We start from the raw sequence: 109895 nt of genomic DNA, 5'->3' as shown, positions 1-109895 counted from the left end.
TTGCGGAACTCTGGCCCCGGGGGCTCGGGAAAAATGGAGCTGCCTGCCCCGACGGGGCAGAACAGCCCGCCTGCAACATTCAGGAGCGCCGGCTGGAGCAACGCGGACTGGATCTCAAGCCAGGTACCGGTATCGACTGCTTCACCTGCCTCGTACTGAAGCAGTGCGGCATTTGGAGCGGTCATCGGCATCTTCGCGACAAGTTTCTCTCGCGGGTCGTCAAAAAAGAAGAGTAATCGTGAGAGTCAATACACGTCAAGGTTGCAGAAATTCGTTGCAGGCGGCCCGATCCGCGCGTAGGCTTTGTCGGCAAGCAGCAATCGGCTGCCGGCCAGCGCTACACCCACCCACCCCTCGCTCCCCATGCTCTGGTCGGCAGCCGCCGCGCCGTTGCCATCGGGGCTTGCGGAATCCGGCAAGTTTCCCGATAAGAAGACGCTCACAGCCGAAAGGGTCTTCCATGCGCGCGCGCATCTACCAGCCTGCAAAGAACGCGATGCAGTCGGGAACAGCGAAGACGAAGGACTGGGTTCTGGAATTCGCCCCGGCCTCGGCGCGCGAGGTCGATCCTCTGATGGGCTGGACCAGCTCGGCGGATACGCAGACGCAGGTTCGGCTGCGCTTCCCGACGCGGGAAGCGGCGGAGGACTACGCCAAGGAACGCGGGCTCGACTATGTCGTGGTCGCGCCCCATGCCCGCAAGCCGAACGTCCGGGCGCGTGGCTATGGCGAGAATTTCGCGACCGACCGGCGCAGCCCCTGGACGCATTGATGATCTCGATCCGGCGCGAGAGCCCGCTTTCGCCCGACCTCGCGCTCCTGATGGAGCGTCACACCGAGGCCATGCATGCCGAGACGCCGCCCGAAAGCATCCACATGCTTGATGCGGGCAGGCTCGCCGCGCCAGAGATCTTCTTCTACGTGATGCGTGACGATGGGCGCGCGATCGGCATGGGCGCTTTCAAGCGGCTCTCGCCGGATCACGCCGAGATCAAGTCCATGCATATCCTGGCGGAGGAGCGCGGCCGTGGGCTTGCGCAGGCGATGCTGGACCATCTTCTTGCCGAAGCGCGGCAGGCGGGGATCGCGAGGGTGAGCCTCGAAACCGGGGTGCAGCCGGGCTTCTCGGCCGCGCGGGCGCTATACGTGAAGGCAGGCTTCGCGGAATGCGGGCCGTTCGAAGGCTACGTCGAAGACCCGAACAGCGTTTTCATGACGCGTGCGCTCTGAGCCCGTCGCAGGCTCGCGTTGCGAGGTTTTTTCACGGCTTTGAATGCCTGCATGCCGCGGGGGCTTGATCGGCGGTCGGGTCTGGCGCAAAAGGCAACTCGCGCGGCCCCGTAGCTCAACTGGATAGAGCAGCTGACTTCTAATCAGCAGGTTGAGGGTTCGAGTCCTTCCGGGGTCGCCAGTTTCTCCCTCTGGTCACCGTTCCAGCCCGTCTAGGCGGTTCGTGCCGCCTGTAGCCCGGCCAGTTCGTCCGCGCGCGCCTCCTGGTAATGGTCGAACTCCGATGTGAACCACGCCGTCCCGCGCGTGGCGCTGCCGAGCGCGTTGAAAAGGTCATCCTGCGCGGCGATCGGCAGGAGCGTGTTGAAGATATCCCACCCCGCCGCGTCCGGGTTGTTCTCGAAACCGAGGACCTGCCCCTTGAGGGAACTCACGATCGGCACGAGGCCGCCCGCGAAGATCGAGGGAACGTGGATCTGCGTGCGCATGATCGGCTGGAGTATGACCGGCCGTGCCTGGGCGAGGGCCTCCCTCACGGCGTTCTTTCCGGCCGTTCGGAACGCGAAGTCGGAACTGTCTACGGCGTGGTGCTTGCCGTCCTTCAGCACGACGCTGACGTCCGTCACGGGGAACCCGCCAGGCCCCTGCAGAAGCGCATCCCTTGCTCCCGCCTCGACAGCCGGGATGTAGTTGCGGGGGACGGCGCCGCCCTTGATCTGCTCCTCGAAGCGGAAGCCCGATCCGCGCGGCTCCGGCCTGAGTTCGATCAGGACGTCCGCGAACTGGCCAGCTCCGCCCGACTGCTTGCGGTGGCGGTGATGGTTCTCGACGGGCTTCGTGACCGTCTCGCGCAGTGCGGGGAGGACGTTCGACTGTTCGACCTCGATCCCGAAACCCTCCGTGAGCTTCTGGATCAGCCGGCGCAGATGCAGCGGACCTTGCGTCCCGAGAACCGCGTGGCCGCTCTGTTCGTCCTGTTCGACGGACAGACCGGGGTCGATTTCCCGCAGGCGTTCGAGCGCGGTGGAAAGCCGCGCCTCGTCACGCTCGTTCTGGGGCGTCACGATCCGGCGAAAGGCGGGCGGGCGCGGCTGTGCCCAGCCGGGCAGCACGGTGCCGCCATCCTTCGTGTAGAACTGCCCGAGGTTCAGGTGGTCGGTCTTGACGGTCAGTCCGATCTCGCCGGCTTTCAGCGACGCGATCTGCGTCTTGCCGTTCATGTCCGTGATGCTGCCGACGGATTCGCCGCCGAGCGGTGACCCGGCGCTGACCTCTCCATCAAGGCAGCGGACCAGCACGGTCTTGCCGAGATGCTTCACAACGTCGGCAAGGCCCCCAACCGCGACGACGCCACCCCGCGCGCCAAGCCTTTCGCAGGCCACTTCGACCCCCGGCGCCTCGTGCCGGAGCGCCTTCATCAGCCGCGTGATGCCATTGCGGTGGAGCGCCGAGCCGAGAAGCGCGGGCACCATGTCGTGATGCTGGAGAACGCGGGCCGCGACCTCGTAGACCTCTTCGGCCATCGGCTCCTTGTCCTCGATCAGCTCCTCCAGCATCGAGTCGTCGAAGTCGGCATAGGCTTCCAGTAGTTCAGTGCGTGCTTCCCGTTCCCGGCTCTGCATGCTTTCGGGTATCTCGATCAGGGTGGAGGGACGGCCCTCGTGGTATTCCCAAGCACGTTCGGAAATGAGGTCCACGGCCCCCACGACCCGGTCCCCATCGCGGAGGGGAACCTGGCGCAGCACGATGTGGTGCGCGCAGTAGGTCTGCAGCGCCGAGACGATCTCGCTCACGCGGTGGGTGGCCGCGTCGATGCGGTTGATGAAGAGGATGCAGGGAATGCCTGCCTCCTCGATGATCCGGAGATAGGGCGCGCACAGAACGGCGGCTTCGGCGTCCGCTGGCACGCAGAGCACCGCCGCGTCGCTCGCGGCAAGCGCGGGGCCGAGTTGGGCGAGGTTGTCCGCCCCGCCCACGATGTCGAACGCGGCCCAGTCCTCATCCATGAAGCGGAATTTCCGGGCGCTGGCAACGCCCTCGATGTCGAGGGGCTTCTCGTGGCTCTCCTCGAGCCCCGCCATCGCCTCGACGAGCGTCGTCTTCCCCGATTGTGACGGCCCCAGGACCGACAGAACTCTCATCGCGATATCCTCCCTCGGCGCATCGAGCGCGAACTGCATTTCCGCTGCAAGAAAGGTCTGGCGCGGCGGCTTCAGCCGGCGCGGGCGACTTGTGTATGGGCCCTGCCTCGGTCCGATGGGATTTTCTCTCCGGCACGACGTCCGGGCGCCGGAGGCATCGGCATTGGGGAGATTCTTCGCACAGAACCTATCCGGGTCAAGCCATTACGCCGATCGTACACCGATCCGCGGGAACTTGACGTTGCGGAAGCATCTGCGTTGCCCCCTGCAGGGGGGACCGATTTCGGACCCTAGCCGCCGAGCAGGCTGGTGCCGGCGAAGGCGACCGCGGCGGCGAGGCCCATCAGGATGCCGACCGCGACCGAACCCGCCACGAGGCCGCCGGCCACCCAGAGCCCGTCGCGCGCGGCGAACCCGAGCGACAGCAGGATGATCGAGATCGCGGGCATCGTGTTCCCGAAGGCGATTGGCAGCGTGATCATAAGCGCGAAGCAGAGCACGATGATCCCGTAGGCGCGGTCGAGGACCCAGCCACCCTTGGGCCAGAAGCGGGGGCGCGCGAGGCGTTCGATCCGTTCGAGCCAGGGCCGGGCCTTCAGGACGGCCCGCAAAAGGAGGGCGCGGTCGAAGGACTTTTCTGAAAGCCGGGACGGCAGCCAGAGGCGGCGGGAGTTCAGGATCACCGCGATCCCCATGAAGACGAGCGGCAGGCCCATCACGGTCGATGAACCGGGGATGATCGTGACGACGTTCAGGATCCCCATCAGCAGGATCAGCGGCGCGAAGCCGCGCGAGGAGAGGCTGGCGACGAGTTCACCAAGCGTGATCCGCTCGCCGGGTTGCGTCGCGGCTTCCAGGAGAACGGCGGAAAGCGGCTTCGGGTGGGTGAAGACCGAGGATTCCTCGGTGCCGGCCGTTTCGAAACTCGGTTCAGGGGAGGGGGCGTCGAGGGGACTCACGATCATGCCGTCCTTCGCGGCGGGGCCGGGGTCTCACCGGCCGAGCGCAAGACATGGTTCTTCGCCCGCTCCGCGTCAATAGGGCGGGGCGGGCACCGGCGGGGCCTTGCCGGTCTCGCCTATTCGCTCGACGGCGCGCCGCCTTCGAAGCGATTGGGGCGCGAGTAGTCGCAAGGGGCTTCCTGCATTTCGAGGTGCAGGCGCGCGCCGGTGTAGGGATGGGCGCGGGCAAGTTCCTCGTCGAAGTCGATGCCGAGGCCCGGGCCCTCGGGCGGGATGACGTAGCCCTCTTCCCAGCGGATCGAATTGCGGATGAGCTTCATGTGGAAGGCGCCGCCGGTCTCGATCGTCTCGACCATGAGAAGGTTCGGGATCGATGTGCCGACGTGGATGTTCGCGGCCCATTCGACGGGCCCGGCGTAGAGGTGGGGGGCGAGCTGCGCGGTGAAGCACTCGGCAAGAACCGCGATCTTCTTGCCCTCCCAGATGCCGCCGGCGCGGCCGAGTGCGGGTTGCAGGATACGCGCGCCACCGGTGCGCAGCACGGTCGCGAATTCGGCCTTGGTGGTGAAGCGTTCGCCCGTGGCGACGGGGATGCGGACAGCCTTCTGGACTTCGGCGAAGTCGAGAAGGTTGTCGGGCGGGATCGGCTCTTCGTACCAGAGGGGCCCGTAGGGTTCGATCGCCTGGGCCAGCCTGACGGCGCCCGCAACATTGAACTGGCCGTGCGTGCCGAAGAGAAGGTCGGCGCGGTCGCCCACCGCCTCGCGGATCACCTTGCAGAAGGCGGCCGAGCGCGTGATGTCGGACATCGCCGGATCGTGGCCTCCGCGGATCGTGTAGGGGCCGGCGGGGTCGAACTTCAGCGCGGTGAAGCCGAGGTTCACGAAGCGCAACGCGGCCTCCGCAGCCATGTCGGGGTCCACCCAGAACTCCGCCGTTTCCTTTCCCGGCTCGGGATAGAGGTATGTGTAGGAGCGGAGCCGTTCGTTCATCCTGCCGCCGAGGAGGGCCCAGACGGGCCGGTTCCTGGCCTTGCCGATGATGTCCCAGCAGGCAATCTCGAGGCCCGAGAAGGCGCCCATGACGGTGGGATCGGGCCGCTGGGTGAAGCCCGAGGAATAGGCGCGGCGGAACATGAGTTCGACGTTCTCGGGGCTTTCGCCGGCCATGTGGCGGGCGAAGACGTCCTCGATCACGGCCGCCATCGCCTTCGGGCCCACGGTCGAGGCGTAGCATTCGCCGTAGCCCGTGATGCCGTCGTCGGTAGTGATCTTCGGGAAGATCCAGTAGCGGCCGCCCCAGCCGGGAGCCGGCGGCGCGACGACGAAGATTTCGAGATCCTTGAGGCGCATGTTCGGGGCTCCTGTGGGGGGAAGGCCGGGGGCCATATGCCCCCGACGATATCTGAGGTCGGAGGGTGGGTCCTAGAAGACGATGACGTTCCTGCGGGCAGCGCCGGAGCGCGTGTCGGCGATCGCTTCGTTTATCTGATCGAGGCTCCAGCGGCCGGAGATGAGTTCATCCAGTTTGAGGCGGTCCTGCTGGTAGAGGTCGACCATCCAGCGGATGTCGCGGGCCAGGACGGTGTCGCCCATCACCGATCCGATCATCGACTGTGCGAGCGCCGCGATGATGACTGGTTCGTAGGTAGACATGGCGCCGGAATGGGGCATGCCGACCATGACCATCCGTCCGCCGGGGGCGAGGAAGCGGGGCGCGGTGTCGAAGGCGGGAATCGCGCCGACCGTCACGAAGACGGCGTCGGCGCCGCGTCCGGCGATGTCTCGGGCCATCGACCAGGGTTTTTCCTCGGTCGCCAGAACGCCGTCGGTCGCGCCGAACTCCTTCGCGGCGGCGAGCTTCGCCTCGGTCATGTCGACCGCGATGATGCGGGAGGCTCCGGCGATTCGGGCGCCCTGGATCGCGTTGAGGCCGACGCCGCCGGCGCCGATCACCACGACGACCTCGCCGGGACGGACCTGACCCGTGTTCACGACGGCGCCGACGCCAGTGATGACTCCGCAGGAGAGGAGCGAGGCGGCGTCCATCGGGATGCCTTCGGGAAGGGGCGCGATCTGGGACGCATGGACAACGGCCTTCTCGGCGAAGGCGCCGGTCTTCAGGCCGTGATGGAGGATGCCGCCGTCTACTGTTTTCAGCGGGCCGTGGTCGCGGTCATAGGGCGTTTCGCAGCGCGACGGGTGCCCCGTGCCGCAGGTCGGGCAGGTGCCGCAGGAACGCAGGAGCGTCACGATGACGGGGTCGCCCAGCTTGTGGCCGGTGACGCCGGGGCCGATGGCCGAGATGTGGCCCGATGCCTCGTGCCCGTAGACGGCCGGAAGCGTGCCGCCCCAGCCTCCGTCGAGATAGGAGATGTCGGAGAAGCAGATCGCGCAGGCGGAGAGCGTGACCTCCACCTCGCCGGCCTCGGGGGCGCGCAGTTCGACTTCCTCGATCACGAGGGGTTTTCCGAATTCGTGGCACACGGCGGCGCGGATCTTGGACATGTTCTCCTCCCTTTCAGGTATCGAGGCTAGTGGTCAGGCATGAGCGGCGGCGCGCGGTCGCGCGACAAGGAGTATGACGCAAACGACCATCAGGAAAGCCGCAAGCAGGAATGGAGCGCCCGGAGCGTAGACTGTTGCGCCCGGGCGTGTGAAGGCGAAGAACACCCCCGTCATGAGGATCGGCGAGAGGCCGGAAGCGAGCGCGGCGAGAGAGGAGAGAACGCCCTGAAGCTCCCCCTGCTGATCGTTGGGGGTGAGGTTCGACATCATCGCCTGCAAGGCGGGTCCGGCGATCCCGGATGCGGCAGAGAGGGGCGTTACGACAAGCGCCCAGAAGCCTGAAGTGACGAAGCCGTAGAAGATGAGGGTTCCGACCTCGATCAGGAAGCCGACGAGGGTGGTCTTCCGTTCTCCCCAGTGCCGGATCGCGGGCGCGACGCCCATGCCCTGCACGGCGATGAGGGAAATGCCGAAGAGCGCGAGCGAGAAGCCGATGACGCTTGCGTCCCAGCCGAAACGGGCCTTGCCGTAATAGGCCCATATCGCGGGGTAGACGAAGAAGGCCAGCGTGTAGAGCGTGTGCAGCGCGAGGAACCGGCCGAGGCCGGGCAGGCGGCCGATGGCCCGGAAGGAGGACAGAGGGTTCGCGCGTGCCCAGGAGAAGGGGCGGCGGATGCGGTCAGTCACGGATTCCGGAAGGACGAGGGCGCCGAAGACAAGGTTCGCGCCGGCCATCGCGGCGGCGGCCCAGAAGGGTGCGCGGAGGCCGAAGCTGGCCAGGAGGCCGCCGAGGAGCGGGCCGAGGATGAAGCCGGCGCCGAAGGCGGCGCCGATGAGGCCGAAATTGCGAGCGCGCTCTCCGGGGGGCGAGATGTCGGCCATGTAGGCCGAGGCGGTGGCATGGGTGGCGGCCGTCAGCCCCGCGACGATCCGTCCGGCGAGCAGAAGCCAGACGGACCCAGCGAGGGCCATGACGACGTAGTCGGCGGCCATCACGGCGAGCGCCGTCAGCATCACCGGGCGGCGGCCAAAGCGGTCCGAGAGATTGCCGACGATCGGGCCGAAGAGGAACTGCATGACCGCGAAGGATGTGGCCAGAAGTCCGCCCCAGAGAGCGGCCTGCGAAAGGTCGCCGCCGGTTACGTCCTCGATCAGGTCGGGCATGACGGGGAAGATCAGCCCGACACCGATCGAATCGAGCATCACCGTGAGCAGGATGAACAGGCGGGCGGACTTGTGGGGCATCGGGGTTTGCACGCCGCGGGCTGCGGCGCTGCGACGTTAGCCTTGGGGCTGCTCGGGGGGAAGCCTGCCGGGAGACGCAGCGCGGATATTCGATGCGCGGCTGCGAATTGAATTCCCGATGCGTTCAGATCGCCTTGGCGGCGGCCGCGAAAGCGCGGGCTTCGGCGGGCGCCTGTCCGAGTTGCGCCTGAGGCGAGAGCGTGCTGCGCCAGTCGGAACCGGGGAAGTCGCGCTCTGCGAGGGAGGCAAGATGTGTGCCAGTCGTGCGGGCCTCGGTCGCGAGCGCCTTCACGCGCTGGGCGGCCTCGGGGCGGGGCATCGTGGCGGCGAGGGCGAAGGTGAGCGCCTCGGCGTGGATGAGGCCGGTGCCGTCGTCGAGGTTTCGGAGCATGGCTTCGGGGACAGGTGAGATCGTCTCCGCCAGTTCCTGGCCCAGGCTCAGGGCGCGGCCGAGCGCGATGCAGAGGCCGGGGAGTGTGAGCCATTCGGTGAACCAGGCAGCGCCGTCGCGCTGCTGGCGGTGGAGGCCGGCGTCCTGGAGCGTCGCGTTGAGGCCCGCGATGTGCCGGGCGAGCGCCACCACCACGGAGGGGCCGACCGGGTTCTTTTTCTGCGGCATCGTGGAGGAGGCGCCGCCCTTGCCAAGGGTCACCTCGCCAATGCCGGATTGGGCAAGAAGCAGGAGGTCCTCGCCCATCTTGCCGAGGCTCGTGGCGGTGAGCGTGGCCCAGGCGGCGAGTTCGGCGACGCGGTCTCGGGTCGAGTGCCAGCTGCCGCCGGGGTCGTTGAGGCTGAGGGACCTGGCGAGTGCCGCGCGGATCTCGGGACCCTTGTCGCCCATGACGGAAAGCGTACCCGCGGCGCCGGAGAGCGAGACGCAGAGCAGGCTCGGTTCGATTTCCTCGAGCCGCTCGACCGCGCGCAGGAGCGGTGTTCCCCAGCTTGCCGCAACTGCGCCGAAGCTTGTGGGGACGGCGACCTGGCCGTAGGTGCGGGCGGCCATCGGGGTATCGGCGTGTTCCTCGGCTAGGGTGGCGAGGGAATGGAGCGCCGCAACGAGGCGGGCGCGGCAGATCGACAGGACCTGCCGCAGGCGGAGCGTGAGTGCGGTATCGCAGATGTCCTGGCTCGTGGCGCCCCAGTGCACGTATTGGCCATGCTCCGGCGCGCCCATGGCCTTGCGGAAGGCGCTGACGAGGCCCGGGACGGGAACGCCGTTCTCGCCCGTTTCGGAAGTCAGCGCCGCAGGGTCCACCTGCACCTCCATCGAGGCGCGGCGGATATGGGCGGCGGCGGTTTCGGGGATGAGCCCGGCCTTGCCCTGCGCCTCGGCCAGTGCGCCCTCGACAAGAAGCATGGCGCGGATCTCGGCGGTGTCCGAAAAGAGTTTCCCGATCTCGGGATCGCCGAAGAGGTCGCGGTAGATCGCGCTGTCGAGGGCAGAGGCGGGCATCAGGCAGGCATCCTGAGCCCGAGCAACTGGCGTGCCTGCTGCCAGGTGGCGACGGGGCGTTCGTATTTCTCGCAAAGTTCCGCCGCACGGGCGACGAGGGCGGCATTCGAGGGCGCGAGCGTGTTCTTGTCCAGGCGCATGTTGTCCTCGAGGCCGGTGCGGGTATGGCCGCCCGCCGCGATGGACCATTCGTTCACGACGATCTGGTTCGGCCCGACACCGGCCGCGCACCAGAGCGCGTCGGGCGACAGCCGCTTCAGCGTCTCGATGTAGAAATCGAAGATCGGCTTGTCGGCGGGCATCGCGTTCTTCACGCCCATCACGAACTGCACGTAGAGCGGCCGCTTGAGCCGACCGTCATCTGCCATCCGGGCCGCCTGCACGATGTGCGAGAGGTCGAAGGCCTCGATTTCCGGCTTCACGTCATACTTGACCATCTCGGAGGCGAGCCAGTCCACGAGGTCCGGCGGGTTCTCGTAGACGCGCGTGGGGAAGTTGTTCGAGCCCACGGAAAGGGAGGCCATGTCGGGGCGGAGAGGCAGCATGCCGCCGCGCGCGGTCCCGGCGCCGGAGCGGCCGCCGGTGGAGAGTTGCACGATCATGCCGGGGCAGTGCTTCTCGATCCCCTCCTTCAGGCGTGCGAACCGCTCGGGGTCGGAGGTGGGTTTGCCCTCGTCGTCGCGGACATGGCAATGGGCGATGCTGGCCCCTGCCTCGAACGAGGCGTGCGTCGACTCGACCTGTTCTTCGATGGTGATCGGGACGGCCGGGTTGTTTTCCTTGGTCGGAACCGATCCGGTGATGGCGACGCAGATAATGCAGGGATTGGTCATGTCGTGGCTATCTCCATCAGTCTTTCGGCGAGTTTAGCGGGCGCGGCGAAGAAGGGGGAGTGCGAGGTGGGCAGGCGCGTCACGGTGCCCTCCGGCCAATCCTGCGTCATCTTTGCCTGGTATTCGGGCGGGATCGCCTGATCGTCCTCGCAGAGGATGTAGTGTTTTCGCACGCCGTTCCAGCGGTCCAGCTCTGCGATCGGGGTCGCCTGAGGGGTAATAGGCTGGGGGCAGAGATGGGCGTTGGCGAAGTCCACGGTGCCTTCGGGGCAGTCGTGGTAGAGCTTCTCGCCGACCATATCGGGGCGGAACCGGAAGGTGACGCCGTCGGGCGCCGTCTCGATTGCGGGGAGAAGGGGTTGCCTTGGTCCCGCGCGGCGCATGTCGGCGAGGGAGAGGCCCGGTTTCGGCACGTAGGCGCAGAGGTAGACGAGGCGGTCGATCTTCTCGGGCGCCATCTGGGCGGCGAGTGTGATCGGGTAGCCGGCCATCGAATGACCGACGAGGACGACAGGTTCGTCGATCGCGGCGAGTATCGCGCGGGCGTATAGGTCAAGCGTGACCTCGGCAGCCGGGGTCGTGTCGTCCCCGTGGCCGGGGAGGTCGATGGCGCGGGCTTCGTGCCCCGCGCGTTCGAGGATCGGCACCACGTCGCGCCAGCACCAGGCGCCGTGGCAGGAGCCGTGAACAAGGAGAAATCGCGCCATCAGATGTCGAAGAAAACCGTTTCGTCTTCGCCCTGGAGCTTGATGTCGAAGCGGTAGACGGCCTTGCCGTCCCTCTCGGTCCGCTTCGCGATCAGCGTCTTGCGGCGGCGTTCCCACTCGATCAGGTTCAGCACCGGGTCATTGGCGTTGGCCTCTTCCTCGTCGCTGAAATAGATACGGGTGTTCAGCCCGATGTTGATGCCGCGCGCAACGATCCAGAGGTTGATGTGCGGCGCCATCGCCCGCAGACCGGCGTGACCCCGGCCGTAGGCATCGGCCATTTCTTCCTGGGCAGCGGGACGGACTTCGCCGCCGAGCGGCCGGCGCGCGGGAACCGGACCCGGCTTGATCGTGTCGAAGCCCCATTCTCCGGTTTCGAAGTTGGTGATGACGCGGCCCCAGCCGCGAAAGCCTTCCTCGACCTCACCCTTGTGTTCCGGATGGGCATAGATGCCGTCGGCATTGGCCTGCCATGCCTCCAGCAGAACGTCCTTTATCGGGCTGCCGGTGCCGTCGATGACGACACCCTCGACGCGGATGCGTTCGCCCTTGGCGTTCGGGCCGGCGATGTCCCAGCCGAGTTCCTGCTTGTAGATATTGAACCCGGCCGCCCCGGGCGCGAGGCCGATGTGGACGTAGGGCCCGGCCGTCTGAGAGGGGGTTTCCTTGAGGTAGTGAAGTTTCTGCGGCATGGCTCAGTTCCCCTCCAGGCGGTTTTCGAACAGCGTCGAGCGGCGCCCGCGCAGGACGATGTCGAACTTGTAGGCGATCGTGTCGAGCGGGATCGTCGCGTTCATGTCGAGCGCGGCGACGAGCTGCTCGATCGCGCGGGGATCCGGGATCGTCTGAACGATCGGGCATTGCGGGATCAGGGGGTCGCCCTCGAAATACATCTGGGTGATGAGGCGCTGGGCGAAGGCGGTGCCGAAGACCGAGACGTGGATATGCGCCGGGCGCCAGTTGTTCACCCAGTTCCGCCACGGGTATGCGCCGGGTTTGACCGTTCGGAAGTAATAATAGCCGTTCTCGTCCGTGAGCGTCCTTCCGCAGCCGCCGAAGTTCGGGTCGATCGGCGCGAGGTAGGTGTCCTTCTTGTGCCGGTAGCGGCCGCCCGCGTTCGCCTGCCAGATCTCGACCAGCGTGTTGGGGACGGGGCGTGCGTTCTCGTCCAGCACCCGGCCATGTACGATGATCCGCTCGCCGATCGGCATCTCGCCGGGCTTGGCGTAGTTCAGGATCAGGTCGTTGTCCAAGGGGTCGATGTCGTTGTGGCCAAAGACCGGGCCGGTGATCTCGCTGACCGAGTTCTGGAGCGAGATGAGCGAATACTGCGGCGACCGCGCCACCGAGGTCTTGTAGTCCTTCGTGAAGGCGGGCGGGTGCCACAGCCTGTCACGCTGGTAGAATTCTCCGTCCGGCCTTGAGCTTGGATGGGTCATTTGGCAGCCTCCATGGCATCGAAGGTTTCCTTGGCGATCTTCACCGCGTGATTGGCGCGGGGAACGCCCGCGTAGATGGCGACGTGCAGGAGCGCCTCCATGACGTCCTCGCGCGTCGCGCCGGTATTCGCCGTCGCGCGGATATGCATGGCGAGTTCCTCGAAATTCCCCAGCGCGGCCAGAAGCGCGATGGTCAGCATCGAGCGTTCCCGCGGCGTGATGCGGTCGCGCGACCAGACATGGCCCCAGGCAGCCTCGGTGATGAGGTCCTGGAACGGCGCGTCGAGCGGCGTCTTGTTCGCCTCGGCGCGATCCACGTGTTCGTCGCCGAGGACGCGGCGGCGGGTCTGCATGCCGGTCTTGTATCGTTCAGACATGGCCGGTCTCCTTGAGGAAATTGCCGAGGACGCGGGCATATTCCTCGGGCTTCTCCACGCAAGGAAGGTGTCCCGCCCCGCGGATCAGGTGGAAGCGGGAGCCCTTGATGAGTTCCGCCGTCTCGCGCACGAGGTCGGGGGGCGTGGAGCCGTCCTCCGATCCAGCGATGGCGAGCGTGGGGAGCGCGAGGCCCGAGGTCGGGGTGATGAGGTCCGTGCCCGCGATCGCGGCGCAGCAACCCATGTAGCCCTCGACCGGCTGGCGAGTGAGCATGGCGCGCCAGCCGTGAAGCTCCGCCGTGGCGCGGAAGGACTTCGAGAACCAGCGCTCCATCGTCGGGTCGGCGATGGACTCGATCCCGCCCGCGCGGATCAAGGCGATGCGCTGGTTCCACATCTCGGTGGTGCCGATCTTTGCGGCGGTGTTCGACAGCACCAGCGCGCGGATCTGGTCGAGCCGCTTCACCGCGAGCCCCTGCGCGATGAGGCCGCCGATGGATATCCCGGCGAACACGGCATCGCGGACGTCTAGCGCATCCATGAACCGTTCGGCGTCGCGGACAAGGGAACCCATGCTGTAGGGGCCGGGCGGACAGGAGGAAAGCCCGTGGCCGCGCTTGTCGTAGCGGATCAGTCGCAGGGACTGCGGCAAGAGGGGGATGACCTTGTCCCACAGGCGCAGATCCGTACCGAGCGAGTTCGCGAAGACGACTGGCGCGCCGTTGGGGTCGCCATCTTCACGGTAATGGATCTTCAGGTCGTCCAGGTCGCAGATCTGCATTCTTTCGCCTTAGTAGGGCAGGCCGACGTAGTTCTCCGCCAGCGCGGTCTGCGCGGCGGTGGAATGTTCGAGGTAGTCGAGCTCGCTCTCCTGCATCCGCTGGCCGAAATCGCCCTGATCGGGAAAGCGGTGCATCATGTTGGTCATCGACCAGGAAAACCGCTCGGCTTTCCAGACCCTCAGGAGCGCCTTGCGGGAATAGTCGTCGAGCCCCTCGGGCGTGCCGTCCTGATAGTGCGCGAGAAGGCCGTTGTAGAGGTAGTGAACGTCCGAGGCGGCGAGGTTCAGGCCCTTGGCGCCGGTTGGCGGCACGATGTGGGCGGCGTCGCCGACGAGGAACAGGCGGCCCCAACGCATCGGCTCGGCCACGAAGGATCGCAGGGGCGCTATGGATTTCTCGATCGAGGGGCCCGTGACAAGACGCTGGGCGGCATGTTCGGGGATGCGGCGCTTCAGTTCCGCCCAGAAGGCGTCGTCGGACCAGTCCTCGACCCGGTCGGTGAGGGGAACCTGGACGTAGTGGCGCGACAGGTCGGCCCGGCGCATCGAACAGAGCGCGAAGCCCCGTTCGTGGATGGCGTATATCAGTTCGTCGTCCGCGGGCGGGGTTTCGGACAGGACGCCGAGCCAGCCGAAGGGATAGACGCGCTCGAACTCCTTCAGGACCGAGGACGGGATCGACTTGCGGGAGACGCCGTGAAAGCCGTCGCAGCCCGCGACGAAGTCGCAGTCGATGCGGTGTTCCGTGCCGTCCTTGACGTAGGTGACATGGGGTGCGTCGGAGTCGAGGCCGTGCGGGGTCACGCCCTCGGCCTCGTGAATCACCACGCCGCCCATGGCATCGCGGGCGTCGTAAAGGTCGTGCGTGATTTCCGTCTGGCCGTAGATCATCACCGCCTTGCCGGTGAGCTTGCGGAAGTTGATGCGGATCGTGCGGTTCTGCGCGGCCAGCAGAGTGCCTTCGTGGATGATGCCCTCGGCGTCCATGCGCTGTCCGACGCCCGCCTCGCGGAGCAGTTCCACCATGCCCCATTCGAGCACGCCCGCGCGGATGCGGGACAGCACGTAATCGCGCGTCTGACGTTCGAGGACGACGCTGTCGATTCCCTTCCTGTGCAGAAGCTGTGACAGCAACAGCCCCGAAGGGCCGCCCCCTATGATGGCTACCTGAGTGCGCACCGCGTTTCCTCCCTCGATCGAGCGTGCCGAGGATGGTTGGCTGTGTCAATCAAAACCGCCGCCTCAGTCGGCGAAGCGGTCGAGCGCTTCGCGGAAGACCGGGGCGTCCACGTTTCCGCCCGATGCCACGACGATCACGGCGTCGCCTTCGGACTCGTTTGGGTGGAGAAGGGCAGAGGCGAGCGCGACCGCACCCGCCGGCTCCAGCACGATCTTGAGGCGGCTGAAGGCCAGCGCCATGCCGCGCAGCGCCTCGTCGTCGGTGACGGACAGGCCGGGGCCCGCGATGCGGGAAAGGATCGGAAAGGTGATGCTGCCGGGCGAGGGCGTCAGGATCGCGTCGCAGAGCGAACCGGTCGCCTTGGGGTTCTTCTCGATCCGGCCGGAGGCGAGGGAACGCTTCACGTCGTCGAAGTCCGCAGGCTCGACCGGGCGGATGCGGAGGCCGGGGGCCCACGCCTCCAGAGCGAGCCCGATGCCGGACGAAAGGCCGCCGCCGCCGCAGGGTATCAGGACATCGGCCTTCGCGATGTCCTCGTCGGCAAGCTGTTGGGCCAGTTCAAGGCCGATCGTGCCCTGACCTGCGATGACCTGCGGGTCGTCATAGGGCTTGATGAGGGTCAGGTCGCGTTCCCGCGAGAGCTTCGCGCCGATCTCGTCGCGGTTCTCGGTCTCGCGGTCATACAGAATGACCTCGGCGCCGAGGGCGCGGGTGTTCTCGATCTTCAGTTTCGGCGCGTCGGCCGGCATGACGATCACCGACGGTACACCGTGGAGCTGCGCCGCATAGGCCACGCCCTGCGCGTGGTTCCCGGTGGAGACGGCGACGACGCCCTTGCCGCGGACCTCCTCCGGCAACGCCGAGACGGCGGACCAGCCGCCGCGGAACTTGAAGGACCCGGTGTGCTGGAGGCATTCGGCCTTCACGAGCACGCGGCGGCCGGCAATTTCATCCAGGAACGGCGAAGAGAGGAGCGGTGTCACGCGCGCGTGTCCGCGCAGGCGGTCGGCCGCCGCTTCGATCAGGGCGATGTTCGCTTCGGTCACGGCAGACGCTCCATCCAGGCGCGGATTGCGGCGAGGCTTTCGGGCTCGTCGAGGAAGGGGATATGGGCGCGGTCCGGCACGTCGGCGCAGATCATGTCTGGCCGGCGGCGACGCATCTCGGCCACCGTTTCCGGCGACAGGAGGTCGGAGTTCGCGCCGCGGACGAGGGCGAGGGGAAGGCCCTCCGTCGCGTCGAATAGCGGCCAGAGATCGGCCGGTGGCCCCTCGAACGCGGCGAGGAAGGCCCGGCGCAGTTCCGGATCGTAGTTGATCCGCAGGCCGTCGGGCGTTTCCACGTAGTGACGTTCGGCCTCTTCGAGCCAGCGCGACGCGGGAACGCCGGCGAAGCCCGGCATGTTGGCCGGCAGCCTTTCGGCCAGCGCGGCGTGGGTCCGGGCCGCGGGGTTTCGGCCAACGTAGTCCGAAATGCGGTCGAGGCCTGGGCGCGCGATCTCGGGGCCGACGTCGTTCAGGCAGAGGCCGGTCAGGCGGTGCTTCGCGGTGGCGGCGAGAAGCATCCCGATGAGCCCGCCGCGCGAAGTGCCGAGGATCGCCGCGCGCTCGATCCCGAGATGGTCGAGGAGGTCGAGAGCGTCCTTGCCCTCCTGCGGCAGGGTGTAGGTCTCGGCCCCGGTCCAGGCCGAGCCACCGCGGCCGCGGTAGTCAGGGCGGATGACGCGCGCGGGCGGCAGATGCGGCATCAGGTAGTCGAAATCGCGCCCGGTCCGGGTCAGGCCGGCGAGGCAGAGGATGACCGGCCCGTCTTCGCCGATCGTGTCGTCACGGTAGGCGAGGCGGGCGCCATCGGGGGCGGTGAAGAACAGTCCGGTCATCTTTTGGCCAGTTCCGGGACGGTCGTGAGGTCGGAGACCATGTAGTCGGGCTCGGCGGTCAGGCGGTCCACCGGTTCGCCCTTGCGGTTCGCCCAGACTGTCGTGAAGCCATAGGCGGCGGCGGCGGCGGCGTCCCAGCCGTTCGACGACACGAAGAGAACCTCGGCCCGCTCGCAACCGAAATGATCCGTGACGAGGCAGTAGACCGAAGGATGCGGCTTGAAGACGCCCACGCTTTCGACTGAAAGAACGGCGTCCAGATTTCCGCCGATGCCGGCGGAGGCGACGGCGGCGTCCAGCATGTCCGGAGAGCCGTTCGACAGGATGGCGGTGGCGAAGCCGTCGGATTTCAGATGGGCGAGCATGTCGGGGACCTCCGGGTAGGCCGCGAGTTCCCTGTAAAGCGCGAGGAGGCGCGCGCGGACATCCGGATCGGAAAGCCCCTGTGCTTCCATCGCCCAGTCGAGCCCGTCCTGCGTGACCTGCCAGAAGTCGGCGTGTTCGCCCATGACTGCGCGGAGCCAGGTGTATTGCAGCTGCTTCGTACGCCAGTCCTCGGCCAGCCTCGGCCAGATTGCAGCGAGGGCTTCGTGTCCGGGCTCGGCGGCGGCGATGCGGGCGGCGGCGGCAACGTCGAACAGCGTGCCGTATGCGTCGAAGACGCAGACCTTGATCGGCATGGGGGTCTCCTTTCGCGCCAAGACTGGCGTGCGGAGAACTCCGGGGCAAGGGCGGATGCGCACTGGTCGCCCTGTGGCGACGGCTGTCGGGGGCGGGGCCCGCGAGGCGGTATCTGAGGCTCTGACCCGATCGGGCCAGAATGTCCGGCGCGGCTGGCGCGATTTGACGGCCTTGACGGATGACGCCTGTCCCGGAGCGGGGCAGGGGCCTTCGGGGCAGGGGTTTACATCGGGGGGGCGGGCGGGCAGGCTGGGGCATCGTATCGAAGTACCCGCGCCGGGCACGGCGCACCTTCGCAATTCACCCCGAAAACCGAAAGCAGGCAGCGATGACCGAAGTCAAGTCGGGCGACACCGTCCGCATTCATTACACCGGCACTCTCGCGGACGGGACCGTATTTGATTCTTCCGAAGGCCGCGATCCGCTGGAATTCACCGTCGGGTCGGGCCAGATCATCCGCGGGCTGGACGCCGCCCTTCCGGGCATGAGCGTGGGCGAGTCCCGGACCGTGACGATCGAGGCGGCCAATGCCTACGGGCCGCGCGATCCCAATGCCCGTCAGGATTTCCCGCGTTCGAATGTCCCCCAGGACATCCCTCTGGAAGTCGGAATGCGGCTGGAGCTTGGGACGGGTGACGGGCGGAGGATCCCCGTGACGGTCGTGGACCTGACAGACGAGGTCGTCGTTCTGGACGCCAACCACCCGCTGGCCGGGCTTGACCTGACCTTCGCCTTCGAAGTCGTCGAGATCGTCTAGACGGCCCCGCCAGGGAGCCGCCTTCGACGACGGCTCAGAGGTTCTCCGACTGCGGCATCCCGAGAACGTGGAAGCCGCAGTCGACGATCACGATCTCCCCCGTGGTGCAGGAGCCATAGTCCGAGGCAAGGTAGACCGCCGTGCCGCCGATCGCCTCGAGCGTGGCGTTCTGGCGAAGGGGTGCGTTCGCCTCCGTGTGGCGGAAGGTCTTGCGCGCCCCACCGATCGCGGCCCCCGCGAGCGTCTTCATCGGGCCGGGAGAGATCGCGTTCACGCGGATGCCATCCGGGCCAAGATCGTTGGCGAGGTAGCGCACCGAGCTTTCAAGCGCGGCCTTGGCGACGCCCATCACGTTGTAGAACGGCGTCACGCGGTTCGAGCCCTGGTAGGTCAGCGTGATGAGCGATCCGCCGTTCGGCATGATCTTCGCGGCGCGGCGCGCCACGTCGATGAACGAGAAGCAGGAGATGCAGAGCGAGTTCTTGAAATTCTCGCGGGTCGTGTTGATGAACCGGCCCGTCAACTCGTTCTTGTCGGAATAGGCGATGGCGTGGACGAGGAAGTCCATCGTTCCCCATTCCTCTTCGATCCGCGCGAAGGCGGCGTCGAGAGAGTCGTCGTTCATCACGTCGACGTCGACGAGGAGGGATGACCCGAGCGAGGCGGCAAGCGGTTCCACCCGTTTGCCGAAGGCTTCACCCTGGTAGGAGAAGGCAAGTTCCGCGCCTTCGGCCGCGAGGGCCTGGGCGATGCCCCATGCGATGGAGCGATCGTTCGCGACGCCCATGATGAGCCCGCGTTTGCCCTTCATCAGGTCGGCCATGTCAGTTCATCCCTGAAATTTGCTGAAGACGAGAGTCGCGTTCGTCCCGCCGAAGCCGAAGCTGTTCGACAGGACGCTGTCGAGATCGAGCCCGTCGCGATACTCGGTCGCGATCTCGGACGCGTCGATCGCCGGGTCGAGCTGGGTCACGTTCGCGGAAGCCGCGATGAAGCCGCCCTGCATCATCAGAAGCGAATAGATCGCCTCATGCACGCCGGTCGCGCCGAGCGAGTGGCCGGTCAGGGACTTGGTGGAAGCGATCGGCGGCACCGAGCCCTTGCCGAAGACGCGGCGGACCGCCTCGACCTCGGTCACGTCGCCTGCGGGCGTGGAGGTGCCGTGCGCGTTGATGTAGTCGATCTTGCGTCCCTGCGGCAGCGTCGAAAGCGCGAGCCGCATGGAGCGTTCGCCGCCTTCACCCGAGGGCGCAACCATGTCGTGGCCATCCGATGTGGCTCCGTAGCCGGTCAGTTCGGCGTAGATCTTCGCGCCGCGCGCCTTGGCATGTTCAAGCTCCTCGAGGACGAGGGTGCCGCCCCCGCCTGCGATCACGAAGCCATCGCGGGTGGCGTCGAAGGGCCGGGAGGCGGTTTCCGGCGTGTCATTGTATTTCGAGGACATCGCGCCCATCGCGTCGAAGAGGCACGAGAGCGTCCAGTCGAGTTCCTCGCCGCCGCCGGCGAAGACGATGTCCTGCTTGCCGAACTGGATGAGTTCGGCCGCGTTGCCGATGCAGTGGGCCGAGGTCGAGCAGGCCGAGGTGATGGAGTAGTTCACGCCCTTGATCTTGAACGGCGTGGCAAGGCAGGCGGAGTTCGTGGACGACATGCCCTTGGTCACGCCGAAGGGGCCGATCCGCTTGGGCGAACCGGTTTCCCGCACGATGTTGTGGGCCTTGAAGAAGGACTTCGTCGACGGCCCGCCGGAGCCGACGATGATGCCGGTGCGCGGGTTGGAGATATCGGACTGTTCCAGTCCGGAATCCTCGATCGCCTGCCTCATCGCGATGAAGTTGTAGGCAGCGCCGTCGCCCATGAAGCGCAGGTCGCGCTTGTCGATATGGTCCTCGAGCACGATCTTCGGCTCGCCGTGAACGCGGCTGCGGAAACCGTGCTCGGCGTAGTCCTCGGCGAAGACGATGCCGGAACGGCCGGCACGGAGCGAGGCCTCGACCTCGGCGGCATTGTTGCCGATCGGCGATACGATGCCGAGACCGGTGATCACGACGCGGCGCATGGGCGCACTCCTTTCCTTGGGTCAGCTCGCGGAGAGCGCGACCTTCATGTCCTTGACCTGGTAGATGACCTCGCCGTCCGCTTCCACCCGGCCGTCGGCGACACCCATGGTCAGGCGGCGGGTCTGAACGGCCTTGGTGAAATCGACGTAATAGGTAAGCATCTTGCGGTCCGGCCGGACCATGCCGGTCAGCTTCACCTCTCCGACGCCGAGCGCGTAGCCGCGCCCTTCCCAGCCACGCCAGCCCAGGTTGAAGCCGGTCAGCTGCCAGAGCCCGTCAAGGCCGAGGCAGCCAGGCATGATCGGGTTGCCCGGGAAATGGCATTCGAAGAACCACAGGTCCGGGTTGATGTCGAATTCCGCAACGACATGGCCCTTGCCATGTTCGCCGCCGTCCGCGGAGATGTCGGTGATCCGATCCATCATCAGCATCGGCGGCAGCGGCAACTGCGCGTTGCCGGGGCCAAAAAGCTCCCCCCGAGCGCATTTCAGGAGGTCGTCCTTGTCGAAGCTTGTCGGATAATCGGCCATCAGCGCCTGCCCCCTCCGGTCTTTCCAGCAACCACCCTGATTTCACCCCCCTCTAACACCCGTGTCGGCAGGGGCGCAATAGCGGGCGGGCGGAGCATCGCCATTGAAAATCCTTCGCGGCGGGCTCTATATAGTCTGAATGAAAGCAGGGAAACGCAGTCGATGGACAGCATTGCGCAGGATCGCGGAACGGCTTGGCTCGCACGTGCGGGTCTGAGACCGACGCGGCAGCGGCTTGCGCTGGCCTCGCTTCTCGTCGGGGACGGCGAGGATCGGCACGTGACTGCGGAAAGCCTGTTCGCCGCCGCCCGGGGCGCCGGAGAGAGCGTTTCGCTCGCCACGGTCTACAATACGCTCAAGGCCTTCTGCGACGCGGGGCTGATGCAGGAGATCACCGTCGACGGCACGCGGTCCTATTTCGACACGCGGCTCGACGATCATCCGCACTTCTTCTGGGAAGACGAGTCGCGCCTGAGCGACGCGCCCGCCGAGGAACTCGAGATCGCCCGTCTCCCGAAGGCGCCGGAAGGGGCCGAGGTGGCGCGCGTCGATGTCGTGATCCGTCTGCGCCGGCGCTGAGCCGGGCCGTTACGACTCCGTCTTTTCGCCGCGGTTCCGCGCCGCGAGCCAGATCACCGCGATGATCGCGCCGGCAGCATTGAACACGAGGTCCAGCGCCGTGTTGAAATAGCCGCCGACTCCGGTTTCGGACATGCTGACGACAGCGGCGAATTCGATGATCTCGTTCACCGAACCCAGTCCCATCGAGCCTATCGCCGGGTAGACGTAGATCGACCATCCACCCTGCATGCCGGGGTGATTGCGGCGCAGGATGTGGAACAGAAGCCATGCAGTGACGCCGAAACCGTAGGCATGGACGAGCTGGTCGTATTTCAGCATCGTCAGTTCGCCGTTCTCGGTCAGCGGCACGAGCACCTTGGCATAAAGCACCGAGTCGCCGACGGGCACACCTCCGCCGGCCATGTGCGCGAGCCCCCAGAGCGTCAGCGCCCAGAGAAGCCCGACCGGGAATTCCGCGACCCTGAGGTTGAAGCCCACGAGCGCGATCATCACGACCATGGTCACGATGTACCAGATGAATTCGTAGTTCCCGATCGTCAGGAACCAGACCGAGAAGCCGGCGATATAGGCGACGGTGAACCAGAAGACCGCCCATTCGGATCTTGTGATCTTCACGCTGTCCCTCCCGAGCCCTTGTTCAGAACCATTGCCCCGGTTCCATCAGGCCAAGGTCCATCAGCTGCTGCGACGACCAGTCGAACTGCACGGAATTCGTCCAGGCGAACGAGGGGATCGCCGCGCTGGTCGAGGGGTTCCTTTTCAACGCCTTGGCGGTCCGGAACGAGGCCACGGCCGCGGTGAGGTTGTGGTGCCAGGGGCAGGAATAGGTGTTCACCTCCTCGATCGAGAAGGTGTTGTCGGACCGGAGCGTCAGGCCCTTCTGCGCGCGGAAGAGCGAAATCCGGTCGATCCGGCGGCGGGTCTTCGGCACCAGTTCCTCGAAACGGCGGCGCAGGCCGCCGAAGAGGTCGAGCTGGCGTTCCCGCACTCCGCCGGCGCCGTCGCTGCGGGCGGCCGCGTAGTAGCCTTTCGCGTCGAGCATCGCCTCTTCGCGGTTCACCGCATCGGGATGGCGCAGGAGATCGGGAGCGTAAAGATCGACGACGGTGGCGAGCATCGCGTCGCGCCGTTCTTCAATGTGGAAGGCGATAAGTTCGCGGACGTTCCGCGTCTCGCAGAACGGGTGGAAAAGGTATTCCGCGTTGTAGCCCCAGTAGAACCAGGTCGTCGGCGGGGCCGCTTCGATCAGCGGGTTGAGAGCCCGCATCAGGGCGCCATCCGCGAGCGTGTCGAACCCGATGAGCTTCACCCGGGTGCGAAGGTCCTCGGGCAGGTCGATGTCGGCCGGGGTCAGGGCCAGGACCTCCCGGAACCCCGCGCGCACGTGGTGGTCGAGGGTCGAGGCGACTTCGGCCCGGTCCTCGATCAGGATGACCGCGACGGGGCCGCGGGCGAGTGCCGCGCGGTCGCGGGCGAGAAAGTCGGGGAGTGAGGTGAAGTCCATGGCCTGTCCCGGAGAATGCGCGGCCAAATTCGTCCAAGCCCGTCGGCAATGCAAGCATTGCGGGAGGGACCGGGTTTGCGGTAAAGGCTCCCGATCCCCGGAGTGAAGGTAGCGCGCATGGCTGAGGCGGAAGGGCCCAAGAAGCTCTACATCAAGACCTATGGCTGTCAGATGAACGTCTACGACAGCGAACGCATGGCGGAAGCCCTGGGAGCGGAAGGCTACGTCACGACGGACGTGGCGGAAGAGGCGGACATGGTCCTCCTCAACACCTGCCACATCCGGGAGAAGGCGGCGGAGAAGGTCTATTCCGACCTTGGCCGCCTCCGGCCGCTGAAGGCCGCCAAGCCCTCGCTGAAGATCGGGGTCGCGGGCTGCGTGGCGCAGGCCGAGGGGGAAGAGATCCTGAAGCGGATGCCGCTCGTCGATCTCGTCGTCGGTCCGCAGAGCTATCACCGCCTGCCGCAGATGACCAAGGCCGTCGATGCCGGGGAAAAGCCGGTCGACACGGATTTTCCGGCCGAGGACAAGTTCGAACACCTGCCGGAACGGCCCGTTTCCTCGCGCCCGACGGCGTTTCTGACGGTGCAGGAGGGCTGCGACAAGTTCTGCGCCTTCTGCGTGGTGCCCTACACGCGGGGCGCGGAAGTCAGCCGCCCGGTGGAGCGCATCCTGCGCGAGGCGCGGGCGCTCGTGGCGAAGGGCGTGCGGGAGATCACCCTCCTTGGGCAGAATGTGAACGCCTATCACGGTGAAGGCGAGGACGGCACCTGGGGGCTTGCCCGGATCGTAAGGGAGCTTGCGCGGATCGAGGGGCTCGACCGCATCCGATACACGACTTCGCATCCGAACGACATGGAAGAGGCGCTGATCGCGGCGCATGGGGATGAGCCGAAGCTCATGCCCTATCTGCACCTGCCCGTGCAGTCGGGCTCGGACAGGATTCTCAAGGCCATGAACCGCAAGCACACGGCGGAGGAATACATCCGCCTCGTCGAGCGGATTCGGGCCGCGCGGCCCGATATCCTGTTGTCCTCCGACTTCATCGTCGGTTTCCCCGGCGAGACGGACGCGGATTTCGAGGCCACGATGGACCTGATCCGCGAGGTTCGTTTCGGCGCGGCCTTCTCGTTCAAGTATTCCGCGCGGCCGGGAACCCCTGCGGCGGAGAAGCCGGGCGTGGCCGACGAGGTGGCGGACGCGCGCCTTCAGGCTTTGCAGGCGCTCGTCACGTCCCAGCAGCGCGCGGCGCAGGAGGCGATGGTCGGGCGCGAGGTCCGCGTTCTCTTCGAGAAGGCCGGGCGCCTTCCGGGCCAGATGGTCGGCAAGTCGGACTATCTGCACGCGGTGCACGTGGCCGATCCCGGCGCGCGCGTGGGGCAGATCGGACGGGTGCGGATTACCGAAAGCGGGCCGAACTCGCTTGGCGGGGTGCTTCTGGGCGCGTAGGGCGCCACAGCCGAACCGCCTGGAATCCAAACTCTGCCGATTTCCGTGGCAAATGCGCCGCAGGGCGGACCCGATGGGCGGTTTTGCGTGACAAAGAGATGAAATTCGCGCTGGGCGCTTGAAATGACGGTTGTCCACAGGCACGTTTGAATCACGAAACCTCTGCCAGGGAGACGTTATTGGGCATCAGCGCGCTGACACCCCCGCCAAGGCCGGAAGACGTGCACGAGACACTTCTGGAATTTCCCGACAATCGGTTGCTGATTGACCTTTGTGGTGAATTCGACCGGAACCTCGCCCAGATAGAGCACCAATTGGGGGTGCATATCCTGAGACGCGGAAATCACCTTGCGGTGGTGGGTGCGTCAGGCGCGCGGGGGCAGGCGGCGGCAGTGCTGCAGCAGCTCTATCAGCGGCTCGAGCAGGGGCGCCCGGTCGACGCCGGCGAGATCGACGGGATGATCCGCATGGGCGAGGAGAGAGGCGGCGAATCCCTCACCCTCGGCGACCAGCTTGAGATGTTCCAAGCGGGCCGGGTCGAGATCCGCACCCGCAAGAAGGTGGTGGAACCCCGCACCGAGGCGCAGAAGAACTACGTCAAGAACCTCTTTTCGAACGAACTCGCCTTCGGGATCGGTCCCGCGGGGACGGGCAAGACCTATCTTGCCGTCGCGGTCGGCGTCACGATGTTCATAGGCGGGCACGTGGACCGGATCATCCTCAGCCGCCCGGCGGTGGAGGCGGGCGAGCGGCTCGGCTTCCTGCCCGGCGACATGAAGGAGAAGGTCGATCCCTACATGCAGCCGCTCTACGATGCGCTGAACGATTTCCTGCCGGCAAAGCAGGTCCAGAAGCTCATCGAGGAGAAGCGGATCGAGATTGCGCCGCTGGCCTTCATGCGGGGGCGGACGCTGTCGAACGCCTTTGTGGTGCTCGACGAGGCGCAGAACGCCACGACGATGCAGATGAAGATGTTCCTCACGCGCCTCGGCGAAGGGTCGCGCATGGTCGTCACCGGCGACCGCACTCAGGTCGACCTGCCGCGCGGAACGTCCTCCGGCCTCGTCGACGCGGAGCGGATCCTGGGCAACGTGCAGGGCGTCAGCTTCAACTACTTCACCGCGAAGGACGTCGTGCGACATCCGCTTGTGGCCCGCATCATCGAAGCATATGACCGCGACGATGGAGCCGCTGGTTGACATCCTGACGGAAGACGCGCGCTGGGAGGCGTTCGGCCTGGAGCCGATCGCCGAACAAGCTGCGCGCGTTACGCTCGAGGCGCTGGGCCTCGATCCCTCGGGGTATTCGATCAGCTTGCTGTGCTGCAACGACGCGCGGATCGCGACGCTGAACGAGGATTTCCGCGGCAAGCCGCAGCCGACGAACGTGCTGTCCTGGCCTTCGGAGGAGCGGGGGGCGGACAAGGACGGCGGCGCGCCGGAGCGGCCGGAGCCGGGGATGCCGGGCATGCCGGAGGAACTCGGGGACATCGCGATCGCCTGGGAAACCTGCGAGCGCGAAGCGGGGGAACAGGGCAAGCAGATGCGCGACCACGTCACGCATCTGCTGGTGCACGGAACCCTCCATCTGTTGGGTTACGACCACATCCGTGAAAAAGATGCCGCGTTGATGGAAGGGCTTGAGACGCGGATACTTGCCAGCATGGGGTTGCAGGACCCATATGAATAATCCGGGGCGTAGCCCCGGGATTGAATTGGAAAGGAAAGATGGGCGACTCCGCAGAGGGGTCTACGGCAGCGCAGGGCGCGCCGGAGATCGAGGACAGTAGCAGCAGCGCGCAGCGCGGCTTTTTCGGACGCATTTTTGAAGCGTTCACCACCCCCGAAATGGAAGAGAAAGGGGCACCGGAAGCTGGCGCGGCCGTCGAAGGGGCTTTGCCCGCGACAGTTCTGCCCGGCATCGGCAACCTGAGAAAACTCAGGGTAGAGGACGTCGCGATCCCGAAGGCCGAGATCATCGCGGTGCCTGTAACCATCGACAAGGAGGCGCTGGTCGAGACGTTCCGCGAAAGCGGCTTCTCCCGATTGCCGGTGTTCAAGGGGACGCTTGATTCGCCTATTGGCCTCGTCCACCTCAAGGACCTCGCGCTGGAGCACGGCTTCGGCAACGCGGGCGGACGCTTCAGCCTGCGAAAGCTGATCCGGCCGCTGCTCTTCGCGCCGCCGTCGATGCCGATCGGCGTTCTGCTTCAGAAGATGCAGAGCGAGCGCAGCCACATGGCTCTGGTCATCGACGAATACGGCGGCGTGGACGGGCTCGTGACGATCGAGGACCTGATCGAACAGGTCGTGGGCGAGATCGAGGACGAGCACGACACCGAGGAGGGCGCCTTCTGGGTCGAGGAGAAGCCGGGGCAATACCTCGTGCAGGCGCGCGCGCCGCTGGAGGAGTTCGAGGCCGAGATCGGGATCGATATCGCCAACGAGGAAGAGCGCGAGGAACTGGACACGCTTGGCGGGCTCGTCTTCATCGAGACGGGCCGGGTGCCGGCGCGCGGCGAAGTCATTCCGCACGAGAGCGGCGTGGAATTCGAGATCGTCGATGCGGACCCCCGCCGGATCAAGCGGCTGAGGGTCCGGCTTCCCCAGGCGGCACCGTAGACGATGATGGCGCTGAGGGCCGGGGGCTCGAGCTTGTGGCTCCGGCCGGGGTGGCGACGCCTCTTGCTCGGCGCGGCTCTTGGAGCCGTCACGGCCGCGGGACAGGCGCCCTTGGGGCTTTGGCCCGTCACGCTCGTGTCGCTATCCGCGCTGATCGCGCTCATGGCGTCCGAGGCGGACGTGTTCCGGGCCGCGAGGCTAGGCTGGGTTTCGGGCGCGGGCTATTTCGCCGGCGCGATGTTCTGGATCGTCGAACCGTTCATGGTCGAGCCGGAGCGCTATGCCTGGATGGCGCCCTTCGGGCTTCTGTTGATGGCCTTCGGGATGGCGCTGTTCTGGTTCGCGGCGGCGGGCGCGGCGGCCTGGATCGGGCGGCAAAGGCGGCGACGTGTGCTTGCCTTCGCCGTTGCGCTCGCCTCCGCGGAACTTGCGCGGGGCTACGTGCTGACGGGACTGCCCTGGGCTCTCCTCGGCCACATCTGGGTCGGAACGCCGGTGATGCAGGCGGCGGCCTATGTCGGGCCGATGGGGCTCACGATCCTGACGATCGGCCTTGCCGCGTTGCCGGTCATGGCCATGAGCCGGAGGCGGGGCGCTCTGCGCCTTGCTGTCGGGGTGGCCATCGTCGCTTCGCTCTGGGCGTTCGGCACGCTGCGGCTCAATGCGCCTGAGCCCGTCGTGGCGGACGCGCCGCTTCTGCGGCTGATCCAGCCCAACGCCGAGCAGCACCTGAAATGGCGCGAGGACATGGCGCGGCTGTTTTTCGAGCGGCAGGTGGCGCAGACGGCCGAGGTCGCCGAAAGGCGGCCCGACCTCGTGATCTGGCCGGAGACGGCCGTGCCGTGGCTTCTGGAGCGGCCTGGGTCCGCTCTCGAGATCATTGCCGAGGCGGCGGGTGGGGCTCCGGTTGCGCTGGGAATCCAGCGGGCGGAGGGCTTCCGCTTCTACAACAGCCTTGCCGTGATCGACGCGACGGGCACGCCGGTCTCCGTCTACGACAAGTTCCACCTCGTGCCCTTCGGCGAATACACGCCCTTCGGGGATCTCCTTGCCGACTTCGGGGTGAAGGCATTCGCGTCGCGGGAAGGATACGGTTACACGGCGGGTCCCGGGGCGGCGGTCATCGACCTTGGTCCCGTCCTCGGCAAGGTGCAGCCGCTCATCTGCTACGAGGCGGTGTTTCCGCAGGACCTGCGGGCAGCGCCGGAGAGGCCCGACTGGCTGTTGCAGGTGACGAACGACGGCTGGTTCGGAAAGGTCTCCGGCCCCTATCAGCACCTCGCCCAGGCGCGGCTTCGCGCCGTGGAGCAGGGGCTTCCCCTGATCCGCGTCGCGAATACGGGGGTGAGCGCGGTAATCGACGCGAAGGGCCGGATCCTCAGATCGCTGCCCCTCGGCGCGGTCGGAATCATCGATGCGGAACTGCCGCCCGCGCTCTACGCGACGCCCTATGCGCGCTGGGGTGACTGGCCTGTCGCGGCGCTCCTGTTTCTGGCGCTGGCCGGCCTCGTCGTGACGCGGCGCTCCGTCGCGCCTGACGCGGCGGCATAATCCATTGACCGTCGACAGGCAGAGGGATACTGAGGGTCCTCGAACTGTCACAACGGCTTCCTGGCGTGGCAGGGATCACCTAATGGAGCACCTTTCATGGCACGACAGAATTACGTCTTCACCTCCGAGAGCGTCTCGGAGGGGCATCCCGACAAGGTATGCGACCGGATATCCGACGCAGTCCTCGACACGTTCCTGACCGAGGAGCCGAACGCCCGCGTCGCCTGCGAGACGTTCGCCACGTCCGGCATGGTCGTGATCGGCGGCGAAGTGGGGCTGTCGGACCGCGAGAGGCTCAAGGACTACATGGGCCGGATCAGCCAGATCGCGCGCGACTGCATCAAGGATATCGGCTACGAGCAGGAGAAGTTCCACTGGAACACCTGCCACGTCCTGAATTTCCTGCACGAGCAGTCGGCCCACATCGCGCAGGGCGTGGACCGCGACGGGGCGGGCGACCAGGGGATCATGTTTGGCTATGCGGTCGACGAGACGCCGGAACTGATGCCCGCGCCGATCCAGTATGCCCACGCGATCCTGCGTCGGCTGGCGGAGGCGCGGAAGTCCGGCCAGGAGCCGACGCTGCGTCCCGACGCGAAGTCGCAACTTTCGGTGCGTTACGAGGGCGGAAAGCCCGTCGAGGTCACTTCGATCGTGCTGTCGACGCAGCATTCGGAGGAAAGCCAGACCTCGGACGACATTCGGGCCATCGTGGAGCCCTATATCCGCGAGGTCCTGCCCGAGGGCTGGATCACCGACAAGACCGAGTGGTGGGTAAACCCGACCGGGACGTTCGTCATCGGCGGACCGGACGGCGACGCGGGCCTAACGGGGCGCAAGATCATCGTCGACACCTATGGCGGCGCGGCGCCTCATGGCGGCGGGGCGTTCTCGGGCAAGGATCCGACGAAGGTGGACCGTTCGGCGGCATACGCGGCGCGCTATCTCGCGAAGAACGTCGTCGCGGCCGGCCTCGCGCGGCGCTGCACGCTGCAGCTGTCCTACGCGATCGGGGTCGCGAAGCCCCTGTCGATCTATGTCGACACGCACGGCACCGGCGAAGTCGACGAGGAGGCGATCGAGCGGGCGGTCGGAAAGGTCATGGACCTGACGCCGCGCGGCATCCGCACGCACCTCGGGCTCAACCGTCCGATCTACCAGCGCACGGCGGCCTATGGCCATTTCGGGCGGGAGCCCGAGGCTGACGGCGGTTTCAGCTGGGAGCGCACGGACCTTGTCGAGGCTCTGAAGGGCGCGGTCTGAAAGGCACCGGGGACTCGAAACCCCGGCGGCGACAGCTTATGTCGCGCATGGTCCGGGCAATGCCCGGGCCGATCCTCAGGAGAATGACATGGTCAAGACGGATGTATCGGGTCTTTCGCAGCTCGGCTCCTCGGTGAGCGCGCCGACCTCGCCCGAGGAAGCGGTGCTGGAGAAGGTTCCGGCCGGCCATTCCGGCACGTCCTACGTGGTGCGCTTCACCGCGCCGGAATTTACCTCGATCTGCCCGATGACCGGGCAGCCGGACTTCGCACATATCGTCATCGACTATATCCCGCGCGACTGGCTGGTGGAGTCGAAGTCGCTGAAGCTCTACCTCCACTCCTTCCGGAACCACGGCGCTTTCCACGAGGACTGCACGATCGACATCGCCAAGCGGCTGGTCGAGCTTCTGGACCCGGAATGGCTCCGGATCGGGGCCTACTGGTATCCGCGGGGCGGCATTCCGATCGACGTGTTCTGGCAGACCGGCGCGCCGCCGGAGGGGGTATGGATCCCCGACCAGGGCGTCGCGCCCTATCGCGGCCGGGGTTGAACGGGGCCTGCGGCCCGAATTGGGGGCCCCGGACCCGTTCCGGGGCGACGTTGGAATGAGCGAAGACAGTCAGGACCAGGTTCAGACGGAGTGGCGGAACTTCTACGGCCGCCGCCACGGCAAGACGCTGCGCGACAGCCAGCGCGTCTACCTTTCAGAGGACCTCGCGACGCTGAGCCTTCAGGGCGTCGACCGCGAGGAGAACCCCGAACGGCTGCCGCTCGACCTTGCCGAGGTCTTCGGCGGTGCGCGTGAGTTCTGGCTGGAGATCGGCTTCGGCGGCGGCGAGCACCTCGTGCACATGGCGGCCAGCTACCCGGAGATCGGCATCATCGGGGCGGAGCCCTTCGTCAACGGCGTCGCGATGCTTCTGGGCAAGATCCGGGCGGCGGGCGTAACGAACCTCGCCATTCATCCCGGCGACGCGCGCGATCTGATGGACGTGCTGCCGGAGGGATCGGTCGCCAAGGCGTTCCTCAACTATCCCGATCCCTGGCCGAAACGGCGCCACCACCGGCGGCGCTTCGTGACGCAGGATCACCTAGTGCCACTCGCGCGCGTGATGGCGCCGGGGGCGGAGTTCCGGATCGCGACCGACATTCCCGACTACGTGCGGCAGGCCGTTCAGGAGGTGCCGAAGGCGGGTTTCGAACTCGTCGCGCAAGGCGGCGAGCCCTGGGCTGACTGGATTTCCACGCGCTACGAGCAGAAGGCTCTCAGGGAAGGCAGGGTGCCGCATTACCTGACGTTCCGCCGGCGCTGAGCGCTTCCCGGCTCCGCCCGCGATCTTTTTTGCCGCAGTGGGACGGGCAGGGGCATGGACCGCCTTGCGAGCTTGCGGTATCACGCGGCCGGTCTTTCGAGGAGTTTCCCACATGTCCGTCCACGGTGAATCAGTCCCCATGACGTCGCGCCGCGCGGGGCCCCTTAAGGGCGTCGCGGAGGTGCCGGGGGACAAGTCCATCAGCCACCGCGCGCTGATCCTCGGCGCCCTCTCGGTCGGCGAGACGAAGGTCACCGGGCTTCTGGAGGGCCAGGACGTGCTGGACACCGCGAAGGCGATGCGCGCCTTCGGGGCCGAGGTCACGCGCCACGGCGAGGGTAGCTGGTCGGTGCACGGGGTGGGCGTTGGCGGCTTCGCAGAGCCCTCGGACGTGATCGATTGCGGGAACTCGGGGACGGGCGTCCGGCTCATCATGGGAACCATGGCGACCTCTCCGATCACCGCGACCTTCACGGGTGACGCTTCGCTCAGGAAGCGGCCGATGGGCCGTGTGACCGATCCGCTCTCGCTCTTCGGCGCGCGGGCCTATGGCCGGTCCGGCGGGCGGCTGCCGATGACGATCGTCGGCGCGGCGGACCCGGTGCCGGTGCGTTATGTGGTGCCGGTGCCCTCGGCGCAGGTTAAGTCCGCCGTTCTGCTGGCGGGCCTCAATGCTCCCGGCGAGACGGTGGTCATCGAGAAGGAGCCGACGCGCGACCATTCGGAGCGGATGCTCAAGGGCTTCGGCGCCACGCTGCGTTTCGAGGAGGTCGAAGAAGGCCGCGCGATCATCCTGACCGGGCGGCCGGAGCTTCTGCCGCAGGCCGTGGCCGTGCCGCGCGATCCGTCCTCGGCCGCGTTCCCGGTCTGCGCCGCCTTGATCGTCGACGGGTCGGAAATCCTGGTGCCGGGCGTCAGCCAGAACCCGACGCGGAACGGGCTTTACGTCACCCTCGTGGAGATGGGCGCCAACATCGCCTTCGAAAATCCGCGCGAAGAGGGTGGCGAGCCGGTCGCGGACCTGCGCGTCCGCTTCTCGGGCGACCTGAAGGGGATCGAGGTGCCGGAGGAGCGGGCGGCCTCGATGATCGACGAATATCCGATCCTGTCGGTGGTGGCGGCCTATGCCGAGGGCACGACCGTCATGCGGGGCGTCAAGGAACTGCGCGTCAAGGAAAGCGACCGGATCGACGCGATGGCCCGCGGGCTCGAGGCTTGCGGCGTGAAGATCGAGGAAGACGAGGATACGCTCATCGTCCATGGAATGGGGGCGGGCGGCGTGCCGGGCGGTGCGACCTGCAAGACCCATATCGACCACCGGATCGCGATGTCCTTCCTCGTCCTTGGTCTGGCGGCGAAGAACGCGGTGAGCGTTGACGACGGTTCGCCGATCGCGACGTCCTTCCCGGTCTTCGAGGATCTGATGGCGGGACTCGGCGCCGAGATCGCGCGCGGGTGACGCCGGGGGCAGGGGGGCTTTGCGCCCCCGCCGGTCCCGTCGGGCCGGCTCCCCTGAGGGAATTTGGGGCCAGAGGAAGGGGCCGGGGGTGACGCGATGATTTTCACCGTGGCGATCGACGGACCCGCGGCGGCGGGAAAGGGAACGATCGGGCGCGCGGTCGCCGAGCGTTTCGGGTTCGCGCATCTCGACACGGGGCTTCTCTACCGGGCGGTGGGCGCGAAGGTCGCGGATGGCGCCGATCCGGTCCAAGCGGCGCGCGGGCTGGCGCCTGAGGATCTTGGCCGGGGCGACCTGCGTTCGGCGGCGGCCGGCCAGGCGGCGAGCCAGGTGGCCGCGATCCCCGAGGTTCGGCAGGCCCTCGTCACGTTCCAGCGCGAGTTCGCCCGCCGCGAGGGCGGCGCGGTTCTGGACGGGCGCGACATAGGGACGGTGATCTGCCCGGAGGCAGAGGTTAAGCTTTACGTCACGGCGTCCGACGAGGTGCGGGCGCACCGCCGCTGGCTGGAGCTTCGGGAGAAGGACGCGGAAATATCCGAGGCGGCGGTTCTCGAGGACCTCCGCGCGCGGGACCGGCGGGACAGCGAGCGGGCGGCCGCTCCGCTCAGGCCGGCGGAGGATGCGCTCTTGCTAGATACGACGGAACTCTCTATATCCGCGGCAGTCCAGAAGGCGGTGGAAGCCATAGAAGAACGGATTGGGCAGGGTCGGGCGTAAGCCGCGGCCCTTTGTCGTTATCCGGGCCCCGGCGCCGGACGGACGCGCAACGAAAGACCGGCGGAGACAACCGCCTGGCCAGAAACACGTTTGAAAGGAACTTAACACGAATGTGCGCTAAGGCGACGATGGAGGAATTCGAAGCCCTCCTCAAAGAAAGCTTCGAGATCGACACCCCCGAAGAGGGCTCGGTCGTCAAAGGCAAGGTCATCGCCATCGAGGCTGGCCAGGCCATCATCGACGTCGGCTACAAGATGGAAGGCCGCGTCGAACTCAAGGAATTCGCGAATCCCGGCGAACAGCCCGACATCGCCGTTGGCGATGAGGTCGAGGTCTATCTCGACCGCGTGGAAAACGCGCGCGGCGAAGCCGTGATCAGCCGCGAGAAGGCCCGCCGTGAAGAAGCGTGGGACCGTCTCGAAAAGGCCTATGCCAACGAAGAGCGCGTCGAAGGCGCCATCTTCGGCCGCGTCAAGGGCGGCTTCACCGTGGACCTGGGCGGCGCTGTCGCGTTCCTCCCCGGCTCGCAGGTCGACGTCCGCCCCGTGCGCGACGCTGGCCCGCTCATGGGCATGAAGCAGCCGTTCCAGATCCTCAAGATGGACCGTCGCCGCGGCAACATCGTCGTGTCGCGCCGCGCGATCCTCGAGGAATCCCGCGCCGAGCAGCGCGCCGAGGTGATCAGCAGCCTCTACGAAGGTCAGGTGGTCGAAGGCGTGGTGAAGAACATCACCGAATACGGTGCGTTCGTTGACCTCGGCGGCGTTGACGGCCTGCTGCACGTCACCGACATGGCCTGGCGCCGCGTCAACCATCCGAGCGAGATCCTGAACATCGGTGAGACCGTCAAGGTCCAGGTGATCAAGATCAACAAGGAAACCCACCGCATCTCGCTGGGCATGAAGCAGCTCCAGTCGGATCCGTGGGATACGGTCGACCAGAAGTACCCGCTGGGTTCGGTCCACAAGGGCCGCGTGACCAACATCACCGACTACGGCGCATTCGTCGAGCTGGAGCCGGGGGTCGAGGGCCTCGTGCACGTCTCGGAAATGTCCTGGACGAAGAAAAACGTCCATCCCGGCAAGATCGTCTCCACCTCGCAGGAAGTGGACGTCATGGTGCTGGAGATCGACCAGGCGAAACGCCGCGTGTCGCTTGGCCTCAAGCAGACGATGCGCAACCCGTGGGAAGTCTTCGCGGAAACCCATCCGGTCGGCACCGTCATCGAGGGCGAAGTCAAGAACATCACCGAGTTCGGTCTGTTCGTTGGCCTCGAGAACGACATCGACGGCATGGTTCACCTTTCCGACCTGAGCTGGGACCAGCGCGGCGAGGAAGCGATCCAGAACTACCGCAAGGGCGACGTCGTGAAGGCGGTCGTCACCGAGGTTGACACCGAGAAGGAGCGCATCTCGCTCTCGATCAAGGCGCTGGGCGACGACACGTTCGGCGAGGCGATCGAAGGCGTGAAGCGCGGTTCGGTCATCACCGTCACGGTCACCAAGATCGAGGACGGCGGGATCGAGGTCGAATACAACGGCATGAAGTCGTTCATCCGTCGTTCCGACCTGTCGCGCGACCGTTCCGAGCAGCGTCCCGAGCGCTTCCAGGTGGGCGACCACGTGGACGTGCGCGTGACGAACGTGGACGCGAAGAACCGCAAGCTCGGCCTGTCGATCAAGGCACGCGAGATCGCGGAAGAAAAGGAAGCAGTCGAGCAGTATGGCTCGTCGGACTCCGGCGCTTCGCTCGGCGATATCCTTGGCGCGGCGCTCAAGGGTTCGTCCGACAAGTAATCCGCCCCCGAGAGGGAGCGACGAGAACGGCCCCGCCCCGCGGGGCCGTTTTTCTTTGCGGCGAATCGGTTGGCTGCCCAGCGACCTTCATGGCGCGGCGACGCGCCCGAGGCCCGGCGATGCTGCGCTGCGGCGGCGTCGGGAAGGCCGCATTGGCAGCCCGGCAGCGGGAAAATCCACAGCATTCCAAGGGTTTCTTATTCCTACCCACAGTGTTTCCGCATATAGTTTATTCGGAAACGAGATCAGACGGCTGACGAGGCTGCACCAGGGGGGCGTTGATGATCCGGTCGGAACTCATCCAGAAGATTGCCGAAGAAAACCCACATCTTTTTCAGCGTGACGTCGAACGGATCGTGAATACGATCTTTGAAGAAATCATCGAGGCCCTGGCGCGGGGCGACCGTGTCGAACTGAGGGGTTTCGGCGCGTTTTCCGTTAAGAAACGCGACGCCCGGACGGGCCGGAATCCGCGCACCGGAGAGGCCGTCGACGTCGAAGAGAAATTTGTTCCGTTCTTCAAGACCGGAAAGCTCTTGCGCGACCGCCTGAACGAGGGCTAGGTCTGGCGCATGCTGCGCAAACTTCGATACCTGTTCCTCGTCCTTCTGGGCATCCTGCTCCTGATCGTGGCTCTCGCGAACCGCGATCCGGTCGTGTTGCGACTCCTGCCCGAGGGGACCGGCGATTTCCTCGGCATCGGCTGGGCCATGGAGTTGCCCCTTTTCATCGTGATCTTCGCGGGCATCGTCGCGGGACTGCTGATCGGTTTCGTCTGGGAATGGTTCCGGGAAGCCAAGCACCGGTCCGAGGCTAACCGCAAGGGGCGCGAGGTCGAGAAGCTGGAGCGCGAGGTTTCGCGCCTGAGGGACGAGAAGGCGGAACCGAAGGACGAGGTTCTGGCGCTTCTTGAGAAGCCAGCCGCGGGACGCTAAGTCACGCAAGATGGACACCCGGGTAAAGATCTGCGGCCTGCGCGAGGCCTCCCATGTCGCTGCCGCCGTGGAAGCGGGGGCCAATTACGTCGGCTTCGTCTTTTTCGCGAAGTCGCCACGCCACGTGACCATTGACGAGGCGCGCGCGCTGGCGCTCGAGGTGCCTCCGGGGGTCGTCAAGGTCGGCCTGGTGGTGGACCCGACGGATGCGGAACTCGACGCGATTCTGGATGCGGTGCCGCTCGACATGCTCCAGCTTCACGGCAAGGAAAGCCCGGAGCGTGTGGCCGAGGTGCGCAAGCGCTGCGGCCTGCCGGTGATGAAGGCCGTTGGCATTGCCGATGAGGCCGATCTTCCCGCACTCGATGCCTATGTGAAGGCCGCCGACCAGATCCTGGTGGACGCGAAGCCGCCGAAAGGGGCGCCGCTGCCCGGTGGCAACGCGATAGCCTTCGACTGGCGGCTGATCGCCGGCCGGCGCTGGCCCTGCCCCTGGATGCTCGCGGGCGGGCTCACGCCCGAGAATGTGGCTCAGGCGATCCACCTGACAGGCGCGCGGCAGGTCGATGTGTCTTCGGGCGTGGAAAGCGCGCCGGGTGTGAAGGACGAGGCGCTGATCCGCGCCTTCATCAAGGCGGCCAGGGGAGAAGCTGCGGCATGATCCGGTTCCGTGAGGCGGAGACAGAGGACGTGCCTGCGGTGGTTGCGCTGTTGCGCGACGACGCGCTCGGCGCGGCGCGGGAGGGCGAGGATCCTGGCGGCTACCTCGCGGCCTTCGAGCGGATGCGGGGCGAGGGCGCCAATCACCTGATCGTCGGCGAGGACGAGGCGGGCCGGATCGTCGGAACCTACCAGATCACCTTCATCTCTGGCCTCTCGCTGCGGGCGGCGCGGCGGGCGCAGGTGGAATCGGTCCGCGTGGCGGCCGATTTGCGCGGGGCTGGGGTCGGCGCGGCGATGATGGCCGATGCCGAGGCGAGGGCACGGGCGGCGGGCTGCCGGCTGATCCAGCTGACCACCAACGCGACACGGGAGCGCGCCCGAGCCTTCTACGAAGGGCTCGGCTTTACCCCGTCCCACATTGGCTTTAAACGCGAACTGACCTGAGGGGGAGGCGAGGATGGCCGAGGACCTGATCAACAGCTACATGACCGGCCCGGACGAGAACGGCCGGTTCGGGATTTTCGGCGGGCGCTTCGTTTCGGAAACGCTGATGCCGCTCATTCTCGACCTTGAGAAGGAATACGAGAAGGCCAAGACCGACCAGACCTTCTGGGCGGAGATGGACGATCTCTGGAAGCACTACGTCGGTCGACCCTCGCCCCTCTACCACGCGCAGCGCCTGACCGAGCATCTGGGCGGCGCGAAGATCTACATGAAGCGCGACGAGCTGAACCATACCGGCGCGCACAAGATCAACAACGTGCTCGGCCAGATCATCCTCGCCCGCCGCATGGGCAAGACGCGCATCATCGCCGAAACCGGCGCGGGCCAGCATGGCGTGGCCACCGCTACCGTCTGCGCCAAGTTCGGCCTGAAGTGCGTGGTCTACATGGGCGCACATGATGTCGAGCGGCAAGCGCCGAACGTCTTCCGGATGCGCCTGCTCGGTGCCGAGGTGATCCCGGTCACGTCAGGTCGCGGGACGCTCAAGGATGCGATGAACGATGCGCTCAGGGACTGGGTGACGAACGTACGCGACACGTTCTACTGCATCGGCACGGTGGCGGGCCCGCACCCCTACCCGGCGATGGTGCGCGACTTCCAGTCGATCATCGGCAAGGAGGTGCGCTGGCAACTCGCCGAGCAGGAGGGCGAAGGCCGCCTTCCCGACACGGTCATCGCCGCGATCGGCGGCGGTTCGAACGCGATGGGACTGTTCTACCCGTTCCTCGACGATCCTTCGGTGCGGATCATCGGAGTGGAAGCGGGCGGCAAGGGCGTTGACGACAGGATGGAGCATTGCGCCTCGCTCACCGGCGGGCGGCCGGGCGTGCTGCACGGCAACCGCACCTACCTCCTGCAGGACGACGACGGGCAGATCCTCGAGGGCTACTCGATCTCCGCCGGGCTCGACTATCCCGGCATCGGTCCCGAGCATTCATGGCTGCATGAAACCGGGCGGGCGGAATACGTCTCGATCACGGACAAGGAAGCGCTGGAGGCGTTCCAGCTCTCCTGCAAGCTCGAGGGGATCATTCCGGCGCTGGAGCCGAGCCACGCGCTGGCCCACGTGATGAAGATCGCGCCGACGCTCCCCAGGGACCACATCATCGTCATGAACATGTGCGGCCGGGGCGACAAGGACATCTTCACGGTGGCCAAGCACCTCGGCTTCGACATGAAGATCTGATTCTCGCGGCGCCAGGGAAAATCCTGGCGCCGTCGCGGATCTTTCCGCCCTCGTCAGCCATGCCAGCGCATAAACCTGGGTTTATGACTGTTTTTGCAGGATTTTTTCCGCACGCCTAAACCTTCGGGCAATGGTGCATCCTTGATCCTCGGAAGAGATTGGTCACATCCGGGAGGTGTGGCTTGGCCGTCCCCATCCGGCTCACCCGAAGACAAGAGAGGACAGAAGATGACTATCAGGCAGAAACTTGTGATGACGGCTGCGGCGGTGGCTCTTTCGGCGGGCATGGCTTTCGCCAGTGAGGTGACGGACGCGATCGTCGCGGATCTGACCGACCAAGGCTTCGAGAGGATCCACGTCAAGGTCGGCACGAGCGAAATCAAGGTGGAGGCCACGAAGCCCGGAACCAAGGTGGAGCAGGTCTACACGGCCGACGGGATCCTGGTGAAGGAAGAGATCACCGAGGGTGGCATCGAGACCGAGCGCACTTACGCCCCCGACGGCTCGCTCATCAGCGAAAAAAGCGAGGCCGCGGACGACGAAGACGATGACGAAGACGATGACGACGAAGACGAAGATGACGACGACGATCATGACGACGATCATGACGACGATCATGACGACGATCATGACGACGACGACGATGACGACGGCGGCGATGATGACGACGGAGACGACGACTGAAGCATCGGCTCACGTTCGGGGCGGCGGGTTTCCGCGGCCCCGACCCAGTGATTCTTGCGAGTGGTTTGGTCTTAGCCAATAGTGGCGGCGGCGGTCGTCCGCCTGCACGGGGCCCGGCAACGGTATGAAGCGTAGAACATTTATTGGTTTGGCAGGCGCGGCTTTGCTGTTCGCGACGCCTGTTTTTGGTCAGGGCGTTGTCGACTCGGTCGTGACCCAACTCCGCGAACAGGGCTACACTTCGATCACGATCGGCCGCACGCTGCTCGGACGTACGCGCATCGTTGCGCTGAGCGACCGTTACCGGCGCGAGATCATCATCAACCCCCGCACGGGCGAAATCCTTCGCGACTTCTGGCAGGTTCTCGGGGCGGGGCAGGAGACGGGCGGTGGCGCTCGTCTGATCGATCCGTCGGAGATGGGCGATGATGATGACGACGGCGTGGGCGGCAGCCGGGACGACGACCACGACGACGATGACGACAGCGATGACGACGACAGCGATGACAGCGACGACGACGGCGGCGATGACGATGGCAGCGACGACGACTGAGCGACGGGACCCGCTGTTTGCGCCTCGAATACCGGCGAGGGAACGAAGGTGAACTGAAGCGTGAAAGGCTGGCTGCTTGTCCTCACCGTTCTCCTGCTTCAGGCGCTCTGCGCCTTCTTCTTCGTGTCCGACATCGTGCTTTCAGTCTTCGGGATCTATGCCCAGCCGATCAGTTGGCAGACGCGGGAATACCTGGAAATCGGTGCGTCCCTTGGCCTGTTGCTCGGCCTCGTGATGGGAGCGATGCTGCTCTATCGTTCGATCCGCGCCCATCGACTTGCGGAAGAGAAGCTTCGTCGCGCATCGGGCGCGTTCATGGAACTGCTCGCGGAGAGGATGGCGGAATGGGGGCTCACCCCGGCCGAGCAGGACGTGGCCCTGTTCGCGATCAAGGGCATGAGCACGCAGGAGATAGCCGCGCTCCGGAACACATCCGAGGGTACGGTCAAGGCGCAGACCAACGCGATCTATCGGAAGGCAGGGGTCAGCGGCCGTCCGCAACTCCTGAGCCTTTTCATCGATGACCTGATGGACGACCGGCCAATGCCCCTGCGGACGGAGGAGACGGCGGTGGAACCCGCGCCAGTGAAGTGAAGAAGCGCGGCCGCCGGATCACTCCGCGTATCGGCTCAGAACGTCCAACGGCACGATGTCGAGCGCACGCGCATGGGTGGCCGCGAGGCGGACCTTGGGCGCGCAGCCTTCGTCATGGGCCTGAAGGAAGCGTGACGCGCAGAGGCACCACTGATCGCCGGGTTTGAGGCCGGCGAAGCGGAGTTCCGGGCGCGGCGTGGAAAGGTCGTTGCCCACGTATTTGGAAAAGGCGAGGAACTCCGCCGTCATCACCGCGCAGACCGTGTGGCTGCCCCGGTCCTCGGCGCATGTGTTGCAGTGCCCGTCCCGGAAGAACCCGGTCAGGGGATCCTGCGAACAGGGCTGCAGCGCTTCGCCCAGGACGTTCAGGGAAGGGTCCTTTTCCACTCTCGACCTCACTCGGACAGGTGCGCGGCGAGGCTTCGGAACATCGCAAGGCTGTCCTCGAAGACGCCGGCTTCCCGGAATTGGCGATCGGCGCTCGTGACGGCGACGACAACGCCTGCTGGACGGTTCACGTAGACATATTGGCCGTAGACCCCGCGGGCAAGGAACTCGCCCTCGGGGCCGGTTTCGGGGATCCACCACTGGTAGCCATAGCGCAACTCGCCGGGCACCGTTGGGGCCGAGGGACGCGTGCTTTCAAGCGCCCAGTCGCGGGGAACGATCTGGCGGCCATTCCAGAAACCTTCCTGGAGGAACATCTGCCCGAAGCGGGCGAAGTCGCGGGTCCGCATGTTGAGCCCGCCCGTCACGAAGGCCGTGCCGTAGATGTCGGTCAGGTAATAGGGTTCCGATTCCAGCCCCATCGGCGCCACTATCCTTTCGGAGATGAGGTCCGGTATCGCCCGCCCCGTTGCGCCGCGCGCCACCATCCCCAGAACATGCGTGTCGATCGAGACGTACTGCCATTTCTCCCCAGGCGGCGCCATGCGCCCGCCAAGACGCATCGCGAACTTGTCCATCGAGCCGCCAATCGCGAGAACGCGGCCCATCCGGTTTATGTCGCTCCAGAAGTCGAGGTAGTCCTCGTTGAACTCCACGCCCGAGGCCATGTTCAGCACGTTGCGAATGCTCGCGCCGTCATAGGCGCTGCCACGCAGTTGCGGGGCGTATTTCACCACCTCGTCGTCCAGGCTTTCCAGGTGGCCCTCGGCCACGAGGACCCCGAAAAGCGCGGAGAACCAGGATTTCGCGACCGACCAGGTGACGCGCAGATCATCCTGCCCGGTGCCCTGCAGGTAGGATTCATGCACGATCGCGCCGTTCTCGAGCACGACGATGGACGTGACGGCGTGGCGTGCGAGCCAGTCCTCCCAGCCCTCGGGGGCGGACATGGGCGCCCCCCGTGGCAGTTCCGAGACCGGGCCGGCGCCGCGCGGGACCGGCGTCGTGTGGAACAGCTCGTTCATGTTGCTGAAATTGTGAACGATCCGGTCCGGCGCAAAGAGCGTCATCACGGCTCTCAGCCGAACCAGTTCCGCGCGCTTCCAGTACGCCAGCACCCCGAGCGCCACTGTCAGGATGAGCAGGCCCGTCATGGCCCATATCCGAAATCGCCGCATCTCCACGCTCTCCATCCTGCGACATCAGCATGTGGAGCGGATCCTGGCAATGGAACCTCAGCGGAACTTGTCGACGAGCTTCTGGAGAGGCGAGCGCCGGTCTTCGGGCTCCACCTCCGGCTTGGGTTCCGGAGGACTCTCCTCGGCCTTCGGTGACTTGGACGAGCGTGGCGGGTTCACGCGCAGCGCGACGGCGTTCTGGAACCCGGCGGTATCGCCGGCGGCGAGCGCGGGGGCGCCGTCGGAAATGCCGCGCATGAGGTCGTCGAGCCACGCCTCGTCGGCCTTTGCGAAGTCGTGCAGGACGTAGGAGGCCACGAGGTCCTTGTGTCCTGGGTGGCCGATGCCCAAGCGCACGCGCCCGTAGCTTTCGCCGATATGGGCGTGGATCGAGCGCAGGCCGTTGTGCCCCGCGTGGCCGCCGCCCTGCTTCACCCGGCACTTGCCCGGGGCGAGGTCTAGTTCGTCGTGAAAGACGACGACGTCGGACGGCTCGAGTTTAAGGAAGCGCATCGCTTCCCCGACGCTCTGGCCCGAGAGGTTCATGAAGGTCTGGGGCTTCAGGAGCACGACCTTTTCGCTCCCAAGCCGTCCTTCCGCGATCGCGCCCTGGAATTTCGAGCGCCACGGCGTGAACCCGTGATCGGCGGCGATCCGGTCCACGGCCATGAAGCCGATGTTGTGGCGGTTGCCCGCGTATTTCGCCCCGGGGTTCCCGAGGCCCACGAAAAGGCGCATCGTCGAGTATCCGTATCGTCCGGCGAGAGACTATGGCGGGGGCGGCAGCCCTGCAATGACCGGGCAAAGAAAAACGCGGAACCTTTCGGTCCCGCGTTTCCAAACTTCCCGGGAGATGAGGATTATTCCTCTTCGCCCTCGGCCTCTTCTTCGGCAGCTTCTTCGCCTTCGGCCGAACGCAGACCCGACGGCGCCGCGATGTTGGCGATGACGAAGTTCCGAGCGATCGTCGGCTTCGCGCCTTCCGGCAGCGCGATGTCGTTGATGTGGATCACGTCGCCGATCTGAAGGCCGGTGAGGTCCACAGTGATGTGATCGGGGATGTCACCCGCGGTCACTTCAAGCTCGACTTCCGGACGGACGATCGTCAGCGTGCCGCCGCGCTTCAGTCCCGGGGCCTTGTCGTGGTTGACGAAGGTCACGTGGATGAAGAGGTTGATCCGCGAGGTGCGGCGCAGGCGCATCAGGTCGATATGCGTCGGCAGGTCCTTCACCACGTCGCGCTGGACGTTGCGGCAGATCACGCGGACGTCTTCGTGGCCATCGACCTTCAGGTTGAAGAGCGTGGACAGGAAGCGGCCCTGGCGAAGCCGGGTCAGGAGCTTGTTGAAATCGACGTTGATCGGAAGCGGGTCTTGCCCACCGCCGTAGACGATGCCGGGTACGTGGCCCTCACGACGGGCTTGACGGGCGGCCCCCTTGCCTGTCCCCGTCCGTACCTCGGCGATAAGATCGGGGATCTCACCAGCCATTTGGTCTCTCCATAATGTTAGGCGGACATCCTCCAAGGGTGCATGCCCGCGAGGCCGCCCCCTTACACGGGAACGGGGCGGATGGGAAGCGGAATCTCCGGTTCCGCGCGCGCGGGAACGGCGAAACATGTCTTGACTGTTGCACCGCGCCGCAAGAGTGCTAGCCAGACGGCGGGGCGGATGGCGTCCCGGTCCGTATCTTGGGGGCAGGCATGTCCATCATCCAGGCAGCGCGGGTAAGCCGCGCGCCGATCGCCGGACTCGCTGCGGTCGGCGTGTTCTGGGGCGGCTTCGCGGCGCTGGTGCCCGAGATCAAGGCGCAGGCCGGTGCCTCCGACGCGGAGTTCGGCACCGCGCTGATCATGTCCGCCGTGGGCGGCATGCTGTCGATGTATCTTTCGCCGCGCGTGGCCGTTGCCCTCGGGCGGCGGATCCTGCCCCTGTCGGGCGCGGCGCTTTTCCTGGCCCTGTTCCTGCCGATCATGGCCGACAGCGTTCCCAGCCTGGGGCTCGCGCTCTTCGGCATGGGGGCCGCGGTGTCGATGCTCGACATCTCGGCAAATGTCCGGATCAGCCAACTCGAGGAGCGGCACCGCCTGCACCTCATGAACCTCAACCACGCCATGTTCTCCTTCGGCTTCGCAGGCTCCGCCTTTGCGACGAGCATTGCCCGGAAGGCGGGCTTCGGCGCGGCGGAGATCCTGCCCTTCGTGGCACTTGCCTGTCTCGCCCTCGCCGGGGCGATGGTGGAAGGGCGCGGCTGGCTCGCCGCCGAGCAGAAGGGGGACGGTGGGGACGGGCGATCGCCCTGGGGGGTCATCCTGCCCGCCGCCGCGATCCTGTTCGCCGCCTTCATATGCGAGAACGCGACAGAAGCCTGGTCGGCGCTGCATATCGAACGCACGCTCGGCGGCGCGGCGGGGGAGGGCGGCTTCGGCCCGATGATGCTGGGCCTGACCATGGGCTTCGGTCGCTTGTCGGGCCAGTTCGCGGCCGCGCGGCTAGGGGAGGCGGGGCTGATCCTGTGGTCCGCCGCGCTTGGCGTCGTGGGCGCGATCGTCATCGGTCTCGCGCCCGTTCAGGCGGTCGCGGTCCTTGGCGTCGGCCTCCTCGGCCTCGGCGTCGCGGTCGTCGTGCCTTCGGCCAATTCGATCCTCGGGCGCCTCGTGCATCCGGACCTGCGCGGCTTCGCGATCTCCCGCGCGTGGATGATCGGCTTCACGGGATTCTTCATCGGCCCAACGGCGATGGGGCTGATCGCGGAGTTCGCGGGGCTCAGGGTCGCCTTCCTGGTCATCGCCTGCGTGATGGCGACCCTCATTCCCTGGACGCGGATGCTGCAGCGCCGGGGCGGCTAGCCCGGTCAGTGATAGGCGTCGAAATACCCGCTGGGGATAAGCAGGTTGTCCCGGCGCAGGTTGTTCACGTCGCGTTCGCCGCAGAGCGCCATGGAGATGTCGAGCTCCTTGTGGATCACCTCCAGGGCCTTCGTCACGCCCTTCTCGCCCATCGCGCCGAGGCCATAGATGTAGCTGCGGCCGATGTAGGTGCCCTTCGCGCCGAGGGCGAGCGCCTTCAGCACGTCCTGACCGGACCGGATGCCGCTGTCGAGGTGCACCTCGGTCTTGTCGCCGACGGCGCGGACGATTTCGGGCAGCATCCGGATCGACGACAGCGCGCCGTCAAGCTGGCGGCCGCCGTGGTTAGAGACGACGATCGCATCCGCGCCGAAATCCGCCGCGCGGCGAGCATCCTCGGCGTCGAGGATGCCTTTCAGGATCAGCTTGCCGCCCCACATGTCCTTGATCTGGCGGATCTTGTCCCAGTCGAGGCGCGGGTCGAACTGTTCGGCCGTCCATGACATTAGCGAGTTCAGGTTCTGAACCCCCTTGGCATGGCCGACGATGTTGCGGAAGGTGCGCCGCTTCGTGCCGAGCATCCCGAGGCACCACTGCGGCTTCGTCGCGAGGTTCAGAAGGTTCTTGAGCGTCAGCCGCGGCGGCGCGTTCAGGTCGTTCTTCAGGTCCTTGTGCCGCTGGCCGAGGATCTGAAGGTCGAGCGTCAGGACGAGGGCCGAGCACTTGGCCTTCTTCGCGCGCTCGATCATCCCCGCGACAAAATCCTTGTCGCGCATCACGTAGAGCTGGAACCAGAACGGCTTCGTCGTGGCCTCGGCCACGTCCTCGATCGAGCAGATCGACATGGTGGAGAGCGTGAAGGGCACGCCGAACTTCTCGGCGGCGCGGGCGGCCTTGATCTCGCCGTCGGCGCACTGCATGCCGGTCATCCCGACGGGGGCGAGCGCGACGGGCATCGCGACGTCCTGGCCGATCATCTGCGATTTCGTCGTGCGGCCTTCCATGTTCACCGCGACCTTCTGTCGGAGCCGGATGTCGGCGAAATCGGTGGTGTTTTCGCGGAAGGTCTGTTCCGTCCAACTTCCGCTTTCGCAGTAGTCGAAGAACATCCGGGGCGCGCGCCGCTCGTGGAGGCGCTTCAGGTCGTCAATGCAGGTAATGGCAGGCATGCGCTGCGCTCCTTCGCCGGGATTGGTTAGGTTGGTTTGCCAATTCGTGGCGGAATTGGCAATGGCGCAGTCGGGGACTTGCGTTCCCCTGTGCGGCGGTATCGGATGACCGCGCGGTGAGAGGTGGACATGAGCATCATTCTCTGGGGACTTCTTGGCAGTCTGCTAGCGGGGCTGATGACATCTGTCGGCGCGGTCCCGGTGCTCTATGGCCGCACCATCAGCCGGGCCTGGAACGACCGCCTGCTGGGCTTCGCCGCGGGCGTCATGCTGGCGGCCTCGTTCTTCTCGCTGATCCTTCCGGGGATCGAGGCGGCGGAGGCGCGCTATGGCAGTTCGACGATCGCGGCGCTGATCGCCGTCGGGGGTATCGTCCTGGGGGTCGTCGCGGTCGCGGGGCTGAACGAACTTCTCCCGCATGAGCACTTCATCGAGGGCAGGGAGGGCGTCGACGCGGGTGCGATGTCCCGGATCTGGCTGTTCATCATCGCGATCACCATCCACAACTTCCCGGAAGGAATGGCCGTCGGCATAGGCTTCGGAGGCGGCGACATCACGAACGGCATGACGCTGGCGACGGGGATCGGGCTGCAGAACGCGCCCGAAGGGCTCGCCGTCGCCGTGGCCTTGAGAGGGCAGGGCTACGGCAAGCTTCGCGCCTTCGCCATCGCGACGCTCTCGGGGCTTGTCGAGCCGGTCGGCGGGCTGATCGGCGTGGCGGCCGTGACATTGTCAGAGCCGATCCTGCCCTGGGGGCTTGCCTTCGCGGCTGGCGCGATGATCTACGTTATCAGCCACGAGATCATCCCCGAGACCCACCGCCACGGGCATCAGAACGCCGCAACGACGGGGCTGACGATCGGCCTTGTGCTGATGCTGTTCCTCGACGTCTCGCTGGGCTAGCCGCGCAGGCGCCCGTCAGGCGCTATGGGCACCGTCCGCGAGGCTTTTCACGAAGGCGAGGATGTCGGGCACGGAATGCTTTTCCTCGATCATCTTCACGATCGCCGAGCCGACGACGGCGCCATCCGCCACCGAGGCGATGGCGCGCGCGGTTTCCGGCGAGCGGATGCCGAAGCCCACGATCAGCGGAAGATCGGTCTTTGCCTTGATGCGGGCGACTTCCGGACCCACCTCGGCGGCCTCGGCGGCCGCGGCCCCGGTGATGCCGGTGATGGAGACGTAATAGACGAAGCCCGATGTGTTCTGCAGCACCTTGGGCAGGCGCCGGTCGTCGGTCGTGGGCGTCGCGAGGCGGATGAAGTTGAGCCCCGCGTCCTGTGCCGGGATGCAGAGCTCGGCGTCCTCCTCGGGGGGAAGGTCGACGACGATGAGGCCATCCACGCCGGCGGCTTTCGCGTCCACCAGGAACTTGTCGACGCCCCGGTTATAGATCGGGTTGTAGTAGCCCATCATGACGATCGGCGTGGTCTGGTCGGCCTTGCGGAATTCGGCCGCCATGTCGAGCGTCTTCTGGAGCGTCTGCCCGGCTTCGAGCGCGCGCTGCCCCGCCATCTGGATCGTCGGCCCGTCGGCCATCGGATCGGTGAACGGAATGCCAAGCTCGATGATGTCCACGCCGGCGGCGGGCAGGCCCTTCACGATCTCGAGCGACGTGGCATAGTCCGGGTCGCCCGCCATGACGTAGGCGACGAAGGCCTTTCGCCCCGCGGCGCGAAGTTCGGCGAATTTCTGGTCGATCCGGGTCATGCTTGGTCCCTCTCCTCAGGCCCGGCAGATGTGCAGAAAACCGGCGCGGAAATCAATGCCCGTCAACCCTGAAGCGCGCTGATCATCCAATGCGTCCCGAAACGGTCCTTCACCATGCCGAAGCCGGGGGCAAAGAAAGTCGGCCCGAACGGCATGATGACCGAGCCGCCCTCGGCCAGCGCGTCGCACAGGGCGGCGCCTCGTGTCGCGTCGGGAACGTCGAACATGATGCTGACGGCGGCCTGTTTGTCACCCGTGCCCGGGGGGAAGTCGCTGGCCATCAGCGGGGCACCTTTCACGGTGAACTGCGAATGCATGACGCGGTCGGACCGTGCGACGTCGCCCGCTTCGGGCGGGGCCTCCGAATAGCGCATGATCTGCAGGTCGGTCGCGCCGAAGAGACCGGCGTAGAAGGTCATCGCCTCGGCACAGGTGCCGTCGAAATGGATATAGGGGGTGAAGCTCATCATGCGCCTCCGCAACTCGGGTCTGCGGGCAGACTAGGCCCCGCCCGGCTCCCGCGCAAAGGGTGTTGAATGTGGCGACTGCGCCAGGCGGGTTGTCGTGACGCCCCGCTTTTGCGGTATTGCGCGCCAATGCCCAAAGCCCGTTCCAATCCGGCGCTCGGGCCGCCTTCGGTTGCGCCCGGGCTTGACCCCGGCCCCGGCCTGCCCATAGAACCCGCCGTCAACGCGACCGGAGGGTGTGCAGAATGGGTTTCAGGATGGGGATCGTCGGGCTGCCGAACGTGGGCAAGTCGACGCTGTTCAACGCGCTGACGCGCACCGCCGCGGCGCAGGCCGCCAACTTCCCCTTCTGCACGATCGAGCCGAACGTGGGCGAGGTCGCCGTGCCCGACAAGCGGCTTGACACGCTTGCGAAAATCGCCGGATCGAAGCAGATCATCCCGGCGCGGATCACCTTCGTCGACATCGCGGGCCTCGTGAAGGGCGCCTCGAAGGGTGAGGGGCTCGGCAACCAGTTTCTCGCGAATATCCGTGAGGTCGATGCGATCGCGCATGTGCTTCGCTGTTTCGAGGACGGCGACATCACCCATGTCGAGGGTCGGGTAGACCCGATCGAGGACGCACAGACGATCGAGACGGAACTGATGCTAGCCGACCTCGAGTCGGTGGAGCGGCGGCTTCAGAACATCGCCCGCAAGATCAAGGGCGGCGACAAGGAGGCGCTGGCGCAGGAGCGGCTTCTGAAACAGGCGCTCGAGGCGCTCGAAAGCGGCCGCCCCGCCCGGACCGTCAAGGTGGACGCCGAGGACGCGAAGGCCTGGGCGATGCTCCAGCTCCTGACCTCGAAGCCCGTCCTCTACGTCTGCAACGTCGAGGAGTCTTCCGCCGGGACCGGGAACGCGCTTTCCGACCGCGTGGCCCAGATGGCCGCCGAGCAGGGCGCGGGCCACGTCGTTATCTCCGCCCGGATCGAGGAAGAGATCAGCCAGCTCGACCGCGAGGAGGCCGAGATGTTCCTTCAGGAAATGGGCCTTGAGGAGCCCGGCCTCGACCGCCTGATCCGCGCGGGATACGATCTTCTCGGCCTTCAGACCTACTTCACCGTAGGCCCCAAGGAGGCCCGCGCCTGGACGATCCGCAAGGGCACTCTCGCCCCGCAGGCCGCCGGCGTGATCCATGGCGACTTCGAACGCGGCTTCATCCGCGCCGAAACCATCGCCTACGAGGACTACGTTGCACTCGGGGGCGAAGCGGGCGCGCGCGAAGCCGGCAAGCTCCGCGTGGAAGGCAAGACCTACGAGGTCAAGGACGGGGACGTGCTGCACTTCCTCTTCAATGCCTGAGCAGACCTGAAACCGCCGATATTGCCCTTGTCCTCCCCCGCAGAATGCGGATAAACCCGTCGGCGGAGACGTGGCCGAGTGGTCGAAGGCACACCCCTGCTAAGGGTGCAGACGGGAAACCGTCTCGAGGGTTCGAATCCCTTCGTCTCCGCCATCATCCCTGTCGTGAACACGGACAGGCGCCCCACGCGGCGCGGAAATAGTCGTGTTTTCAAAGGGCTTTGCCTCCCCCATTCGAACCTCTGAGTCTGCGCCCCAAGCCCGTTCTGGGCTCTGAACGGCGCTTCGTCTCTGTTCGGGCGAACCTCGCCGAATTCGGTTCGGTTGGATTTTATCACGCTTTTTCAATAGCCTGACTCGCAGCACCGCCAAAACTGTGCGCCCTGTTTCCATTGCTTATCGAGCGAAACAGAGTTCGAACATGCAGGAGGCGCAGCAGATGCGTGCGCTGGCCAGAAGGCGCGCAGCGGTACGGGCGGTTTGCGGAGTGGCTTTTGCTCGGCAAAGTCTATTCTCGTCTGCTCAATCCCAAGCGCATCGTGATCGCTTCGAGCCATGTTCTTTCATTCAGCCCAGGTCGCCCAAGCACAGCGCAGATTGAAACGTCACCCTCAACATTTGAACCGGGCACATGCTGCTCTTACGCGACTGATCGAGATGGGGATTGCGGGTAGCAAGGCGTCTGACGTTCGACGATCCCAGCGCAGCCAAGCACCGAAGCCGTCGTGGTGAGCTGGGCGAATGCGACATCTGCACAGGTTAGATCCTCGCTCGACCGCGTCTGACAGGCTCCAGTCAAGCCAGCCAATACAAGGCATATTGACATAGCCAGATTTTGGCTCATATAAAGGGTCACAAACTGGCTAAGGATGTCGATATGCGCACAGAACACATGGAACATCGGATGCGCCAGCGTGGCATCTCCGAGGAAGAGATCAGCGTGGTCCTCGAACTCGGTGAGTGGAACGCTCGCGCAGACCGCCTTGTCTTGTCCGGGGACGCATGTGCCCGGGCGGAAAGGGCGCTCAGGAATGAAATCGCGGCGCTCGAACGCAGAGCCAAGGAGCAGCGTGACCTGTGGAGGAATGAAGGATGAACTGCGAAGAGATCGATCGGAAGCGGATGAGGCTGAAAGTCCTTGAACGTCTGCGTCGGGCTGGTGGAGCGACGCTGGCTATCGGGGATGACGGAGCAACCCAGATCACGGTTTTCCGCAACACCAAGAGGTTCCGTCACAACGCCAAGAGGTATTGCCGTGGCTGAAGAGCATACCCGATCTTTCACGACAAAGCGTGGGGAATTCACTGTCCGTGTTATGCAGGACAAACTTGCTGCGCATGCAGAAGAGGACGTCAGGCACGCCAAGAGCGACCGAAAGTTCAACATCCGCGTAAAGCAGGATGATGTGTGCCTGCTAGACGCACTCGCCAAGACTCACGGAGTGACGCGATCAACGCTGATCAATCAGATCCTGCATGACATCCTGCGCGACGAACTACTGAGCATCGAAGAAGGTGATGCGCGGGTCCTGTTGGCTCACGTCGCAGATTTGTCTGCATCGTACGACGATCTGTCTCTGCCTTGGGTCTATGACGCATTGGGTCCCAACTTTCGACACATGCTTCACAGCATGTTGGAGTACAGCAACCCACATGGCCAACCACCGGACGTGAGTATGCCAGCAGGGTATCAGTACACGGAAGAAGACTATCGCAGCCCCACCTATCTCGGCCTGCGTGACAAACTGAAAGGTCTGGCTAAGTGACCAACGGAATCCTGTCCAAACTGATTAACGAAATCAGCGAAGCTCAAGCGGACGCACGCGCCGAGAGTTACTCCATGGTCAATGTGCGGCCCGGCGATAAGGTCGCAGTGATGCTTGACCTTCTCTCCAAGCTGGCGGGCAAGAGCCCCTCCGCGCTGATTACAGATGAGATTTCGCGCCGCCTGGCCGAGTATGCTGCATCTTCGACAATCAACGCGGATGCGATCATGGATGCTGCAGAGCATGCTCTTGAGCGCGAACATGCTTACGGTTTCCAGGAAGGCAGTGCGCTCGACTATCTCCAGAAAGCTGGCATCCTAGAAATTGAAGACCCCATCAAGAAGCAAATGGGGGAAATCCTCATTTCGTCCAAGAAGATTTGATATCGGAGCGGATATTTCAATGATCCAGCGAGTAATTTATCCACCTCTGGCAGAACATCCCAGGCTTCGGCAAAGTCTAACTGAGGGTGAGAAGAAAGTCCTGGATGCCTTTAATGATCACCTGCCGAGTGATTGGGAAATATACATCCAGCCACACCTCAATGGCCTCAGGCCGGACTTCGTGCTCATGAATCCAAATGGTGGCATTGGAGTATTTGAGGTGAAAGACTGGGACCTCCGCGCCATGCGGTATTTCACCAGAAAGGACCAATGGGGCCATGCACTGTGGGCTGAGCGTGACGGCAAGGAATTCAGCATTCAAAAAGAGAATCCCATCACGAAGGTCAACCTCTACAAGAAGGAAATATTCGATCTGTACTGTCCGAGGCTTCAAAAGGGGAATGGCTGGGCGGCGATCACGGCCGGTGCAATTTTTCCTTTTGCTCGGGCGGATGACCTGAAGAAGCTCTTCGAGCCGTTTCTCAAGTCGACATCCGGTGACAGATACGCCAGGTATCAGCCTGTGAGCGGGATAGAAGAGCTCTCCTCCGGAGACTTGGAAGCTATTTTCCCGGAGTTTTCGCGGACGGGCTCCCGAGTAATGTCGGAAGATCGTGCGCAAGATTTACGGGGATGGCTGGTCGAGCCAGATTTCGCGTCGACACAGAGGAAACCATTAGTTCTGGATCGGAATCAGCGTACCTTGGCAGAAACCCGGACTGAGACTGGATATCGCAGGATCAAGGGCCCTGCTGGTTCCGGAAAGTCCCTAGTACTCGCCGCACGCGCAGCACGTCTTGCAAATGAAGGGAAATCGGTACTCGTCGCCACCTTCAACATCACGCTGTGGCATTATCTGCGGGATCTAATCGTTCGTGGTATCGACGCCCCTCATCGCATCAGGAACATCCAGTTCACGCATTTTCATCTCTGGTGCAAACACGTCTGCTACGAGGTTGGCTGGGAGCATCGGTATGACGACCTGTGGAAGTCAGTACTTTCGGATGGACGGAAAGAAGATGTTCTGAACGTCGCGCTTCCTCGACTAGCGGAGGAAGCGATCCATCAGCCTGGCGCGAGCAGGTATGACGCGATCCTTGTTGATGAGGGGCAGGACTATCGCCCGCTCTGGTGGAACGTGCTGCGCCAGGCGTGCAAGCCTGACGGTGAAATGCTTCTGGTGGCTGACGCCACTCAGGATGTCTACGGCACAGCAGGGGCATGGACGGACGATGTCATGAAAGGTGCCGGGTTCCCCGGTGGCCGGTGGGCACAACTAAATGTCAGCTATAGGCTGCCCCCGGACGCTCTGAACCTAGCACGGAACTTCGCCGAGGCTTTCCTGCCGAAAGAAGTGATTGATCTTCCCGAGCCGGAGCAAGGATCGCTAGACCTCTACCCCTGCCATCTTCGCTGGGTGCAGTGCGACCCAGAGAACGCGGAGACGGTTTGCTCGGACGAAATCCTCTACTTGATGCGCCAAACCGGAAAGAACGGTTTGGCCAATGCGGATATCACCATGCTGGCCGGAGATATGAAGTCCGGAGCCGGCGTCGTGGAGCGTCTTTCGGAATATCGCATCCATGCAGTTGACACCTTCGGCGTAGATCATCGCCGCCGAAAGATGGGGTTCTACATGGGCGATGCCAAGATCAAGGCAACGACCTTGCACAGCTTCAAGGGTTGGGAATCGCGCCTCCTCGTCGTCTACGTCACCGAGGCTGCGCACGCCGAAAGCTTGGCTTTGGTGTACGCTGGCTTGACCCGGCTGAAGAGAAGTCAAGAGGGGAGTTGGCTAACAGTCGTGTGCTCGGCGCCCGAGCTATCAGAATACGGGCGGACGTGGCCACAGCATAAAGACATCACGAAGCCAAAAGCATTGGACGAGAATCCCTACATCAAAGCAATGGAAGGGATCATCAGGGTTGGGTCGAAGACTTAATTTCTTTCGATTGAACGCTCTTGATTCGGTCGGTCGGCATTCAGTCGAACACCCGCGCTGGTTGGTCCTCCCATGGGAGCGACGCCACGAAGCACAGGTCGTAGATGCTGATGGTTGAAGGCTCGTGGTGGACGACCAGCCGCTCGAGGACTTCGGGCGCGAGCCAGGCGAGGCGCAGGAGCCGGCTGACGTAGCGGTCGGAGAGGCCCACCTCAGCGGCGAGGTCGGCGAGCGTGGCAACGTCGCCCCGTGCCAGCCGCTGCCGCCAGCCCCACGCGCGGCCGATGGCGCGCAAGAGGTGCGGATCCTGCCCGCGGTTCATCGCGGCCTCGACGTCCTTCGGCGGAAGGATCCGGGGGCGGCCGCCACGGCGGCGGAGTTCGAGAGGGATGTGGACGCGCAGGGTCTCGGGTGCGGGCATCAGGCGACCTCCTTCTTCGGCGGGGCCATCAGCGTGGCAATGGCGCCGAGGCCGTCGTGGCGCAGGTCGATGGCAAGACCCGCCTCGCTGACGGTGATCCGCGCCACCAGCAGCTGGACGATGCGCGCCTGCTCGGCCGGGATCAGCGCCTTCCAGAGATCGTCGAACTGCGCCAGAGCGGCGACGACGGTGGTCTCGTCGAGATCGGGCCGTTCCTTCCGGACCGCCCGAGCGGTGCGCGCCGCCACCTCCGGCGTGCGCAGCATCCGGCGGATTTCGCCGATCACGGCGTCCTCGACCATGGCGCCCGGCAGCCGCTGCGGCCCGCGCAATTCGACCGCGGGGCGTTTCCGGATCACGTCCATCGAGGTGTAGTAGCAGTAGCGCTTGCCCTTCCGCTTGGTGTGGTGGGGCGTCATGGCGGCGCCGGTCTCGGTGAAGATCAGCCCGCGCAGGAGCGCCGGTTGCGCCGCCCGCGCCACTGCCCCGCGGGCGACGCGGTTGTTGGCGATGACCGCGTGCACCTCGTCCCACAGCTTCTGGTCGATGATGGCCGCGTGCTCGCCCGGATAGACCTCGTCCTTGTGCACGACGAGGCCGAGATAGATCTTGTTGTGCAGAAACTTCAGCAGGTAGCCCCGGTCGAACACTGCGCCGCGCTTGGTGCGGATCCCGCGGGCGTGCAATTCCTTCAGCACCTGCGCCGTGGAGCTGGACCGGGCATAGAGGCGGAAGATCGTGCGGACCTGTTCCGCCTCGGCGGGCTCGATCACCAGCTTGCGGTCCTTCACAACATAGCCGAGCGGCACCGGGCCGCCCATCCACATCCCCTTGCGGCGGGAGGCGGCGAACTTGTCGCGGATCCGTTCGCCGATCACCTCGCGTTCGAACTGGGCGAAGCTGAGCAGGATGTTCAGCGTCAGCCGCCCCATGGACGTCGTGGTATTGAAAGACTGGGTGACCGAGACGAAGGTGACGCCATGGCGGTCGAGGATTTCCACCAGCTTCGAGAAATCCATCAGTGCGCGGCTCAGGCGGTCGATCTTGTAGACCACGACCACGTCGATCAGTCCGGCCTCGATATCGGCGATCAGCTGTTGCAGCGCAGGGCGGTCCAGCGTGCCGCCGGAGAAGCCGCCGTCGTCGTAGCTGTCGCGAAGCGCAACCCATCCCTCCGCGCGCTGGCTGGCGATGTAGGCCTCACAGGCCTCGCGCTGGGCGTCGAGGCTGTTGAACTCCATGTCGAGCCCTTCCTCGCTCGACTTACGCGTGTAAATCGCGCAGCGCAGGCGGCGCACGGGCTCGGACTTGGCACGGCTCATGAGCGGGCCTCCGCACCATGGGCCAGCCCGAAGAACTTCCACCCGTTCCAGTGACTGCCGGTGATCGCCCGCACCGCGGCCGAGAGCGACTTGAACCGCCGCCCCTGCCATTCGAAACCTTCTGACAGGACGGTGACGACATGCTCCTCGCCCTGCCACTCGCGCACCAGCTTGGTGCCGGGGATCGGCCGACGGGGATCGGCGATCAGCGGGCCCGGCGCGCCCGAGGCTACCTCGGCAGCCAGCGCATCAAGCGTGCGGCGCGTGGCGGGCTTGATGCCACCATGGGCGAGTTCCTGGATGCGGTAGCCGATCCGCAGCTCCAGGTTCCCCCGGCTGGCGTTCGGCGCGGGCTCGCCGAACATGACCCGCCACTTGCCCTGCAGCTCGGGCACTGTCATCGCCTTCAGCGCGGCCAGTTCGGCCAGGACGTCGATCCCCGCCGCCTGGCAAGCGAGCGCAGCCTTTGCGCCGGATTTTCTTGTGTTTTTCCTCATGCGTCGTCTCCAACTCGGTTTTGCACCTGTCTCCGACGACGGCGTCTGAGCGCCAGAATGTCCAGCGAACTGTCTCCGCTGAGCGGAGAATTCTCGTTCGTTTCCAGTGGGTTGTTGCGCGCGATGGCGCTGGCGAGAATGGTGGCCAGCTCCGCCAGCCGCTCATCTGTGGTGAGCGTCTCGGCAGGCGGCGCGAAGGCGATGTCGTCTTGCATGGGGAGCGAACCTCCTGAGGCGGTTTGCTCCGTGTTCGCCGGTCGTGGTGATGGAGTTCAAGTCAAAACAAGGGGTTGTCGTGATGGCGAGTAGATGAACGCAGTTGATCGTGTTTTTCACTGGGGTTAGCGTTCGGAAAACGAACGATCATATGGGCTTCGGGTACAGCGAGCCGTTCACTCTGCAGGAGCGAGGAAGTGCGTTGAAGCTGAAGACAATTCGACTCGAAAAGTTCAGAGGGATCCGCAACGCGGAAATAGAAGTTGGATCGGAACTCGCCTTGGTGGGGCAAAATAGCGGTGGGAAGTCATCGATCCTCAGAGCGTTAAATGCATTTTTTAATTTCGAAGAAGAGCGCCCCCACTTCGAAGCATCCCGTCATGCTTTTCAGAAAACATCCACTGCGATAATCGACCTAGAGTTCTCGGATGCACCTGCTCAGTGCAATATACCCCGCACTATGGCCGGTGGAGATGAAGTCCGCATTCGCTTGAAGTATCGTAAATCTCAAACATGGGAGATACTGCAGAACGGGACGTGGAGCGCAGCCCCGGCTGGGCTTCAAGAAGAATTACATCGTTTTGTTCGCTACGTATACGTTCCGGTTTCTAGAATTGAAAATGTACTTAAATGGGGACAGGATAGCCTACTAAAGGCTGCAGTGATGTCATGGGTGAAGGAGCACACAAAAAATAGAGATCGAATTTCGCCTAAGGTGTCCGAAGTCACGAAAGTTATCAAAGATCGAACATTTAAGGGTCTTAGCAAACATCTCCGAACTTTGACGCACTTAAATGGATCATTCGAATTTGAGTTAGACTATTCCGTCACGCCAGATTACAGCCTCCTGATACAGGACCTTGTCTTGCGGGTGAAAGACGGAAGCACGACGGTTGAGATTACTGACTGTGGGAGTGGAACGCAAAGTCTCGCCGCCGTCGGTCTCTACTCATATTTGGCAGAGGTCTTGGGCGGCACCTACATCCTTGGAATCGAAGAGCCAGAGCAGAACCTTCATCCACAGGCGCAGCGATCAATGTTGGCCGCACTGAAAAAGCTGCCGCTTCAGGTTCTCTTCACCACACATTCAACTGTAATGCTGGATAGCTTGGAGCATGAGGAGGTCGCACTTTGTAGGAGGGTTTCTTCGAGCACTCGTGGATTTGAGATCACTGTCACACAGTTGTCTCGAACATTTTGGGGCGATAGAGGTATTGATCGGGCAAAATATTACAATTTTCACCGCAGAAGAAACTCTGAATTCTTTTTTGCTGACTTCGTCATTCTGACTGAGAGCCCTATTGATGCCGAGCTTGTCAGGCACCTTATCGAGGATGGTGGGCTGGAGTTTGCAAAACACAGCGTATCCATTGTTAGCCTAGATGGTGTCGAGTCCTTGCCCTATGCTTATCACCTTCTGCGCCAGCTCGAGATTGATTTCTCCACTGTAGTCGACAAAGATTATTTTCTACCATATTTGAATGATGAACTGGAAGCGAGCAGAGATGCGCGCGGCTTTCCGCGTTATCGTCAGCAGTACAAAGCCACTTGTTTGATTGATCTGATGCTGCCGGACGCTGCGAAGCGCGCTGATCTTCTGAACTTGTTCTTTACCAATCATTCTAGGGCTATGAGCGTCTTGGAAGATGTTGGCGTTTTTTGCTTTCGATATTCCATGGACATTGATCTTGTTGGTTCGGCGACAGCTCAGGGAATTCTTTATGGCCGCTTGAATGTCCCAGTTGGAGATCGGTCGCCCCAAGGACTTCTTATTGGGCGAAGGAATCAACTTAAGAAGCTTGAAACTGTCCTTGGAACAACGAAAGCGCTGACGCCTGGAAGCCTTCCGAACTCGTACAAGAGAATTAGGAAGAAGATCCCCGAGCTCGTTCGAGCTACGGTGATTTGATCCTACTGTTGTGTATCTGATCAATTTCTTGGTTGTATGGGTATTGACCGATGGCTGCGTCAGCATTGTTCAATGCCGCGGTGCACCTTGCACCTTCCCATCCGTCTCCAGTTGCAGTGCCGCCCGCCAGAGCGGGGTTTTCATGAATACGGCCTCCTTAAAGCGATAGCTGGCCGTGCCGCGTCCCTGCTGCAGCAGTCCCGCCCAGCAGAGCGGGCGCAGCAACTGGATGTAGAGCTGGCCCATCACCTCGTCATAGCGCGGGAGCGGACCCGTCTCAGGCTCGCCGAATAGAACACGGCGGAGGTGGGCGCCGGTGGCCCCGTCCTCGGTCTCGATGTTCAGCACGTTCAGGAACACATCCCAGTTGCCGAGGATCGGTGCGTCCTCGAAGCGCGACATGTTGGCGTGGTTGATGCGAAACAGGAAGAATGGGACGGCCATGCCGAAGATGCGGCTCGGATGACCGACCAGCGCCTGGCCCGCCTTGGTTAAGCGGAATTCGCCCTTGTAATGCCGCCCAAGCTTCATTGCGATCATCAGATCGTGCAGCACCATGAGCGGGGCGAAGTCGGGCTCGTTCAGCACCTTGTTGACGGCGAAGAGGTCCGCCTCGGTGTGGCCGGGCCAGTCGAACGCGGCCGCGGCCCAGTGCACGAATGCCCGCTTGAAGGCCTTAGACGGCGTTAGGGGGATGCCGCCATGCTCGCCGATCCAGGCGAAGGTCTTTTCGATCCCTCGCACCAGCGGCGAGAACGCCAGCGCTGGGTCGGCATCGTCGACCTCCCGAAACGCGATCACGTCAGATCTCCCGCGCGAACCAACGGATGCGGCCGACAATGTGGATCTCGTCGGCCGTTCTTTCATATTCGGGGTAGTGCTTGTTGTCGGAGATGACGCGCACCGCGGGCGGGTCGCTGTTCGGGATGTGCTCCAGCCGCTTGGCGACCAGCCCCATCCCGTCGTCCAGCACGAAGATGCCGGGTGGGTTGGGCGCGCGGCGGGTCATATCGACCAGCACCGCGTCGCCACTTAGCAGCGTCGGGGCCATGCTGTCGCCCTCAACGTGCATGATGCGCAACTGTGACGGGCTGGCCTTCAGGCTGTTCCGGATCCAGGAGCGGCGGAAGTGATAGACGCGGCCGGGGGTGTCGCCGTCCTCGGTGATGACTGCGCCGCCACCCATCGCGGGGCGCGGGGTGGCGTGCGCGATGGCGACGAAGGCATCGTCGGGATTGTCCACGAAGGGGGGTGTGCCCTCCACCTCGCCGATGCCGTGGATCAGCCAGTCGCGGTCCACCTTCAGCACGCGAGCGACCGCGGCCAGCCGGTCGATGCCGGGGCGGGCCGAGCGACCGCGCAGGATGTCGTAAACGAAGGAGCGGTTCACGCCGGCCATCTCGGCGACATGGGCGGGCGTCAAGCCGAGCTGGTGGGCGCGGGCCCGCAGGCGGTCGGCCAGGGTGTGCTGCTCGGTCATGTTTTCCCCAAGGATATGTGGATGAAATAGGATAAAATCGGATTGATGCGATGCCGTCAAGCGATTAGAACAAAACCTAAACAATCGTACATGGGAATCGGGTGTCCGGATGGAGATCGAGAAGTCGTATTTCACCCTGCCGGAGATCCTGGAGCGCTGGTCCATGTCCGAGGCAGACCTCGTCTACCTCGCCGAGAACGACCAGCTGCGGCTGTCGATCCGGGTGTTCAACCTGGCGGTCGAACTCGGCGACTACGAGGAGACACCGGAGGGGGAGCGATTCTCAGTCCCATTCGAGCAGGGCTCGTTCAACGGGCTCCTGGATCTCCAGGCCCATGACGTCTTCCAGCTTTTCCGGCATGGCGAGGTGAAGCTCAGCCGCTTCCGCTCGCACAAGGCCGACTATGCCTGTCTTACCGGGGAGCCCGAGACCATCACCGTGCGCCAACGCGATCTTTTCCTCCGGCGCGAAGAGCGTGATCGCTTTGAGGCTGAAACAGGATTTGCCGGCGCGGCCACCGGTCCGCGTCCTGGCGCGTTCCATGCCTCGGCCGACTACCAGGACGTCCGCTGCAACGGACAGCACTTCCGGCTGGGCGCGATCCAGGCGCAGGTCGTGCGCGCGCTGCACGAGGCTGCCGGGCGCGGCGAGCCCTGGCAGAGCGGTAAGGCGATCCTCGCCGCCGCGGGCTCGCGCAGCCTCAAGATGTCCGATGTCTTCAAGTCGAAGAAGAACTGGCGCCTGCTGATCGAGTCGGACGGCCGCGGCGCCTATCGCCTGCTCGGGCTCTGAGACTGCGCCATCCCGTCCCTCCGCGCGCCCACGCGATCCCCTCTGTGGGATGCGCCGGGGGATGAGTGGGGGATGACGATCCCCCACAGAGCCATTCTCCCTTGAATTGAAAGGCTCCTGACAATCCCCCTCCGTATCCCACTCCAATCCTGACGAAATCCCCTCGCAGGATTTCGCATCGTGCTCCTAGCAAACGACACCAGGAGACGACGATGCAGCAGAAGACCTGCCTCACACAGAAGGAGCTCGCGCGGCGCTGGACGATCTCGCACCGCACGCTCGAGCGCTGGCGATGGGCCGGGGAAGGCCCCGCGTACATGAAACTCGGCGGCCGGGTGGTTTACCGGATCGAGGACATTCTCGCCTTCGAGAAGGACCAGCTCACGCACACCGCCGACAGCGCGCGGGGGGCGGCATGATGGAGCGTCGGTCCGCCATCCACGGCAGCCGGGTCGTGTCGATCTTCGGTGCCGCCGGTCCCGCAATCGACGAGGTGGGGCTCTCAGCCTGGATCGCGCAGGCCGCCCCGGGCGAGGCGCTGATCTATCACCGCGGCTTCCTCGCCGTCGACGCCACCGGGGCCGTCTCGAACCTCACGCCCGAGCGCCAGCGCACCCTGCGAGGTGTCGCCTCCGCCGCCCTGCGCGCCGCCGAGCAGCGGCTCGTCCACCTCGTGCAGGCCCGGCTCGGCCCCGACCACTTCGCCTACATCGCCGTCGCTCGGCCGAAACCCGGTCCCGCCGGCGCCGCCCTCTCGATGCGCCTCCTCGAGGCCGCCTGACCGCATCCCCCATCACGGAGAAACCCATGACGTTCCCGCAGAACACCCCCGGCATCGACGATCTCATCAACCTGCCCGCGGGCGAGATCGCCCAGCTTCCGGTCGAGCTTCTGGCCGCCATGCAGCGCGAAATCGATGTTGCCGCGAAGCAGATGAAGGCCGTCACCGCGCGCTTTTCGACCGCGCTCGAGGTGCGCTACGCCACCCGCGCAGCCGAGGCCCGCCGCGCCTGCGGCAAGGACACCGGCACCGTCCGCCTTGCCGATGGCGATTTCACCGTGGTCGCCGATCTGCCGAAGCGGGTCGAATGGGACCAGACCCAGCTCGCCGCCATGGTCGAGCGGATCCGTGCCGCGGGCGACGATCCGTCCGAATATGTCGAGATCAGCTTCAAGGTGCCCGAACGCGCCTATGCCGCCTGGCCCGAGGCGATCCGCCAGGGCTTCGAGCCCGCCCGCACCGTGAAGACCGGCGCGCTGAAGATCGCGATCCTGCCGCAGGAGGATCGCGCGTGAGCCTCCCCATCATCACCGCCGATCAGCGGCTGGCCGAGACTCGTGGCGTCAAGGGCGTGATCTTCGGTCCGTCCGGGATCGGCAAGACCAGCCTGCTCTGGACGCTCGAATCCTCGACCACTCTGTTCTTCGACCTCGAGGCGGGCGACCTTGCCATCGAGGGAATGCTCATCGACGTGGTCCGGCCGCGCACATGGAAGGAGTGTCGGGACTTCGCGGTCTTCATCGGCGGCCCGAACCCGGCGCTCCGGCCCGAACAGCCCTACAGTCAGGCGCATTTCGACGAGGTGTGCGGGCGGTTCGGAGATCCGCGCGTCCTCGCGAAATACGACACGGTCTTCATCGACTCGATCACCGTGGCCGGGCGGCTCTGCTTCCAATGGTGTCGCGGTCAGCCGGAGGCGCATTCGGAGAAGACCGGCAAGCCGGACGTGCGCGGCGCCTACGGGCTTCACGGGCGCGAAATGATCGGCTGGCTGACCCACCTCCAGCACACGCGCGGCAAGAACGTCTGGTTCGTCGGGATCCTCGACGAGAAGCTCGATGACTTCAATCGCAAGGTCTTCGTCCCGCAGATCGATGGCTCGAAAACCGGGCTCGAGCTGCCCGGCATCGTCGATCAGGTCATCACCATGGCCAGCCTGCCGGACGAGATGAACCGGCCCCAGCGCGCTTTCGTCTGCCAGACGCTGAACCCGTGGGGCTACCCGGCGAAGGACCGGTCCGGTCGTCTCGACCTGGTCGAAGAGCCTCATCTCGGCCGGCTGATGGAGAAGATCCGCGGCCCGCTGATCCCTGCGGAACGGCGGCTGACCTATTCGCCGCCGCAGCTGCCCCCGCCGCCCGGTGCGCCAGCGCCCGACACCCAATCCGCTCCCACCAACTGAAAGGACCCGAGCCATGTCCGGTCTCTGGAACGACTTCAACGATGCGCAATCCAACACGAACCTCATCCCCAAGGGTACGCTCGCCAAGGTGCGGCTGACCATCCGCCCCGGCGGCTTCGACGACCCGTCGCAGGGCTGGACCGGTGGCTATGCCACCCGTGGCTCGACCGGGGCTGTCTACCTCAACGGCGAGTTCACGGTCACCGAGGGCCAATACGCCCGGCGCAAGATCTTCACGCTGATCGGTCTCTACAGCCCCAAGGGCCCGGACTGGGCAAACATGGGCCGCAGCCTGATCCGCGGGATGCTGAACTCGGCGCGCGGGATCTCGGACAAGGATCAGTCCCCGCAGGCGCAGGCGGCGCGGCGGATCGGCGGGTTCGCCGATCTCGACGGGATCGAGTTCGTCGCCCGGATCGACGTCGGCAGCGACGCCATGGGCGAGGAGAAGAACGAGATCCGCGCCGCGGTCACGCCCGACCACCGCGACTATGCTCAGGTCATGGGCCTGGCGGCGCAGCACGGCTACCAGCCGCCCGTGCAGTCTGCGGTGCAGGCGTCGGTGCAGCAGCCCGCGGCCTCGCCGGTGCCGGGCCGTCCTGCCTGGGCGCAGTGAGGGCGCGCGATGCTCCTCCGCCCCCGCCAGAAACTCTTCGTGGAGCGCAGCCTCGCTGCGCTCTCGACTCGCGACAACACGCTGGGTGTTGCGCCCACCGGCGCGGGCAAGACGATCATGCTCTCGGCCGTCACCGGCGGGATGACCGGGGACGGCGCCAAGGCTTGCGTGCTCGCCCATCGCGACGAGCTGACCAGCCAGAACCGGGCGAAGTTCGCCCGGGTCAATCCCGACACGGAGACCTCCGTCGTCGATGCCACGACCAAGTCCTGGAACGGACAGGTCACCTTCGCCATGGCGCCGACGCTGTCTCGGGCGTCCAATCTCGCCGCGATGCCGAAGCTCGACCTTCTGGTAATCGACGAGGCCCATCACGCGGTGGCCGAGAGCTACCGGCGCATCATCGACCGGGTGCGCGAGGCCAACCCCGAGGCCCGCATCTTCGGCGTCACCGCGACGCCGAACCGGGGCGACAAGAAGGGGCTGCGCGAGGTCTTCGACAATGTCGCCGACCAGGTCCGGCTGGGCGAACTGATCGCGTCCGGTCACCTCGTGCCGCCGCGGACCTTCGTGATCGATGTCGGCGTGCAGGACCAGCTGCGCGCCGTCCGCAAGACCGCCGACGATTACGACATGGGCGCGGTCGCGGCGATCATGAACCGCGCGCCCATTACCGAGGAAGTGATCCGGCACTGGGAGGAAAAGGCGGGCGACCGCCAAACCGTCGTGTTCTGCTCGACGGTCGCGCACGCCATGGACGTGGCGACCGCCTTCAACGAGGCCGGAAACCCGGCCGCCGTCGTCCTTGGCGACATGGGCTCCACTGAGCGGAAGATGGTGCTCGAAGCCTATGCGTCCGGGGAGGTACAGGTCATCGTCAACGTCGCGGTGCTGACCGAGGGCTGGGACCACCCGCCGACCTCCTGCGTCGTCCTGCTGCGCCCCAGCTCCTACAAGTCCACGATGATCCAGATGGTCGGTCGCGGCCTACGCACCGTCGATCCGGCCGAACATCCTGGCGTGGTGAAGACCGACTGCATCGTGCTCGACTTTGGGATCTCAAGCCTGACGCATGGCACGCTGGAGCAGGACGTCGATCTAGACGGTCGCGATCCGACACCGGGCGAAGCCCCGACGAAGACCTGTCCGGAATGCGAGGCGGAGATCCCGCTCGCGTCGCGGCAGTGCCCGATCTGCGGCCACGAATTCCAGGGCGGGTCCGTGACGACGCCGCTCGAGAACGTCGTGATGTCCGAGATCGACCTGCTCAAACGGTCGAGCTTCGTCTGGGAAGACCTCTTCGGCGACGAAGCCGCGCTGATGGCCAGCGGCTTCAGCGCCTGGGGCGGCGTGTTCTTCCTGGAAGGCCGCTGGCATGCCGTGGGCGGCGCGAGGGGGCAGCCGACCTGCCTTCTCGGCGTGGGGGATCGGACTGTCTGCCTCGCGCGGGCCGACGATTGGCTGAACGAACACGAGAGCGACGAGAGCGCCTTCAAGTCCAAGCGCTGGCTGAGCCAGGCGCCGACCGAAAAGCAGCTGCAATACCTCTCGCCCGCGCAGCGGCAGGATTACGGGCTGACCCGCTACCGGGCGTCTGCGCTGATCACCTTCCAGTTCAACCGGCGCGACATTCGCCGGCTCGTCATGTCGGCCGCGCCCGAGCGGAGGGCGGCGTGAACCATGTCGCGGAAATCCCATCCCCGCCCGCAGAGGCTCCGGATCGACCGGGCTTTGATCGCCTCTGGCATCCGCGGCCGGTCATTTGCGCGGTCTGCGCCGCGCGCACGCGCGGCTTCGGCTGGTTCGATCCCCACAGGCCGCGGCCCCACCGAACCCGCCGCTGGTTCTGTTCCATGGGCTGCCAGGCGGCCTTCACCTGCAAAGCAAAGAGAGGACTGAGCATGGTCGATTTCACCGAGGAGGAAACCCAGGCGCTGCCCGCCGTCATGCGCGCGCTCGCCCCAGAGATGGAGCGGATCGGCTGGGACCAGCCGCTGGCCCGGCTGACGCAGAACGACATGCACCGGCTGATCGTCACCACCATCGAGGCCTTCCGCGCCGAGATGGCCGAGATCGCCAGCCAGTCGGAGATCCCGTTCTGATGCTGGATTACAACCACCGCCCCGGCATCGCGGAGCGCATCAACGCCGCCGTGGATGCCGCGCTCGAGGCTGAACGCGCTGCCACGCCGCCGCGCGACTACCTCGGCGCGTCCCGGCTCGGCCATGCCTGCGAGCGCGCGCTGCAGTTCGAGTTCGCGGGCGCGCCGAAGGACGAGGGCCAGGACTTCTCCGGCCGATCGCTCCGGATCTTTGCGATCGGGCATGAGCTCGAGGATCTCGCCATCCGCTGGCTGCGGGCGGCGGGGCTCGATCTGGTCACCCAGAAACGCGACGGCGGCCAGTTCGGCTTCTCCGTCGCGGGCGGGCGGATCCGCGGCCACGTCGACGGGATCGTCGCCGAGGCCCCGGCGGCGCTGGGGCTGCGCACCCCGGCACTCTGGGAATGCAAGACCATGAACGCGAAGAACTGGCGTGAGACTGTGGCCAAGGGCGTGACCGTCTCGAAGCCGGTCTATACCGCGCAGATCGCGCTCTACCAGGCCTACATGGAAGCGACGGTGCCGGGCATCAGCGCCACCCGCGCGCTCTTCACCGCGATCAACAAGGACACGGCCGAGCTGCACCATGAACTGGTGCCCTTCGATGCCGATCTCGCGCAGCGCATGTCCGACCGCGGGGTGCGGATCCTGCGGGCGACCGATGCCGGTGAGCTGTTGCCGCGCATCGCCGCCAGTCGCGACTTCTTCGAATGCCGGTTCTGCCCGTGGGCCGAGCGGTGCTGGAGCCTGCCGGCATGAGCGACGACAACATCATCCACTTCAACCCCTGGCGCGATTTCAACGACGCGGCGCCGCTGGCCGATCCCTTCGCGGTCGAACCGGACGCAGACCAGATCGCTCGCTTCGTCGATGTCGTCTTCGGCTATGCCGAGGGGCTGATCCCGATCCGGGGTTTCGTGGACAAGGGTCAGGGCAAGGATGGCCGGCCGCACAACATCTGGATCGAGGCGGATGCGACAGCGCCCGACAAGCTCGCGACCTTCGCCGGCTGGGCTGCCCGCGAGGGCGCGGCGGTCTACGTCATCCCCGGCACGGTCGCGGAAACGGGCCAAGCTCGCGCCGGGGACGTCCTTCAGATGCAGAGCCTCGTGGTCGATCTCGACTCGGGCGACATCCCGGCTAAGCTCGATCACCTCGTCCACCATCTCGGCCGCCCGACCCTGATCGTCGAGAGCGGCGGGCGCACGTCCGAAGGCGCGACCAAGCTGCATGTCTGGTGGAAACTGACCGAGCCCGCGGAGGGCGCCGATCTCGACCGGCTCTGCCAGCTGCGCTGCGAGATCGCGCTGAAGGTCGGCGGCGACACGCATTTCCGCTCAGCCCACCAGCCGATCCGCGTGCCGGGGACGGTCTATCACAAGGGTGGGCTCACCCGGCTCGTCCAGATCCGCGAGGCAGCCGATCTCGAGGTCGATTTCACCGAGATGGCCGAGCGCGTTGCCGACATGCCGCCGATGCCTGGCGTCGGCATGGCCACGGTCGAGTCCCGCGAGAAACCCGCCATCGACGACGTACTGGTGACCCCGGCCCACGAGGGCGGCACGGATAAGTGGTCCCGTTTCGAGGGCGCCTCGGCCGCCATCGGCTACTTCCTTCGTCTGGTCCACGAGGGCCGGATGTCGATGGACGAGGGCTGGACGGCGATCTGCGGCTACAACGCCGCGATGCTCCGCCCCGCCTGGCCGCTCGACCGGCTGAAGCGCGAGACGAACCGCCTGTGGGAGCTGCACATCAAACGGCACGGGCCGCCGCTGATCCGCCTCGACAGCGCGGCGCCTGCTCAGACCGAGCTGCCCGCCTTCACGCTGGGCGCGCTGCTCGACGACACGAGCCCGATGCCGGACGACATCATCGGCCCACGCGTTCTGACGCCGGGCGGGCTCCTGGTGCTGGGCGGCGCGCCCAAGGTGGGCAAGAGCGACCTGCTGATCGCCTTGCTGGTGCACATGGCGGCGGGCGTGCCCTTCCTCGGTTTCACCCCGCCACGGCCGCTGCGAATCTTCTACCTGCAGGCCGAGATCCAGTACCATTACCTGCGCGAGCGCATGCAGCAGATCGGCCTGCCGCCCGAGCTGATCGCCGCCGCGCGCGACAACCTGATCGTCACCCCGAAACTGCGCATGCTGCTCGATGCCGAGGGCAGCGCCCGCGTCGCCGAGGCGATCAGGGCCGCATTCCCAGACGAACCGCTCGACATCCTCTGCATCGATCCGATCCGGAACCTCTTCGACGGCGGCCCGGATGGCGGCGGCGAGAACGACAACGCCGCGATGATGTTCTTCCTGAAGGACCGGGTCGAGGTGCTGCGCGACCACGTCAATCCCGACTGTGGCGTGATCCTCGTCCACCACACCAAGAAGCTCTCGAAGCACCAGGTGAAGGAGGATCCGTTCCTCGCCCTTTCCGGCGCAAGCGCGCTCCGGGGCTTCTACACCACCGGTCTGATCCTGCACCGGCCCGAGGAGGACTCGACCCAGCGTCGCCTCGAGATCGAGCTGCGCAATGGCCCCGCGCTGCCCGCGAAGCTGGTGGACAAGGTCAAGGGCAAGTGGGTCGAGATCAACCCGATGAACGAGCGGCTCGTGCGCCCCGAGGTCGGTGCCAGGCATGACGCCGAGCGTGATCGCAAGCGAGATGTGATCCTCTCGATCCTCCTAGACGAGGCAGCCGAGGGGCGTCTCTACACCATCAACCAGTTTGCCGAAGCCTTCGAGAACAAGGGCGGTCTGGGCGGCAAGGACACGATCCGCGACCGGATCGCGGTGCAGGCCACCAAGGGCGCCATCAAGTTCATCCGCGACGGCGCGCCCTACGGCCTCGGGCCTTCGCGATCGCGCTTCGGCTACCTCTGCGTCGAGGGGATGGTCATGCCCACGGACGACGAAGATGTTGATCCGGCGACCGGCGAGGTCACCCCCGCAAGCATCGCGGTGCTGCCCACCCATTACAAATCGCCGCAGACCGGGGCGCTGCTCGAGGTCGAGAACCCTCAGGTCTGGGTCTATCCGGAGGGGGAACGGCCATGATCGCCCCCGCAGATCGCTTCGCGCAGAATTGCGCAGGAGCCGGTTTGAGCCAGATGCGGGGCCTTGCCGAAACTGCCTCGCAATTCGTTCGCAAACCTGCGCAAACGCCCGCTGTGCCCAGTTTCGGCCCGCTTACGAAACTGGCCCTGCAGGATTGCGCTCGGACCGCAACCGCTACTCGGCAATCAGATTCGGCTGGGTCAGGCGCAAGCGCACTCCCGAAACTGGAATTCTCTCTTCCTGTCAGTGTGTTGCTTCGGTTTTCCAGTTTAGGGGGTGAAACCACCCCCTACGGGGGTGGGGGAGAACGCCGCAGGCGGGTCCTCCCACGCCCACCCCCAGAGGTTTCGCGCGCGTGGCTCGTCCCCGCCCAAACCTCCCGATCCGACGACGGCGGCCGCGTACCGCCAAGCACCAGACCGCCGTCGTCTTCCACCCGAGCAGCCAACCAGAAGAGGAGACCACTCATGGCTGACCTGATTCTCGCCACACACCGCCGCGAGGCAATCCCCGATCTGCCACCCGCCGTCCGGGCCAACCGCGCGATGCTGGCGCTCGACCTCGGCACCACGGCGGGCTGGGCGCTGCACGGCATCGACGGGCTGATCTCCTCCGGCACGGTGTCCTTCCGCCCCGGCCGCTTCGACGGTGGCGGCATGCGGTATCTCCGCTTCACCAACTGGCTGACCGAGATCGACCGCCTGTCCGGGCCCGTCGCCGCGATCTGGTTCGAGGAGGTCCGTCGCCACGCGGCCACCGACGCGGCACATGTCTATGGTGGGCTGATGGCCACGCTGACCGCATGGGCCGAACTGCGCGGCATTCCCTACGAGGGCGTCCCGGTTGGCACGATCAAGCGGCACGCCACGGGCAAGGGCAACGCTCCCAAGGAGGCGATGATTGCCGCGGCCCGCGCCCGGGGGTTCAGCCCCGCCAACGACAACGAGGCCGACGCCATCGCGATCCTGCTCTGGGCGCTGGAGACCAAGGGGGGCCTGCAATGAGGCGGTTTCCCCGTTGCTATGGCGGCGAGCGCCGGAACCCCGAACAGGTCAAGCGCGACGGCTGGAAGGAGCAACGCGTGTTTGCAGTTTCCCTTGACGATCAGAGACTTACTTGGCCTGAGCGGGAGCTGGTGCGGCAACTCGGCGAGCGTCTCTACGGCGCGCGCCCAACACAACGAGAGGTGAGGAAATGACCCATTGGACACCAGCCGACGTGGAGGCGCGGCTCTCCGAGGCCGGGATGATCCTGCGCCGTCTGCCGGAGCCCCGGCGCAACGGATACTTCAGCACATGGCCGGAGATCGTCCACGGCTTCGCCGACAAGGTGGGCCAGGAGCCGAAGCCCATGCGCGTCTCGCCTTCGCCGCGGGACATCGCGCGCATGGAAGAGACGCTGACCTGGACGAACTGCCTCGAGCCCATCGACGGCAAGATCGTCTGGATGAAGGCCCATGACGAGCGGTGGAAGAACATCTGCTGGCACGTCGGTCTCTGCCACGCCGCTGCGCATCAGCACTGGCGCTACGGGCTGTCGCTGATCGCACTCAACCTCAACAGGCAGCCCTTCAACCGGAAACTGCCGATCCTCGAGATCATCAAGCTGGCGCGCAGCCTGTAGGAAAGTCTCGTGTAGAGGGTTTTCGCGCAGACAAAAACGCCTCTCCCGGGCTAGAAACTGGATATGCTCGGGAGAGGCGCGCGCGGCGCGGTCCCGAACGAAACCATCCTTTCGTTGGCGGGGTCCGTTAGAAAAGGAAAGTCGCTGATCCTTTCCTTGCAGGTCGCCGTCAGCTGCCTGCGCGCCCCTCGGCCGAGTTCGCGGTTCCTTCTCCGCAACATTCGTATGCTGGCGGGCGAAGCGCGGGACATCGCCAGCGACAGGGCCGGATTTTTGGGAAGCCACCCGAAGTCGGCGCCACCCGCGCCCCGCGCAAGAACCAATGAATGCTGGCCTTCCGACTGGACACCGCTGGTGGCCGCTGGACCCCGTGTGGAGTCCGGCCCGGCATCCGGAGTCCGGAAGCCACCGGCATCCACCCGACCGAGGAACCTTGCCCACGATGACGCTGAGCTTCGCCCCGGACGCGATCGAGACCTGGCCGCTGTCCCGCCTCCAGCCCTACGCGAAGAACGCGAAGGCCCATGGCGCAGACCAGGTCGCGAAGATCGCCGCCAGCATGGCCGAGTTCGGCTGGACCGTGCCGTGTCTCGTCGGCGAGGACGGCGAGCTGATCGCGGGACACGGGCGCGTGCTGGCCGCGACGCAGCTCGGGCTAACCGAGGCGCCGGTCATCGTGCTCGGGCATCTGACCGAAGCGCAGCGCCGGGCCTACCGCATCGCGGACAACAAGCTGACGGAACTCGGCACGTGGGACGAGGCGCTGCTGTCGGCGGAACTGAACGACCTTCTGGCCGAGGACTTCGACCTGTCGTTGGTTGGGTTTTCCGATGGCGAACTCGACAAGCTGCTGGCCTACGTCGCGGAAGACGACGGTGAAGAAGGTGGCGCCGGGGGCTCCGTGCCGCCGGTGACCATCCCCGAACCGCCGCGCAATCCTGCGTCGCGCACCGGCGATCTGTGGATCCTTGGCGATCACCGCCTGCTGTGCGGCGACAGCACCAGCGCTGCCGACGTGCGCCGTCTGATGAATGGCGAGCGGGCGATCCTGTTCGCGACCGACCCACCGTATCTCGTGGACTACGACGGCTCGAACCATCCGACCCGCAACAAGGACTGGTCGGCGTCCTACGGCACGACCTGGGACGACAGTTCGCAGGGCGCGGAACTTTACGACGGCTTCATCGCCGCCGCCGTGGCCGAGGCCATCGCCGAGGACGCCGCCTGGTACTGCTGGCACGCCTCACGCCGCCAGGCGATGCTGGAAACCTGCTGGGAAAAGGCGGGCGCCTTCGTCCATCAGCAGATCATCTGGGTGAAGGACCGGGGCGTCCTGACCCGCTCGCACTACCTCTGGAAACACGAGCCCTGCTTCATGGGCTGGCGCCGTCCGAACCGTCCGCCGAAGGTGGCCGAGCAGACGCTGCCCTCGACGTGGGAGATGCCATCCTTCGCGAAGGACGAGCGCCCGGACCACCCGACGCCGAAGCCGCTGGACGCCTTCGGCATCCCCATGCGGCAGCATGTGGCGCGGGGCGGGCTCTGCTACGAGCCGTTCTCGGGGTCCGGCTCGCAGATCATGGCGGGCGAGGTGAACGGCCGCCGTGTCTTCGCGATGGAAATCAGTCCGGCATATGTCGATGTCGCCGTCGAACGCTGGCAGGCCGAGACGGGACATGAGGCGATACTCGATGGCGACGGTCGTAGCTTCGCCGAGGTGAAAGTCGAGCGGCTTAGCCAATCCGCAACCGACGAGGAAGCGGCCGCATGAAGCAGAGCCGAGCTATGTCACTGGTCGAAGCGATCGCCAACGTAGCTGTCGGCTACAGCGTCGCGGTCGTCACGCAGATAATGGTCTTTCCAGTTTTCGGCCTGCACACGACGCTGGAGCAGAACCTGAAGATGGGCGCGGTTTTCACTCTGGTGAGCGTCGTGCGGTCTTTTGTGCTGCGGCGGTTTTTTGAGGCCATCCGGATCAGAGCGACGGAGCCGCCGCTCATACGGCGGCGGCTTCCTTATAGACGGGACTTTAGTAGTGTGGCGGATCGCAATCAGCGCTCGATACGATAGACCCGTCCGCGTCCCTGGACCTTCTCCGAGGTCACTTCGAGCCCGAGTTTCTTCTTCAGCGCCCCTGCCATCGCGCCGCGCACCGTGTGCGACTGCCAGCCCGTCGCGGCCATGATCTCCTCGATGGTCGCGCCGTCCGGCGCGCGCAGCATGGCGATCAGCGTGGCCTGCTTGGTGCCCTCGCGCGGCGTGCGCGCCTTGGGCGCGGCCTTCGGTTCGGTGGGAGTGTCCGGCGCGGACTGCTCGGTCGGCGCGTCCGTCGCGCCCGCAGGCGCGGCGTTCGCGTCCTCGGTCTCGATGCCGATGGCGGTGAGGCCCGCTTCGGTGGCGACCAGCGTGACGCCGTGGCCATCGCCGGTCTCGCGCCAGACGGGTTCGCCATTGCGCATGTCCGCGTCGACCTCTTCGAGGAAGCCCTTGGCGAGCATCGCGCCGACCACCTTGGCGGCGGCGCCGCCGCGCAGGCTCTCGGGCAGCGGCAGGGCGATGTGCTCGGGCCGCTGGGCGGCGGCGCTGAGGATGATGGCTTGTGTATCGGAAAGCTTGGTCATGGGGTCGTCTCCGTATTCGGGCCCGCGTCATGCGGCGCCTTCTACGACCCCGAGCCGCGCAGGGCGCGCGGCAGGAGTTCTGGCTGGGCCGGAGATCAGCGGGCGTGTTCGCCCTCGCCGAAGGCGCTGTCGGTGATGCGCTTCAGGAGGCTGGCGTAGTGCTCGAGGGTGCCGACCATCGCCCAGCCCGCCTCGTCGGGGGCGCAGTTGAAATGGTCGTCGCTGAGTGCCTGCAGGCGGGCGAGCATCTCGTCTATCTCGGCTTTCTTGCCGATGAAGGCAGCGAGTGCTGCTTCCTTGTTCCGCCGGGCCTTCTCGGCGCGGAGTTCGTGGCGCGGGGTGGTGATCGGGTTCAGTCGGCTGGTCATCGTGGTGGCTCCGGGTGAGTTGCATCGTCCTTGTGGGATGGACGTTCGCTCTGTCTCGGAGGCTTATCAACTCGATAAGCACATGATCTTGAACGATAATCGGAGCTGTCGATGCAGGGCATGAGCGAGCGCCAGTACGCCGCCCATGTCGGGCTGTCGCGGGGCGCAATCCAGAAGGCGAAGACGGCCGAACGGCTGGTCCTTTATCCCGACGGCAGCATCAACGTGGCCGCCAGCGACGCCAGGCGTGCCGAGACGACCGACCCCTCCAAGACCCGCAAGCCGCCAGCGCCGAAGCTGAAGCCCGTTCCCGAGGCCGCAGTGGCCGCTGTCGGCGACACGCTGCGCGAGCAGGGGCTGGCGGTCCCGGCGGTTGGCGGCGGCACGACGTTTCTGCAGGCCAAGACGGCGAATGAGGTGCTGAAGGCGCAGGAGCGGCGCATCCGGCTCCAGAAGCTGAAGGGGGAGTTGATCGAGCGGGCGCGCGCGCTGGCGCTGGTTTTTCGGCTGGCGCGGGAGGAACGGGACGCATGGGTGACCTGGCCCGCGCGTGCGGCGGCGCTGATGGCGGCAGAGCTCTCGGCCTCGTCCAGCGACGCGACGGGCCAGCAGATCGCCGTGGAGCCAGCCGCGATGCAGAAGGTCCTGGAGAAACATGTACGCGCCCACCTCGACGAACTCGCCGAGGTCCGGCCCGACTTCCGGTGAGAGCGGCGATGGCCTGACGGACTTCGACGGCGCGGGAGAGATCCTGCGCGCCTGGGGCAACGGGCTGCGGCCCGACCCGGACCTGACCGTTTCGGAATGGGCGGACCGGCACCGGATGCTCTCCGGCCGCGCCTCGGCCGAACCGGGGCGATATCGCACGGTGCGCACGCCCTATATGCGCGAGATCATGGACCGGCTGTCGCCCGGCGATCCCTCGCAGCGGATCGTGTTCATGAAGGCGGCGCAGGTCGGCGCGACAGAGGCCGGTAACAACTGGATCGGGTTCGCGATCCACCAGGCGCCGGGGCCGATGCTGGCCGTCCAGCCGACGGTGGAACTGGCCAAGCGCAACTCGCGCCAGCGGATCGACCCACTGATCGACGAAAGCTCGGAACTGCGGGAGCGGGTGAAGCCCGCGCGCTCGCGCGATGCGGGCAACACCATGCTGTCGAAGGAGTTCGCGGGCGGCATCCTGATCATGACGGGTGCCAACTCCGCGGTGGGGCTACGCTCGACCCCGGCACGCTACATCTTCCTCGACGAGGTCGACGCCTATCCAGCGTCCGCTGACGAGGAAGGCGACCCGGTGACATTGGCCGAGGCGCGGTCGCTGACCTTCGCCCATCGGCGCAAGGTGTTCCTGGTCTCGACGCCGACGATCCGGGGCCTGAGCCGGATCGAGCGCGAATACGAGGCGAGCGACCAGCGCCGGTTCTTCGTGCCGTGCCCGCATTGCGGCGCGATGCAATGGCTGAAGTTCGACCGCCTGCGCTGGCAGAAAGGCCGCCCGGAGACGGCGGAATATCACTGCGAGGGCTGCGACGCGGCAATCGCGGAGCACCACAAGACGGCCATGCTGGAGGGTGGCGAATGGCGGGCGACCGCCACGGCCGCCGATCCGACCACGGTCGGGTATCACCTCTCGGCGCTCTACTCGCCGATCGGCTGGTTGAGCTGGGAGCGGATCGTGCGGGCATGGGACGCGGCGCAGGGGTCTGACGAGGCGATCAAGGCGTTCCGCAACACGATCCTCGGCGAGACATGGGTCGAAACCGGCGAAGCGCCCGACTGGCAGCGGCTCTACGACCGCCGAGAGCGCTGGACATCCGGCACGGTGCCTGCGGGCGGGCTGTTCCTGACGGCCGGGGCCGACGTTCAGAAGGACCGCATCGAGGTCGACGTCTGGGCCTGGGGCCGCGGACTTGAGTCTTGGCTCGTCGATCACGTCGTGATCGAAGGCGGGCCGGATCGGCACGACGCATGGTCGGAGCTGACCGCGCTGCTCGACCGGTCCTGGCCGCATGAACGCGGCGCGCATCTGCGTATCGCAAGGCTCGCCATCGACACCGGCTACGAGGCCCCGGCGGTCTATGCCTGGTCGCGGGCGCAGGGGTTCGCGCAGGTGTCGCCGGTGAAGGGCGTCGAGGGCTTCAACCGCTCGAGCCCGGTGTCGGGGCCGACCTTCGTCGACGCAACCGAGGGCGGCAAACGCCTCCGGCGCGGGGCGCGGCTCTGGACCGTGGCGGTATCGACCTTCAAGGCCGAAACCTACCGCTTCCTGCGGCTGGCGCGCCCGACCGATGAGGAGATGGCTGACGGGGCGGCGTTCCCGCCCGGCTCGGTGCATCTGCCGCATTGGGTCGAAAACGAATGGCTGAAGCAGTTCGTCGCCGAGCAACTGGTGACGGTGCGCACGAAGCGCGGCTTCGCCCGGCTGGAATGGCAGAAGCTGCGCGAGCGAAACGAGGCGCTGGACTGCCGGGTCTATGCCCGCGCCGCCGCCTGGATCGCGGGCGCGGACCGATGGTCTGAGGCGAAATGGCGCGACCTCGAGGATCAGCTCGGGGCGGCTTCCACCGACAGCGATCCCGCCGGGCAGATCAACCGGCCGGGACAGGCCCCGCAGGGCAAGCGCCGCTCCGACTGGCTCGGGGGGCGCGGAGGATGGTTCTGAACATGACCGACTGGACGGAAACCGAACTCTCGGCGCTGCGCCGCGCCTACGCCAGCGGCACCACCCGCGTCAGCTATGACGGCAAATCGGTAGACTACGGCTCGGCGGAAGATCTGCTCGCCCGTATCCGGACCATCGAGCGCGCCATCGCGGGCACCACCCGACCGCTGCCGGTGGCCGGGCTCGCTGGCTTCTCGCGCGGGGACCGGTGATGTCGGCGAACTGGTTTGATCACGCCATCGCCACGGTGGCGCCGCGCATGGCGGCCCGCCGCGTGATGGCGCGGCAGGCTTTCGAGACCCTGACGCGGGGCTATGACGGGGCCGCGCGCGGGCGGCGGACGGAAGGGTGGCGCGCGCCGGGATCCTCGGCCGACACCGAGATCGGCGTCGCCGGGGCGCTGCTGCGCGACCGGATGCGAGATCTCGTGCGGAACAACCCGCATGCGGCCAAGGCCGTCGCGGTGCTGGTGAACAACATCATCGGCGCGGGCATCATGCCCCGCGCCGCCAGCGGCGACGACACGCTCGACCGGAAGGTCGACGCCCTCTTCGAGCGCTGGACGGCGGAGTGCGATGCCGACGGCCAGCTCGACTTCTACGGTCTGCAGACGCTGATCTGCCGCGAGATGGTCGAAGCGGGCGAGGTTCTGGTGCGCCGCCGTTTGCGGCGGGCGAGCGATGGCCTTCCGGTGCCGCTGCAATTGCAGGTTCTGGAAGCCGACTTCCTCGACGCCACGAAATCCGGCGCCCTTGGCGCGGGCCGTCTTGTGCAGGGGATCGAGTTCGACCCGGTCGGCAAGCGACGGGCCTACTGGCTCCACGCCGAACATCCCGGCGACGCCTATGGCGCCTTGCAGAACGGCTTGCAGAGCCGCCCGGTCCCCGCGACCGAAATCGCCCATGTCTACGAGAAGCAGCGCACGCAGGCGCGTGGCGTCCCCTGGGGCGCGCCGGTGATCCGCAGCTTGCGCGATCTCGACGATTACGAGGTGGCGGAATTGGTCCGCAAGAAGACTGAGGCCTGCGTCACCGCCATCGTCTTCGGAGATGACGAGGCGCAGCAGGGCATCGCGCCCTCGGTGGTCGATGCCGATGGCAACCGGGTCGAGCAGTTCGAGCCGGGGCTGATCGCCTATGCCCGCGGCGGCAAGGACATCCGGTTCAACCAGCCGTCGGCCACCGGTGGTTACGGCGAATACAAGCGCGCGAGCCTGCACACAATCGCGGCCGGGTTCCGGGTGCCTTACGAGCTGCTGACCGGCGATCTCAGCCAGGTCAACTATTCCTCGATCCGGGCGGGGCTCGTGGAATTCCGTCGCCAGATCGACGCCGTCCAATGGCAACTGTTCATCCCGATGTTATGCGCCCCGGTTTGGCGGTGGTTCACCGAGGCCGCTTGGGCGGCGGGGCAGATCCCGTCGCCCATCGTGCCGGTCGAATGGTCGCCGCCGAAGTTCGAGGCGGTCGATCCGCAGAAAGATGCGATGGCGAACCTGCTGTCGATCCGCTCGGGTACCATGACGTTGGCCGAGGTGATCGCCCGGCAGGGCCGCAACCCCGATGCGGTGCTGGCCGAGATCGCCGCCACCAACGCCAAGCTCGACGCGCTGGGGCTGGTGCTCGACAGCGATCCGCGCCGCGTGACCAAGACCGGCAGCGCGCAGACCAGCGATCCAGCCACCGATCCGGATGCTAACGAACCTGCCGACGACCCCTCCACCGACGCGGAAACCGATACGGCGCAGGCCGACCAACAGGACTGACCTTCATGGACACGATGATCGAAATGCCGGCCATGCGCCGGTCGGCGGAGCTTGCGCCGAACACGGCCGATGCCGACAGCCGCACCGTCGAGGTGGTCTGGTCGGCAGGCGCGCGCGTCCGCCGCGCCACCTTCTTCGGCGAGCCCTATGACGAGGAACTGAGCCTTGATCCCGCCCATGTCCGGCTCGACCGGCTGAACGCGGGCGCGCCGTTCCTGAAGGTGCACGAGCTCGACACGCTCGACGCGGTGATCGGCTCGGTCGTGCCGGGGTCGGCGCGGATCGAGAACGGGCGCGGCATCGCGCTGGTGCGTATCAGCGAGCGCGCCGATGTCGAACCGATCTGGCGCGACATCCAGGCCGGGCACATCCGGGCGGTCTCGATCGGCTACCAGGTCCACCGCTTCGAGGTCTCGAAGCCGGAGGCCGCCCGCGAGCTTTGGCGCGCGGTGGACTGGACCCCTTTCGAGGTCTCCGCCGTCGCGGTCGGCGCCGATCCCGCCGCGGGCTTCCGCTCCCAGCATCCCCTTCACGACTGCGTCCTCCACCGCCGGGACGCCCCTTCCACCACGAAAGGACCGATCCCGATGACGGACAAGACCGAAGCCCCGGCGCGCGAGGCCGCAACCCCCGCCACCACCCAGCCGACCGAGCCGGTCGAAACCGAGGACACCCCCATGACCGAGCCGAAAGCGGCTGCGCCCGAACCGAAGGTCGCCGCAGTCGAAACCCGCACCCAGCCGAAGCTTCAGAATACCGATGCCCCGGCGGCGCCCGACACCGAAGCGGTCGCCACCCGCGCACGCGAGGCCGAGCGCGACCGCGTCTCCACCATCTACGATCTGGCAGGGCGGCTGAACCTCGATCGCGGCTTCGCCGAGGATCTGGTCAAGCGCGGCGTCAGCGTCGACGAGTCCCGCCGCCTGATCCTCGACCAGGTCGCTGCCAAGTCGGACGAGACCCGGACCTTCCCCCATGTCTCCGTCCCGCTGGGCGGCCGGGACGAGCGCATCACCCGCCGCGATGCGGTGGCGAATGCACTGCTGCACCGCTACAGCCCGACGCTGTTCCAGCTGGAAGACGCGGCGCGCCAGTATCGCGGCATGACCCTGCTGGAGCTCGCCCGCGAAAGCCTCGGCAATGCCGGGGTCAACACCCGTGGCCTGTCGCGTGACGAGGTGGCGACGCGCGCGCTGCACTCGACCTCGGACTTCCCCGAGATCCTGTCGGCCGTCACCAACAAGACCCTGCGCCAGGCCTACGAGGCCTATCCCCGCACCTTCATGCTGTTCTGCCGCCAGGTGCTCGCCACCGACTTCAAGGCGATGCACCGGGTGCAGCTCGGCGAAGCGCCGCAGCTTCTGGAAGTGGACGAGAGCGGCGAGTTCAAGCGCGGCACGCTGGGCGAGAGCAAGGAGAGCTACAAGGTCAAGACCTATGGCCGGGTGGTCGCGATCACCCGCCAGACACTGATCAACGACGATCTGGATGCCTTCACCCGGATCCCGGCGATGTACGGCAACTCCATCGCCCAGCTGGAGAGTGATGTGGTCTGGGGCATCATCACCGCCAACCCGGCCATGGCCGACGGCAACGCGCTGTTCCACACCACGCACAAGAACCTCGCGGGCACCGGCGCGGCGCTCGACGTGAGCAGCGTGGGCGCTGCGCGGGCTGCGATGGCCAAGCAGACCGGTCTCGACAAGAAGACGGTGCTGAACGTCCGGCCCGCCTTCCTGATCGTTCCCGCCTCGCTCGAACTGAAGGCCGAGCAGCTGGTCGCCCAGAACCTGGTGCCCGCCGCGACGTCCAGCGTCGTGCCGCAGTCTATCCGCACGCTGGCGCCGATCAGCGAGCCGCGCCTCGACGCCGCCAGCGAGACCGCCTGGTATCTGGCGGCCAGTCCGAACCAGATCGACACCATCGAGTACGCCTATCTCGAGGGCCAGCAGGGCGCCTACATCGAGACGCGCAACGGCTTCGACGTCGACGGCGTCGAGATCAAGTGCCGCCTCGACTTCGGCGCCAAGGCCATCGACTGGCGCGGTCTCTACAAGAACCCGGGCGCGTAACCTGCACCCCAAGCTGAAGCCTGACACTCGGGCGGTCCTCATGGGCCGTCCTTCGTCTTTCCACGAGGATCCCCATCATGAAAACCTACGTCCAGCCCGGCAACACAATCACCCTGACCGCGCCCTATGCCGTCGCCTCCGGCGATGGCCTGCTCGTCGGCTCTATCTTCGGCATTGCCGCCGGGGATGCCGCAGTCGGCGAGCCCGTCGAGACCGCGCTCCTCGGCGTGTTCGACATCACCAAGGTCGGCTCACAGGCCTGGACCGTCGGCGCGAAGGTCTATTGGGACGACACCAACAAGCGCTGCACCACGGTCGCCACCGACAACACCCTCATCGGTGTGGCAACCGAGGCCGTGGCCAGCGGCGCGGGCGACACCATCGGCCGGGTCCGCCTGAACGCAACCTTCTGATGAGCGCCTTCGCCGCCGCCGTGGGCGCGCTCTTCGCCGATCCGAACGTCGGCCGGGACGCGGTCTATATCGCCGACGGCGGCGCGCCCATGCTTGTGCGTGCCGTTGTCCGGCATGCGGACGCGGTTACCGACTTCGGCGATGCCCGGCTCTGGTCGGAAACAACCCGGATCGACCTGCGCGTAACAGAGGTGGCGAACCCGCGTCCCGGCGACCGCATCGAGATCGACGGGGATGCCTTCCTCATCCAGGGCGAGCCTGTCCGCGACCGCGAGCGGCTCGTTTGGACCGTGGATCTGAGGCCTGTGTGAAACTGAAGCTCGACATCGATCCCGACATCGTCGCGATGATGGCGGCCGAGGTCACGGCGGGCGAACGCGCTGTGACCGCCGCGATGCGCGAGGCCGGTACCGGCTTGAAGTCGGCTTGGCGATTGCAGATCACCGGCGCGGGGCTCGGCACACGGCTCGCCAATTCGATCCGGAGCCAGAACTTCCCGAGGTCGGGCGAAAGCCTCGACGCCGCGGCACTGGTCTGGTCCAAGGCCCCGGTCATCATCGGCGCGCACGACACCGGCCCGCTGATCCGCTCAAAGAACGGGTTCTGGCTGGCGATCCCGCTGCCCGCGGCGGGCAAGTCCCTGCGCGGCGGCAGGATCACCCCCGGTGAATGGGAACGGCGACGCGGTCTGCGCCTGCGCTTCGTCTATCGCCGGACGGGACCCAGCCTGCTGGTGGCAGAGGGACGGCTGAACACGAAGGGCCAGGCGGTGGTGTCGCGCTCGAAGACCGGGCGCGGCAAGGTCACCGCGCCGATCTTCCTGCTGGTTCCGCAGGTCAAACTGCCGAAGCGGCTGGACCTGGCGCGGGATGCAGAACGGGCGTTGGACCGCGTGCCGGGGCTGATCGTCGCGAACTGGGTTCAATTATAAACGTCGTCGCGGTTCTCCAGGTATGCGCCCACGACCCATATGAAGCTTTGGATGTCGATCCTGTCTCTAGGCCGCAACTCACTCAGGACTTCGCTTGTTCTATCGACGAGGTCGAGGAGGCTTGAATACACTTCAAACTTGAGCCCAGCCTCGTAAATTGACGCGAACGGATGTCCGACCCGGGCGGCGTAGTCTTTGGACACCTCGGGCTTCAAGAACATGTGCCGCTCAGGTTGCCAAAGGTAGGGAAGATAGGTCGCAACTGTCCATTTCGCCGAGTCATATGGCTTGAGCGCTGCCTCAAGGCGAGCAAGCGTGTTCTTGTTTGCGTCCTTGGTGAATCCAGCTATCGACTGGACTATCTTGTCGGCATCAGGCCCTCGGAGAGCATCCTGCAGCCTGGTCTTCTCAAATGGTGAGAGCATGTTGGTGGCTCGATAGACAGAGAGAACCGCCTCCCCATAACCTGAGCCGATCAATGCCTTTTCGAGCGGCGCAGCCTCGTCCAACTTTCGCTTAGCAGCGACCTTGTAATCGCGCTCCTGACTTGCGTATCCGTCTGAGTGAAAGCCATTGGGAAAGAACTTCAGAAAGCGGCTCTTGGCTCCTGCATACCCGAAATACCGCGGATCAGACTTACCTGCCTCATCGTGTAGTTGTTGCCACACGCGATCGGGATCATCGCCCTCCGCACAAATCTTACCGTCAGAAAGGCCATAGAATTTCCCATCTTTCTCGGCAAGACGCAGAGCGTGCTTCCCGAGCTTTGCCTGCCGAACAGTCCTAGCGACCGCCATCTCGCACTCCGCACAACGAAATCGTCGTGAAATGATAGACGCGGCGCCATCGATACAGAAAGCCCAAAGCGCCCGCGTCGCACGGTGAACGTTAGGTCCGTACAGTAGATATGCCCAGCCCTCGTGAAAACATCCTCGCCGCGCTGCACGCGCGGATTTCGGCGCTGCCCGCCACGGCCCTGCGCGGCGAGGTGCTGCCCGAGCGCGTTCCGGCCGAGGGGCTGCTGATCCTGCGCGACGGCGAGCCGGGCGAACCGGAGGTAACGCTGTCACCCCTGCGGTACCACTACCAGCATCGGGCCGAGATCGAGGCGGTCGTGCAGGGCACCGACCGTGACGCTGCCTTCGACACGCTGACCGCCAGCATCGGCTCGGCGCTCGCCGCCGACCGCACGCTGGGCGGGCTCTGCGACTGGGTTGAGGCGGAAGCGCCGAGGGCGGTCGATCTGCCAGTCGAGGGCGCGGCGAGCCTGAAGGCCGCCGTGATCCCGGTGGTGCTGCACTATTCCACGGCCGACCCGCTCGGCTGATCCCACCGACAACAGGAGAACACTATGGCACGAGCCCAGGGGGCGCGGGCGCAGATGGCGCTTGCGTTCGAGACCACGTATGGCCTGCCGCCCGCCAGCGGCTTCACCCGAATGCCCTTCGCCAGCACGTCGCTCGGCGCGGAGCAGCCGCTCCTGAACTCCGAGCTTCTCGGCTACGGCCGCGACCCGCTGGCGCCGATCAAGGACGCTGTCACGGCGGACGGCGATGTCGTCGTGCCGCTTGACGCCGAGGCCTTCGGTTTCTGGCTGAAAGCGGCCTTCGGCGCACCGACGACCACGGGCACCGGCCCTTGGACGCACGAATTCCAGTCGGGCGCCTGGACGCTGCCGAGCCTTTCCATCGAGACCGGTATGCCGGAGTTGCCGCGCTACGCCATGTATTCCGGCTGCGTGCTCGACCAGATCACCTGGCAGATGCAGCGATCCGGGCTGCTTACGGCCACGGCGCGACTGGTGGCGCAGGGCGAGACGGTGGGTACGACCACCAGCGCCGGGACGCCTGCCGCGCTGGAGCTTAAGCGCTTCGGTCATTTCAACGGGTCGATCACGCGGAACGGCTCGGCCCTCGGCAACGTGGTCTCCGCCGACATCACCTATGCCAACAACCTCGACCGGATCGAAACCATTCGTTCTGACGGCCGCATCGATGGCGCGGACCCGTCCATCGCCGCGTTGACGGGATCCATCGAAGTTCGGTTCGCCGACAGCACGCTGGTGACGCAGGCGATCAACGGCGATCCCTGCGAGCTCGAGTTCGCCTACGTCTTGCCCTCGGGTGAAAGCTTCACCTTCACCGTGCACGCCGTCTACCTGCCGCGCCCGCGCATCGAGATTTCCGGGCCGCAGGGCGTGCAGGCCACCTTCGACTGGCAGGCCGCCCGCGACAGCGTGGTCGGGCGGATGTGCACCGCCACCCTCGTGAACGATGTGGAGACCTTCTGATGCTGACGCTCGACCTGACCAATGCGCCCCGCTGGCATGACCTCGCGCCCGGCGTCCGGGTGCAACTCCGCCCGCTGACCACCGCGCTGATGGTGGCGACGCGCAGCGATCCCGCCGTCGAGGAGGTGCCCGAGGAGGCTTCCGACGAGGAACGCGCCGTCGCCTTCGCCAAGGCGCTGGCCCGACGCGCGGTGCTCGCCTGGGAGGGCATTGGAGATGCGGACGGCAATGCGATCGACCCGAGCCCCGAGGCCATCGACGCGCTCCTCGATGTCTGGCCGATCTTCGAAGCCTTCCAGCTGACCTACGTCTCCAAGGGTCTGCTGCTGGAACAGGAAAAAAACGCCTCCGCGCTCTCGCCGAATGGTCCTTCAGCGGGGGCGACCGATACTGCGACGCCTGCCAAACGGCGTGCGAAGACTGCCCGGCGCGGCTAAACCGACCGCTGACCCATGAGGGTTGGCAGGTCTGGGACCTGGTCGGCCGCCTCGGCGGCCAACTCCGGGTTCTGCCCGGCGCGGTGGTCGGCTGGGACATGTCGGCTGCGCTGGCGCTCGGTGACGCGCTCGGCGTGCCGGCGCTCGCCATGGCTGAACTGCTGCCCGTCATCGAGGCGGTGATGGTGGCCAAACTCAACGAACAGATGGAACGCCCCAATGGCTGAAAAACGCGTCAGCGTCCGCCTTTCGGCGGTCGGCGGTCGGCAGGTGCGCGCCGAACTGGAAGGCGTCGGCGAAGCCGGTGCCCGAGGCTTCGGACGGCTCAGCCGGGAAATGGAAGCGGCGAACGCAAGGCTCGCGGCCTTCTCTCGGCGGGTCCGCGTGGCCGCCGCAGCCGCCATAGCCGCAGCCGCCGCTGCTGGCGTGGCGATGATCCGCTCCGGCCTGCAGACCGTCGATGCGCAGGCCAAGCTCGCGCAGTCGCTCGGCACCACCGTTGCTTCTATCCAGACGCTGGAGCGCGCGGGCGAGCTGGCGGGCGTGTCGATGTCCGGCATCGAGCAGGCGACGAAGGATCTGACGCGCCGGCTCAGCCAGGCGGCCGCCGGAACCGGCCCCGCCGCCGACGCTCTGGACCGGCTGGGGCTTTCCGCCACCGACCTGATCGCGCTGCCGCTGGACCAGCGGGTTGGCGCCATAAACGCCGCCATCGAGAAATTCGTGCCCGCCGCCGAACGCGCGGCCGTAGCGGGTCAGCTTTTCGGCGAGGAAGGCTCCATCGCCATGTCGCGCATCGACACTGCGACGCTCCGCCAGGCGACCGAGGACGTGCTTGACTTCGGTGTCGTCGTCTCCGAGCAGGACGCGGACCAGATCGAGCGGACGAACGACGCAATCTCGCGCCTCGGCCTCATCTGGCGCGGGCTTTCGAACCAGCTGGCCGTTGCTGCAGCACCGGCGCTCGAAGCGGTCGCGGACGCAATGGCGGTGCTCGCCAGCCGCACCGGCCCTCTGGGCAACGCCATCCGTGGGCTCTTCGACAACATCGCTCGGATGGCGACCTATGCGGCGACATTCGCGGCCTTCCTGGCCGGCCGCTGGGTCGCGGGTCTTGCCGCTGCTGCACTCTCGGTGCGCGGTCTTGCGACGGCGCTGGTCGTCCTGCGCGGCGCGGTGATCCGGACCGGCATCGGCGCGCTCATCGTCGGTGCGGGCGAACTGATCTACCAGTTCACCCGCCTCGTCTCGGGCGCGGGCGGGTTCGGGAATGCGATGGCACTCCTTGGCGATCTCGCCAGCGAGGTCTGGGACCGGATCGGCATGGGTGCCGCGAGCGTCGGGGCCTCGGCCAGGGCAGCCTTCGCCGACATCCAGGCCTCCGCGGCGTCTGCCATGCAGGGCGCGCTCGAGGCCGTGGTCGGCTTCGCGAATGCCGCCGTGAACAGCTTTGAGGGCGCGTTCGAGGCGATCAGGGCCGTCTGGGGTCTGCTTCCCGCCGCCATTGGCGATCTCGCGTTCCAGGCCGCGAACAGCCTGATCGAGGGCGTCGAGGCGATGCTGAATGGCGTCGTCACCCGGATCAACGGTTTCATCGAGGGCGTGAATGCCGGGCTGGAAGCGCTCGGCGTCGAGCGCCGGATCGGGGTCATCGCCGAGCTCGATCTCGGCCGCCTCGAGAACCGCTTCGCCGGCGCCGCAACGCAAGCCGCCACGGCCGCACGCGATGCCTTCGCCTCGGCCTTCTCTGACAACCCACTCGCCGTTCCCGATCTCGGACTGACGGCGGCCGCCACCGACGCCGCGGCCTCGGCCGAGGCTTGGCGTCAGACGGCCGCCACGCTGGCCGACGGCGCGCTTCAGCCGCTTGCCGCACTCGATGCCCTGCGCGCCGCCGTCAGCAGCACCGGCACGGAGGCCGAGACGGCGCTCGATGGTGCGACGGTCGCTGCCGGGCGCTTCAACGCCGCGCTGTCCGGTGAGGACGGAGCGGGACCGGCCGCCGCGCTCGACGAGACCGCCGAGGCGGCAGGGCGCACGGGCGGCGCCATGCAGACGGCGGCCGATGTCGCGCGCCAATCCTGGGATGCGGCCCGCGCTGCCGTGGAACGGACGCAGGAGATCGCGAAGGGACTGGCAGAAGACATCACCGGCCCGATCAAGGAGGCGCTGAAGTCGGGCGAGCTCAGTTGGCAGACCTTCGCGGGCGCCGTGGCGGGGATCGCACGCAATCTTGCGAACCGCCTCATCGACCAGGCCTTCAAGCCGATCGAGGACGCGCTCTTCCGTGCCTTCTCCGGCGCGGGCACCGGCGGCGGTGGTGGTCTTTTCGGCTGGATCGGCAGCGCCATCGGCGGGCTCTTCGGCATCGGTGGCTTTGCAAGGGGCGGGGCTTTCGCTCAGGCCGGCGAGATCACGGCCTTCGCCCGCGGCGGCGTGGTCAATCGGCCGACAGTCTTTCCCTTCGCGCGGGGGATCGGTCTCATGGGCGAGGCTGGACCTGAGGCGATCCTGCCCCTGCGCCGTGGTCCGGGCGGGCGGCTCGGTGTCGAGACGACTAGCGGTGGTCCGGCGCCCCAGCCTGCGACCCGCATCGTCAACGTTCTGGATCCGTCGATCGTCGGGGACTATCTCGCGACGCCTGCGGGCGAGCGGCTCATCGTCAACGTGATCCGTCGCAACCGGGGAGGTCTCGATGCCTGAGTGGCTCTGGCCCTTCGCGGCGCAGACGCCGATCACGGAAGTGCTCGAGTGGTCGACCGACGTCCTGGTGACCGAGGCCGCCGAACAGCGCATCGCGCTCCGCATTGGCCCAAGGTCCACACTGACCCTCTCGCATCTTCTCGATGCCGCAGGGCTTGCTGAAGCCACCGAACTCGGCCGGGACGGACCGCTCGACGACTGGATCCTGCCGCTCTGGCATCTGGCGCGGCCGGCGACGGCACAGATCGATGCGGCTGACCTGACGGTCTTCGTCGACACGACCGACGGCGCTTTCGATGGGGCGGCGCAGGCCATCATCGCTGCCGATGGTGGCAGGGCGCATCCGGTCGAGATTGCTGCCGTGCTGCCCGACCGGCTGGAGCTTGCTGCGTCGGCGGGCGTCAGTCTCGCGCACGCCATCGTGGCCCCGGTCGGCAGTGCCTTTTTCGCGCGGCCCGTCGAGATCGACCGCCGCCGTCAGGGCCTCGGGACGGTCACTGCGAGCTTCACGCTCCGGCTCGGCGACGGCAGCGCTGCTGCCAGTCCTTATCCCCAGCACCAGGGGCTCGACGTGCTGACCGATCCGGCCGTCCTGCGCCAGCCGCTCGCAGAGACGCTTGGCCAGACCGTGGAAGCCATCGACAACGGCTTCGGGCCCATCGTGCTCGAGCCCGTCCTCACCCACGTCCAGCGCCGATCGACCATCACGCTGATCGACCGTGGGCCGGCGCGGCTGACCCGGCGGCGCTGGCTGCTCTCCCTGCGCGGGCGCCAGTGCGCCTTCTGGCTGCCGACCTGGGGTCGGGAACTGGTGCTGCAGGCAGCCGTCACGACTGGCGCGGCGTCCATCGTCGTCGCGCCGCTCGCTGATCCCTCCATCTGGATCGGACGACACCTGATGATCGACCACCCGACCGGGCCGATCTTCCGCGAGATCACAGCCGCCGCCTGGGACGCGCTCGGGATCCGGCTCTCGATCGCCGCCCCCGGCAAGAGCATCGCCCTCGGCACGCCGATCCATCTGTTGATGAAGGTCCGTTCGGATGCCGACCGGATCGAACTCACGCACGGGCCGAACCGGACCGAACTGGGCTTGCCGCTGATCGAGACGCCCTAATGACCTACGATCTTGCCGAGACATCGACCGCCGAGGGGCGGCCGTATTTCCTCTATCTCTTCGCGGAAGGGGGCAGCGCCTGGCGCTTCACCAGCCGCGCGAGCGCCTGGACCTCGTCTGCGGGCGTCATCGGCGACGAGACCGAGGATCTGGTCTGGGAAACCTCGGCCTTGAGCCACGGCTCCGTCGTCCAGAGCAGCGATCCGCGCCGGGTGGATCTCTCGGTGACCTTCCCGCTCTCCGATCCCTTCGCCCGCCGGTATCTTGGGCCCCGCGGCCGCTCGGTGACGACCCTCACCATCTTCCGCGGCCACGAACAGGTCCCGGACGAGGTGGTCGCGCACTGGAAGGGCCGCATCGTCTCGGCGCGCGTCGAGGGGCGGCGGATCACGCTCCGGGCGGAATCGCTCTTCACCTCGATGCGGCGCGAGGGCGTGCGGGCGAAGTACCAGCGGCTCTGCCGCCACGCGCTCTATTCCCGCGGCTGCCGCCTCGATATCGAGACATTCTTCGTGGGCGGCACCGCGACCACGCGCTCAGGCCTCGAGATCACCGTCGCCGAGGCCGCGCTCCTGCCGGACGGCTGGTTCCGCGGCGGCGTCCTGCGCCACGCGGGGCTTCTCGGCTTCATCACTGGCCATGTCGGGGACAGGCTGACGCTCGCGGGACGCATGCCCGAGCTCGAGGCCGCCATCGACGATTCGGAGACGGTCGCCCTCATCGACATGGCACCCGGCTGCGATCTCCGCCGTGACACCTGCGCCGCCAAGTTCGGCAATCTCCTGAACTTCGGGGGTTTTCCCGACATCCCCGGCCGCAATCCCTTCGGCGGCACCAGCATCGTCTGAGGGCAGCTCAGCCGAGATAACGGGAGGTGTTTTCCGTGTTGAAGTTCCGCCAGGCCGTTTGGGTCCTGGCCCATTCGTGAAGATGAGCTTCCAACCGCTTGCGAAGCAGGTCGTCGGCCAATGCAGGATCGGAAGAGATGACGAAGGCCTCGAGTCCGTCTGCGCCATACTGGCGCGCATAGTCCGGGAGAATGCCCCGACGGTTGATGTTGCGGTCAGTCCCGTCCTTCATCGCGCGATACCACTGTAGCGCACCCCTGTGTCGGCTGAGGATGTTCTTCGATTGACCGATGCGGATGCCTCGCACGGGCCAGAGCACTTCAACGTAGACGCCGGCGCAGCGCGGCAAGTCCTGACTGTGGCCCTTTCGCCAGTCCATGTTCAGAGGAAGGCCGAGGAATGTCGGCTGTTGGCCCGACAGCGTGTGGTCAATCTCAAGCATGCAACTTCTCAACGTGTCGTGTCGACGCCAACTCGCGCGAAAGGAACGGACGCCCTGACGCAATCCTGGACTGACTTCGTTATCCCGTAGCCGGGCTTCCTGCCCAGAATGTGACCCGGATCGGTCACGGCCCAGAACCAAAACCACCGCGCGCGCCGGCGCGACCGCCACCATCCTCGAGAACACCGCCCATGGTCTGGAACTTCGTTGTCCAGATCGTCGCCAGCCTCGTGCTGACGGCGATCAGCTATGCGCTTTCCCCGAAGCCGAAGACCGAGGCGCCGAAGGCGGCGGGGCTCGACGATTTCGACCTTCCGACCGCCGAGGAAGGCCGACCGATCCCGGTCGTCTTCGGCACCGTGCTGCTGCGCGGCCCGAACGTCGTCTGGGCCGGGGATCTCAAGGTCGACCCGATCCGCAAGAAGGGGGGCAAGAAGTGAGCGAGACCCTCATCGTCCGCGCCGAGGACATCCGCGCGGCCCGGCTCTGCTTCCAGGGGGCGCGTCCCTGGTTCCGCCGCCACGGGCTCGACTGGCAGGCTTTCCTCGCCGAAGGATTGCACGCCGAGGTGCTGGCCGCCACCGGCGACGCGCTGGCGCTGCGCGTGATCGCCGAGGCCGAGAAGCGCGCCGCTCGGACCGAGATCGAGGCCTGACATGGGCGGTCGCTCCAAGTCCCAGACGGTCGGCTACAAGTATTCCCTCGGGGCGCATCTCGCGCTCTGCCACGGGCCCGTCGATGCGATCCGCGAGATCCGGGTCGACGACCGCACCGCCTGGTCGATCGGCACCGGCCAGAGTAGCGCCGCGGGCACCGGCGTCGGCGCGCTCGCAAGCTACGGCACCGTCGCGGCCATGTCCGCCACCGCCGCGGGTGTCGGCGACAGCGTGGCCGAGGTGACCGTCCCGGGCACGCTCGCCGGGATCCGCCTCGGCGCGAGCTACGACCTGAAGCTCGGCACTGACAACACGACCCGCACGGTCACCGTACAAGCCGTGAGCTACGATGGCGGGACCGGCACCACGACCTGGCTTGTCGAGCCCGCCGCCACTGCCTTCGCTGGGCAGTCCGTCACCGTCACCGACGCCGCGAGCCTGCCGAGCCTCAGCGGAGGGGCCGCAGGCGGTCGGATCCGGATCAACAAGCCGAACCTCTTCGGCGGCGAGAGCCGCGAGGGCGGCATCGTCGGCGACATCGACGTCCTGATGGGCGGGACCACGCAGGGCCAGAACGACTATCTCGCCGCACAGACGGGGTCGAACGTGCCGGGCTATCGCGGCATCTGCTCGCTCATCTTGCGGCAGGTCTATCTCGGCCTCAATCCCTATCTGAAGCCATGGGCCGTCCGGCTGACCCGCATCCTGCGCGCCGAGGACGGTAACGCGCAGTGGTATCCCGAGAAGGCGCAGATCGTGCCCGAGGTCCGGATCGGGGACGCTGCGATCTACATCGCCATGGACACCTCGGGCTCCATGTCCGGCAGCCGTATGGCCGCCCAGCGGACGGCCGTCTCGCGCCTAATTGCCGAGATCGGCGCGAACGCCCTCGAGCCGAACGACATCCAGGTCGTCACCTGGAACTCGACCGTCTCGGGCACCATCCTGCGCCGCAACGCCGATGCCGCGGCCTATGGCGAGCTCAAGGACTGGGTCGACGCGCTGCCGACCACGGTGAGCGGGGGCACGGATTTCGGGGCGGCGGTGAGCCAGGCAGGCGCCTTCTTCAATGGTGCTGGCGGCAAGCGGCGGATCCTGATCTTCGTGACCGACGGCGAGCCGAGCCCGGCTGGAAGCCTCGAGGCCGCCAAGGCGACGCTCGCGGGCCTCTCGGAGGTCGACGTCTTCGCCTTCAACATCGCGCTCTCGGACACGAGCGCCACCAGCCAGATCGACAACACGCCCGTCGACGGCGTGCCGGTCGTGCCCGCGGGCGATCCCGACGTGCTCGTCGCCTCGCTCCGTGCGGCCTTCGGCGAGGGCCCGGACATGAACCCGGCCCATATCATCCGCGAATGCCTGACGAACCGCGACTGGGGCCTCGGGCATGGCTTCACCGATATCGGCCCGAGCTTCGCCACAGCCGCCGATGTGCTCTTTGCCGAAGGTTTCGGGCTCTCACTCCTTTGGCAGCAGGAATCGACGATCGAGGACTTCATCGCCGACGTGCTGAAGCACATCGACGCCTACCTCTATGTCGACCGCCGCTCGGGCCGCTGGGAACTGAAGCTCATCCGGGCCGACTACGATCTAGAGACGCTGCCGATCTTCGACGAGACCAACGTCGTTGACTGGGGCGAGCTTGGGCGCCGCGAGGCCGCCGATCTGGTGAACTCGGTCACCGTGAAGTTCTCGGACGCAAGGACGGACCAGACCGGATCGGTCAGCGTCACCGACACCGCGCTCGTCCAGGACCTCGGCCAGGTCGTCAGCGCGACGGTCGACTATCCGGGGATCCGCTACGAGTCGCTCGCCGTCCGCGTGGCCGAGCGCGATCTGCGCGCCCTCTCGGTGCCGATCCTGTCGGGCGAGATCACTGTCACCCGGGTGGGCGCCGATCTCGATCCGGGCGACGTGATCCGGCTCGCGAGCCCGCGCCGCGGTCTCGAGGGCGTCGCGGTCCGCATCGTCGAGATCGACCACGGCGACGGGCGCGCGAACGGCGTCCGGCTTCGCATCGCGGAGGACGTCTTCGGTCTCGGTGAGACGGCTCTCGTTGGCGGCGAGACCGGCGATCCCGGGCGGCTCATCCTGCCGCCGAAGCCGCTCGCGCGCCGCTGGGTGACGGAAGCGCCATACTGGCTCCTCGTCCAGGAGCTGGGTCACGCGCAGGCCGACGCACTGCTCGACGAGGATCCGGACGCGGGCGCGCTCGTTGCTGCCGGCGAGCGCCCCTCGGCCGATGCGCTCTCGGTGCAGGTCTGGACCGACAGCGGCGCCGGCTACGCGCTCGAGGCGGGCGTCGAGTTCGTGCCGACGGCGCTCCTGACTGCGGATGTTTCAGACGATCCGGCCGAGCGGGTGCTGCCGGTCGGCAGCTGGACGGGGCTCACGGACGTCACGATCGGAACGCTCGCCGCGATCGGGGACGAACTCGTCCGGATCGACGGGGTGAGTGCCACGACCCTGACGGTCGGACGGGGCTGTCTCGACACCGTGCCAAAGGTCCATCCCGCGGGCACGCCGGTGATCTGCTGGCAGCTCTTGGCCAACGCGAGCGAGGCGCGCTTCGCGACGGGAGAGACGGTCGCGGTCCGCATGCTGCCGGAGACGGGGTTCGGGACGCTGCCGCTCAGCCAGGCGCCGGAGGACGAGGTCACGCTGGCCTCGCGCGCGATCCGGCCTCTGCCGCCGGGCGACCTCCGCGGCAACGGCGTTTCGGTCGTGAACCCGAACGTCCTGAACCTCGGGCCGGTGCTCCTGACATGGGCCCATCGCGACCGGCTCCTGCAGACGAGCGTCGCCATCGACGCCTATGACGCAGGCGACATCGGGCCCGAACCGGGTGTCACCTACGTCCTCGAGATCCGCTGGGTCGATCCGGACTCGGATGTTGTCGTCGAACCACCCGCGGCCATCATTGATGTGGGCAGCACCAACAGCTTCACGCTCACGAAGGAGGATGTGCCGATCCTTTCGGCGCCGACGGGCACGAAGCATTTCGAGGTGCGAGTGCAGGCGCGGCGTGTCGCGGGAAGCGCGACCTACGAGGCCTGGCAGGCGCGAGGGGTCCGGCTCTTCATGCCCGACGGCATCAAGGTCGCCGAAGCCAGCCTCTGGACCGAGTTCGGGGCGGAGGCCCGGCTGACTGTGCCCGAGACGGTCGTCTTCGTCGGCCTCGGCGATGCGGTCCAGCTGACCGTGGCCGACGTCGCGCTCTGGATCGGCTTTGGGGCCGATGCCCGGCTGAGCGTGGCGCGGGCCGATCTCTTCCACGAACAGGGCGGCGACGCACGTCTCACCGCCACCGACAGCGCACTCTATATCGAGGTGATCCCATGACGCATATCCTCCATCTCGGCCACCAGGTCACGGACCTCTCCGGGGTGACCGGGCTGATCAGCACGGACGCGGCGGGGTTCGATCCGGCCTATGACGTCAACGCGATCAAGATCACCGCGAACAACGGTTCCTCGGTGCCCTTCACCGCGACATGGGCGGAACCGACGGGTGATGTCTGGATCGGGTTCCGCTACCGGGCGCCGTCGATCAACGCCCATGTCATCGCTCAGGACGGAATCTTCCTCGAGTTCTACGACTCCGCAAACCGGCAGATCGGCCTCGTGAGGACCGAACGGGACGACGAGAAGTACCGGGCGATGGCCGTCGGCGACACCAGCGTCGACGGGGCATCATCCTTTGTCGCCGCCACGAACCAGGCCTACTGGATCGACGTGAAGATTGCCGTCGGCGCCGACATCACCATCGAGTTCCATGTCGACGGCGTGCTCCACAGCAGCGCCACGGCCGCCAACACTGGCGGCAAGGGCCGGCCAGTCCGCTGCGTGTGGCGCAATCTCCAGCTCTTCGACTACTATGCCACCGCGATCTGGTACTACGCCCATATCGCCGTGCTCGACGGTGTCTCGACCATCGGCCGGCGCTTCGTGCGCCGCACCCCGGATCTGGTCGGGACCTACGACGCCTTCTCGGGAGGGATCGATGCGATCAAGGACGGCGACATCGCCACGCGGGCCGCGAGCGACATCGCGGGTCAGCGGCTGTCGTTCTCCCTCGCGGGGCCGACCGCTGCCGGGGCCACGACCATCGCGGGCGTGCACGTCAAGCAGCTGGCCCAGCTCGGCACCGCAGGCCCGACCGGGATCGCGGGCTTCCTGCGCATGGGCGGGGTTGACTACGACGCGACGCCCGGCACGCCCTCGGCGGACCTGCCGTCGCCGGTCTATTCGAGCTGGGACCTGAACCCCGCCGACAGCAGCCCCTGGACCGCAGCCACGCTGCCGGCGGAAGCGGGGATCGTCTCGTCATGACCCCGCCCCGAACCGACAAGGGCGACGTGAGGATGTCGGAGGCAGAGTTCCGAGCCTTCCTCTCCCAGGCCGCGGAAGAGGGCGCGAAGCGTGCGCTGGCCGACGCCGGGATCGAAGGCAAGGACGCCGCCCTCGACATCCGCGATCTCCGCTCGCTCCTCGACTGCATCCGCTTCGTCCGCCGCACCGCAGTGCAGACGGCGGTCCATCTCATCACCACCGGCATTATGCTCGCGCTTCTCGCGGGCATTGCGCTGAAGCTGAAGATCTTCGGCGGCAGTCCATAGCCGCTGCCGCTTCCCATTCATCAACCTGCCATGACCCGCCCTCGAGGCGGGTTTTTTCGTTTCTGGAGGATCCCCATGACCACGACCTTCTTCGACCATTGGCGCGACGTGCCCGAGAGCGCCTGGCGCTGGCCGAACTTCAGCCCTGCCGAGATCGCCTGCCGCGGCACAGGCAAGCTGCTGATCAACGAGCCGGCGCTCGACAAGCTGCAGGCACTGCGCGACCGGCTGGGCAAGCCCCTGATCGTCCGCTCCGCCTATCGCAGCCCCGAGCACAATCGCGCCGTCGGCGGCGCCAAACGCTCGAAGCACATGGAGGGCGCTGCCTTCGACATCGCCATGTCGAACCACGACCCTGTGGCGTTCGAAACAGCGGCGCGGGAGGTCGGGTTCCTCGGTTTCGGCTTCTACCCGCGCTCGGGTTTCATGCATGTCGACCTCGGCCCTGCGCGCCAATGGGGAGAGCGCTTCCCCATGCGGTCCGTGCCCTTTGCGGAAGAGACAGCTCCTGCACGTGAAGTGCTGGCTGAGAGCCGGACCATGAGGGCCGGTGGTGCAGCCGGAGTGGCGACGCTGGGCGCGGCCGGCGTGGAGGTGGCTCAGCAGATGCTGGCCGAGACGCAGAACGCCATTCTGCCATTGGTCCCGTATCTCGACACGCTGCGCTGGGTGTTCATCGCCGTGGCGCTCGGCGGGATCGCAGTCACGATCTACGCGCGGCTGGATGACTGGAAACGGGGACGGAGATGATCGGCGAGCTCCTCGCCGCACTCGCCGGCTCGGCATGGGCGCGCACGGCGCTCCGCTATGTCGTCACCGCCCTCGCGATCCTTCTGTTCCTGCTGGCCCTGCGCCGAGCCGGCGAGCGCGCAGGCCGGCTGGCCGAGCAGCTCGAGACCACGGAGAGAAGCCATAATGCGCAAAAACGGATGCTCGAGGCAGCGGCGCGTCGTCCTCGCGATCGCAGCGATCTCGCTGACCGGCTGCACAACGGTCGTTTCTGACGGCGGAGCATTGCGGGCATGTCCGCCGGTCGTCGCGTATGGCCGGGAATTCCAGGCGCGGGCGGCCGAGGAACTGGCCTTGCTGCCAGAGGGCTCGGCCATTTCGGACATGCTAGGCGACTATGCCGTGATGCGGGAGCAGGCTCGGGTTTGCCATGACCCATGATCCACGCAGGGCGCGCTTTAGTCTTGATCCTGAGCCGCCACGAAATCGGCTCCATCTTTAGTGAACAACACATCCGGTCCACGGGATTCCAGCTGCTCATCCAGCATGTCAAAGATGGTTTGTCCTCGGTCAACATCGACTGCGTCACGCAGTTCAGTGCCGTACGCACTCGCCACCATGGTCTCCAAATGATCCATGAACTCCAGTGTAAACATTCCAATGCAAGGTTCGAATAACCTAGATATGGTGTTCTTGTCGTAAATTGGATAGGCGGAATTCCACTTGGCCCCATAGAAACTGAGAATGAATATCTCAGTAGAAACGGGAGCCCATCCTTTGGACCTTGCATGCGCGCCAATCGAGACTTTTATTCTGCCCAGTCGCTGGTCAATTGCGCTGATTTTGTCGCCATCGAATGATCCATGACCACGTTTGCACTCAAAAACGAAAAGCTTGCCGGAATTGGTATTGAGTGCAAGGCAGTCGAGATGGGCCTTGCCTCCTGCGACTGGGATCTGTTCCTTCATGGCTTGCCAATGCGGCAGCTTATTGATTGCATAAATGAGCGCGCGCTCAATCAGTAAGCCGTGACGCTTCTTGATTCCGTCGATTTCAGAAACAAGCGAAGAAAGTCGAGGCGTCGCGGCAAAAAGCGGGTCGCATGGAATGGTCGCAGACTTCGCCTTCGCATCGGCAACGATCTTTGCCGCGTTCTTCTTCCACAGCAGTGCCTCCGCGTATGTCAGTCGCAAGCACATACGAGCCCCGCCAAGCCTATTTGACAGCCTTGTCGATGAACCCGAGCGTCGTCGCGTTCTCGACCAGCGTTCTGACCTTTGCGCGATCAAGGCCAGAAGACACCTCTGCGTCGATCTCAAGCTTGATGGAGACATCAGCACCAGGCAGCGTGGTCAGCTGCTCGATGATCGCTTCGACGATCTGGTGGATATCGCGCGCCGGTCTCTCGGGAGAGATCATTACCGTCCCGTGAAAACGGGTGGGCTTTTGCTCGATCGGTGTAGCTACCGGTGTGCCAGAGGCGGGTTGCTCAGTCGTTTCCGGACCATGTGTTACGGCGGGTGCTGGGCCCTCGGCTGGTGCCACTGCGGTTTGCTTTTGTCGGTACTGCTCCGCCACATCCGGCTTGATAATGACCGATTCATTGTCGATCACGACTTGAGCGCTCGAGGCTCCTGAAATTGCGAGACCGACATAGGACCCCTTGGCCTCGTCCCAGCGCTCTGCATAGGCGAAGGGGCCAGGCAGCATCCCGCTGACGGAAGCGTGCACCGCCTTCGAGAGAACGGCCCTGTTTTTGACGCGCGGAAGGTAGGTGTACCGGTTCAGATACTCCCAGAGATCCTTGAGATGCAGATGCGGCTTACCGTTCCAGATGTACTTCTCCAGCTGACGGTTGAGGTTGTCAGGGCCAAGCTCGGGCCAGATCCCTTGATCGCTCACCAGTTTCTTGCTGGCGCGAGCGAGCAGCCCGTCCTGCGCGGGAACCTTTGCCGACATCCACTCCACATCGGATTGGGCGCTCTCCTGAACCGGATAGATCAGATAGCACCAGGCTTCTTTCATCCGTGTCTTCAGGGTCTCGGTTGCCTCTTTCAGTTTCGCTTCCGCCAGCGCGCTGTCGCTCTGGGTCAGGTTGAGCCGTTTCGTTTCTCGAACAATCTCGGCCCATGCCAGAGCAGCACGCTGGGCGGCTTTGAGATTGTCCAGCTGGCGTTGCTCGGCGGCGAGGAAGACCAGCATGTTCCGGTAGACGCGCGGCGTACTGCCGCGCTGCATCATGACGTCCTTGGCCTCCGCCAGGGCCTCTGATCCCTCCCGGCCGGTGTGAGGGTGTGCCACGCCCAGAACCACCGCGCGCACCCCACCGGGCTCGTCGGGGATATCGGCCGAGCTGCCAGGGGCGACCTGAACGGTGTCGAAGTGACCGCGATCTGCGAGGCCGTTGATGTAGCCGCTGAGCGCCTTGTCGATCTCGTGGAGGACAAGCGCCTCCTCGAACTGGGCGGCGCGGTCGGCGGCCAGCCGGTTTAGGCTGGCGGACATCGAGTACCAGTATCGTCCAAGGTCGCTGTGCATGAACTTGGCCTGGTTCGCGAGCCGGCGCAGCGCATCACCGAAGATGGCGGGGCGTTCACCAGGCTGTACGACACCGAGGTTGATCTGCTTGTCGTCGAGCCCCTTGTTCTCCTGTCCATGTGTCGGGGCCGTTCCCATGAACACCGCGCGCGCAACGCGGCGCGTCGCGGAGTAGCGGTTCAGGTTCGGAGCCGACTGATCGATCTTGTACGGCGTCGACGTCACACCATCGACGTCGCCCGCGATGATCGATTGCCAGCTGGAGTCGAGATAGTGCAGTAGCTCGGGCTCGACACGCGCCGAGCTGATCGCGACGCTCCCAGGCATGATCATCACTGACGGATCGCTGCCCATCCAGAGTTCGTGGATCACCTGCGCCATTAGGCGCAGCACCCCGCGCGTGCGCTGGAATTTTTCGAGCGAGCCCCAGCTGGTGTAGAGTTGGTCGAACAGCTCCGGATGAATGGGGTAGGCCTTTTCCAGCTTGCGCCGGTAATCCTCGTCGGAGCAGCCATTGGGGAAATCGTTCGCGTTCTCCCGGTAGAGCTTGGCGAACTGCTTCAGCGTATTGTCGCGGTGATGGAACTTGTCGCCGGGGATTTCCTTGAACAGGCGGCGGCGAACGATTTCGTAGCTTTCCTCCTGGCTGGCAGGGCGCCATGACGACTCAACGCGGCTGAAAGTCTGCTTCAGTCGCGCTAACGCTTCCTGTCCGCCTTCGCCGCCGACCTCGATCTGCGAGGCGGGCAGCGAGGCCACCAGCAGCACGCCGGGGCTGGCCTTCACCGCCTCGGTCAGCGACTGGACGAAGGACAGGTTCGCGTCGAACGATCCGGACGGCAGACCCTCCACCTTGTAGATCTGGCGCAGGTAGGCGACCCATTCATCAATCAGGATCAGCGCGGGCGCGTACTTCTTGAACAGCGCCTCCAGCAGGTTCGACCCGGGCGCGATCCCGCGTTCGTCGTTCTCGGCCAGCATCTCGAGCGCCTCGGCGCCGCCCAGCTGCCATGCCAGTTCGCCCCAGGTCGTGCGGATCTTCCGGCCGCCCTCTAGCGAGATCACGTCCTGCGGCCCGCGTGACGTTCCGACCAGCACCGCCCGGTTGACCTTGCCTGGCACCGCCAGACCGTTCCGCGACATCAGCTGGTCGAGCCCCGGCAGGTCCTCCACCGGCGTGCCGCCCACCATGTGGTAGAGCGCCAGCATCGAGTGCGTCTTGCCGCCGCCGAAGTTGGTCTGCAACTCGACGACCGGATCGCCGCCGCCGCCGCTCAGCCGCTTGGCCGCGCCGACCAGCAGAGTGCTCAGCCCCTCGGTCAGGTAGGTCCGGGCGAAGAACTCGCGCGGGTTGCGGTATTCCGACGGCGCGCTGCCGTTGTGCACCTTGGCGAGGTCAGCCGCGAACTCGGCCTGCTGGAACTCACCGGTGGCCACGTCCTGGTGCGGCTCCACCACGTCCCGCCATGGCAACAGCCCGCCCACCGTCTCGACCGAGATATCCAGCCGCGCCGTCTTCCGCCGCTCCTCGTTTCGCGCCAGCTCCGTGAACTTCGTCCGCAGGATCGTGTCGCGCATCTTGCCCAGCTCGGCCGCGACCTCGCCGGCGCTGATCGCCTCCATCAGCCGCCGCATGCTGTCGAGCGCGCGCTCGGCGTCGTCATAGGTGAAGGTGCCGTTGTGCGAGAGCTTGTTGCGCACCTCGACCAGTTCGTTGACGATCGAGCGTTCGGCGCGGCCCAGCACGGCCTTGAACGCATCCATCCAGAACCGGTCCATGGCGTTCAACAGCGCCGCCTGGTCCCACACGATCTTGCCGTTCGAATCCGGGCGCAGGCCGGGCAGCTTTTCCACCACCTGCACCTGCCAATGGCCCTGCAACGAGCTTTCCAACCGCTTCTCGACGAAGGGGATCAGCGCCTCGGGCAGCAATTCCATGCCCTCGAACACATGCTGACGGGTAGACTTGGCCATCTCGGAAACCCTTACAGTTCAAATCGTGCTTGCCGGTTCCGCCCTTCCAGCGAAACCGTGGCGGCCATCTGGCTCAGCTCGGACCAGTCGGCGATCAGGGCGTTGTAGACCGTGGCCTCGGACGCCTCGCGCCGCTTGTTGGCGGCGATGTCGTAGAGGCAGTAGGCCAGATCCTTCACCGCCTCGGCCTGGGGCCCGAAGCGCTTGAGCAGCGCCGCGGTGTCGTGCGAAAGGCCCTCCTTCTCGTGCAGGCGCACGAGGTGCTGCAGGCATTCCCAGACCGTCAGATGCCCGTCCTCCTCGGGCGCCCAGTCGGGGTCGAGCTCGTCGCGCTTCAACAGCCGTACCTTGCCCGCCGCGCTTTCGACGATCCCGGCGTGTTTGGCGCTGTCGACCGAGATGCCGCGGGCGCGGGCGAGGTTGTCGGCCACGCCATAGTCGCCCTTGCCCATGCCGTTCTGCTCGAACCAGGTGATGGCAAAGCGGGTGTCGGCGTCGAACTCGCCCTGGATGCCGCCGAGATATTCGTCGAGCTCGGCATTGATCAACTGCAGCGCGGTCTTGACCGTCATCGGGCTGTCGTCGGCCTCGAGCACGGCGGTGTAACGCGAGAAGACGCCCATGCCGGGGCCGATGGCCGATTGCGGCATGTCTGCGGGAGCGATGTTGGCGGCCTGAAGTTCGGCGATGGCCGGGGGCAGTTCGCGTTTCAGCGCCCGGATGAACTCGGCCCGGGTGATTGTGTCGGCGGTCGCGTCCTTTTTGTGGCAGACGAGGACGACCGAATTGGCGAGGGCATTGGTGCCCGAGGCAATCATGCGCGTCGCCATCTCTGTACGTAGCGGCCATGTTCCGACCACGGAATACCCAGCTTCAACAACAGCCTGCAAAAAAGTAGCCCAACCGGTCGAACTAATCCCTTCCTGCTCAACCTCGCTTTGCTTGAACGCGTAGTAAATTGCGGCTGGATATTCGTCGGAAGACTGCTCAGCCATATTAGAGATTGCACGTTTCATCCCGTCGAGGAAGAACGCCTCTGCAGCCTCGGAACTGCCATGGCGATAAGGTGTCGCTACGAGCTCGTCCTTCTTCGGCGTGGCGAGTACTGCAAAGTCTTCCGGGAAGAATTGCTTGAGGATTGGCTTCAGCCAACAGAAGAAGAAATCAGAAAGCTCAGCATATCCGATGTTGTCATAATAGGGTGGATCGCTCGAAATCACTGAATTCGGCGGGTACTTTACAGTTTGCGCATCATGGTTGATGAGATGGCCAGTGGCGCTCCCGCGAATGCGATCCAGGACACCAGAGGTTCCATTCACGACGCCTTGGAAGTCGCCGCCAGCGCCCGCGAAAGGGTTCACCTCCGCGAAATCCCAAACCATTGCAATGGCCTGTCTTCCGAACGCGGGAGCAGTCTTGTTTTCTCCTGCCCGCCAGCGAGAGAGCGAGTTGAGGAATACAGCCAACTTGCTGACAGACATACCCAAATACACGCAGATTGCTTCGGCATAAGCTTTGGCTCCAATGCCGCCCTCGCGAAGGGATGTCTCGCCCTGTTTGAGGTTCGCAGCCAATGCGTGTTTTTCGATCTCTGACCGAACCTCATCGACCAAGCTGGAGAATGTGTTGAGCGCAACGAGTTGCCTGTCAGTGAACAGATCGCCGAAGCTGTTCAACCCATAGTTTGGGGTTTTGAAATCCCTTGGATTGTCTGGGAGGCGTGTTTCTGGGCGCCAATCCGGCTTGGCAGAGTTCGCTACTGAATAGTGCTCAGCGGAGGGTTCGAGATGAACGCGTCCACTCTTTGTGTCCGCAACCACAGCCAGCAGTGTCGTGCCCATTTTCCCGGATTGACCTGCTGAGCGAATGTAGTCGTACGGAAGTGCAGCACCCGAAACCACACATCGGAAGGCTTGTCGCTTGCCGGCGGTCGAGCCAAGCTTAGCTGCCTCGATCTCCGCTTTCGTGCCACCGCGCCTGATGCGGTAGGTTATTGTCTTGGCGGCCTTGTCCACTATCGGTTCGATCCAGACCTCTTTGCCTTTCTTTGAACTGAGCAAGAAATTTGAGGCCAGCGGCACCTGCATATCCGAGAAGGCAGGGTCCGGGCTCGGCACCGTTCGCGCCCAGATCCATGCGATCACCGTCGCCTTGCCGCCCCCATACGCCTTTGGCAGGTCCACCTGGGGGTAGAGATGGCCGATGCGCTGCCACGCCTTCTCGCGCATCCATTCGCCGTAATATTTCACGTCTTCGGCCAGCCCTTCGGCGTTGCGGTAGAACGAGCGCTCCTTGATGCCAGGGTGGATGGGGGGCATGTCCTTGAACTTCGGCGGGATCTCGATCATCGCCTTGCCGATCATCACCGCCACCGGATTCAGGTCCGACCCATAGGCGGGCAGGCCCAGCCGCTGCGCTTCGAGCGGGATCGATCCGCCGCCCGAGAACGGGTCATAGACCGGGGGCAGCTCGCCGCCGCAGCTGCGCCGGATCTCGGCCCGCGCGCGTTCCAGCACCTCCTCGTTGGTCGAGTTCTCCCACTTCACCAGGTCCTCGATGATGGCGAAGAGCCGCTTGCGCTCGATCTCGACCGCCACATCCTCCAGCGTCGGCTCCGGCGCATTCGCCGCCGCCCCCTGCGCCGAGGCCTTGCTCTTCTCCCAGGCCGCCAGCCGCGCCGGCAGCTCCGCCTCCGCCTGCGCGTGCAGCTTCGGATCTGCCATCAGCTCGTCCACCCGCGACGAGGGATCGTCCACCAGCTGCGCGAACAGCACCGCCCGGCACGCCGCGAGAGGCCGCCGCGCCCACCACAGGTGCAGGGTGGAGGGATGCCCGTGCCGGATCGACTTCTCCCGCGCCGAGGCGGCATTGATCGCCTCGAGCGGAATGGCGACTTCGATGAGTTTCTTCTTGTAGGTCTGGGACACGGCTTACTCCGGGAATTCGATGAACGTGGGCACGGCAACAAGTTCGGGCCCGCGCGGCGGGGCGTTCTTTCGCCAACCGCCCTTGATGGTCTGCAATTTCGAGATCGGAAAACGGTCGGAGGCCGCCAGCGGGACGAGCTGCCGGACGTGCCAGAAGACAGCCCAATGGCCTTTGTTGTCGGATGGGTTCGCTTCCGTCGAAGGCGGGCGATGCTCCATGCCGAGGGAATGCCGTCCGTTGTGAGCTTCTTCGCTCCCGATGTACCAGCCGATCCAAGAAACCATGGCGGAAACCTTGGCTGGATCGTCTTCGTGCGAGGGGTAGATGACGACGGGCACAGGGTCACTGCCCCTGCGCTCATCGATATCGCGGAACAGTTCCCACTTGCGGGAGCCAAATGCCACGAAGCCCTTTTCCTCCGCGATGGTTTTTCCGGTTTCGAGGTGGCGCAGAGGAACGGGGGCGAGAATGGCGAAATCCTTCATCGCGGAACCTCCGCCCGCTCGAGCAGGCTCTTGATGCTGAACTGAATGGCATTGTGCTCGAACGGCGGTTCGCGCGTGTCGAGGGCGCCGCGGACATAGCGCGGCTCGCGGGCGAAGCCGTTCTCGACCTGGACGACGGCCAGGATGAACTTGTCGGGCTCGTGGAGCGAGGTGATGACCTCCTGCCGGGTGATCATCACCGTATCGGCGCCGTCGATGCGGCCCTTGACCTCGATGAAGCGCAGATGGTCCGCCTTCGGGTCGTAGGAGGCGATGTCGTAGCCGACCTTCTGGGCGGAGACGTCGGTGGGCGTGTTCCCGAGAGTGCGCTCGACGGCCATGACCGCCTCCATCGCCGCGATCTCGATCTTGCGCCGGGCGACCGGATCCTCGGAGAAGCCGTTCGCGGTTTCGGCGAGCTCATCGGCCGGCGCGCGCGCAATCAGAAGGCCACGCGGGATGACGACCATGCCGCCGCGCACGCGGGGCGGCTGGGCGGATATGAAGCGCTCCTGATCGAGCGCCTCCAGCCGGCGCTTCAGACGCTCGGCGAGCTCTTCGGCCCGACGCTGGGCGTTCTGCCAGTTGAGCCGCGTCTTCTTGCCGGCACGCTCTTCCTCCTTCAGCTCGAAGGCGCGCGCGTCCCAGTAGTTGATCTCCTTCTTGAGGCGCGCCTTAACCTCCTGCTCGACCTTGTCGATCTCGGGGATACGACGCGCCTTGACCTCGGCGACATGCTTCTGGGCGAGCTCGACCGTGGCGAAACGGACGGCGGTCTTTTCGAGGTCGGTGCGCAGCCAGTCAGCCTGCAGCAGATCCTCGACGCGCGCAATCTCTTCGGGGCGCGCCGGGCGAAGGTTCAGGTGGGGTGCGATGCCGGCATTGGTCGCGGCGCCGTTCCGGTCGATCGCAGCGAACTGCAAGCGCTCTGAGACGATGTGAGGCTTGCCCGTCGCCGTGGGGCGACCGTCCTGAACGCTGTGCTCGAGCAGGAACAGCGCCGCAATCTCCTCGCCCGGATCGGTGTCATCGACCAGGATAGCCCCGCGCTTCATGAGGTGGTCGTACTGTTCACGCACGAGGCTGATCACAGCCTCGAGCAGCGGGTGGCCCGGGCAGACGAAGGCCGCGACAGGCTGCTGGTTGATCTTGCTCTTCTCGAAGCAGATGCGCTCGTACTTCTTCTGGATCGGTGCGCCGCTGCCGATCTGTCGATCACGCTCCCGGATGCTGAGCGGGACGTGCGTAATTTCCCAACGCCCTTCCTCGCGGCGCTTGATCTGGCCGCCGAGGTGCTTGAACGCCTCGACGAAGAAGCTCTGGATGTGATGGGGTTGGAGACGCTGCGCCTCGGCCCGTTCCATCTCGATCCGCAACTCATGAACGCGGGTCGCAGGCATCGTGTCGTTGGTCAGCTGTCGGCGCTGAAGCAGATCCAGGAGATGCTGTTGATCGACTGCGCCATCGATGGCCTGGAACAGCTTGGCCTTCACGTCTTCCTGCTCGCCATACTGGATAGCCTGCACGAGCAGATCGCGCAGCGCCGTTCCCTCGAACAGTTCACCCAGCACGTCGTAGACGCGGCCCCCCAAGGCCTCCCGAGCCGCTTCGAGCTTCTCGAGAAGTCGCGCGTACACCTCGCCTTCACGGGTGTCCGCGGCAACGAGGTTCCAGAGATGGCATACCTCAGTCTGGCCAATCCGGTGAATCCGCCCGAACCGCTGCTCGATCTTGTTGGGGTTCCACGGCAGGTCGTAGTTGACCATCAAATGTCCGCGCTGAAGGTTCACGCCTTCGCCTGCAGCATCGTTCGCGATCAGGACCAGCATGTCCCGATCCTGCATGAAACGCTCGACGACCTTGCGACGCTCCTCCCGCGTGACGCCGCCATGGATGACCTCGACGGCGTCCGGTTTCCCGAGCCGTGCACGGATCTTCTCCAGCAGGTAGTGCAATGTGTCCTTGGGCTCGGTGAAGATGATCAGCTTTCGGCGGTTTCCGTCGCTGTCGATCATGAGTTCATCGTCGAGAATACGGTCGAGCTGGGTCCACTTGGTGTCCTTGCCCGAGCGCAGGACGTCGAGCGCCATGATCTCCAGCCCCTTGAGGGTCTGGACCTCGATTTCGAGCTGCTCGACGGTTTCGGCCGTCGTGGCACCGGTTGAGATCAGGTCTTCAATCTCGTCGACTTCATCCTGCCCATACTCATCAATGTTCTTTAGCATCTCGTCCGAGACGTCCGGCTGGCCGAAAGCAGCGCGTCCACCCTTGCGCGCGAGCCTGGCTTCGGCGAGTTCCGCCTCGAGCCGTTCCCGTCGGCGTTTCAGGGACTGGTAGATCGCGGCAGGGGATGATGCGAGACGACGCTGAAGAATCTGGAGTGCGAAGCCGACATTGTTGCGCTTCTTGCCGTCTTGCTCGGCGAACCGCTGGACCCGGTTCATTTCGGTTCGAACGTACTCGGTGACAGCGCTGTAGAGCGCAGCCTCCTCGGGAGAGAGATCGTACTTGACCGTGTAGGCCCGACGCTCAGGGAACAGCGGTCTACCATCGAACTTCAGCAGTTCTTCCTTCGTCAGGCGGCGCATCATGTCGGCGCTGTCCGCATAGTGGACGCCGTCACGGAAACGGCCCTCGAAGCGGTCGCCGTCGAGCAGCGCCATGAAGAGCTGGAAGTCCTCCTCCTTGCCATTGTGCGGCGTGGCGGACATCAGCAGCAGATGCCGGCAGACCTGGCCAAGCTGTTGTCCCAGCTGGTAGCGCTTGGTGTATTTGACATCTCCGCCGAAGTAGCTCGCCGACATACGGTGAGCTTCGTCACAAATTATCAGATCCCATTCCGTGGAGGACGCGAGCTTCTGCTGGAGATCCTCGTTCCGCGAGAGGACATCGAGGCGAGCGATCAAGCGGTTCCGGTCATTGAAGACGTTACCGGACCGCGAGGTCTCAATCATGTCGCGGGAAAGGATGTCGAACTCGAGCGAGAACTTGTCCCCAAGTTCGTCCTGCCACTGCTCGACAAGACTGCCGGGCGCGACAACGAGGCAGCGCTCGAGATCGCTGCGCGCGATGAGCTCCTTGATCAGCAGGCCTGCCATGATCGTCTTGCCCGCTCCCGGGTCGTCGGCAAGCAGGAAGCGGAGCGGCTGCCTTGGCAGCATTTCGCCGTAGACGGCCGTGATCTGATGCGGAAGCGGATCGACCAGGCTCGTGTGGATAGCCAGATAGGGATCGAAATAGTGTGCGAGCTTGATCCGGTTCGCTTCGGTGACCAGCCGCAGGAGACTTCCGTCTGCATCGAAGGACCAAGCTCGACCTCGCTGCTCCACCGAGAGACGGTGCTCGTCATCACGATATAGGGTGGTCTCCGAAACGCTCCCGCCGGGCACCCGATACACGAGGTTGATCGCCTGATCGCCTATCCATTCGACCGAAACTGCTTCGACGGTTTGGTGCGGGACCACGCCAGTAATCGACGCTCCATTCCTGATGTCTTCGAGCTTGGTCACGAGGCAACCTCGCAGAACTTTGGCAGCAGTCGGGTTTCGAGCCGATGGTCGCGAAGGACGGGACGCTTGTGAATGACATCCATTCAGGCGGCCTCCTCTGCATCGGGATCTGGCAGGTCGAAACCCTCGTCATCCTGCGGAAGGTCCTCGCCCTCCTCGGGTGTGGCATCGGCGCGGGTAATGGCGTGGCCGGTGGCGCGCGAGATCATGGCGAGCAGCCGGGATTCCCGATCCGCCATAAAGCCCGCGAAATCATCGGCGCGCAGGAGGGCGGGATCCATGGCGTGCGAAGCCAGATATTCGTCGAGTGCGTCGCGAGAGATGGGTGGCGTGTCCTTCCCGCCCGTCTCGAGCCGCTCCAGGTAGACCGATGGCGCGACGCCCCCGAGAATTCGGTTCGTCTTGTAGCTGAGCGGGGTCTTGTTGATGACGGTGTCGAAGACCTTAGGCTCGATCTTCTGCTTCTTGCACCAGTCTTGCGGGAAGATGTGGTGGATATCGACATATTCGTCGAAGAACACCGTGTCCTTGAAGTGCTGGCCCGAGCGGAGATCCCGCGCGCCTTCGGCCATCAACAGGGCGTGGATGCCCTTGTAGGCGGCGGAGAGACGCGTGCGGAGGGTGCGCAACCTCTCTGGGCGGAAGCGCCCGTCGGTAATCGTGCTCGGTTCCGGTCCGCCGTCGAGCCAAGCAGGAACCTCCAGTACATCCTTGGCAAACCGGGACTCGATGGCCGAGCCGTAGAGTTCGCCGAAGATTCCGCACCAGAACCAGCGCGCGAGTTGGTCGCGCACTGCCGCGTGATCGAACTTGGGGCCGATCATCGCGAGGATCGCGGCGAAGGGGACAAGTTGTCCCTGATAGGGCAGGTCGAGAACACGGTAGATGTGGTTCTGGCGGAGGAAACGTGCCGCCGTCTTGAATCCTTCCTCGACCGCGCCGCGATGTTTTAGGTAGGCTTCGAGTGGCAGATCGAGCAGCGACTGGCGCGTGGCGCGGACGGCTGACAACTCTGACTCCTTGCGACCGGCAGCGATTTCAGCCGCGCGCTTTTCGACGCCGTGCAGAAGCGCAATGGCTTGAAGCACGTCGGTCGCGGCGACTTTCTCGAGGACCCCGAACTTCTGCTCAGCTGCGCGGCCGTAGAGTTGGAGCCTGGTCTGCAGTCCCGGCTTACCGTCAGCGCCGAGCCAGTCGTCGCGCAAGCGATGGCCGCGGGCCGCATACATTGCTGTCACCAGTTCGAACGCGTCGAGTGGCTTGCCTCCAGTGTTCACCTTCTCGAAGACCAGACAAACGGCCTCGTGCGAGGTGTCGGGGCTCAGTGCGATCACGGGCAGCTGGTAAGATTTGAAGTTCTGAAGAACGCTTTCGTTGAACGCCTTGAAGAACTCGGTCTTTTCCAACTCGCCCTTTTGGGTCCAGTAGGTCCAGAATCCCATCATCCAGTTCATCGAGTCGAATACCTGGTTGAGCGGGAACATCAGGTTTTCGTATTCGAGCTCCGCAGTCGAAAGGTCTAATTCAACCTTGCGGTCGAAGTCGGATTTGATCCGCCGATCCTCTGGGACGGAGACAATTGCGTTCTCCCGGTCCTCGGAAGGGTCCATCGATTTGCGCATGTCGATGTAGAACCAGCGCTTCACGAGCTTGAGACGCGGGGTCACCGTGTGCACCACCTCGCGGCGCAGACAGGTCTGGTAGAGAGACGTCATGCGCTGCTGGCCATCCAGCAAGAGCTGATCCGGTGCGCTATCGAAAACAGCCGCATCGGCACCTTGGATCGGTCGACGGGCGAATGTGTCCGCTGCGCCCGGCTTGACCTCAAGGGTCATCAGAGCGCCGACCGGAAAGGCCTGCGAGATCGACGCGATCAGACCTTTGATGCGTTCCTCGTCCCAGACCCAGCTACGCTGGAAGTCTGGCAACTGGATCTTGCCGTTGCCGCACTGGCGCAGGAGTTCTTCCAGGCTGACCGGGTTCGTCTTGAATGCGGCTTGCTTACCCAATGGCACACTCCTCAAATGAACTGATCAGTTCGCGGCCAAAGACATTGCGTTTCCAGATCGACCCTCTCATGCCGTGCTCTCCCGAGCACCGCGTGCCTTCATTCCGCTAATGATCTCATCGCGATTGATGAGGACAATTTGTTGATCGTGGGGCGCACGCGCCTCGGGAGCAGTATCGAGTCCAAGCCGCTTGAGCGCATAGTAGAGGAGCGCACGCCTCACCTTGATCTTCGCCTTGCCGCCCCGCATCCCGTAGTCGAGCGCGATCACCTTCGCCTGCGTTTCGGAGAGATCTGGATGAGGCCCGACTTCCAGCGTCACCTCGGATTGCCAGTCGCGATCATCGTCGGCGGATGCTTTGCTTTCGCGCGAACCGCGGATTTCGAGGATCCGGGAGAGAAGGAAATCCTTGAAACAATCATCGGTTAGGCAGAACGCCCGCGTGTGCCAGCGGAACCCGTCGAACGCGATGGCATGCGGGGCGATCCAGCGCCAGCGCGGCTCGGGGCTGGACAGCGACTGGTACTTCACCTCGATCGCCTCGGACACGCGGATGGCGCTCACGATGGAACGAAGAGTTGCCGGATTGACCCCACGAACCGGCGTAGGGGCGGCAGCGTAGGGCGGGAGGTTGGCGATCCACGCGTCGTCGCGGTCGAGGATCCCGTCGGCGACCGACCGCAGTTGCGCGAGATAGCGGCTGGCGTCGGGTTCGAGAAACTGCGGCTTGAAGTCGGAGCCGCGGACGTAGGTGCGCGCACTCTTGTCGTAGACCATGTTGTCCGGTGCGAAGCCGATGTAGCGGTTCAGGTCGGTGGACGCCTGGTTCACCGAGACCCCGAACTGGTCCATCAGATCGCTGCGGTTCACATGTCCCTCCCAGAACAGGCGGAACTCTATGAACTCGAGGCGCTGCTCGACGCCCCAGCGGAGTTCCGACCTGTCGTTTTCCATCACGCTCTCCCGGCTCGGGCGATGCGCACGATAACTATGCGCGCCCATTTACTGGGCCTGAGACGAGGCTAGTCGAGCCGGGAAGGTGGTGCAATCGAAATGCATCGCAAATCAGAGCTTTGGAGCGTGACTTGCGGCGGGGAGGTCGGGGATGGCGTCAGGACGCCGTGATCTGCTGTTCAGCCGTCGATTGAATGACCTCTTGCTCGAACGCCTCGATATCGCAGACGCGGTACACGACACGCCCGCCCAGCTTCATGTACGCGGGGCCTTCTCCCGCCCACCGCCACCGTTCCAGGGTGCGGTGCGAGATGGTCCAGCGGTTGGCGAGTTCCTTCTGAGTCATGCAATTGCGTTTCATGTTTTCCTCCATCTGAGCAACTCGGTGTGGTTGCGTCGAAACGAAGGCGTGAAAGAAAGTGCGAGGCAAGTCAGTTGGTTGCGCGATTGTGCGCGTTCAGGCGAGTCCGTCGACGGACTTGCCGTGAGGTGGTCAGCACGCTCTTCCGAGGGAGATACGCACGGCAGTAGGCGAGAGAAAACGATTAACAATCGCGCCGTGACGAGGGCACTGGTGCTGCTCTACCAGATCCTGCCTGCGGAACGCTGAGCCGAGATTTTCGATGACTCACTCCCTCCGCCATCATCCCTGTTGCAAACACGGACAGGCGCCTATCGCAGCGCGGAAATAGTCGTGTTTTCAAAGGGCTTTGCCTCCCCCATCCGAACCTCTGAGACTGCGCGCCAGGCCCGTTCCGGGCTCTGAACGGCGCTCCGTCTCTGTTAGGGCGAACCTCGCCGATTTCGGTTCGGTCGGATTTTTCCACGCTTTTCCAATGACCTGAGTTTCAACAACGCCAAAACTGCGCGCGCTGTTTCCATCGCTATCGAGCGGAACAGAGAACGAAAAAGCAGGAGGCGAAGGGAGAGGTGACAGAACAGGCCAGCGCGTAGCGGTGGCGGAAGCCGATCAACTTACAAGTTGCCCAACGAGCAATGAGCCCGGCGAGTTTGCTCTGGCGAAGCTCGACGGTATCGAAGATATGTTATGAGAGGATAAGTCGTGCCATGATACAATGGCACTACGCAGTGGCTTCCAACACCAGTGCAGCGTCCCCCTTATCAACTTGCAACCAAGATGGTACTGTCAAAGAAACCAGGCTTGAGGCGGGGCAGGGGGCTCGGTAGCGTCTCGGCATGACCAAAGCCAGCCCGTTCAAGTGGTTCAAGACCAGCCCCGAGATCATCCGCCTGGCGGTGATGATGTATGTCCGGTTCCCGCTCTCG

General features: G+C 65.5%; 113 protein-coding genes, 2 tRNA genes, 1 pseudogene and 1 riboswitch. Of the genes and pseudogenes, 70 read left to right on the top strand and 46 right to left on the bottom strand.

Going from position 1 to position 109895, the window contains the following annotated elements; all coding sequences use genetic code 11:
- The first annotated feature begins 460 nt into the window (after positions 1-460).
- The 3 genes from ABCN56_RS14820 to ABCN56_RS14810 all read left to right on the top strand — a co-directional run bounded on the left by ABCN56_RS14820 (position 461) and on the right by ABCN56_RS14810 (position 1411).
- The gene (locus ABCN56_RS14820) at positions 461-772 is read left to right on the top strand and encodes an ETC complex I subunit (protein ID WP_343081601.1); all 312 of its coding nucleotides are present in this window, start codon (positions 461-463) and stop codon (positions 770-772) included.
- Positions 772-1230: a GNAT family N-acetyltransferase gene (locus tag ABCN56_RS14815; RefSeq protein ID WP_425466112.1), complete on the top strand. Its 459-nt coding sequence runs from the start codon at positions 772-774 to the stop codon at positions 1228-1230. The genes ABCN56_RS14820 and ABCN56_RS14815 overlap by 1 nt, the downstream gene beginning before the upstream one ends.
- 104 nt (positions 1231-1334) lie before the next feature.
- Positions 1335-1411, top strand: a tRNA-Arg gene (locus ABCN56_RS14810).
- Between the two features lie 31 nt (positions 1412-1442).
- Here ABCN56_RS14810 and ABCN56_RS14805 read toward each other — a convergent pair.
- The 16 genes from ABCN56_RS14805 to ABCN56_RS14730 all read right to left on the bottom strand — a co-directional run bounded on the left by ABCN56_RS14805 (position 1443) and on the right by ABCN56_RS14730 (position 17414).
- Positions 1443-3371: an elongation factor G gene (locus tag ABCN56_RS14805; protein ID WP_343081965.1), complete on the bottom strand. Its 1929-nt coding sequence runs from the start codon at positions 3369-3371 to the stop codon at positions 1443-1445.
- 290 nt (positions 3372-3661) lie between these two features.
- Entirely contained in the window at positions 3662-4336 is a 675-nt protein-coding gene (locus ABCN56_RS14800; protein ID WP_343081600.1) for an exopolysaccharide biosynthesis protein, read from the bottom strand.
- A gap of 113 nt (positions 4337-4449) precedes the next feature.
- Positions 4450-5685 (bottom strand): mandelate racemase/muconate lactonizing enzyme family protein, encoded by a 1236-nt coding sequence (locus tag ABCN56_RS14795; protein WP_343081599.1) that lies wholly within the window; start codon positions 5683-5685, stop codon positions 4450-4452.
- A 72-nt stretch (positions 5686-5757) separates the two neighbouring features.
- A complete protein-coding gene (locus ABCN56_RS14790) occupies positions 5758-6840 on the bottom strand; it encodes a zinc-binding dehydrogenase (RefSeq protein ID WP_343081598.1) in 1083 nt (360 codons plus the stop codon).
- A gap of 33 nt (positions 6841-6873) precedes the next feature.
- On the bottom strand, positions 6874-8097 hold the full coding sequence (locus tag ABCN56_RS14785) for a TCR/Tet family MFS transporter (protein ID WP_343081597.1): 1224 nt from the start codon (positions 8095-8097) through the stop codon (positions 6874-6876).
- Between the two features lie 112 nt (positions 8098-8209).
- On the bottom strand, positions 8210-9538 hold the full coding sequence (locus ABCN56_RS14780) for a class-II fumarase/aspartase family protein (protein WP_343081596.1): 1329 nt from the start codon (positions 9536-9538) through the stop codon (positions 8210-8212).
- Complete coding sequence (locus ABCN56_RS14775) at positions 9538-10371, bottom strand: 3-oxoadipate:acetyl-CoA acetyltransferase (protein WP_343081595.1); 834 nt, start codon at positions 10369-10371, stop codon at positions 9538-9540. Before ABCN56_RS14775 ends, ABCN56_RS14780 begins: the two co-directional genes overlap by 1 nt.
- Positions 10368-11078 (bottom strand): alpha/beta fold hydrolase, encoded by a 711-nt coding sequence (locus ABCN56_RS14770; RefSeq protein ID WP_343081594.1) that lies wholly within the window; start codon positions 11076-11078, stop codon positions 10368-10370. The genes ABCN56_RS14775 and ABCN56_RS14770 overlap by 4 nt, the downstream gene beginning before the upstream one ends.
- Positions 11078-11770: a protocatechuate 3,4-dioxygenase subunit alpha gene (locus tag ABCN56_RS14765; RefSeq protein WP_343081593.1), complete on the bottom strand. Its 693-nt coding sequence runs from the start codon at positions 11768-11770 to the stop codon at positions 11078-11080. Before ABCN56_RS14765 ends, ABCN56_RS14770 begins: the two co-directional genes overlap by 1 nt.
- A 3-nt stretch (positions 11771-11773) precedes the next feature.
- Entirely contained in the window at positions 11774-12517 is a 744-nt protein-coding gene (gene pcaH, locus ABCN56_RS14760; protein WP_343081592.1) for a protocatechuate 3,4-dioxygenase subunit beta, read from the bottom strand.
- On the bottom strand, positions 12514-12894 hold the full coding sequence (gene pcaC / locus ABCN56_RS14755; RefSeq protein WP_343081591.1) for a 4-carboxymuconolactone decarboxylase: 381 nt from the start codon (positions 12892-12894) through the stop codon (positions 12514-12516). Before pcaC ends, pcaH begins: the two co-directional genes overlap by 4 nt.
- Positions 12887-13675 (bottom strand): 3-oxoadipate enol-lactonase, encoded by a 789-nt coding sequence (pcaD, locus tag ABCN56_RS14750; RefSeq protein ID WP_343081590.1) that lies wholly within the window; start codon positions 13673-13675, stop codon positions 12887-12889. Before pcaD ends, pcaC begins: the two co-directional genes overlap by 8 nt.
- Before the next feature lie 9 nt (positions 13676-13684).
- A complete protein-coding gene (gene pobA, locus ABCN56_RS14745) occupies positions 13685-14854 on the bottom strand; it encodes a 4-hydroxybenzoate 3-monooxygenase (protein WP_343081589.1) in 1170 nt (389 codons plus the stop codon).
- 63 nt (positions 14855-14917) lie between these two features.
- Positions 14918-15901, bottom strand: a complete 984-nt coding sequence (locus ABCN56_RS14740; RefSeq protein ID WP_343081588.1) for a threonine ammonia-lyase — start codon at positions 15899-15901, stop codon at positions 14918-14920.
- Positions 15898-16734, bottom strand: coding sequence for an alpha/beta fold hydrolase (locus tag ABCN56_RS14735; protein WP_343081587.1), 837 nt, complete (start codon positions 16732-16734; stop codon positions 15898-15900). Before ABCN56_RS14735 ends, ABCN56_RS14740 begins: the two co-directional genes overlap by 4 nt.
- The gene (locus ABCN56_RS14730) at positions 16731-17414 is read right to left on the bottom strand and encodes a haloacid dehalogenase type II (protein WP_343081586.1); all 684 of its coding nucleotides are present in this window, start codon (positions 17412-17414) and stop codon (positions 16731-16733) included. Before ABCN56_RS14730 ends, ABCN56_RS14735 begins: the two co-directional genes overlap by 4 nt.
- 329 nt (positions 17415-17743) lie before the next feature.
- Here ABCN56_RS14730 and ABCN56_RS14725 point away from each other — a divergent pair, with 329 nt between their 5' ends.
- On the top strand, positions 17744-18172 hold the full coding sequence (locus ABCN56_RS14725) for an FKBP-type peptidyl-prolyl cis-trans isomerase (protein ID WP_343081585.1): 429 nt from the start codon (positions 17744-17746) through the stop codon (positions 18170-18172).
- 34 nt (positions 18173-18206) lie between these two features.
- Here the strand turns inward: ABCN56_RS14725 and ABCN56_RS14720 are convergent, their stop codons facing one another.
- From ABCN56_RS14720 to fabA, 3 genes are read right to left on the bottom strand one after another with little or no spacing between them, the layout of a single operon-like run.
- Positions 18207-18995, bottom strand: a complete 789-nt coding sequence (locus ABCN56_RS14720; protein WP_343081584.1) for an enoyl-ACP reductase FabI — start codon at positions 18993-18995, stop codon at positions 18207-18209.
- A 6-nt stretch (positions 18996-19001) separates the two neighbouring features.
- The gene (fabB, locus tag ABCN56_RS14715) at positions 19002-20231 is read right to left on the bottom strand and encodes a beta-ketoacyl-ACP synthase I (RefSeq protein ID WP_343081583.1); all 1230 of its coding nucleotides are present in this window, start codon (positions 20229-20231) and stop codon (positions 19002-19004) included.
- A gap of 21 nt (positions 20232-20252) precedes the next feature.
- Entirely contained in the window at positions 20253-20762 is a 510-nt protein-coding gene (gene fabA / locus ABCN56_RS14710) for a bifunctional 3-hydroxydecanoyl-ACP dehydratase/trans-2-decenoyl-ACP isomerase (protein WP_343081582.1), read from the bottom strand.
- Between the two features lie 162 nt (positions 20763-20924).
- On the opposite strand from fabA, the gene irrA reads away from it, so the two are divergent.
- Positions 20925-21341, top strand: a complete 417-nt coding sequence (irrA, locus tag ABCN56_RS14705; RefSeq protein ID WP_343081581.1) for an iron response transcriptional regulator IrrA — start codon at positions 20925-20927, stop codon at positions 21339-21341.
- A gap of 9 nt (positions 21342-21350) precedes the next feature.
- Here irrA and ABCN56_RS14700 read toward each other — a convergent pair whose 3' ends face one another.
- Together ABCN56_RS14700 and ABCN56_RS14695 are read right to left on the bottom strand one after the other, a co-directional pair.
- Positions 21351-21959 carry a DUF2238 domain-containing protein gene (locus ABCN56_RS14700; protein ID WP_343081580.1) on the bottom strand — a complete coding sequence of 203 codons (609 nt, stop codon included), beginning with the start codon at positions 21957-21959 and terminating at the stop codon, positions 21351-21353.
- Positions 21960-21981: 22 nt separating this feature from the next.
- A complete protein-coding gene (locus tag ABCN56_RS14695; RefSeq protein ID WP_343081579.1) occupies positions 21982-22848 on the bottom strand; it encodes a hypothetical protein in 867 nt (288 codons plus the stop codon).
- 117 nt (positions 22849-22965) lie between these two features.
- Here ABCN56_RS14695 and miaB point away from each other — a divergent pair, with 117 nt between their 5' ends.
- The 19 genes from miaB (at position 22966) to ABCN56_RS14600 (ending at position 40139) form a co-directional block, all read left to right on the top strand.
- The gene (miaB, locus tag ABCN56_RS14690; protein ID WP_343081578.1) at positions 22966-24297 is read left to right on the top strand and encodes a tRNA (N6-isopentenyl adenosine(37)-C2)-methylthiotransferase MiaB; all 1332 of its coding nucleotides are present in this window, start codon (positions 22966-22968) and stop codon (positions 24295-24297) included.
- Between the two features lie 179 nt (positions 24298-24476).
- Positions 24477-25496 (top strand): PhoH family protein, encoded by a 1020-nt coding sequence (locus ABCN56_RS14685; protein ID WP_343081577.1) that lies wholly within the window; start codon positions 24477-24479, stop codon positions 25494-25496.
- Positions 25480-25986, top strand: coding sequence for an rRNA maturation RNase YbeY (gene ybeY, locus ABCN56_RS14680; RefSeq protein ID WP_343081964.1), 507 nt, complete (start codon positions 25480-25482; stop codon positions 25984-25986). The genes ABCN56_RS14685 and ybeY overlap by 17 nt, the downstream gene beginning before the upstream one ends.
- A 158-nt stretch (positions 25987-26144) precedes the next feature.
- Positions 26145-26918 carry a hemolysin family protein gene (locus ABCN56_RS14675; RefSeq protein ID WP_425466111.1) on the top strand — a complete coding sequence of 258 codons (774 nt, stop codon included), beginning with the start codon at positions 26145-26147 and terminating at the stop codon, positions 26916-26918.
- Positions 26919-26924: 6 nt separating this feature from the next.
- Positions 26925-28469: an apolipoprotein N-acyltransferase gene (gene lnt, locus ABCN56_RS14670; protein WP_343081575.1), complete on the top strand. Its 1545-nt coding sequence runs from the start codon at positions 26925-26927 to the stop codon at positions 28467-28469.
- A gap of 41 nt (positions 28470-28510) precedes the next feature.
- Positions 28511-28559: riboswitch (SAM-SAH riboswitch) on the top strand.
- A gap of 6 nt (positions 28560-28565) precedes the next feature.
- Positions 28566-29732, top strand: coding sequence for a methionine adenosyltransferase (gene metK / locus ABCN56_RS14665; protein WP_343081574.1), 1167 nt, complete (start codon positions 28566-28568; stop codon positions 29730-29732).
- Between the two features lie 88 nt (positions 29733-29820).
- On the top strand, positions 29821-30285 hold the full coding sequence (gene queF, locus ABCN56_RS14660) for a preQ(1) synthase (protein ID WP_343081573.1): 465 nt from the start codon (positions 29821-29823) through the stop codon (positions 30283-30285).
- Positions 30286-30340: 55 nt separating this feature from the next.
- A complete protein-coding gene (trmB, locus tag ABCN56_RS14655; RefSeq protein ID WP_343081572.1) occupies positions 30341-31048 on the top strand; it encodes a tRNA (guanine(46)-N(7))-methyltransferase TrmB in 708 nt (235 codons plus the stop codon).
- Positions 31049-31160: 112 nt separating this feature from the next.
- Positions 31161-32507, top strand: coding sequence for a 3-phosphoshikimate 1-carboxyvinyltransferase (aroA, locus tag ABCN56_RS14650; RefSeq protein WP_343081571.1), 1347 nt, complete (start codon positions 31161-31163; stop codon positions 32505-32507).
- A 96-nt stretch (positions 32508-32603) separates the two neighbouring features.
- Positions 32604-33224 (top strand): (d)CMP kinase, encoded by a 621-nt coding sequence (locus ABCN56_RS14645; protein WP_343081570.1) that lies wholly within the window; start codon positions 32604-32606, stop codon positions 33222-33224.
- 110 nt (positions 33225-33334) lie between these two features.
- The gene (gene rpsA / locus ABCN56_RS14640; RefSeq protein WP_343081569.1) at positions 33335-35020 is read left to right on the top strand and encodes a 30S ribosomal protein S1; all 1686 of its coding nucleotides are present in this window, start codon (positions 33335-33337) and stop codon (positions 35018-35020) included.
- A 281-nt stretch (positions 35021-35301) separates the two neighbouring features.
- Positions 35302-35583, top strand: a complete 282-nt coding sequence (ihfB, locus tag ABCN56_RS14635; RefSeq protein ID WP_343081568.1) for an integration host factor subunit beta — start codon at positions 35302-35304, stop codon at positions 35581-35583.
- Between the two features lie 9 nt (positions 35584-35592).
- A complete protein-coding gene (locus ABCN56_RS14630) occupies positions 35593-35955 on the top strand; it encodes a lipopolysaccharide assembly protein LapA domain-containing protein (protein ID WP_343081567.1) in 363 nt (120 codons plus the stop codon).
- 10 nt (positions 35956-35965) lie between these two features.
- Positions 35966-36616, top strand: coding sequence for a phosphoribosylanthranilate isomerase (locus ABCN56_RS14625; RefSeq protein ID WP_343081566.1), 651 nt, complete (start codon positions 35966-35968; stop codon positions 36614-36616).
- Entirely contained in the window at positions 36613-37062 is a 450-nt protein-coding gene (locus ABCN56_RS14620; protein ID WP_343081565.1) for a GNAT family N-acetyltransferase, read from the top strand. Before ABCN56_RS14625 ends, ABCN56_RS14620 begins: the two co-directional genes overlap by 4 nt.
- A 13-nt stretch (positions 37063-37075) precedes the next feature.
- Positions 37076-38308: a tryptophan synthase subunit beta gene (gene trpB / locus ABCN56_RS14615; protein WP_343081564.1), complete on the top strand. Its 1233-nt coding sequence runs from the start codon at positions 37076-37078 to the stop codon at positions 38306-38308.
- A 228-nt stretch (positions 38309-38536) separates the two neighbouring features.
- Entirely contained in the window at positions 38537-38992 is a 456-nt protein-coding gene (locus ABCN56_RS14610) for a PepSY domain-containing protein (RefSeq protein ID WP_343081563.1), read from the top strand.
- 124 nt (positions 38993-39116) lie between these two features.
- Positions 39117-39545, top strand: coding sequence for a hypothetical protein (locus ABCN56_RS14605; RefSeq protein ID WP_343081562.1), 429 nt, complete (start codon positions 39117-39119; stop codon positions 39543-39545).
- 60 nt (positions 39546-39605) lie between these two features.
- Entirely contained in the window at positions 39606-40139 is a 534-nt protein-coding gene (locus tag ABCN56_RS14600) for a helix-turn-helix transcriptional regulator (protein ID WP_343081561.1), read from the top strand.
- A gap of 18 nt (positions 40140-40157) precedes the next feature.
- Here the strand turns inward: ABCN56_RS14600 and ABCN56_RS14595 are convergent, their stop codons facing one another.
- From ABCN56_RS14595 to ABCN56_RS14580, 4 genes are all read right to left on the bottom strand, one after another.
- Positions 40158-40526, bottom strand: a complete 369-nt coding sequence (locus ABCN56_RS14595) for a DUF2237 family protein (RefSeq protein ID WP_343081560.1) — start codon at positions 40524-40526, stop codon at positions 40158-40160.
- A gap of 8 nt (positions 40527-40534) precedes the next feature.
- On the bottom strand, positions 40535-41680 hold the full coding sequence (locus ABCN56_RS14590) for a serine hydrolase domain-containing protein (RefSeq protein ID WP_343081559.1): 1146 nt from the start codon (positions 41678-41680) through the stop codon (positions 40535-40537).
- Positions 41681-41761: 81 nt separating this feature from the next.
- Positions 41762-42442 carry an aminoacyl-tRNA hydrolase gene (gene pth / locus ABCN56_RS14585; RefSeq protein WP_343081558.1) on the bottom strand — a complete coding sequence of 227 codons (681 nt, stop codon included), beginning with the start codon at positions 42440-42442 and terminating at the stop codon, positions 41762-41764.
- Between the two features lie 122 nt (positions 42443-42564).
- On the bottom strand, positions 42565-43194 hold the full coding sequence (locus ABCN56_RS14580; RefSeq protein ID WP_343081557.1) for a 50S ribosomal protein L25/general stress protein Ctc: 630 nt from the start codon (positions 43192-43194) through the stop codon (positions 42565-42567).
- 212 nt (positions 43195-43406) lie between these two features.
- Here ABCN56_RS14580 and ABCN56_RS14575 point away from each other — a divergent pair, with 212 nt between their 5' ends.
- On the top strand, positions 43407-44552 hold the full coding sequence (locus ABCN56_RS14575; protein ID WP_343081556.1) for an MFS transporter: 1146 nt from the start codon (positions 43407-43409) through the stop codon (positions 44550-44552).
- 5 nt (positions 44553-44557) lie between these two features.
- Here ABCN56_RS14575 and ABCN56_RS14570 read toward each other — a convergent pair whose 3' ends face one another.
- A complete protein-coding gene (locus ABCN56_RS14570) occupies positions 44558-45721 on the bottom strand; it encodes an alpha-hydroxy acid oxidase (protein WP_343081555.1) in 1164 nt (387 codons plus the stop codon).
- A gap of 129 nt (positions 45722-45850) precedes the next feature.
- Here ABCN56_RS14570 and ABCN56_RS14565 point away from each other — a divergent pair, with 129 nt between their 5' ends.
- Positions 45851-46624, top strand: a complete 774-nt coding sequence (locus tag ABCN56_RS14565; RefSeq protein WP_343081554.1) for a ZIP family metal transporter — start codon at positions 45851-45853, stop codon at positions 46622-46624.
- Between the two features lie 15 nt (positions 46625-46639).
- Here ABCN56_RS14565 and trpA read toward each other — a convergent pair whose 3' ends face one another.
- Complete coding sequence (trpA, locus tag ABCN56_RS14560) at positions 46640-47431, bottom strand: tryptophan synthase subunit alpha (protein WP_343081553.1); 792 nt, start codon at positions 47429-47431, stop codon at positions 46640-46642.
- 62 nt (positions 47432-47493) lie between these two features.
- Complete coding sequence (locus ABCN56_RS14555) at positions 47494-47898, bottom strand: VOC family protein (RefSeq protein ID WP_343081552.1); 405 nt, start codon at positions 47896-47898, stop codon at positions 47494-47496.
- 245 nt (positions 47899-48143) lie between these two features.
- Here ABCN56_RS14555 and ychF point away from each other — a divergent pair, with 245 nt between their 5' ends.
- From ychF to ABCN56_RS14525, 6 genes are all read left to right on the top strand, one after another.
- The gene (ychF, locus tag ABCN56_RS14550) at positions 48144-49241 is read left to right on the top strand and encodes a redox-regulated ATPase YchF (protein WP_343081551.1); all 1098 of its coding nucleotides are present in this window, start codon (positions 48144-48146) and stop codon (positions 49239-49241) included.
- 64 nt (positions 49242-49305) lie between these two features.
- Positions 49306-49395: transfer RNA gene (locus tag ABCN56_RS14545), tRNA-Ser, on the top strand.
- Positions 49396-50118: 723 nt separating this feature from the next.
- Positions 50119-50337 carry a DUF4258 domain-containing protein gene (locus ABCN56_RS14540; RefSeq protein ID WP_343081550.1) on the top strand — a complete coding sequence of 73 codons (219 nt, stop codon included), beginning with the start codon at positions 50119-50121 and terminating at the stop codon, positions 50335-50337.
- A 159-nt stretch (positions 50338-50496) separates the two neighbouring features.
- Positions 50497-51006 (top strand): hypothetical protein, encoded by a 510-nt coding sequence (locus ABCN56_RS14535; protein WP_343081549.1) that lies wholly within the window; start codon positions 50497-50499, stop codon positions 51004-51006.
- A complete protein-coding gene (locus tag ABCN56_RS14530; RefSeq protein ID WP_343081548.1) occupies positions 51003-51389 on the top strand; it encodes a hypothetical protein in 387 nt (128 codons plus the stop codon). Before ABCN56_RS14535 ends, ABCN56_RS14530 begins: the two co-directional genes overlap by 4 nt.
- A 19-nt stretch (positions 51390-51408) precedes the next feature.
- Complete coding sequence (locus tag ABCN56_RS14525; protein WP_343081547.1) at positions 51409-53331, top strand: UvrD-helicase domain-containing protein; 1923 nt, start codon at positions 51409-51411, stop codon at positions 53329-53331.
- A gap of 40 nt (positions 53332-53371) precedes the next feature.
- On the opposite strand, the gene ABCN56_RS14520 is transcribed toward ABCN56_RS14525, so the two are convergent.
- From ABCN56_RS14520 to ABCN56_RS14505, 4 genes are read right to left on the bottom strand one after another with little or no spacing between them, the layout of a single operon-like run.
- Positions 53372-53752 carry a hypothetical protein gene (locus ABCN56_RS14520; protein WP_343081546.1) on the bottom strand — a complete coding sequence of 127 codons (381 nt, stop codon included), beginning with the start codon at positions 53750-53752 and terminating at the stop codon, positions 53372-53374.
- Complete coding sequence (locus ABCN56_RS14515) at positions 53752-55074, bottom strand: recombinase family protein (RefSeq protein WP_343081545.1); 1323 nt, start codon at positions 55072-55074, stop codon at positions 53752-53754. Before ABCN56_RS14515 ends, ABCN56_RS14520 begins: the two co-directional genes overlap by 1 nt.
- Positions 55071-55571, bottom strand: coding sequence for a DUF2924 domain-containing protein (locus tag ABCN56_RS14510; RefSeq protein WP_343081544.1), 501 nt, complete (start codon positions 55569-55571; stop codon positions 55071-55073). Before ABCN56_RS14510 ends, ABCN56_RS14515 begins: the two co-directional genes overlap by 4 nt.
- Positions 55568-55786: a hypothetical protein gene (locus ABCN56_RS14505; protein ID WP_343081543.1), complete on the bottom strand. Its 219-nt coding sequence runs from the start codon at positions 55784-55786 to the stop codon at positions 55568-55570. The genes ABCN56_RS14510 and ABCN56_RS14505 overlap by 4 nt, the downstream gene beginning before the upstream one ends.
- Before the next feature lie 203 nt (positions 55787-55989).
- Between ABCN56_RS14505 and ABCN56_RS14500 the strand changes: the two genes are divergently transcribed.
- Positions 55990-57696 carry an ATP-dependent nuclease gene (locus ABCN56_RS14500; protein ID WP_343081542.1) on the top strand — a complete coding sequence of 569 codons (1707 nt, stop codon included), beginning with the start codon at positions 55990-55992 and terminating at the stop codon, positions 57694-57696.
- Between the two features lie 69 nt (positions 57697-57765).
- Here ABCN56_RS14500 and ABCN56_RS14495 read toward each other — a convergent pair whose 3' ends face one another.
- Together ABCN56_RS14495 and ABCN56_RS14490 are read right to left on the bottom strand one after the other, a co-directional pair.
- Positions 57766-58497 carry a hypothetical protein gene (locus tag ABCN56_RS14495; protein WP_343081541.1) on the bottom strand — a complete coding sequence of 244 codons (732 nt, stop codon included), beginning with the start codon at positions 58495-58497 and terminating at the stop codon, positions 57766-57768.
- Position 58498: 1 nt separating this feature from the next.
- On the bottom strand, positions 58499-59176 hold the full coding sequence (locus ABCN56_RS14490) for an XRE family transcriptional regulator (protein WP_343081540.1): 678 nt from the start codon (positions 59174-59176) through the stop codon (positions 58499-58501).
- Positions 59177-59285: 109 nt separating this feature from the next.
- Between ABCN56_RS14490 and ABCN56_RS14485 the strand changes: the two genes are divergently transcribed.
- The 14 genes from ABCN56_RS14485 (at position 59286) to ABCN56_RS14420 (ending at position 71609) form a co-directional block, all read left to right on the top strand.
- Positions 59286-59969 (top strand): hypothetical protein, encoded by a 684-nt coding sequence (locus ABCN56_RS14485; protein WP_343081539.1) that lies wholly within the window; start codon positions 59286-59288, stop codon positions 59967-59969.
- A 212-nt stretch (positions 59970-60181) separates the two neighbouring features.
- Positions 60182-60388 carry a helix-turn-helix transcriptional regulator gene (locus ABCN56_RS14480; RefSeq protein ID WP_343081538.1) on the top strand — a complete coding sequence of 69 codons (207 nt, stop codon included), beginning with the start codon at positions 60182-60184 and terminating at the stop codon, positions 60386-60388.
- Complete coding sequence (locus ABCN56_RS14475) at positions 60388-60750, top strand: hypothetical protein (RefSeq protein WP_343081537.1); 363 nt, start codon at positions 60388-60390, stop codon at positions 60748-60750. Before ABCN56_RS14480 ends, ABCN56_RS14475 begins: the two co-directional genes overlap by 1 nt.
- Before the next feature lie 26 nt (positions 60751-60776).
- Positions 60777-61265 carry a hypothetical protein gene (locus tag ABCN56_RS14470; protein ID WP_343081536.1) on the top strand — a complete coding sequence of 163 codons (489 nt, stop codon included), beginning with the start codon at positions 60777-60779 and terminating at the stop codon, positions 61263-61265.
- Positions 61262-62152, top strand: a complete 891-nt coding sequence (locus ABCN56_RS14465) for an AAA family ATPase (RefSeq protein ID WP_164614950.1) — start codon at positions 61262-61264, stop codon at positions 62150-62152. The genes ABCN56_RS14470 and ABCN56_RS14465 overlap by 4 nt, the downstream gene beginning before the upstream one ends.
- Before the next feature lie 13 nt (positions 62153-62165).
- Positions 62166-62768, top strand: a complete 603-nt coding sequence (locus tag ABCN56_RS14460) for a hypothetical protein (RefSeq protein WP_343081535.1) — start codon at positions 62166-62168, stop codon at positions 62766-62768.
- A gap of 9 nt (positions 62769-62777) precedes the next feature.
- A complete protein-coding gene (locus ABCN56_RS14455; RefSeq protein ID WP_343081534.1) occupies positions 62778-64445 on the top strand; it encodes a DEAD/DEAH box helicase in 1668 nt (555 codons plus the stop codon).
- Positions 64446-64669: 224 nt separating this feature from the next.
- Positions 64670-64870 (top strand): DUF6511 domain-containing protein, encoded by a 201-nt coding sequence (locus ABCN56_RS14450; protein WP_343081533.1) that lies wholly within the window; start codon positions 64670-64672, stop codon positions 64868-64870.
- Complete coding sequence (locus ABCN56_RS14445) at positions 64870-65628, top strand: PD-(D/E)XK nuclease family protein (protein ID WP_343081532.1); 759 nt, start codon at positions 64870-64872, stop codon at positions 65626-65628. Before ABCN56_RS14450 ends, ABCN56_RS14445 begins: the two co-directional genes overlap by 1 nt.
- On the top strand, positions 65580-67916 hold the full coding sequence (locus ABCN56_RS14440) for an AAA family ATPase (RefSeq protein WP_343081531.1): 2337 nt from the start codon (positions 65580-65582) through the stop codon (positions 67914-67916). Before ABCN56_RS14445 ends, ABCN56_RS14440 begins: the two co-directional genes overlap by 49 nt.
- Positions 67917-68383: 467 nt before the next feature.
- Positions 68384-68920 carry a crossover junction endodeoxyribonuclease RuvC gene (locus tag ABCN56_RS14435; RefSeq protein ID WP_425466110.1) on the top strand — a complete coding sequence of 179 codons (537 nt, stop codon included), beginning with the start codon at positions 68384-68386 and terminating at the stop codon, positions 68918-68920.
- 190 nt (positions 68921-69110) lie between these two features.
- Complete coding sequence (locus ABCN56_RS14430) at positions 69111-69539, top strand: DUF6362 family protein (RefSeq protein WP_036719356.1); 429 nt, start codon at positions 69111-69113, stop codon at positions 69537-69539.
- 442 nt (positions 69540-69981) lie between these two features.
- On the top strand, positions 69982-71310 hold the full coding sequence (locus ABCN56_RS14425) for a site-specific DNA-methyltransferase (RefSeq protein ID WP_343081530.1): 1329 nt from the start codon (positions 69982-69984) through the stop codon (positions 71308-71310).
- Complete coding sequence (locus tag ABCN56_RS14420; protein ID WP_425466109.1) at positions 71307-71609, top strand: DUF7220 family protein; 303 nt, start codon at positions 71307-71309, stop codon at positions 71607-71609. The genes ABCN56_RS14425 and ABCN56_RS14420 overlap by 4 nt, the downstream gene beginning before the upstream one ends.
- On the opposite strand, the gene ABCN56_RS14415 is transcribed toward ABCN56_RS14420, so the two are convergent.
- Positions 71591-72160 carry a DUF3489 domain-containing protein gene (locus ABCN56_RS14415; RefSeq protein WP_343081529.1) on the bottom strand — a complete coding sequence of 190 codons (570 nt, stop codon included), beginning with the start codon at positions 72158-72160 and terminating at the stop codon, positions 71591-71593. The genes ABCN56_RS14420 and ABCN56_RS14415 overlap by 19 nt on opposite strands.
- Positions 72161-72255: 95 nt before the next feature.
- Complete coding sequence (locus tag ABCN56_RS14410; RefSeq protein ID WP_138579476.1) at positions 72256-72528, bottom strand: hypothetical protein; 273 nt, start codon at positions 72526-72528, stop codon at positions 72256-72258.
- A 111-nt stretch (positions 72529-72639) separates the two neighbouring features.
- Here ABCN56_RS14410 and ABCN56_RS14405 point away from each other — a divergent pair, with 111 nt between their 5' ends.
- From ABCN56_RS14405 to ABCN56_RS14370, 8 genes are all read left to right on the top strand, one after another.
- Positions 72640-73236: a hypothetical protein gene (locus ABCN56_RS14405; protein ID WP_343081528.1), complete on the top strand. Its 597-nt coding sequence runs from the start codon at positions 72640-72642 to the stop codon at positions 73234-73236.
- The gene (locus ABCN56_RS14400) at positions 73184-75190 is read left to right on the top strand and encodes a phage terminase large subunit family protein (RefSeq protein ID WP_343081527.1); all 2007 of its coding nucleotides are present in this window, start codon (positions 73184-73186) and stop codon (positions 75188-75190) included. The genes ABCN56_RS14405 and ABCN56_RS14400 overlap by 53 nt, the downstream gene beginning before the upstream one ends.
- Before the next feature lie 2 nt (positions 75191-75192).
- Positions 75193-75402 (top strand): phage head-tail joining protein, encoded by a 210-nt coding sequence (locus ABCN56_RS14395; protein WP_028030714.1) that lies wholly within the window; start codon positions 75193-75195, stop codon positions 75400-75402.
- Positions 75402-76955, top strand: coding sequence for a phage portal protein (locus ABCN56_RS14390; protein WP_343081526.1), 1554 nt, complete (start codon positions 75402-75404; stop codon positions 76953-76955). The genes ABCN56_RS14395 and ABCN56_RS14390 overlap by 1 nt, the downstream gene beginning before the upstream one ends.
- Before the next feature lie 5 nt (positions 76956-76960).
- Complete coding sequence (locus ABCN56_RS14385; RefSeq protein WP_343081525.1) at positions 76961-79027, top strand: prohead protease/major capsid protein fusion protein; 2067 nt, start codon at positions 76961-76963, stop codon at positions 79025-79027.
- 77 nt (positions 79028-79104) lie between these two features.
- The gene (locus ABCN56_RS14380; RefSeq protein ID WP_343081524.1) at positions 79105-79440 is read left to right on the top strand and encodes a DUF2190 family protein; all 336 of its coding nucleotides are present in this window, start codon (positions 79105-79107) and stop codon (positions 79438-79440) included.
- Positions 79440-79751 (top strand): head-tail joining protein, encoded by a 312-nt coding sequence (locus ABCN56_RS14375; RefSeq protein WP_343081523.1) that lies wholly within the window; start codon positions 79440-79442, stop codon positions 79749-79751. Before ABCN56_RS14380 ends, ABCN56_RS14375 begins: the two co-directional genes overlap by 1 nt.
- Positions 79748-80371 carry a DUF6441 family protein gene (locus ABCN56_RS14370; protein ID WP_343081522.1) on the top strand — a complete coding sequence of 208 codons (624 nt, stop codon included), beginning with the start codon at positions 79748-79750 and terminating at the stop codon, positions 80369-80371. Before ABCN56_RS14375 ends, ABCN56_RS14370 begins: the two co-directional genes overlap by 4 nt.
- Here the strand turns inward: ABCN56_RS14370 and ABCN56_RS14365 are convergent.
- Positions 80362-81168, bottom strand: coding sequence for a hypothetical protein (locus ABCN56_RS14365; protein ID WP_343081521.1), 807 nt, complete (start codon positions 81166-81168; stop codon positions 80362-80364). The genes ABCN56_RS14370 and ABCN56_RS14365 overlap by 10 nt on opposite strands.
- Positions 81169-81278: 110 nt before the next feature.
- On the opposite strand from ABCN56_RS14365, the gene ABCN56_RS14360 reads away from it, so the two are divergent.
- The 7 genes from ABCN56_RS14360 (at position 81279) to ABCN56_RS14330 (ending at position 87766) form a co-directional block, all read left to right on the top strand.
- Positions 81279-81698 (top strand): acyl-CoA transferase, encoded by a 420-nt coding sequence (locus ABCN56_RS14360; RefSeq protein WP_343081520.1) that lies wholly within the window; start codon positions 81279-81281, stop codon positions 81696-81698.
- A 24-nt stretch (positions 81699-81722) separates the two neighbouring features.
- Complete coding sequence (locus ABCN56_RS14355) at positions 81723-82661, top strand: phage tail tube protein (protein ID WP_343081519.1); 939 nt, start codon at positions 81723-81725, stop codon at positions 82659-82661.
- Entirely contained in the window at positions 82661-83098 is a 438-nt protein-coding gene (locus ABCN56_RS14350; RefSeq protein WP_343081518.1) for a hypothetical protein, read from the top strand. The genes ABCN56_RS14355 and ABCN56_RS14350 overlap by 1 nt, the downstream gene beginning before the upstream one ends.
- A 98-nt stretch (positions 83099-83196) precedes the next feature.
- The gene (locus ABCN56_RS14345) at positions 83197-83325 is read left to right on the top strand and encodes a DUF7697 family protein (protein ID WP_343081517.1); all 129 of its coding nucleotides are present in this window, start codon (positions 83197-83199) and stop codon (positions 83323-83325) included.
- Positions 83318-85801: a phage tail tape measure protein gene (locus ABCN56_RS14340; RefSeq protein WP_343081516.1), complete on the top strand. Its 2484-nt coding sequence runs from the start codon at positions 83318-83320 to the stop codon at positions 85799-85801. The genes ABCN56_RS14345 and ABCN56_RS14340 overlap by 8 nt, the downstream gene beginning before the upstream one ends.
- The gene (locus ABCN56_RS14335; protein ID WP_343081515.1) at positions 85794-86918 is read left to right on the top strand and encodes a hypothetical protein; all 1125 of its coding nucleotides are present in this window, start codon (positions 85794-85796) and stop codon (positions 86916-86918) included. Before ABCN56_RS14340 ends, ABCN56_RS14335 begins: the two co-directional genes overlap by 8 nt.
- On the top strand, positions 86918-87766 hold the full coding sequence (locus ABCN56_RS14330; protein WP_343081514.1) for a phage BR0599 family protein: 849 nt from the start codon (positions 86918-86920) through the stop codon (positions 87764-87766). Before ABCN56_RS14335 ends, ABCN56_RS14330 begins: the two co-directional genes overlap by 1 nt.
- A 7-nt stretch (positions 87767-87773) precedes the next feature.
- Here the strand turns inward: ABCN56_RS14330 and ABCN56_RS14325 are convergent, their stop codons facing one another.
- Positions 87774-88208, bottom strand: coding sequence for a hypothetical protein (locus tag ABCN56_RS14325; RefSeq protein WP_343081513.1), 435 nt, complete (start codon positions 88206-88208; stop codon positions 87774-87776).
- A gap of 191 nt (positions 88209-88399) precedes the next feature.
- On the opposite strand from ABCN56_RS14325, the gene ABCN56_RS14320 reads away from it, so the two are divergent.
- The 7 genes from ABCN56_RS14320 to ABCN56_RS14290 all read left to right on the top strand — a co-directional run bounded on the left by ABCN56_RS14320 (position 88400) and on the right by ABCN56_RS14290 (position 94486).
- The gene (locus ABCN56_RS14320) at positions 88400-88648 is read left to right on the top strand and encodes a hypothetical protein (protein ID WP_172321706.1); all 249 of its coding nucleotides are present in this window, start codon (positions 88400-88402) and stop codon (positions 88646-88648) included.
- Positions 88645-88863, top strand: coding sequence for a hypothetical protein (locus ABCN56_RS14315; protein ID WP_343081512.1), 219 nt, complete (start codon positions 88645-88647; stop codon positions 88861-88863). Before ABCN56_RS14320 ends, ABCN56_RS14315 begins: the two co-directional genes overlap by 4 nt.
- Position 88864: 1 nt before the next feature.
- Positions 88865-92206, top strand: coding sequence for a phage tail protein (locus ABCN56_RS14310; RefSeq protein ID WP_343081511.1), 3342 nt, complete (start codon positions 88865-88867; stop codon positions 92204-92206).
- The gene (locus ABCN56_RS14305; RefSeq protein ID WP_343081510.1) at positions 92203-93195 is read left to right on the top strand and encodes an FscB; all 993 of its coding nucleotides are present in this window, start codon (positions 92203-92205) and stop codon (positions 93193-93195) included. The genes ABCN56_RS14310 and ABCN56_RS14305 overlap by 4 nt, the downstream gene beginning before the upstream one ends.
- On the top strand, positions 93192-93482 hold the full coding sequence (locus tag ABCN56_RS14300; RefSeq protein ID WP_343081509.1) for a DUF6127 family protein: 291 nt from the start codon (positions 93192-93194) through the stop codon (positions 93480-93482). Before ABCN56_RS14305 ends, ABCN56_RS14300 begins: the two co-directional genes overlap by 4 nt.
- 75 nt (positions 93483-93557) lie before the next feature.
- The gene (locus tag ABCN56_RS14295; protein ID WP_343081508.1) at positions 93558-94232 is read left to right on the top strand and encodes a YcbK family protein; all 675 of its coding nucleotides are present in this window, start codon (positions 93558-93560) and stop codon (positions 94230-94232) included.
- Positions 94229-94486, top strand: a complete 258-nt coding sequence (locus ABCN56_RS14290; RefSeq protein WP_343081507.1) for a hypothetical protein — start codon at positions 94229-94231, stop codon at positions 94484-94486. The genes ABCN56_RS14295 and ABCN56_RS14290 overlap by 4 nt, the downstream gene beginning before the upstream one ends.
- 183 nt (positions 94487-94669) lie before the next feature.
- Here the strand turns inward: ABCN56_RS14290 and ABCN56_RS14285 are convergent, their stop codons facing one another.
- From ABCN56_RS14285 to ABCN56_RS14250, 8 genes are all read right to left on the bottom strand, one after another.
- A complete protein-coding gene (locus ABCN56_RS14285; protein WP_343081506.1) occupies positions 94670-95404 on the bottom strand; it encodes a hypothetical protein in 735 nt (244 codons plus the stop codon).
- A 22-nt stretch (positions 95405-95426) separates the two neighbouring features.
- A complete protein-coding gene (locus ABCN56_RS14280; protein ID WP_343081505.1) occupies positions 95427-98723 on the bottom strand; it encodes a DUF499 domain-containing protein in 3297 nt (1098 codons plus the stop codon).
- A gap of 11 nt (positions 98724-98734) precedes the next feature.
- Complete coding sequence (locus tag ABCN56_RS14275) at positions 98735-101650, bottom strand: DUF1156 domain-containing protein (RefSeq protein ID WP_343081504.1); 2916 nt, start codon at positions 101648-101650, stop codon at positions 98735-98737.
- 3 nt (positions 101651-101653) lie between these two features.
- Positions 101654-102136 (bottom strand): hypothetical protein, encoded by a 483-nt coding sequence (locus tag ABCN56_RS14270; RefSeq protein WP_343081503.1) that lies wholly within the window; start codon positions 102134-102136, stop codon positions 101654-101656.
- Complete coding sequence (locus ABCN56_RS14265) at positions 102133-105645, bottom strand: helicase-related protein (RefSeq protein WP_343081502.1); 3513 nt, start codon at positions 105643-105645, stop codon at positions 102133-102135. The genes ABCN56_RS14270 and ABCN56_RS14265 overlap by 4 nt, the downstream gene beginning before the upstream one ends.
- An 83-nt stretch (positions 105646-105728) precedes the next feature.
- On the bottom strand, positions 105729-107660 hold the full coding sequence (locus ABCN56_RS14260; RefSeq protein ID WP_343081501.1) for a GmrSD restriction endonuclease domain-containing protein: 1932 nt from the start codon (positions 107658-107660) through the stop codon (positions 105729-105731).
- Positions 107661-107720: 60 nt separating this feature from the next.
- Entirely contained in the window at positions 107721-108608 is an 888-nt protein-coding gene (locus tag ABCN56_RS14255; protein ID WP_343081962.1) for a BrxR family helix-turn-helix transcriptional regulator, read from the bottom strand.
- Between the two features lie 157 nt (positions 108609-108765).
- On the bottom strand, positions 108766-108969 hold the full coding sequence (locus tag ABCN56_RS14250) for a helix-turn-helix transcriptional regulator (RefSeq protein ID WP_343081500.1): 204 nt from the start codon (positions 108967-108969) through the stop codon (positions 108766-108768).
- A gap of 836 nt (positions 108970-109805) precedes the next feature.
- Between ABCN56_RS14250 and ABCN56_RS14245 the strand changes: the two are divergent.
- Positions 109806-109895, top strand: a pseudogene (locus tag ABCN56_RS14245) (IS6 family transposase); the annotation flags it as partial.

The sequence above is a fragment of the Ostreiculturibacter nitratireducens genome (assembly GCF_032670585.1).
GTDB lineage: Bacteria > Pseudomonadota > Alphaproteobacteria > Rhodobacterales > Rhodobacteraceae > Ostreiculturibacter > Ostreiculturibacter nitratireducens.
This window is presented reverse-complemented; position numbering and strand designations above follow the sequence as displayed.

Bases quoted from the DNA above. Each gene is read 5' to 3' on its own strand.
- ABCN56_RS14820 (WP_343081601.1), top strand. From the start codon at position 461: ATGCGCGCGCGCATCTACCAGCCTGCAAAGAACGCGATGCAGTCGGGA.
- ABCN56_RS14815 (WP_425466112.1), top strand. From the start codon at position 772: ATGATCTCGATCCGGCGCGAGAGCCCGCTTTCGCCCGACCTCGCGCTC.
- ABCN56_RS14805 (WP_343081965.1), bottom strand. From the start codon at position 3,371: ATGAGAGTTCTGTCGGTCCTGGGGCCGTCACAATCGGGGAAGACGACG.
- ABCN56_RS14800 (WP_343081600.1), bottom strand. From the start codon at position 4,336: ATGATCGTGAGTCCCCTCGACGCCCCCTCCCCTGAACCGAGTTTCGAA.
- ABCN56_RS14795 (WP_343081599.1), bottom strand. From the start codon at position 5,685: ATGCGCCTCAAGGATCTCGAAATCTTCGTCGTCGCGCCGCCGGCTCCC.
- ABCN56_RS14790 (WP_343081598.1), bottom strand. From the start codon at position 6,840: ATGTCCAAGATCCGCGCCGCCGTGTGCCACGAATTCGGAAAACCCCTC.
- ABCN56_RS14780 (WP_343081596.1), bottom strand. From the start codon at position 9,538: ATGCCCGCCTCTGCCCTCGACAGCGCGATCTACCGCGACCTCTTCGGC.
- ABCN56_RS14775 (WP_343081595.1), bottom strand. From the start codon at position 10,371: ATGACCAATCCCTGCATTATCTGCGTCGCCATCACCGGATCGGTTCCG.
- ABCN56_RS14770 (WP_343081594.1), bottom strand. From the start codon at position 11,078: ATGGCGCGATTTCTCCTTGTTCACGGCTCCTGCCACGGCGCCTGGTGC.
- ABCN56_RS14765 (WP_343081593.1), bottom strand. From the start codon at position 11,770: ATGCCGCAGAAACTTCACTACCTCAAGGAAACCCCCTCTCAGACGGCC.
- pcaH (WP_343081592.1), bottom strand. From the start codon at position 12,517: ATGACCCATCCAAGCTCAAGGCCGGACGGAGAATTCTACCAGCGTGAC.
- pcaC (WP_343081591.1), bottom strand. From the start codon at position 12,894: ATGTCTGAACGATACAAGACCGGCATGCAGACCCGCCGCCGCGTCCTC.
- pcaD (WP_343081590.1), bottom strand. From the start codon at position 13,675: ATGCAGATCTGCGACCTGGACGACCTGAAGATCCATTACCGTGAAGAT.
- ABCN56_RS14735 (WP_343081587.1), bottom strand. From the start codon at position 16,734: ATGACCGGACTGTTCTTCACCGCCCCCGATGGCGCCCGCCTCGCCTAC.
- ABCN56_RS14730 (WP_343081586.1), bottom strand. From the start codon at position 17,414: ATGCCGATCAAGGTCTGCGTCTTCGACGCATACGGCACGCTGTTCGAC.
- ABCN56_RS14725 (WP_343081585.1), top strand. From the start codon at position 17,744: ATGACCGAAGTCAAGTCGGGCGACACCGTCCGCATTCATTACACCGGC.
- ABCN56_RS14720 (WP_343081584.1), bottom strand. From the start codon at position 18,995: ATGGCCGACCTGATGAAGGGCAAACGCGGGCTCATCATGGGCGTCGCG.
- fabB (WP_343081583.1), bottom strand. From the start codon at position 20,231: ATGCGCCGCGTCGTGATCACCGGTCTCGGCATCGTATCGCCGATCGGC.
- fabA (WP_343081582.1), bottom strand. From the start codon at position 20,762: ATGGCCGATTATCCGACAAGCTTCGACAAGGACGACCTCCTGAAATGC.
- irrA (WP_343081581.1), top strand. From the start codon at position 20,925: ATGGACAGCATTGCGCAGGATCGCGGAACGGCTTGGCTCGCACGTGCG.
- ABCN56_RS14695 (WP_343081579.1), bottom strand. From the start codon at position 22,848: ATGGACTTCACCTCACTCCCCGACTTTCTCGCCCGCGACCGCGCGGCA.
- miaB (WP_343081578.1), top strand. From the start codon at position 22,966: ATGGCTGAGGCGGAAGGGCCCAAGAAGCTCTACATCAAGACCTATGGC.
- ybeY (WP_343081964.1), top strand. From the start codon at position 25,480: ATGGAGCCGCTGGTTGACATCCTGACGGAAGACGCGCGCTGGGAGGCG.
- ABCN56_RS14675 (WP_425466111.1), top strand. From the start codon at position 26,145: ATGGAAGAGAAAGGGGCACCGGAAGCTGGCGCGGCCGTCGAAGGGGCT.
- lnt (WP_343081575.1), top strand. From the start codon at position 26,925: ATGGCGCTGAGGGCCGGGGGCTCGAGCTTGTGGCTCCGGCCGGGGTGG.
- metK (WP_343081574.1), top strand. From the start codon at position 28,566: ATGGCACGACAGAATTACGTCTTCACCTCCGAGAGCGTCTCGGAGGGG.
- queF (WP_343081573.1), top strand. From the start codon at position 29,821: ATGGTCAAGACGGATGTATCGGGTCTTTCGCAGCTCGGCTCCTCGGTG.
- trmB (WP_343081572.1), top strand. From the start codon at position 30,341: ATGAGCGAAGACAGTCAGGACCAGGTTCAGACGGAGTGGCGGAACTTC.
- aroA (WP_343081571.1), top strand. From the start codon at position 31,161: ATGTCCGTCCACGGTGAATCAGTCCCCATGACGTCGCGCCGCGCGGGG.
- ABCN56_RS14645 (WP_343081570.1), top strand. From the start codon at position 32,604: ATGATTTTCACCGTGGCGATCGACGGACCCGCGGCGGCGGGAAAGGGA.
- rpsA (WP_343081569.1), top strand. From the start codon at position 33,335: ATGTGCGCTAAGGCGACGATGGAGGAATTCGAAGCCCTCCTCAAAGAA.
- ihfB (WP_343081568.1), top strand. From the start codon at position 35,302: ATGATCCGGTCGGAACTCATCCAGAAGATTGCCGAAGAAAACCCACAT.
- ABCN56_RS14630 (WP_343081567.1), top strand. From the start codon at position 35,593: ATGCTGCGCAAACTTCGATACCTGTTCCTCGTCCTTCTGGGCATCCTG.
- ABCN56_RS14625 (WP_343081566.1), top strand. From the start codon at position 35,966: ATGGACACCCGGGTAAAGATCTGCGGCCTGCGCGAGGCCTCCCATGTC.
- ABCN56_RS14620 (WP_343081565.1), top strand. From the start codon at position 36,613: ATGATCCGGTTCCGTGAGGCGGAGACAGAGGACGTGCCTGCGGTGGTT.
- trpB (WP_343081564.1), top strand. From the start codon at position 37,076: ATGGCCGAGGACCTGATCAACAGCTACATGACCGGCCCGGACGAGAAC.
- ABCN56_RS14610 (WP_343081563.1), top strand. From the start codon at position 38,537: ATGACTATCAGGCAGAAACTTGTGATGACGGCTGCGGCGGTGGCTCTT.
- ABCN56_RS14605 (WP_343081562.1), top strand. From the start codon at position 39,117: ATGAAGCGTAGAACATTTATTGGTTTGGCAGGCGCGGCTTTGCTGTTC.
- ABCN56_RS14590 (WP_343081559.1), bottom strand. From the start codon at position 41,680: ATGACGGGCCTGCTCATCCTGACAGTGGCGCTCGGGGTGCTGGCGTAC.
- pth (WP_343081558.1), bottom strand. From the start codon at position 42,442: ATGCGCCTTTTCGTGGGCCTCGGGAACCCCGGGGCGAAATACGCGGGC.
- ABCN56_RS14580 (WP_343081557.1), bottom strand. From the start codon at position 43,194: ATGGCTGGTGAGATCCCCGATCTTATCGCCGAGGTACGGACGGGGACA.
- ABCN56_RS14575 (WP_343081556.1), top strand. From the start codon at position 43,407: ATGTCCATCATCCAGGCAGCGCGGGTAAGCCGCGCGCCGATCGCCGGA.
- ABCN56_RS14570 (WP_343081555.1), bottom strand. From the start codon at position 45,721: ATGCCTGCCATTACCTGCATTGACGACCTGAAGCGCCTCCACGAGCGG.
- ABCN56_RS14565 (WP_343081554.1), top strand. From the start codon at position 45,851: ATGAGCATCATTCTCTGGGGACTTCTTGGCAGTCTGCTAGCGGGGCTG.
- trpA (WP_343081553.1), bottom strand. From the start codon at position 47,431: ATGACCCGGATCGACCAGAAATTCGCCGAACTTCGCGCCGCGGGGCGA.
- ABCN56_RS14555 (WP_343081552.1), bottom strand. From the start codon at position 47,898: ATGAGCTTCACCCCCTATATCCATTTCGACGGCACCTGTGCCGAGGCG.
- ychF (WP_343081551.1), top strand. From the start codon at position 48,144: ATGGGTTTCAGGATGGGGATCGTCGGGCTGCCGAACGTGGGCAAGTCG.
- ABCN56_RS14540 (WP_343081550.1), top strand. From the start codon at position 50,119: ATGCGCACAGAACACATGGAACATCGGATGCGCCAGCGTGGCATCTCC.
- ABCN56_RS14525 (WP_343081547.1), top strand. From the start codon at position 51,409: ATGATCCAGCGAGTAATTTATCCACCTCTGGCAGAACATCCCAGGCTT.
- ABCN56_RS14520 (WP_343081546.1), bottom strand. From the start codon at position 53,752: ATGCCCGCACCCGAGACCCTGCGCGTCCACATCCCTCTCGAACTCCGC.
- ABCN56_RS14515 (WP_343081545.1), bottom strand. From the start codon at position 55,074: ATGAGCCGTGCCAAGTCCGAGCCCGTGCGCCGCCTGCGCTGCGCGATT.
- ABCN56_RS14510 (WP_343081544.1), bottom strand. From the start codon at position 55,571: ATGAGGAAAAACACAAGAAAATCCGGCGCAAAGGCTGCGCTCGCTTGC.
- ABCN56_RS14505 (WP_343081543.1), bottom strand. From the start codon at position 55,786: ATGCAAGACGACATCGCCTTCGCGCCGCCTGCCGAGACGCTCACCACA.
- ABCN56_RS14490 (WP_343081540.1), bottom strand. From the start codon at position 59,176: ATGACCGAGCAGCACACCCTGGCCGACCGCCTGCGGGCCCGCGCCCAC.
- ABCN56_RS14485 (WP_343081539.1), top strand. From the start codon at position 59,286: ATGGAGATCGAGAAGTCGTATTTCACCCTGCCGGAGATCCTGGAGCGC.
- ABCN56_RS14480 (WP_343081538.1), top strand. From the start codon at position 60,182: ATGCAGCAGAAGACCTGCCTCACACAGAAGGAGCTCGCGCGGCGCTGG.
- ABCN56_RS14475 (WP_343081537.1), top strand. From the start codon at position 60,388: ATGGAGCGTCGGTCCGCCATCCACGGCAGCCGGGTCGTGTCGATCTTC.
- ABCN56_RS14470 (WP_343081536.1), top strand. From the start codon at position 60,777: ATGACGTTCCCGCAGAACACCCCCGGCATCGACGATCTCATCAACCTG.
- ABCN56_RS14460 (WP_343081535.1), top strand. From the start codon at position 62,166: ATGTCCGGTCTCTGGAACGACTTCAACGATGCGCAATCCAACACGAAC.
- ABCN56_RS14455 (WP_343081534.1), top strand. From the start codon at position 62,778: ATGCTCCTCCGCCCCCGCCAGAAACTCTTCGTGGAGCGCAGCCTCGCT.
- ABCN56_RS14450 (WP_343081533.1), top strand. From the start codon at position 64,670: ATGGTCGATTTCACCGAGGAGGAAACCCAGGCGCTGCCCGCCGTCATG.
- ABCN56_RS14445 (WP_343081532.1), top strand. From the start codon at position 64,870: ATGCTGGATTACAACCACCGCCCCGGCATCGCGGAGCGCATCAACGCC.
- ABCN56_RS14440 (WP_343081531.1), top strand. From the start codon at position 65,580: ATGCCGGTTCTGCCCGTGGGCCGAGCGGTGCTGGAGCCTGCCGGCATG.
- ABCN56_RS14435 (WP_425466110.1), top strand. From the start codon at position 68,384: ATGGCTGACCTGATTCTCGCCACACACCGCCGCGAGGCAATCCCCGAT.
- ABCN56_RS14430 (WP_036719356.1), top strand. From the start codon at position 69,111: ATGACCCATTGGACACCAGCCGACGTGGAGGCGCGGCTCTCCGAGGCC.
- ABCN56_RS14425 (WP_343081530.1), top strand. From the start codon at position 69,982: ATGACGCTGAGCTTCGCCCCGGACGCGATCGAGACCTGGCCGCTGTCC.
- ABCN56_RS14420 (WP_425466109.1), top strand. From the start codon at position 71,307: ATGAAGCAGAGCCGAGCTATGTCACTGGTCGAAGCGATCGCCAACGTA.
- ABCN56_RS14415 (WP_343081529.1), bottom strand. From the start codon at position 72,160: ATGACCAAGCTTTCCGATACACAAGCCATCATCCTCAGCGCCGCCGCC.
- ABCN56_RS14410 (WP_138579476.1), bottom strand. From the start codon at position 72,528: ATGACCAGCCGACTGAACCCGATCACCACCCCGCGCCACGAACTCCGC.
- ABCN56_RS14405 (WP_343081528.1), top strand. From the start codon at position 72,640: ATGCAGGGCATGAGCGAGCGCCAGTACGCCGCCCATGTCGGGCTGTCG.
- ABCN56_RS14400 (WP_343081527.1), top strand. From the start codon at position 73,184: ATGTACGCGCCCACCTCGACGAACTCGCCGAGGTCCGGCCCGACTTCC.
- ABCN56_RS14395 (WP_028030714.1), top strand. From the start codon at position 75,193: ATGACCGACTGGACGGAAACCGAACTCTCGGCGCTGCGCCGCGCCTAC.
- ABCN56_RS14390 (WP_343081526.1), top strand. From the start codon at position 75,402: ATGTCGGCGAACTGGTTTGATCACGCCATCGCCACGGTGGCGCCGCGC.
- ABCN56_RS14385 (WP_343081525.1), top strand. From the start codon at position 76,961: ATGGACACGATGATCGAAATGCCGGCCATGCGCCGGTCGGCGGAGCTT.
- ABCN56_RS14380 (WP_343081524.1), top strand. From the start codon at position 79,105: ATGAAAACCTACGTCCAGCCCGGCAACACAATCACCCTGACCGCGCCC.
- ABCN56_RS14375 (WP_343081523.1), top strand. From the start codon at position 79,440: ATGAGCGCCTTCGCCGCCGCCGTGGGCGCGCTCTTCGCCGATCCGAAC.
- ABCN56_RS14365 (WP_343081521.1), bottom strand. From the start codon at position 81,168: ATGGCGGTCGCTAGGACTGTTCGGCAGGCAAAGCTCGGGAAGCACGCT.
- ABCN56_RS14360 (WP_343081520.1), top strand. From the start codon at position 81,279: ATGCCCAGCCCTCGTGAAAACATCCTCGCCGCGCTGCACGCGCGGATT.
- ABCN56_RS14355 (WP_343081519.1), top strand. From the start codon at position 81,723: ATGGCACGAGCCCAGGGGGCGCGGGCGCAGATGGCGCTTGCGTTCGAG.
- ABCN56_RS14350 (WP_343081518.1), top strand. From the start codon at position 82,661: ATGCTGACGCTCGACCTGACCAATGCGCCCCGCTGGCATGACCTCGCG.
- ABCN56_RS14345 (WP_343081517.1), top strand. From the start codon at position 83,197: ATGTCGGCTGCGCTGGCGCTCGGTGACGCGCTCGGCGTGCCGGCGCTC.
- ABCN56_RS14340 (WP_343081516.1), top strand. From the start codon at position 83,318: ATGGCTGAAAAACGCGTCAGCGTCCGCCTTTCGGCGGTCGGCGGTCGG.
- ABCN56_RS14335 (WP_343081515.1), top strand. From the start codon at position 85,794: ATGCCTGAGTGGCTCTGGCCCTTCGCGGCGCAGACGCCGATCACGGAA.
- ABCN56_RS14330 (WP_343081514.1), top strand. From the start codon at position 86,918: ATGACCTACGATCTTGCCGAGACATCGACCGCCGAGGGGCGGCCGTAT.
- ABCN56_RS14325 (WP_343081513.1), bottom strand. From the start codon at position 88,208: ATGCTTGAGATTGACCACACGCTGTCGGGCCAACAGCCGACATTCCTC.
- ABCN56_RS14320 (WP_172321706.1), top strand. From the start codon at position 88,400: ATGGTCTGGAACTTCGTTGTCCAGATCGTCGCCAGCCTCGTGCTGACG.
- ABCN56_RS14310 (WP_343081511.1), top strand. From the start codon at position 88,865: ATGGGCGGTCGCTCCAAGTCCCAGACGGTCGGCTACAAGTATTCCCTC.
- ABCN56_RS14305 (WP_343081510.1), top strand. From the start codon at position 92,203: ATGACGCATATCCTCCATCTCGGCCACCAGGTCACGGACCTCTCCGGG.
- ABCN56_RS14300 (WP_343081509.1), top strand. From the start codon at position 93,192: ATGACCCCGCCCCGAACCGACAAGGGCGACGTGAGGATGTCGGAGGCA.
- ABCN56_RS14295 (WP_343081508.1), top strand. From the start codon at position 93,558: ATGACCACGACCTTCTTCGACCATTGGCGCGACGTGCCCGAGAGCGCC.
- ABCN56_RS14290 (WP_343081507.1), top strand. From the start codon at position 94,229: ATGATCGGCGAGCTCCTCGCCGCACTCGCCGGCTCGGCATGGGCGCGC.
- ABCN56_RS14280 (WP_343081505.1), bottom strand. From the start codon at position 98,723: ATGGCCAAGTCTACCCGTCAGCATGTGTTCGAGGGCATGGAATTGCTG.
- ABCN56_RS14270 (WP_343081503.1), bottom strand. From the start codon at position 102,136: ATGAAGGATTTCGCCATTCTCGCCCCCGTTCCTCTGCGCCACCTCGAA.
- ABCN56_RS14255 (WP_343081962.1), bottom strand. From the start codon at position 108,608: ATGGAAAACGACAGGTCGGAACTCCGCTGGGGCGTCGAGCAGCGCCTC.
- ABCN56_RS14250 (WP_343081500.1), bottom strand. From the start codon at position 108,969: ATGAAACGCAATTGCATGACTCAGAAGGAACTCGCCAACCGCTGGACC.